The organism is Pseudothioclava arenosa, assembly GCF_002358085.1.
Lineage (GTDB): Bacteria > Pseudomonadota > Alphaproteobacteria > Rhodobacterales > Rhodobacteraceae > Pseudothioclava > Pseudothioclava arenosa.
Map to the genome: position 1 here is coordinate 54,457 of NZ_NTJD01000008.1, position 109,859 is coordinate 164,315.

Sequence of the window (109,859 nt, forward strand, 5' to 3'; positions counted from 1 at the left end):
TTCGACGAGGTGCCCAGCGGCTCGACCCCGTAAAGCGCCACGTCCTCATCGTCGATAAAGCCCGAGAACAGCCCCATCGCGTTCGAGCCGCCACCGACGCAGGCTGCGACCATGTCGGGCAGCTCGCCGGTCATTTCCAGAAACTGCTCGCGCGCCTCGACGCCGATCACATGCTGGAAGTCGCGCACCATGCGCGGGAACGGGTGCGGTCCCACCACTGAACCGATGGCAAACAGTGCGGTATCGGCCTGCGCGACATAGCTCTGGAAACAGCTGTCCACCGCCTCTTTCAGCGAGCGGCCACCAAAGCCCACCGGCACCACGGTCGCGCCCAAGAGCTTCATCCGGGTGACGTTCGGGGCTTCCTTGGCGATGTCGATCTCGCCCATGTGGATCTCGCACTCCAGCCCGAAATAGGCGGCCGCAGTCGCCAGCGCCACGCCATGCTGGCCAGCGCCGGTTTCGGCCATGAGCTTGGTCTTGCCCATGTATTTCGCCAAAAGCCCCTCGGCCATGCAATGGTTCAGCTTGTGCGCGCCGGTGTGGTTCAGGTCTTCGCGCTTGGCATAGATGCGCGCGCCGCCGCAGAGGTCGGACAGGTTTTTCAGATAGCTGACCGGGGTCGGACGGCCCTGGAAATGCTTGCGGATATAGCGCAGCTCGGCGATGAAATCGGCCGATTTCGAAAGCCGTTCATAGGCGGCGGTGATTTCCTTGAAATGAGGAACCAGCGGGGGCGGCAGCTCGGCGCCGCCGTAATTGCCAAAGAACCCGTCCTTGTTGGGTGTCGTTTTCAGGTACCCCATTGTCTTCCTCTCTCTTCAGGTGCGCCGCGTCGGGCGAAAGAACTCGAGCACGCTGCCGCGCCCGAGCTGGACCTCGGACCAGTCTTCGATCTGGAAATCGACGATCAGGGTCGCGCAGGTCGGGTATTTGCGGAATTCGGGGTCGTAGATCGGCTGCGCGGGCAATTGCGCGGCAAATTCCGCGATGCCCGGGTTGTGGCCGATCATCATCACCGAGGGCGCGCTGGCGGTTTTCAGGACCTGCAGCATCATCTCGGGGGAGGCGTGGTAGAGGTCTTCGATATAGCTCACTTCAGGGCGGGTCTCGATCACCGCCGAGGCCACACCGTCCCAGGTTTCGCGGGTGCGCCGCGCGGTCGAGCACATCACCTCTTCGGGTTCCAGCCCGCGCGAGGCGAGGAAATCGCCCAGCTCATGTGCGGCGGCGCGGCCGCGTGCGTTCAGCGGCCGGTCGATGTCTTGCATCAGCGGGTCGTCCCAGCTCGATTTCGCGTGGCGGGTCAGGATCAGGCGGCGGTGTCCGAGCGGGGTCATTTTAGGGATTGCCTCATATGCCAAGCGGTTTGTTCGGGCAGCCTGCCATAGCCTTGGCTTGCCGGGCAAGCCCGACGCGCAAGGCAGCCTCCCGAGGTGCAATCGACCGCTTCGGGCGTGTCGAGATAAGCGTAACAGGATCTTACGTCATAACCCGCGTCGGAAAAGGCCTCGATCGGGCAAGCGACGCGGCAAGGCGCCGCACAGCCGATGCAGGGCGAGGTTGCGGGCGGCAACAGGTCATGGAGTCCCGGCACCGCGATCGCGCCGCGATAGGAGGCCAAAAGACCCATCCGCGCGTGCACCGGAAACCGGATCGGCGAGGTAAATGCCTGACCCGAAGCAAGAATCAGCGGGATGAAAGAGGTGCGCGGCGTCCCGAAGGGAAACAGCCCGTGCCCGCCGAAGGCCGCCGCGATGGGCGCGATCACGCGCTCGGACCAACGGTCAAGAGGGTGCGCCGCGCCGTCGCGAAACTCGGGGCTTGCGGTGAAATGGGCCCAGAAGCCGGGCTCGTCGGGGGACACGAGATAGATCGTCTCCCCCTCCTGATGGAGCGAGCCGGACAGGAACAGGCGCTCCGCCGCGAGGGCGGTGGCAAGGGCGGCGATCATCTCCGGCGCGGCAGAACGCGCGGGATGGTCGAGCGGATCATCGAGCCCGCGCCATGTTCGGTGAACAGTTCGAGCAGGCAGGCGTTGGGGACGCGGCCATCGAGGATGACCACGGCGCGCACGCCTTCCTTGATCGCCTGCATCGCAGTCTCGGTCTTGGGGATCATGCCGCCGGCGATGGTGCCGTCTTCGATCATCGCCTGAACCTCGTCGGGGGTCATCTGGGTGATGACGTCGCCCTCCTTGTTCTTGACGCCCGCGACATCGGTCAGCAGCAGCAGGCGGTCGGCCTGCAACGCGCCCGCGATCGCGCCTGCGGCGGTGTCGCCGTTGACGTTGAAGGTTTCGTTGTCGTTCACGCCGGTGGCGACGGGGGCGATGACCGGGATGATGCCGGCGTTATAGAGGTCGCGGATCACCTGCACATTCATCTCGACGGGGCGGCCGACGAAGCCCAGTTCCGGGTCGTCCGCCTCGCAGACCATCATGTCGTCATCCTTGCCCGAGATGCCGACCGCGCGCCCGCCCTGATCGTTGATCGCCTGCACGATGCGCTTGTTCACCAGCCCCGAGAGGATCATTTCCACGACCTCGACAGTGGCCTTGTCGGTGACGCGCTTGCCGCGCACCCAGTCCGACTTGATGCCCAGCTTACCCAGCATGTCGTTGATCATCGGGCCGCCGCCATGCACCACGACCGGATTCATCCCGACCTGCCGCATCAGCACGATGTCGCGGGCGAATTCGGCCATCGCGTCGTCATCGCCCATCGCGTTGCCGCCGAATTTCACCACCACGACGGCGCCGGTATAGCGTTGCAGGTAGGGCAGGGCTTCGGAAAGGGTCCGGGCGGTGGCGATCCAGTCTCGGTTCATCGGTTGCTTTCTCATGGCGCTCGTCTCGCGGAGGGGTTCGGCCCCCAGTGTTATGCGCTTCGGCTGCGGGTGCCAAGAGGCAGGAGGCTCGCTTGCGGATGGCGCGGATCGCGCTAGAGTTTGTTGCGACGCAGAAAACAGGGGGCCGCGATGGCTGAGGACGACCGCAAGGTGATGCTATTGACCGGGGCGAGCCGGGGCATCGGCCATGCAACGGTGAAACGGTTTGCCCGCGAGGGGTGGCGGATCATCACCTGTTCGCGCCAGCCCTTCCCGGCGGAATGCCCCTGGGGCGGCGGGCGCGAGGATCATATCGTGATCGACCTGGCCGACCCGATCCAGACCATCGACGCCATCGAAGAGATTCGCGGGCGGCTGAATGGCAAGTTGCACGCGCTGGTGAACAATGCCGGGATTTCGCCGAAGGGCGAGGGTGGCAGCCGGTTGAACACGATCGACACCGATTTGCGGACCTGGGGGCAGGTCTTCCACGTGAATTTCTTCGCCTCGATCGTGCTGGCGCGGGGGCTGCGCGAAGAGCTTTCGGCGGCCAAGGGCGCGGTGGTCAACGTGACCTCGATCGCGGGGTCGCGGGTGCATCCTTTTGCCGGCGCTGCCTATGCCACCTCGAAGGCGGCGCTGAAGGCGCTGACGCGCGAGATGGCGCATGATTTCGGGCCGATGGGGGTGCGGGTGAATGCGATCGCGCCGGGCGAGATCGAGACCTCGATCCTCAGCCCCGGCACCGAGAAGATCGTCGAGGGCCTGCCGCTGCGCCGTCTCGGGCAGCCGCGCGAGGTCGCCGATGTGATTTGGTTCCTGTGTTCGGACGCGTCGAGCTACGTGACCGGCACCGAGATCGAGGTGAATGCGGGCCAGCACGTCTGAGGGGGCTCCGCCCCCGGCCTGCGGCCTCCCCCGGAGTATTTCGGGCTCGATGAAAGCCTATTCGAGGCCCGCGATGATCGCGCGGAGCGTCTCGATGCCTTCGCCCTTTTCCGAGGAAGTGATGACGATCTCGGGATAGGCGGCGGGGTGCTTGGCCAGCGCGCCCTTGACCTGTTCGATCACGGCGGTGCGGTCCTTGGCGTTGATCTTGTCGAGCTTGGTCAGCACGACCTGGAAGGTCACCGCCGAGCGGTCGAGCAGCGAGAGGATCTCGTCATCGACCTTCTTGATGCCGTGGCGCGAGTCAATCAGCACGAAGACGCGGCGCAGGGTCGGGCGGCCTGAGAGGTAATTCTTGAGCAGCGCCTGCCATTTCGCCACCACCGCGACCGGCGCCTGGGCAAAGCCGTAGCCCGGAAGGTCGACCAGGTAGGGGCCGTCCTTGGTGGTGAAGAAGTTGATCTCCTGCGTCCGGCCCGGCGTGTTCGAGGCGCGCGCGAGGTTCTTGCGCCCGGTGAGCGCGTTGATCAGGCTCGATTTGCCGACATTCGAGCGCCCGGCAAAGCAAACCTCGATGCGGTCGGCCGGGGGCAGGCCGCTCATGGCGACGACGCCCTTGAGGAACTCGACCGGGGCCGCGAACAGGAGCCGCCCGCGTTCGCGCGCGAAATCATCGGGCTCGGGGGCGATCTGGAATTGCATCTGCATCAGAGAATCTCCACCGCATCGCCCTGGAACAGATCGCCGCCGGCGACCACGCGGCCATAGAGGCCGAACTGGTGGTTGCCCCAGAGCGATTGCAGGAGGTCGAGCGTTTCAAGGTCTTCGGCGCCGGTTTCCGGGTTGGCGCAGGTGGCGCGGCAGCGGGTGATCGGCATCTCGATTTCGAGAATGGCGTCACCGATTTTCAGGCGCTTGCCGATCAGCTCGCGCTCGGCTCCGGGCGCCCAGCCATCAACCCAGAGGTTGCCGCGGAACCGGTGCATCGAGACGGGTTGGCCCGCGGTCTCGGCAAGCTGCGCCAGCGAGGCGAGCGAGAGGATCGAGACATAGGGCTGTTTCATGTCGGCAAGGCTCGTGCCCGCGACGCGCTCGACGGCGCGGGGGGCAGGGCGGTTCGTCGGCCAGAACGGGCGCACCCATTCGATCAGCTTGACCTGATCTTCGGGCCGGTCGGGGTCGAGCGTGACATGCCACTGACCGGGATGGTTGAGAAGCAGGCCCTCGTCAGTCACTTTCGCGGTGACGGCCATCAGTTGCGGTGCGGCGACGCCCCGCACGAAGTTGCGTTTCGCGGCCCATTCGGTCAGCGGCCCCTCGAAGGTGGCCGCCTCGTGCGAAATCGCCCAGACCCGGTCAAACGGCAGGCAGTGCCCCTCGGTAAGGGACACTGCGGGGATTTCCTCGTAACCGATCGACTTGATCGGATGGCGGATGATATGCGCGATCCGCCCGGTCATTTCTTCGGCGCGCCGGCCTTTTTCTTGAAGCCCGACATGATGTTACCGAAGATGTCCGGGCGTTTCCCGTGCATCGACATGATCGTGTACTGCTGGATGAAGGTGATCGTGTTGTTCGCGATCCAGTAGAGCACGAGGCCCGAGGCGAAGCTGCCCAGCATGAACATGAACACCCAAGGCATCCAGGCGATGATCATGGCCTGGGTCTGGTCGGTCGGTGCGGGGTTCAGCTTTTGCTGGAACCACATCGAGATGCCGAGCAGGATCGGCAGCACGCCGAGGCTCAGCGCGAACAGGAGCGAACCGGGCCCGGGGGCGTCGAAGGGCAGCAGCCCGAAGAGGTTCAGGATCGAGGTCGGATCGGGGGCCGAAAGGTCCTTGATCCAGGCCAGCCAGGGCGCGTGATACAGCTCGATCGTGACGTAGATCACCTTGTAGAGCGAGAAGAAGATCGGGATCTGAAGCAGGATCGGCAGGCAGCCCGCAGCCGGGTTGACCTTTTCACGCTTGTAGAGCGCGATCATGCCTTGCTGCAGCTTGGCGCGGTCGTCGCCGCAGGCTTCCTTGAGCTTCTCCATCTCGGGCTGCAGTTCCTTCATCTTGGCCATCGAGATGTAGGATTTGCGTGCGAGCGGGAAGACCAGTGCCTTGATGATGACGGTCAGCGCGATGATCGCCCAGCCCATGTTGCCGATCGCGCTGTGCAGCCAGTGCAGCAGGCGGAACATCGGCTTGGTCAGGAAGTAGAACCAGCCCCAGTCGATCGAGTCGATGAAGCGCGGGATGCCGGCGTCTTCGTAGCCCTTGATGACTTCCCATTCCTTGGCGCCGGCGAAAAGCCGCGAGCTGAGGCTCGAGGAAGCGCCCGGGGCGATTTCCATCACCGGCAGGCGGGTCTCGGTCTGATAGAGGTTGGCGCTGGCGACGTATTTCACCACCGAGGTGAAATTGGTCTCGGTCGGGATGAGGGTGGTCATCCAGTATTTGTCGGTAAAGCCGGTCCAGCCGCCTTCGGCGACCTCGGTCTTCGCGGCATTGCCTTCACCCGGCAGCGCCTCAAGGTCGGGCAGCTTGTCGTATTTGACCTCTTCGAGAATGCCGTCGGACATCCGCACGGCCCCTTCGTGCAGCACGTAGACGCGGCGGCTTTCGGGGATGCCATGGCGGGCGACGATGCCGTAGGGCGCAATCCGCACCGCCGCGCCGGTGTTGTTCTCGACGCTTTGGGTGACGGTGAAGAGATAGTTCTGGTCGATCGAGATCTCGCGCTTGAACAGAAGGCCAGCGCCATTGTCCCAGGTCAGGGTGACGGGGGTTTCAGGCGTCAGCACGGCGCCCGCGGGGGCGCTCCATTGCGTGCGCGGTCCGGGCAGGGCGGCCGGGTCCATGCCGGCGGTCGGCAGCCAGCCGTAGACGGCGTAATAGGGTTTGGTGGTCTCGGTGTCGGTGCCGACGGGGGCAAGCAGGCGCACCAGAGCCGAATCTGCCTCGAGCGATTCCTTGTAATCCTTCAGCGACAGGTCGTCGAAGCGACCGCCCAGCATCGAGATGGAGCCGGTCAGGCGGGGCGTATCGATCTTGATGCGCGGGGCAGACGCGGAGGCAAGGGCTGCCGCCGCATCGACCGAAACCGGCCCAGCGGGCGCGGCGGTCGGCGGGGTGGCGGTCTCACCGGGGGTCGCCGTCGTGCTTGCGACTTCGGTCTGCGCCGGAGTGGTCGTCTCTGTCGCCGGGAAGAAGAAGGTCCAGGCGATCAGAACAAGCGCGGAAAGCACTGTCGCGAGGATGAGGTTCTTGTTTTGATTGTCCATAAAAACGGGGCCTGCCAGACTGTCCGAGGTTGCTGGAGGTTCAACAGAAGGGGGGGGCAAAGGTCAAGGCCTTTTCCCCCGCAGGCATAAGGATTGCGGATATTTCACCGGGAATCCGACGCGGATTTCGTCGCTGATCGCTTCGCCGGGCCGTGCCGCTCGGCGAGGGGCCCCTTCATCCTGTCAGCTGCTGCCACGGTGGATCAGTTGCGGCGTCGCCTCAAGCTTCTCACGGTGTTTGCGCGCCCAGTCGATCACCTCGGAAACGGCCATCGGGGCGCTGATTGCGGGGCCTTGAACATGCCGACAGCCAAGCTGAGAGAGCATCGCATATTCGCCGATGCTCCGGGCGCCGTCTGCAAGGGTCTCGATGCCCAGGCTTTCCGCCAGCGTGATGCATGCAGCGACAAGCCGCTGCTGCTCCGCATCGCGGTCCACATGGCTGACGAGGTCGCGCTCGATCCGCAGGCGCGATGCGCCACAGCGCCGGATCACGGCAATCGAAGAGGGGCCGGTCGCGGCGCTGGCAAGCTCGATCTTGCAGCCGATATTCGCGATACTGCGCAGATTACGGGCGACAACATCATGGTCGAGTTTGCCAAAGGCCGCTTCGGGAAGGACGAGGCAGAGTGCGGTTGGATCGATCTGAAAGCGGTCCATCTCCCATTCGAGGTGCTCGATCAGCCTGGGATCGCGCAGGATCTCGGGGCCGAGCCTGATTGAGACGGGTCCGAGGGCTTCGCCCGCCTTTTCCCAGGCGGTAAGAGCCTGAAAGCATTGATAGAGCATGACCTCCCAGTAGCGTGCGGTCAGGCGTGCCGCTGAGATCGCCTGCAACAGCTCGGTTTCAGGCAGGGGCGCGCGGCCCGGATGCGGCCAGACCGGGTGCAGGTCCAGCCCCGAGATCAACCCGGTGTCGGTGCTGAGCTGCGGTTCAAAAAAGGCCTTCACCTGACCGGCTTCAAGCGCGGCGGCCACCTCGGCGGCGAGGGCGCCGCGGGCCTTGGTCGAGGTTTCAACCTCGCGCGAATAGGCGCGAATCGCACTGGGCCCATTGCGCAGGGCTTCTTCGGCCGCATCTTCTGCGCCGCGCAGCAGGCCGGCGCCGCTGATTTCGGGCGCGCGTGCCATCTGGCAAAACCCGACATGGGCACTGAGCGTCACCATCTGACGCGCGATTGAAAACGGAGTTTCCAGCGCGCCTTGCAGTCGTGTCGAGAGCTGGATCAGGCTTTCGAGATTGAGGTGCCGCGTCGGGTCCAGCAGCACGGCAAACCGTCCCGGCCCGATCTGGAGCACGAAATCGACGTCCCGCACCGTGCCGGCGAGCCGCTCCGCGCAGCGGGTCATGAGTTGTTCGATTTCATCCGGGGCAAGCTGACGCGGGAGTTCGTCCGGCGTGTCGAGCCCGGCGATCAGGCAGGCCGTCAGCTGGTCGTTGAATTGCGCCTTCTCGACCAGCGCCTCCATGGTTCGGAGCGCGTCCGCGCGTCCGCCCTTGCCCGAAGCGGAGTTGCGCAGCGCCTCAAGCGCCTCGGGTTGTGGAACGGCGATGGGCCGCGTCATCCAGCCGACGGCGATCGCCGTGGCGGTGACCAGCGACATCGCGCCAAGCCCGAACCAAAGCCCGGCCAGCGCAATCGCAGGCAGAAACATCACCATTTCGCGCCGCATCAGGACAGGGCCCGAGCGCACGCCCTTTTCGCCGCCGAAGCTTGCCATGGCCAACCCCTTTCCAGTTGGAAGCAGGGGCAGGCTACGGCCGATTGGTCAGCGAAATCTTAATCCGCGCGGCGCAAATCCGGGATGTTTTGGTTAAAATCCGATGCTTTTTCGCCTTCGTTCCGCGCGAGGCCGAGAAAATCGAAGATGTCCGGGTCGCACAGATGCGAGGGGCGCACGTTCATCAGCGCGCGGAACATCACCTGACGGCGGCCGGGCGAGCGGCGCTCCCATTCATCGAGGATGCCCTTGACCTGTTGGCGTTGCAGCCCGTCCTGCGAGCCGCAGAGATCGCAGGGGATGATCGGATAGTTCATCTGGGTCGCGAATCTCTCGCAATCGGCCTCGGCCACGAAGGACAGCGGGCGGTAGACGAACAGGTCGCCCTCTTCGTTCACCAGTTTCGGCGGCATCGTCGCGAGGCGCCCGCCGTGGAACAGGTTCATGAAGAAGGTTTCCAGAATGTCGTCGCGGTGATGGCCCAGCACCACGGCCGAGCAGCCCTCTTCGCGGGCGATGCGATAGAGATTGCCACGGCGCAGGCGGGAACACAGGCTGCAATAGGTGCGGCCCTGCGGGATCTTGTCGACGACGACGGAATAGGTGTCCTGATACTCGATCCGGTGCGGCACGCCCATGTCTTCGAGGAACTTCGGCAGCACCGTCGAGGGAAAGCCCGGCTGGCCCTGATCGAGGTTGCAGGCGAGCAGATCGACGGGCAAAAGCCCGCGCCATTTCAGCTCGTGCAGCACCGCGAGCAGCGTGTAGCTGTCCTTGCCGCCCGAGAGGCACACGAGCCAGCGTGCGCCGCGCTCGATCATGCCGAATTTCTCGATCGCGTCGCGGGTTTCGCGCACGATCCGCTTGCGCAGCTTCTTGAACTCGGTGGTCGAGGGCGCACCGGCGAAAAGCGGGTGGATCGGGGCGTCTTCGTCGTCAAGCATCGTGCTTCTCCTGCTCGCGCTGCGCATCGAATTCGGGGTCGGCGCCGGGCACCGGGTCATAGCCATGCCCGCCGAGCGGATGGCAGCTGAGCACGCGCTTTGCCGCCAGATAGCTGCCCTTGAAGGCGCCGTGACGTTCGAGCGCCTCCATCGCATAGGCCGAGCAGGTCGGCTGATAGCGGCAGCCATGTCCGACATAGGGCGACAGCAGCAGCCGGTAGGCGCGCACCGGCAGGGACACGACCCAGGCGAGCGTGCTCATGCGGCACCGCCTTTGCCGCGGCGGCGGCCGCGCGGGGCCGGGCCTTCGGGGCGCGGCGGGCGGGGCGTGTCGGAATGGACCGAGGTCAGCGCGCGGCGCAGGTCTTCGAGAAGGTCGGTGAAGTCGCGGGTGGCGGTGGCACCGGGGCGGCCGACCAGCACGTAATCCCAGCCGGGCCGGGCGGCATCGGTCAGCACAAGCCGCGCGATTTCGCGCAGACGGCGCTTGGCGCGGTTGCGGGCCACGGCGTTGCCGACCTTCTTTGAACAGGTGAAGCCCACGCGCACCGCCTCGGGGGCGGCGGCCTCGCCGTCATGGCGCGGACGTGCCTGCAGCAGAAAACCCGGCGTGCCTTGCCGCCGGGCTGAGGCCGCACGCAGGAAATCGGCGCGCTGGCGCAGGATCTGAAGCCTGTGGGGCAGGGCGACCTCCGGACAAACGGAAACCGCCGGGGCGCCTCCCGCGCGCCGACCCTTTGGGCCAGTCACGGGTGCCTCCGGCGGTGTCATGCCTTGCGGGCCGTTTGGGCCTTAGGCCGAAAGACGCTTGCGACCCTTGGCGCGACGGGCGTTCAGCACCTTTTGGCCGCCTTTGGTGGCCATGCGGGCGCGGAAGCCGTGACGGCGGGCGCGAACGAGGTTCGACGGCTGGAACGTGCGTTTCATAAGTCTCTACTCCGGTTCGGGCCCCAAATCCGCGAGATTCGAGGGCCGAGTGCATTCGAAGCCCGGTCTTTAGAGGGGGATCCGTATCAAGTCAATCGACTGACGCGCGATTTTTCGCTCTTTTCACGCATTGCCGAGGGGTTCGGTGCGATCAGCCCTTTTGCCGATGCCCGGCTCTGCCTATTTATGGGCAAAGACCCGCGGCGAACAGGAAAAAACCGGGGGCATCAAGAAGATGCGGGAGAAAGGCCTGCAGCGGGACGCTCCGCATTGACGGTGACCAATGGCGCTCAACACGCTCTCAGGCCGGTTTCTGGTGCTGACGACGGTTTTCGTCGTGCTGGCGGAGTTTGCCATTTTGCTGCCGGGCCTGTCGAATTTCCGCGAGGATTACCTGCTGTCGCGGCTTGAGCGCGCGCAGATCGCCTCGCTGGCGCTGCTGACGACGGACCAGATGATCGACGCTGACCTCGAAGAGGAGCTCTTGGCCAATGCCGGCGTGTTCAACGTGGTTTTGCGGCGTGATGCGGTGCGCCAGCTGGTGCTGTCGTCGCCGATTCCCAGCCCGGTCGTGGCCACCTACGACCTGCGCGAAGACATGGTCTGGCACAAGATTCGCGACGCGCTGGCGGTGCTGGTCGATCCCGAGAATCACGTGATCCGGGTGATCGGCGATCCGGTGCAGCGCGGCGGGTTGGTGATCGAGGTCACGATGGAGACGGGCGATCTGCGCGTGGCGATGATCGACTACGGGCTGCGGCTGCTGATGCTCTCGGCGGCGATCGCGATTCTGCTGGCGGTGCTGTTGTTCGCGGCGATGCGGCGGCTGGTGCTGCAACCGATCAGCGGCGTGGTCAGGAAGGTCGCCGCCTATGCCGAAGCCCCCGAGGATGCGCGCCGCTTCATCGACCCCACCGCGCGGATCGTCGAACTGCGTGTGGCCGAAGAGGCGATTTCCTCGATGCAGCACCAGTTGACGGCGGCGCTCAAGCAAAAGGAGCGGCTGGCGCAGCTGGGGCAGGCGGTCGCCAAGATCAGCCACGACCTGCGCAACATCCTGACCACGGCGCAGCTGTTTGCCGACCGGATGGAGGATTCGGACGACCCGAGCGTGCAGCGCGCGGCGCCGAAGCTGATGAACTCGATCGGGCGAGCGGTGAACCTGTGCGAAACGACGCTTGCCTTTGGCAAGGCCGAAGAGCCGCCGCCCACGCTCTCGCGATTCAACCTTGCCGATCTGGCCGCCGAAGTGGTCGAGGGCGAACAGCCCCCCGCAGACGCTGCCGAGATCGACTTCGTCACCGATATCGCGCCGGGCCTGCGGATCATGGCCGATCACGAGCAGATGTACCGGGTGATCTCGAACCTCGTGCGCAACGCGCGCCAGGCGATTGCGGCGACGGGCGCGCCGGGGACGATCGAGATTGGCGCCGGAGAGACCGCGTCGGAATGGTGGATCCGCGTGCAAGACACCGGCCCGGGCCTGCCTGAGCGCGCGAAGGAGCGCCTGTTTCAGCCGTTCTCGGGCGGCACGCGCAAGGGCGGCACGGGGCTCGGCCTTGCGATCTCGGCCGAACTGGTGCGCGGCCATGGCGGGCGGCTCGAACTGGTGCGCAGCGATTCGGATGGCACGGAATTTCAGGTTCACCTGCCCAAATCCGCGGGCGAAGCCTGAGCCCCGCATGCGGATTGGCGGGCGTAACAGGGCGCTGAAAAAGAAGTTTTTCGTTTTTCGTGTTTTTGACCTTGCAAAGCCCACGCCCGGGCAGTAAATCGCCCTCCACAGCGGACCCGTAGCTCAGCTGGATAGAGCACCAGACTACGAATCTGGGGGTCGGGCGTTCGAATCGCTCCGGGTCCGCCATTTCCTTACATCGCCAGACGTCAGGCGGATCTGACCCTCCGGTCACATCTCCGACCCGGCTTGGCCGCTGCGCGTGCCGAGTAACCGCGCGTGGTTCTCTGGCGTGAGCCAGAAGGGAAGCCTCTCTGAACCCGGCGATAAATGATGTATGCTTGGCGGCATGGCGCGCGCGTTGAAATCTTTGATCTTTCTTATGGCCTCGCTTCTGGCGGCTTTTGCGGTCTACGGGGGAAGGGGTATCTTGATGCGGTTCTGGCTGCGGAAGGGCTACGCCCTCGGCCTCGAGCGCAGTCTGAGAAAAGGCCTGATCCTTGCGCTCTGGCTCGACGCGCTGGAGATGGGGCGCGGGCCTGACGGGTGGATGATCGGGTTTTCGATGCGAGTGAGGCGCTGTTCGGGGCACCTCCGGCGGAGGTGGCCGAGACGGAGTTTCTCCGGCTGATCGCCGTCCTGATCGCTCCGGCGACTTTTGACCTGCAAGGCGATGAGCGCGCGCTCAGGGCGCGCGTGGGGCGGATCGAACGCCTGCTCGCGAATGACTGCGCCCCGCTCGATCACGGGGATGTCTGGCTGGAAGGCTGCCGGAGCACGGCGGAATAGGCCGGGGAAGCCTGTCGCCTTCTGGGCTGGGCCTATTCGAGCCAGAGGCGGCGCTGCAGTTCGACATTACCGCTGAACGCGGTGCTGACGTCTTCGACACCAAAGCGTTCGACCAGCGTCGGCGCGGGGGACAGCAGGGACTGCCCCATGTTCGCCTTGCCGTCGCGCAGCCTGTAGCCCAGCAGTTCCAGAAGCGTCGGATACACGTCGATCATCGCACCCGCCCGCTCGATCTGCCCGGTTTGCCCGGCACCAAGGATGGTTACGAAATTGCGGCGGCTGTCCTCCATTTCGGAAAGCGCGTCGTCGAGCGTGTTGCGGAAAGCGAGATGGTCGCTCTGGATCAGGATGACCGTGTTCTCGGAGAGGCCGAGGCGGTCGATTTCCGCCAGAAATGCCTGCACGCGCCGCCCGGTGCAGGCGATTGCGGGGGGGATGTTGCTTTCGCCCTCCGGCGCCGGGGCGCAGTCTTGCGAGAGATAGGCGTCCGGGCCGTGCGTTGCGAGTGTGAGAGTGCTCAGCAGGAACGGCTGCCCGGCTGCGGCCAGTCGGCGCAATTCGTCGGTCAGGCGCTCGAACAAGAGGTCGTCGTTCATACCCCAGATATTGCGGCGGGGCTCGTTCTCCCATCCCTCGAACGAGCTGAGACCGCGCACGCGCTGATAGCCGTGGCTCTGGAAGAAAGCGCCCTTGGAGTAGATCGCAAGGTCCGACCCGTTCAGGTAACTTGTGGCATAGCCCTCGGCGCCCAGCAGGTCTCCGAGGCATTGTGTGCTGGTCAGGAAGTCCTTGAACTCCGGCAGCTTGTCGGCATTTTCCGTGTTCTGCCGATCGACGCTGAATACGCCGCGCGGAACAAGCGGTACGCCGCATTGGCTGGCGACGATCCCGCCCGAGGTGAAGTTGGTGCCCGAGACCTGGCCGATATTCGTCAGCGCAAGGCCGCGGTTTTCAAGATCGGCCAACGCCGCAAAGGCCTCCCGGGTTGCAGGCAGGTCGCGGTAGTTGCGCTCGAGGCTTTCGAGATAGAAGATGATGACGTTCTTCTTCTGCGCAGGCCGGTGCAGGATTTCCGGCGGCACGACCGAGGACGCGGGCGCGATCGAGGCGTGCAACGGGTTGGGCACGATCAGTTCGAAGAGGTAACGGCTGATCGGGCTGGCGCTCAGCGTCGCGAGGGCGACGATGGCGATCACGTTGCGATGGATGCGGTGGCTTGCGCTTAGAATGTAGCCCGCCGCCGCGATCAGCCCGAGCATCGCCAGATACCGCAGGATCGTCGAGGCGAAGCCGTCGAAGCCGACGGCCAGCATATCGGGTGCGCGGTTCTCGGAGAGGGTCATCAGCAGGTTGCCGACGTCGCCAGTTCCGAAAGCCTCGCGCATGAAGCTGAAGGGCAGGAGCAGGATGAGGCCGAGCAGCAGCAGGAGCGCAGGGATCAGGAAGGCCCGTGGCCTCTGGGACGGCAGACGCCAGGCGGGCAGCAGCCACGAGAGGGTCAGTATGAAGCTGACGATGACAGCCCCGAACGCGATCGGGGCAGGCAGACGCAGATAGGGGATGATCCAGCCGATGGCGAATGCGCCGATCACCAGAACGCTCAGCGCGCGCGCCAATCTCGCCCGGGTGGGCACAGCCGTCTTCGAACTTCGGTCCGCAGCAGTCATGGCGCATCGCCCTGATCTGAGGCTGGAGGTCACCCCCCCGGCTTCAGAGTGGTGAACATCTTGATCAGCATGATCATCACCGGCACCAGCACGATCACGAGGTTGACCGGGAACAGGAAGCCCGCCATCGGGAACAGCATTTTGACCGGCAAGGCGTTCGCCTTTTCTTCGGCTTTGACCATCCGGGTTTCGCGCATTTCCGTGCTGAAGACCCGCAGCGTCCGGATCACGCTGGCGCCAAGTTCCTGCGACTGGCGGAACAGGGTGGCGAGGATCTTGGCCTCTTCAACGCCGGTGCGCTCGGCAAAGTTCGCCAGCGCCTCGTGGAGCGGGCGCCCGGCGCGGGTTTCGAGGCTGATGATCGAAAGATGGAAGCCGAACAGCGGATTGGTGCGCAGGAATTCACGTGCGACCCGGTCCAGCGCGGCTTCGATCGACATGCCAGCATCGACGCAGACGATCAGCAGGTCCATCAGGTCGGGGAACAGGCGGCGGGCCTCGGTGAGGCGGCGCGACTGGAAATAGTCGAGCCCGGCGCTGCACAGGATGAAGGCCACACCCGCCAGCATCATGGCGAGGAGCGCGGACATGGTCGCGGTGACGCCACCGCTGATCGTGTTGAGCGCCGCCCAGGTCAGGATGAACACGCCAGCCGAGATCGCGAAGCGCAGGACGTTGAAAATCTGCGTGGCCTTCGGGCTCAGGAAGCCCGCGCGGATCAGGCGCATGTCCAGCCCGTCGGCGGCGGCATTACGCTGCACGTTGTAATAGTGCTGCACATAGGCATGCTCTTCCGAGAAGATCTTGTCGATCTCGGCAAGCTTCCCGCGGCCGGCGGACCCGACCTTGTCGAGATTGCGGCTGATCTCGCGCCGGCGGGCGACGGTGTTCGCCAGCGTGAAAACTAGGATGAGAACGGCTGCGAAGACCGCGATGAGGATGACCGTGTCGTTCAGTTGCACTCTCGTCCCTCCTCAGAAATCGAACTTGACGAGGTTGCGCAGGATCAGAGCCCCGATCCCCATCCAGACCAGAACGCCCACGACGATATAGGTGCCGTAACCTGTCGCCCAGACCGAGTCAAAATAGGTCGGAACCATGGTCTTGACCATCAGGTAGAGCAAGAAGGGGAAGATCCCCATCACCACCGCGGTGATCCGCCCCTCGGCCGAGATTGCGCGGATCTTGGCGCGCATCATGGTCCGGCCGCGCACCATTTGCGACAGGTTTTCAAGCACCTCGGCAAGGTTGCCGCCGGTGCCGCGTTGCACGCTCATCGAGACCGCCAGCAGGTTCAGCTCTTCGGCGCCCACGCGTTCCACCATGCTCATCATGCCGTCGTCGATCTCGGCGCCAAAGGCCAGCTGGTCGGACAGGATGCCGAATTCGGAACCGATCGGGTCGGGCATCTCGCGCGAGACCAGCGAGATCGCCGCGTTGAGCGGGTGCCCCGCATGAAGCGAGCGCGTCAGCACGTCGACCGCCACCGGGATCTGGTTGACGAAAATATTGATCCGGCGCGAGCGCAGACGCATCAGGATCATCACCGTGAGCGCCCCGGTCAGGAATACCGTCGAAATCAGTTGCAAGGTGGTGCCGCGCACGAAGAACAGGCTGAGCACCCAGCTTGCCATGAAAATCACCAGCAGATACATCGCGCGCTTTGCCGGCGGGATGTGCAGGCCGGATTGCTGATAGAGCCTCCAGAGCCACTGCAGGGCAGGGCCGCGATCCTGGCCGAAGCCGCGGTCCTTCAGCAGGCTTCCATAGACGGTGTCCTGGTCCGAACCCTGTGAAATCCGCTTGAGGCGCTCGTTGACCTCGCGCGTGCCGCGCTGGCTCACCATCAGCGCGCGCACGGCGATATCGACGAACAGGAGAACGGAGGCGAAAACCAGGCCGTAGACGATAATCAGGTTCATGGTGGCCCCTACAGTTTCCGCGACGGGTCGAAGGTCTCTTTCGGGATCCTCGAGCCGATGCCGGCGATCTCGGTCATGAAGCGCGGGCGGATGCCGGTGGCGCGGTATTCGCCAAGGATCCGGCCATCTTCATCGGTGCCGGTGCGCACGAATTTCATGATTTCCTGCAGCTGGATCACCTCGCCTTCCATGCCGGTCAGTTCGCCGATCGACATCACGCGGCGGGTGCCGTCGCGCAGGCGGTTGAGCTGGATGATGAAGTGGATTGCCGAGGAGATCTGCGAGCGGATCGAGAGCTGCGACATCGGCATCCCCGCCATGCCGACCATCTGCTCCATCCGCGAAAGCGCGTCGCGCGGGTTGTTCGCGTGGATCGTCGTCATCGAGCCTTCGTGGCCGGTGTTCATCGCCTGCAGCATGTCGAAGGCCTCGCCGCCACGGACCTCGCCGACGATGATACGGTCGGGGCGCATCCGCAGGGCGTTTTTCACGAGGTCGCGCTGGCTGATCTCGTTCTTGCCCTCGATCGAGGGCGGGCGCGTTTCAAGGCGCACCACATGGGGCTGCTGCAGCTGAAGTTCGGCCGCGTCTTCGATCGTCACGAGGCGCTCTTCATGCGGGATATAGGACGAGAGCGCGTTCAGCATCGTCGTCTTACCCGAGCCGGTGCCCCCCGAGATCACCATCGAGACCTTCTCCTCGACGGCCAGCGCCAGCAGGTCGGCCATGCATTGGGGCAGGGCGTTCTTTTCCACGAGGCTGTGCAGCGAGAACGGCCGGCGCGAGAATTTCCGGATCGAGACCTGCGGCCCGTCGACCGCCACCGGCCGGATCACCGCGTTCACACGCGAGCCGTCGGCAAGGCGCGCGTCGACCAGCGGCGAGGCTTCGTCAACACGGCGCCCGATTGCCGCCACGATCTTGTTGATGATGCGCAGCAGGTGGCTTTCGTCCTTGAACCGCACATCGGTCGGAGCCAGACGCCCGCCACGTTCGATATAGACCGTGCGCGGGCCGACCACGAGAATATCCGAGATCGTGTCGTCCTTGAGCAGCGGCTCCAGCGGACCAAGGCCCAGAAGCTCGTCGGCCAGATCCTGCACGAGGTTCTCAAGCTCTTTCGCATTCAGCGCGTAAGTCTTGGTCTTCACGTAGTCGCGCACGATCGGGCGCAGCTCGGTCAGGATGTCCTCGGGGGTCATCGTGTCGAGCACCGAGAGGTTGATCTTGTCGAGCAGCAGGCGGTGCAGCGTCACCCGCTCTTCGGCCATGTCGAAAAGATGCGGGTCGGCCGCCGCGGCGGGGGCGGGCTTGAACTCGTCCGCAGCCTCCGGAGCGGGTTCCGCCGGGCGCGCGCTGGGCGCGGCCATCGGGGATTGCTGCGTGTCCTTGGACTTGAAAAACCGGCTGACCATGCGCTCTCCCCTATTCCTTAACGATTACTTTAGTGCCGACGGGAACGTTTTCGAAGAGCTCCATCACGTCGGCATTGGTCAGGCGAAAACAGCCCGAAGTTTCAAAATTTCCGATGCTCGGCGCGTTATTGGTCCCGTGAATGCGATAGAGCGTGTCGCCACCGTTGCTGTACAGATACAGCGCGCGCGCCCCGAGCGGATTGTAGGGTCCCGAGGGCACCATGTCGGGCAGGCTCGGATCACGCTTGCGCATCTCGGCCGGCGGGCGCCATTCGGGCCATTTCGCCTTGCGTCCGACATAGGTCGTGCCGGTCCAGGTAAAGCCGTCGCGCCCGACGCTGATATCGTAGCGCGCCGCCTTGCCGCCGGGCAGCACCACCAGAAGTTCGCGCTTGCCGTTCGAGATCAGGATCGTCCCCGGCTTCTCGTTGCTCGGGTAGGCGATGACCTCGCGCGTGGTCGGGCCGTGGCTGCGCGGCACCGACTTCACGTTGCGCGCCTGCGCGAGGATGATCCGTTCGCCCGCCACGGTATCGCGCAGCAGGCCCCGCTCTGATGCCGCCATCGCGGGCGCGATCAGGCCGAGCCCGAGCGGCCCCAGCATGACAAGCGCGCAGATCAGCAGGCGTCGGATCATTTCTTGGCCTCCGCCGGTTCCTTCACGAGGATCTCGTCGAGATATTTCGACAGCGCCTTGAGGAATTTCGAACCCGAGTTCACATCACGCGGCAGCACGCCACGGTCGATCGCCTCGGGCAGCACCGATTTTTCCTCGGGCAGGAAGAAGAAGGGCGTGCCCTCGAACAGCTCTTCGAGCTTCGACTTCTTGATCCGCGAGCCACTGAACAGCGAGCCTTCGTGCTTGTTCAGCAGGATGCGGGTGTTCGAGAGGTCCTGGCCGCGCTCGCGCAGCCCGCGCAGGATATTCAGCGATTGGCTGATCGAGGGCAGCGTGATGTCGCTGACGATGGTGATCGTGTTGACGCCGGCCAGCACGTCCTCGCGCCAGTCGGTCTCGAAATAGGGGATGTCGAGCACGGTATGGCTGTGCTGGATCGTGACCGCATCCAGCAGCCGCAGCACGAGCTCATAGGCGTTAATATTCGTCACTGCGCCGCGATGGTTGAACGAATAGACCGAAAACCCCGCGTCGTGCTTCTGTTCGATCAGCTTGACGAATTCCTCGTCAATCCGCGAAGGGTCGGCCAGGATCGAGTTCAGCGGGAAATTCTTTTGCAGGTTCAGGTAGTAACCGCAGGAGCCGGTGGAGAAGTCGAGGTCGAACAGAGCCACGCTTTCAGCCGGGTCCTTCAGCTCGCGCCGCAGCAGATCGGCCAGCGAGATCGCTACCGAGGTCGCCCCCGCGCCGCCCACCGAAGGCACCACCGCATGCACCTGGTTGCGGGTGTGCTTGGCGTTGCGCAAAGCCGCCTGAAGCGCGCCGTAAAGATCGTCTTCCTGCAACGGCTTGGGCAGCCAGTCGCTGATCTTGAGCTTGAGCAGCTGACGCACCCGCTGCCCCGAGAGCGCCTCGGACACGACGATGAGCGGAACGTCTTCGTAGAAACCTTTGGCCTCGCTGATCGCCTCCAGCTCGGCGGTGTCAATGCTGCCGAAATCGAAAACGATGGCGTTGATCGCCTTGCCGCTCGTGGCCGAGGCCAGCATCTCATAGGAGACGGTCTCGACCTTGATGCCGACCATATGGGCGATTGCCTCGGCGGTCTCATGAGTGCCGCCATGGCCTGAATCGACCACTAGGATCGTCGCACCGCGTTGCTTCGAGAGAATGGGAGGGGTGTTGGAATTCATTGCGCTCACTAGTCGGAGTAATCGGTGTCAAGGTCTTCACTCGTCACGGTCACGGGCGTTGCCGGAACCGGAATCGAGTCGAGGGAAAGGAGCGCGCCCGCCAGAAGCATGTCGAACGACAGGCCGCGCGCCTCCACGGTAATGGTCACGACCGGGCCGCCGGGACGCCCGAAATAGCCCAGCCCGGCGCGGGTGTAGGTGACGCGCACGTTATCAGCCGAAAAGTTCGGGTTGATGTCGCACATGCCGGGGGCGCCCAGGAAATCCGGACGGCAGACTCCGTCGCCGCCGGTAATCAGGCGGTTGATGTTGGAATTGCAGGCGGTCGTGCCTGCGCCGCAAGAGGCCGAGACGATCGTCGACGGGTAGGGGTCGCCCGCGTCGAGGCCAGCCGCGTCGGCTTCCAGCAGCGTCGTCAGGTTGTCGATCAGAGGGTCCGATACAGCAAGCTGCCGTGCCGCGACCTGCAGGGCTTTCGCGGTCTGCGTCCATTGGAACAGCACGAAGCTGAATTCCACGAAGGCCGAGATCACCAGGAGCATGATCGGGAAGGTGATCAGCGCCTCGGTGAGGCTCAGCCCGTCGCTGTCGCGCCGGAATTTCCGCCAGAGCGTCACCATCCGATATACCTCTCGACGTGGGTATAGGAGAGATTGATGGTGCCGATCTCCAGCATCCCCAAGAGCGGCGAGGGCTGGTAATCGACATTGCCGGCGGCGCGGACCTCGGAATAGCCGCCCGAGGATGAGGGCAGGGCGGCGCGTGTGGCCGGGGTCAGCACCAGCTCCGCCGCGGTATTCCAGCCCGGAACGCGCAGCCCCCCGGTGCCGGCGGGGTTGCCGTAAAACGCGATATTGCGGGCGATATCCGGGCTGCAGGACGAGGTAAACCCAGCGACCTGACAGCGCGACCAGTAGCGCGCGGCATCGCGCACCCCGGTCGCCAGTTGATGGCGCTGCCAGAAGATATTGCCGAATTCCAGAATGCCGATGGTGAAGAACAGCAGGACGGGGGCTGTAATCAGGACTTCAATGAGAACGGAGCCGTTCTCATTGCGAACAAAATGCTTCAAAAAAGATCGCCGACCTGCCGGCACGATCACTTCTCCCTTGGCTGTCCCAAAGCCTCCACGCTCCCTGCGCGGGCGTCCTTTTGGCCATCACCTGATCCCTTTCAAGCCCCCGCAAAAGCGGATCAAGGAAGCATGATATCCTGGTTACCCGCACCCGGAGGGAACGGATTGATGGTTTGAATCTGCGCGTTCGACAAGGCCGCGTCACCGATGCCGAGCGTCACCGAGTCCCGACGGTTCATATAATCGGCGCAGCCCGCAAGCCCGCCGATCAGAACGACGGCCAGAACGAGGTTATTTTTTCGTGATGACAGCATCGTCAAACTCCAGATCGATCAGGTGGCCGTAGGGCCCCAGAATGCCTTCGCCCTTTTCAAACTGCTTGATCATGTCGCGATCGACTTCAAGCATGCCGAGCAGGAACAGCTCGACATCGTTCGACGAGCGGCGGCCGTCGAGCGGCGAGACCAGCGGCTGGTCCGGCGAGGCCGGATGCACGAGGCGCGGCGTCACCAGGATCACCAGATCGGTTTCCTGTTTCTGGAAGGCGCTCGAGCGGAACAGCGTGCCGAGGATCGGGATCTGGCCCAGCCACGGAACCTGTTTCACGTTGCGCTCGTTGTCGGTCTGCAGAAGGCCCGCGATGGCGAAGCTCTGGCCGTCGCGCAGGGTGACGGTGGTGTCGGCCTTGCGCGAGATGAAGGCCGGCTGGCCGTTCACCGAAACCGAGGTGTCGATATCGCTGACCTCGGGGCGGATGCGCAGGCTGATCAGGCCTTCGTCCAGCAGCACCGGGCGGAAGTTCAGGCGCACACCGTATTCGCGGTAGTCGGTCTCGGTGGCGACATTGCCGTTGCTGTCGGTCGCGGCGTTGTTGATCGGAACCTCACCACCGACGACGAAGTTGGCTTCGATGCCGTTCGAGGTGACCAGCGTCGGGTTCGCCAGACGGCGGGCCACGCCCTTGTCTTCGAGCGTGTGGATGATCACGTCGATATCGGTGCCGGCAACCGAGAGCAGGCTGCCGATGAAGGTGCCGAAGGGGACCGCGTTGCCGGCCACACCGCTGATTTCACCGCGCGAAATGGCGTCGCCGGCGCCATCGGTCTTGGTGGCGTTATAGTTGAAGCCCAGAAGGCGGCCCGCGTTGCGGCTGACTTCAAGGATGCGCACATCCAGCTGCACCTGCTGCGGGTTCACCACGCGGATGCCGTCGACGATCGGCTGATCGCTGAACTGGCGCGCGATTTCGAGCGCGCGGGCCTTGTCGATCGCGTCGCGCACCGAACCCGAAACGCGGATGCGGTTGTTGATATTGGTCACTTCAAGCCGCGCCGAGGGGATCGCACGGCCGATCGCCGCCTCGATCTCGGCAAAGTCGATCTGAACGCGCAGGACGATCACGCCCAGCTGCTCGCCCGCGCCGCCCATGAAGCGCACGTTGGTCGCGCCGAGCCGGTTGCCCTGCACATAGAAGGTGTCGGAGGACAGCGGGAACACATCGGCCACTTCGGTGTTGCCGACGATCACCTCGGAGAAGGGCTGGTCGGTCTGCACCGTCATGGTGAAGCCGGGGGCGACCACAAGCGGTTCATTCGCGGTGCCGCCGCTCAGGCTGATCATCTCATCCTGTGCCGCCGCCGGCGAGACCAGTGCAGCCATCAGCCAGAACAGGGCGGCGGTGGCGACAGCCAGCCAGCCAGCGCCGCGTTCCGCGATATCGCACCTCCGTTGCGCATAGGCGAAGTTCATGTCGTTGCTCCTTCTTGCCGCCTCGATCATGTCGGGGGCGGCCTCCTCCAGCGATTACTGATCGAGGGGTTTGATACGGTATTCGGTACGTCTGCCGTGGCTGGTCACGCCGATCGTCACGAATTCGGGACGCGGCTTGGCCTCCGGCTGGGGTTTCGGGGTGAGCGCATCGGCCATCGACGAGATCCGCTCGTCGACGTTGGCACCCAACTGGTTGATCTGGCTCTCGAGGCGCCGCAACTCCGCCTGATATTCCGGCGAGTTGGTCTGGTCGGGCAGCGAGGCGGCCGGCTCGGGATTGTTCAGGTGGTTCAGCGTCACGCGGTCGCTTTCCTCGGTGTCGATCGAGACCGCGTTGCGCAGTGCCAGCGACAGCGTGCCGATGGTGCCGGCCAGCGTCAGTTTCTGCGCCTCTTCGGTCGAGACCTCGAAGGTCACGGTGCGCACGACGCTCGGGTTGTCCTTGCGCTCATCGGCGATCTGGTCGATCGCGAGCACTTTCACGCCTTGCAGCAGCACGTCGACATAGGCGTCGCTCGCGTTGCGGCCGGTGCGGGTCAGCAGAACGTCCACGCGGTCGCCCGGCAGCACGAAGCCCGCCACGCCCAGCACGTCGTTCACGCGGATCGACACCGCCTTCATCCCCGGTGAGAGCGCGGTCGAGAGTTTCGCGCGTTGGCCCGGTGCGGTGACCTTGGTGGCAAGGATCGGTTCGCCTTCGGCCAGCGGCTCAAGCACGAAACGCGCGGTTTCGTCGGTCGCGCCGACCAGAACTGCCGGATCCTGGAACGAGCCCGTGGGCAGGCGGTCGCTCATCCATTTAATGGTTTCGATCTTGTCGGGGGTGATTCGCTCACCAAAGCGGAGTTCTTTCTTCGCGACGACGATCTGGCTGGTCGGGATCGCCTGATTGCCGCTGCGGGCCGCTGCCGAGATCGCGTCACGCTGGTCAACCAGCCAGCCGCGTGCGGCGACCACTGCGAGCAAAGCCAGAACAACAGCGACTGCCAAGCTGATAAGAGTCGTTTTGCGCATCTTCCTGCCTATCTGTCCCGTGCCGCGAATGCGGTTCTCGAAGTTCTTGGGGCGAAATCGCCAAAATTCTAAACAAACTTGCCCGCAGACCATTGTGCCGGGGGCGGATTACTTAACGCAACCCATTTTTAAGAAATTACCCGCCCCAACGTCAATTGGGGCGGGCGTAGAGGCTTCGGGGCAACGTTCGCTACCCCGGAATCTCATCCGAACTTAGCTCGGAGCGCCGGTGTTCGCGCCGATCCAGGTCGCCCAGTCGTCATACGAGGTGGCGATGTTGCCACCGAAGAGGATAACGGCGGCGATCACGGCCGCGGTCAGCAGACCAAGCAGGATCAGGTATTCCGTCAGAGCGAGGCCGTCCTCGTCTTTCTTGAACTTCCCAAGATAGGCGGCGCCGAATTTCACCAGGTTACGCATTTAGAGTTCCTTTCTCTTCAAATAATGCCTCAGACAACTCGCAAACTTCCCGGATCTCCCGATGGGTGAGGTGGCGAAATCGTCCTCTGCGTTCTCCCGCTCTCCCAGCGAGAGCATCGGTAACAAGCCTTTTATACACCAGTTTTTGGCGAGCCGAGAGAGGGGGAGTAAGAAAATCGATGGAGGAAACGCTGGATTTTCGGGCGACACGGCATCAATCGCGCCGATTTTCCCGGATTGTTGGCTATCGTAAGGTTAACCTGCGCGGAAGGTGCCCCGTTTGCGCCACAGAAATGCCACAGCTTGACGCCTGTTTTTTAACCATGACGGAGAGTTTGCGCAGCCCATGAGGGTTATTTGCATTGCGCGCTCGCCTTAAGGGTGTGTATCCGGCCGCCGTCAGATCGCGTGCTGCGAATCAGCAGAGTCGCGGAAGCGGGTTAGCGCACCAGGACGGCCTCATCGCGGACGAAGGTATCGAGCGTGCCATTCCCGCCCGTGCCGGTAATGTCGATGATCTCGACGTCGATCGAGCCGTCATCACCGGATCCGTTCTTTTCCATCGGGCTCACGAGGAAGATGCTGGCGAAAGCGTTCACCGGAAATTCCGTAACGCCGGTGCCGCCATTTTCAATGCAGTCGACAATGGCGGCAAAGATCACCCGGCGGTCGTCATCTTCCGAGGTGGTGGGTGTCGTCGGTCCGGGGTTGTTGACGTTGTGGGCATAGCATGACGGCGTGCCATTCTCGCTTTGCGCGCCGTAGGCCGCGCTCTCGGGGTCGGAGATGTTCCCGACAAGCCCGTTGTCGATTTCATAGCGGTAGACGTCATAGCGCGACGGCAGGGATTTGTTGTCAGAGCCCTTCACCTTGGTTCCGAAGGAGCTCATTTCGGTCCAGGTGAGGTCCGTCAGCGTCCCGCCATGGTTGGCCAGCCAGTAGCCGCGCGCGTCCCAGCTGCCGGTGCCGATGGCGGCGCCGGGAACGCCCTGATTCGGAAGGCTCATCGTGTCATTCGGCGGGAAGGCGCTGGTGGTCAGCCAGGCCGGATCGTCCGAAAGCTCGTCCGGGCAGGCATCGGCGCTGCTGCCGGGGTTGTCGACGGCATAGCCCTTGCGCACATTTGAGGCTGGCGGATAGGCGCGCTTATCTGCGGCGTTCGAGAAGGGCGCATCGTAAATGTCGAAGCGGGTGTTCAGCCCGGTGCGGATGGAAACGGCGGCGCCCGGCTTGGTCGTCACCCGGGAGGAATTATAGCAGGTCGGGTTCTTTTCGCCGGCAAACACTTCGCGCAGCGCATTGGCGCCGGCATTGGTGTTCTCGTTATTGCCGGTCACCTGCAGGAAGCCGAAATTCCCGGGCAGGGCGGTCGAGCTTCCGGGCGGGTGCAGGCGCAGCAGGCGGGCATGCAGCTGCCCATCCGCGAAGGCCGATTGCAGATCACTGCCGATCGGCTCTTTTTCAAACGGGTTGCAGATGAAGACCGGCGTCACGTCGCAGGCGGCGGTGTTGTAAGTCGCGACCGCATAGGCGCCGATCGTGCGCCCGCCGCCGCCCGAGCAATTCACACCGCGCAGCCGATCGGTGAAAGAGCAGAAATCGTTGCCGCGATAGCCGACATAGACATACATCGCGTCGGCGCCGTTGGTGTCGTAATTCGCCGGATCGACACGGTTCGCCAGAATATAGGCATTGTCGATCGGTGTGTCGTCGGAGTCGGGGATATCGGTCAGGAACTCGACGCGGAAATCGCCGGTGCCGTCTGCGTCGTAATTCAGGATGATCTGGCCGTCGGAATCTGCGAGATCGAGGAAGCTTACAGTATTCGCAAGGTTCTCCATCGCATCTTGCGCGCGCGTGATCGAATCCGTTCCGAAGTCAAGCTCGCGCGCGCCCGCCAGCGCCAGCGCATCGACTGCGGCCTGAAAATCGGTCTGGGCGTTGTTGCCGCGCCCCATGTCGATCAGCAAGAGCCCCAGCGCGATCATCGCGGGCAGCGAAATCAGCGTCAGGGCAAAGGCGTAGCCATCTTCGGATTTGCGAAATTTGCGCAGCATTCATCAATCTCCGTCTCCGGGGGCCGAACGGCCCGGCATCTCCCCGGCAATCTCGAACATAGTATTCAAAGCGTATCATACATGATTTTCGCACGAGGGCCGATAAATCAGTAAACGAGGCCGGGATATCCCGTCAGAAGGCGCCCGGCGATGGTTCCGGCGCCTGCCAGCGCGAGGGGAACGCCATAAGGCGCGGTGCCCTTGGCGCGCAGCTCGCTCAGCCTTGCCGAAACGTTGCCTTTCGGCAAGAGACGCGGGCCGAGCTTGATTGCCGCAAGCAGCAGGATCGAGGCGGCAAGCAGTAGAATCGCGAAGGCCGAGAGCCCCTGCCATCCCACCAGAACGCCCAGCGAGGGAAACAGCTTGGCGTCGCCCGCGCCCATTGCGCCGCGCAGCCAGAACAGGAGCCCCAACAGGAACAAGGCGCCCCCGGCGATCAGGTCTCCGCCGAGGGAGTCGGGCCCGCGCAGCGCCAGCGCCGCAAGCGCCAGCCCCACCATGATCAGGTTGTCACGATTGCTGATTCGCAGCGTGCGAAAATCCACGACGGCGATGCGGAGCAGATAGAAAACGGCCCCCAGCATGACGGCGATATGCAACGCGCTCATGATGGGGGCCTCATTCGGGGCGAGGATCAGATCCCCTGCAGGTCACCCGACGCGCGGCGCGGATAGCCGGTCGAGTTGCGCAGCAGCTCGAGGTTGTTCGCGACGGTCGCGTTCGACGGGTCGATCTCATAGGCGGCGATGAAATGCTTGCGCGCGGCGACAAGGTTGCCCCGCAGCATCATCGAATAGCCGTAGTTGTTGTGGAACTCGATGCGGTTGCCGATGACCGGCTGCAGCTTGCGATAGGCCTTGTCGGCCTCGTCGAAGCGGCGCAGGCGATCCTGCGCGGCGGCATAGAGCAACAGCGCCTGCGGATCGCTCGGGGCGACTTCAAGCGCCTTGCGCGCATAGGCGCCAGCCTTGCCGAAATGGCCGTTCTTGAACTGAACCTTGCTCGCAACGATCAGCTCGTCATCCGGGTAATAGTCGAGCGAAGCCGTGTCCGCGATGGTCGAAGCATTGTCGCCAAAGGCGGAAAGATTGCCAAAACCTTCTTCGGTGCAACCGCTGAGCGCAACGGCGGCGAGGCAGGCAAGAAGCGTAGAGCTGATCGTGCGCATGAGAATATCCCTCTGAATCGGGCCCATCATGCTTTCCGATGGGTCAAGATGTCCATTCGGAACTGTCATTTCTTGGGGCGATATTGTGAAAATGTAACGCTTTTGGGCCCAATCCGGCGAAATCCCAATGGATTGATGCGCGAAATCGGGGGAACAGGCCGTCACAACTCCATCTTCGTGTCACGCTTTGGCCGAAGTTGATTGCAATCTTTAGGAGAACGAAGACGCGAACATACCGCCGAGGAGACGACCATGAAATTCGCGAAGACCCTGCTGTCCCGCCTGGCGCTTTCGAAAGGGGCCAAGATGGATGTCGTCGAGGCCCGCTTTGCGCAGCTTTCGATGGCCGAGGGTACCGGGAAGCGCCGTCGTCGCAGCGTGTCTCCCTTCGCGGTGATCGGCCGCACGGCCTGAACGCAATTTGTGAGTGCGAGTATTTAAAAAGGCGCCTTCGGGCGCCTTCTTTTTTCAGAAATTGATCTCGATGCCGGGTAGGTTCAGCTCGATCATCAGGTCGCGCAATTCCTGGCGGGCGGCGACATTCGAGATGTTGAGGTTGTCGACGCCCAGATCTTTGAGGTCGAGCAGGGTGATGCCGCGCGGGAACAGCTCGCGGAAGATCACGCGCTCGGAGAAGCCGGGCGCCACGCGGAAGCCGATGCGCTTGGCCAGTTCCTCCAGCGCCGCGCCGACCTTGCGCTTGTTGTGCATCTGCTGCGCGCCAAGGCGGTTGCGCAGCACGATCCAGTCGATCGGCTTCAGACCCGCGCGGGCGCGCAGTTGCCGCGCCGCCCAGACCATTTCCGAATAGATCGAGGGGCCGGTGACGCGGCTGGTCTCCGGGTCGATCCGCGCCAGCAGGTCGAAGTCGATGAAGCTGTCGTTCAGCGGCGTGATCAGCGTATCGGCCAGCGAATGCGCGACCTGGCTCAGCCGGGTGTGCGAGCCGGGGCAGTCGATGATGATGAAGTCGCAGCGCGGCTCCAGCTCGGCCACCGCCGCCGAAAGTCGGTAGTCATAGGGGTTCTCGCCGGGGGCGAGGGTGCTCGCGTCGATCTCGGGCAGTTCGCGATACTCGGGGCAGGGCAATTCGACCCCTTCGCGCGCCATGAAGGCGATCCGGTTCTCGATGTAGCGCCCGAGCGATTTCTGCCGCAGGTCAAGGTCGAGCGCGCCGACGGTCTTGCCCATCCGCACCAGCGCGGTCGCGACATGCATGGAGGTGGTGGACTTGCCCGAGCCGCCCTTTTCATTGCCCACAACGATGATATGCGCCACGTCTGACCCTCTTCCTTTGGCACCTCTTCCGGATGCCCGCGAGACTATAGGAAGCTTGGGCTACCGAAGGAAGGGCGCGGGCGCAAGAGGGGCCGATGCTGTTGCGGCAAAGCAAAAGGGCGCCCGCAGGCGCCCTTTCAAAAACACTCGGGTCGGGATCAGAAGCCCAGACCGGCGTATTTGTTCTTGAACTTGGAGACGCGGCCCCCGGTGTCCATCAGCTTGGTGCCGCCGCCGGTCCAGGCCGGGTGCGAGGTGGGGTCGATGTCGAGCGACATGGTGTCGCCTTCCTTGCCCCAGGTCGAGCGGGTCTGATACTCGGTGCCGTCGGTCATCTTGACGGTGATGAAGTGGTATTCGGGATGGGTATCGGCTTTCATCGATCCACTCCTTATTCGGCTTTGGCTTTGTAGTTCGTGACTTCGGCGATACGGGCCGATTTGCCACGGCGCGAGCGGAGGTAGTACAGCTTGGCGCGGCGAACGCGGCCACGACGCACCACTTCGATCGAGTCGATGTTGGTCGAGTAGAGCGGGAACACACGCTCCACGCCTTCGCCGAACGAGATCTTGCGAACGGTGAAGGAGGCGCCGATGGTGCTGCCGCCGTTGCGCGAGATGCAGACGCCTTCATACATCTGCACGCGCGAACGCGAGCCTTCGGTCACTTTGTAGCCGACGCGAACGGTGTCGCCGGCCTTGAAATCCGGGATGCTTTTGCCGAGGGCGGCGATCTGTTCCGCCTCGATTTGCGCGATCAGGTTCATCGCTGGTCCTTTCTGTGCTTGCGGTAGGTCCGCAATTGGTGTGCGCGTCCTCAGAGCTCTTGGTCTTCGTCCGGGTCCGCCTTGCCCTATTCAGGGGCGCCCGCCAGAGTTCAGGTCGTCGTTCCTTGGGCCTTTCCCGGGCTGCGCGCGTGGTGCGGAAGAAGGCACCTTGCAGCAATAAGAAAAGGGTCCGGCACCGATTCCGGTCCGGACCTGCGCCTGATACGGGTGGGCGGGTGTGAAATCAAGCCCCGTTTCGGGCTATTTCCCCTTTTTCTGCTGGGAAATATGGGCCTCCCAGAGGTCGGGGCGGCGGGCGCGCGTGATTTCTTCGCTCATTTCGCGGCGCCAGCTCTCGATCTTGCCGTGATGGCCCGAAGTCAGCACTTCGGGAATGGCGCGGCCCTGCCATTCGGCGGGGCGGGTGTATTGCGGATGCTCCAGCAGCCCGTGCGAAAAGCTTTCCTCTTCGGTCGAGGCCTGATTGCCCAGAACGCCCGGCAAAAGCCGGATCGTCGCGTCGATCAGCACCTGCGCCGCCAGCTCGCCGCCGGTCAGGACGAAATCGCCGATCGAGACCTCTTCGACCTGGTAATGCTCCAGCACACGCTCATCGACGCCCTCGAACCGGCCGCAGAGGATGGTCACGCCCTGCGCCCCGGCAAGGCGCCGCGCCATCGCCTGGTCAAAGGGCTTGCCGCGCGGCGACATGTAGAGGATCGGCCAGAGCGCGCGGTCGCGCGGCGTGCCGGCCTGCGCGGTCTCGATCGCGGCGCCGACCACATCGGGGCGCAGCACCATGCCCGCGCCGCCGCCGGCCGGGGTGTCATCGACATTGCGATGCTTGCCGATGCCGAAATCGCGCAGCTGGATCGTGTCATAGCCCCATTTACCCTCGTCGAGCGCGCGGCCGGTCAGCGACAGGCCGAGGATGCCCGGGAAGGCCTCGGGGAAGAGGGTGATGATGCGCGCGCGCCAGGCGGCGGCGAGGCGTGCGGGTTCCTCCATCAGCACGCGCGGCTTGAGCGAGGCCGCGATCGACAGCCGCCCGTGCGAGCGCGAAGGCGTGGGCGCGTCGCTCATTCCAGATCCTCGGGCGGGTCGGCGATGATGCGCCCGGCGGTCAGATCGACGGTGGGCACCACGGCCTTGGTGAAGGGCAGCAGGAGCGCCTGCCGACGGCCCGGCCCGAACACCTCGAGGATGTCACCCGCGCCGTAATTATGCACCGCGCGCACCGTGCCGAGCCGCGCGCCGCCGGTGTCCAGCACCTCCAGCCCGATCAGGTCGGTATGATAGAATTCGTCATCGGGCAGCGAGGGCAGCTTGTCGCGATCGGCCCAGAGCGTCAGCCCGCGCAGCGCGTCGGCCTCTTCCTTGGTGGCGATGCCGCTCATGCGCGCGGCCAGCCCGCCCTTGACGCCGCGCGTCAGTTTCAGGGTGAAGCTGCGGCTGCCGTCTTCGGAGTAGAGCGGCGCGTAAGAGGTGATATCCTCGGGGGTGGAGCAGAAGCTTTTCAGCCGCACCTCGCCCTTGACGCCAAAGGCGCCCGCGATCGCGCCGACACAGATACGGTCTTGGTTGGTCATCAACGTTGCTCCATCTCGGGCAGGCCCAGGCGCGGTTCCCAGCCGAGCTGTTCCAGCTCGGGGGTGGCGCTTTCGGTTTCGGGATAGCCGATGCAGAAATAGCCGATCAAGCGCCAGCTTGCGGGCACGTCAAGGTCGCGGGTCAGCCGCTCGGGGTCGAGGATCGAAACCCAGCCGAGCCCCACGCCCTCGGCGCGCAGCGCCAGCCACAACAGCGTGACCGCCGAGACCACCGAATAGGCGCGCATCTCGGGCATGGTGCGGGCGCCAAGCCCCGCGCCCTTGGGCGTCGCCTCGTCGCAGAACACGGCCAGTTGCACCGGCGCGTCGCGCATCCCCGAGAGCTTCAGCCCGGCATAGATCGCGGCGCGCGAAAGCTCGCCCCCCGCGTGATATTCGGCGAGGGCCTCGGCATTCGCTCCCTCGAAATTGGCAAGCGCCGCGGCACGGGCCGCGGCGCTGTCCACGGCCACCACGCGCCAGGGTTCGGACAAGCCGACCGAGGGCGCGGTGGCGAAAGCGGCAAGGCCACGGTCCAGTACATCGCCCGGCACCGGGTCGGGGCGGAAGCGGCGCACATCGCGCCGCCACGCCATCAACCGGGCCAGATCCTCGCGGAAGGCGGTGCTGAACCTTGGCGTCAAGCTCACTCCTCGGCCGAAGCCTCGGCAGCTTTCGCGGCTTTCTCTTCGGCGCGAGCCTTGGCTTTGGCGCCCGGCACGGCTTTCTTCATGTTGGCGCGGGTCGCTTTTTCACGCACACCAGCGGCTTCGAGGAAGCGGGCCACGCGGTCGGTCGGCTGGGCGCCCTGAGCGAGCCAGTACTGCACGCGCTCCATGTTCATCTTGACGCGGTCTTCCGAGTCTTTGGCCAGCAGCGGGTTGTAGGTGCCCAGCTTCTCGATGAAGCGGCCATCGCGCGGCATGCGCGAGTCCGAGGCCACGATCGAGTAGAACGGGCGCTTGTTCGAGCCACCACGGGCGAGGCGGATTTTCATAGCCATGTGAGTTTCTCCTTTGAATGGCAGGGTCGGGCTGTGCCCGTCATTTCTGATATTGCTCGTGGTGCCGGATCACTTCGGCAATCACGAAATTGAGGAATTTCTTGGCGAACTCGGGGTCGAGTCCGCTTTCTTCGGCCATCCGTTCGAGCCGGGCGATCTGGGTCGCTTCGCGGGTAGGGTCGGAGGGGGGAAGCTCGTGTTCGGCCTTGAGCTTGCCCACGGCCTGCGTGTGCGAAAAGCGTTCGGCCAGCGTGTAGATCAGCACCGCGTCGAGGCGGTCGATGCTATCGCGGTGTTCTTTCAGGATCTGGGCGGCGCGCGCCGTGGGGTTTTGCTCGGACATGGCGCTTATTTCTTCTTGCCGAGGCCCGAGAGCCCGCCCAGACCGCCAAGACCCGGCAGGCCGCCCATGCCACCCATGCCGGGCAGCTTGCCGCCCATCGCCTTGGCGGCGGCTTCGACCTCGGCCGGATCCATGTTCTCCAGATCGGGCATGCCGCCCTTGCCGCCCATCATCCGCATCGCCTGCTTGAGCATGCCGCCTTTGCCCATCTTCGACACTTTCTTCATCGTGTCGGCCATCTGGCGGTGCATTTTCAGCAGACGGTTGAGTTCCTGCACATCGAGGCCCGCACCGGCGGCGATGCGCTTCTTGCGCGACGCCTGCAGGAGCGCGGGATTGGCGCGCTCTTTCTTGGTCATCGAGTTGATCAGCGCGATCTGGTGACGCAGCAGCAGGTCGTCCATGCCCGCGGCCTCGGCCTGCTTGGCGTATTTCGACATGCCCGGCATCATGCCCATCACGCCCTGCATGCCGCCCATCTTGAGCATCTGCTCAAGCTGCTGGCGCATGTCGTTCATGTTGAACAGACCCTTCTGGAAGCGCTTGGCCATGCGTTCGGCCTGCTCGCGCTCCAGCGTCTCTTGTGCCTTTTCCACGAGGGCGACGATGTCGCCCATGCCGAGGATGCGGCCCGCGATGCGCTCGGCCTCGAAGGTTTCGAGCGCGTCCATCTTTTCGCCGAGGCCGACGAAGCGGATCGGCTTGCCGGTGACCGCGCGCATCGAGAGCGCAGCACCGCCGCGCCCGTCGCCGTCCATCCGGGTCAGCACGACGCCTGAGATCCCAACCTTGTCCTCGAATTCCTGCGCCACATCGACGGCGACCTGACCGGTCAGGCCGTCGACCACCAGCAGGGTCTCGCGCGGGCTGACCGCGTCGCGCACCTGCTGAACCTCGGACATCAGCACTTCGTCGATATGAAGACGGCCCGCGGTGTCGAGCATGTAGACATCATAGCCGCCGAGCGTCGCCTGTTGCTTGGCGCGCTTGGCGATCTGCACGGCGCTCTCGCCCTTGACGATCGGCAGCGTGTCGATGCCGATCTGGGTGCCGAGGATCGCGAGCTGCTCCATTGCCGCCGGGCGGTAGATGTCGAGCGAGGCCATCAGCACGCGCTTGCCCTGCTTTTCCTTCAGGCGCTTGGCAAGCTTGGCGGTGGTGGTGGTTTTCCCCGAGCCCTGCAGGCCGACCATCAGGATCGGCGCGGGCGGGTTGTCGATTTTCAGCGCGTCGGCCTCGCCTTCGCCGCGCAGCATGTCGATCAGCGCGTCATGGACGATCTTGACGACCTGCTGGCCGGGCGTGATCGACTTGGTGACGGCCGAGCCGGTGGCCTTGGCCTCGACCGCCTTGATGAAGTCGCGCGCGACCGGCAGCGAAACGTCGGCTTCGAGAAGCGCCACGCGCACTTCGCGCAGCGCGGTTTTCACGTCATCGGCCGAGAGAGCGCCCTGTTTCGTCAGGCGATCGAAAACGCCGCCAAGGCGTTCTGAAAGGCTCTCGAACATGGCGCACCTCCATGCGGTTGCCGGACGGACCGGCGGAAAAACGACAAGCGCACCAGTGGGCGCAACGCGCTGACTGGTGGCGATCCCCCCGAACGGGTTGGGACCGGAGGGATTCGGACCTCCGGGAAATCTGGGCTGCTATAAGAAAAAAGGCCCGCGGCGTCAACCACGGGCCTCGTTTCGGAGCTGGACCGTCCTCGGGGAGGGTCAGGCGGCCAGATCCGCGATCTGCGCTTCGGCGCGGGCCAGAGCGGCGGCCTCGTCGACCGACACGCCTTCGGCGGTCACGAAGCTCACATCGGTGATGCCGATGAAGGCCAGAACCTGCTTGAGATAGGCCGAGGCGAGGTCATAGGCCGAGCCCTGCGGCACGCCGCCCGAGGCGTAGGCCACGATCACGCGCTTCGGGCCGAGCAGGCCTTCGGGGCCGGCTTCGGTGTAGCGGAAGCTCTCGCCAACGCGGCAGATCTGGTCGAGCCAGGCCTTCAGCGGCGCGGTGACGCCGAAGTTGTAGACCGGCGCGCCGATCACCAGCACATCAGCGGCGCGGATTTCGTTAATCAGCGTGTCCGACAGCGCGAGCGTCTCTTTCTGTTCGTCGCTGCGGTCTTCGGCGGGGGTGTAGGCCGCGCCGATCCAGGTGCCGTCGATCAGCGGGATCGTGGTGGTGTCGCGGGTGGTCACGTCGCCGCCGAGCTTTTCGACGATATGGTCGGTCAGCTTGGTGGTGACCGAGTTCGGGCCTTTGATCGAAGAGGTGACGCGCAGGATCTTGGTCATTTGGGGGCTCCTTTCAGAGGGGAGGTTGTTCTGCATCTGCGAAATAGATTGTACTTTGCAGGTGTGAACGCAACTGGCATAATCGCATGGGTAATGTTCGCAGGTGCACATATGGAAATCGACAATTGGGATGAGATTCGAACCGCCTTTCAGGTTGCCCGCATCGGCACTGTCTCGGGCGCGGCCGAGGCGCTGGGCGTTCACCACGCCACGGTGATCCGCCATGTGGATGCGCTTGAACAACGCCTTGGCACCAAGCTGTTTCAGCGCCATCCGCGCGGCTATACGCCGACCGAAGCGGGGCGGCAGGTTCTGGCTGTGGGGCAGGCGACCGAAGACCAGTTCGCCCAGCTTGCGGCGCGGATCGCGGGCGCGGGCGAAGAGATTTCCGGCGAGCTGACGGTGACCTCGCTGCTGACGCTCTCGGGGATGATCCTGCCCGCTTTGCGCAAGCTGATGGAGGATTATCCCGGTCTGCGTATTCGCTACATGACCGACGCGCGGGTGTTCCGCCTTGAATACGGCGAGGCGCATGTCGCGATCCGTGCGGGCAACCGCCCGACCGAGCCCGATAACGTAGTGCAGTCGCTGGCGCCTTTGCGGGTCGCGCTGTTTGCCTCGCCTGCCTATCTGGAGGCGCATGGCGTTCCGGCTTCTGATGACGATCTGGCGAACCACCGCTTTATCGGCTCGGATAATCGCGATGCGCGTGCGCCGTATTTCCAGTGGATGGCGGCGCGGGTGCCCGAAGATCGCGTGGTCTTTCGCGCAAACGATCAGGTCGCGCAATGGGCGGCGATCCGGCGTGGCATGGGGATGGGCTTCCTGCCGGTGATCGAGGGGCGCAACGACTACCTGCTGACCGAGGTGATGGGCCCGCGCGAGGAATGGAGCTCGAACGTCTGGCTGGTCACCCATGTCGACCTGCACCGCACGCCCAAGGTTCAGGCGGCGCTGCAGGCGCTCAAGGAAAGTGTGGCCGAGACCTGCTCCGAGGGCCCGCCGCCTGCGGGCTGAGCGCTCAAGCGGCGCGGCGGTCCTGCGCTGCGGCGTCTGCGGATTGCGCGGCCAGTGCCACGGGTTTCTTCGGCTTGATCCGTTCGCGGATCAGCGCCAGCCCATATTGAATCGCCAGCCCGCCAAGGATCAGTGCGGTATCTTGCAGCGTGCCCGCCGGATGCACCGCCTTCACCGCCTGCCCGAAGATCGCGAGGATCGTGCCGGTGGCAAAGACCGGCAGCGAGTGGCGACCAAGGATGCGCAGGGGCTCGGCCAGGCGCGAGCCGGCAAAGCGCGGCACGATCCCCGGCAGCGACAGCACATAGGCCAGCGCGAGGACATGCAGCAGACGCGGCGCCGAGACATAGGTCTTGTCAAAGCCCGCGATGTAGAAGGGCACGTTCCACTGCTGGAGCTGCCAGGACACATGGCCAAGCCCCTCCATCAGCATCGGCGAATTCACCCAAAATGCGCATAGCACCAGATACCCGCCCGCGAGCCAGCCGAGCCAGCGTTTGACCGGCACGAAGCGTTCGCCCCGGCGCAGCGCCAGCCCGGTCAGCAGCCCGAGCGAGAACAGGATTTGCCAGGCGAAGGGGTTAAAGAACCACCCGCCCTTGAACGGGTAATTCGGAAGATCCAGCCGGAAGGTGCCGACCAGCACCCAGAAGCCGATCGCAAAGGCCAGAAGCCCGCGCGGGCTGCGTTGGCCCAGCCGGATCAGGAATGGCGCGCCCAGCAGCAGCACCGCATACATCGGCAGGATGTTCACATAGCCCAGCTGGTGCCCGAGCGTCGCGATCCCGATCAGGAAGGCCAGCGGCTCGGTGGTCAGCGGGCGAAAGGCGTTCTTGGTCAACATCTCTTCGGCGCCGAACCACAGCGCTGCGGCCGAGACGATCGCGATCGCCCAGGCAGCGGTGAAGATATGCACGAGATAGAGCGTCCAGGCCCGGTGCCAGACCTTGCGCAGCGCGGCCCAGTTCAGCCCGTCGATCAGTCGCGGCCCATAGGCCAGCGCGGCGGACACGCCCGCCATGAAGACAAAGGCCTCGGCCGCGTCCGACATGCCGAAATTGCGCGAGGTGAAGTTCTCGTAGATCTGGCCGGGGATGTGGTTGATGAAAATCATCACCAGCGCGAGGCCCCGGAAAAAGTCGATCCGCGGGTCGCGCAGCGATTTGACGGGCTCAGCCATGGGCGTGCTCCTGTTCGGACGGCGCGGCGCTCCAGCGGCCGAGGATTTCGTCATGTAGGGCGACGACCGGAGGCGTGGCGATCTCGGAGGGGACGCGCATCAGCGGCGAGCGTGCGGGCTGCGAGGACCACCACAGCACCACCGGCGCAAACACCATCGGCAGGCCCACCGGCAGCAGCCAGAAGATCAGGTTCGGGGCGAGGAAATAGCTCGCGAAGAGCACGATCAACCCGGTCGAGGTGATCCAATGCGCGGCGGCGAAACCTTCGGCCAGCGTCAGGCGCCCGTCGCCCCGGTTGTTGGTCGGCCAGCCGCCATCGCGGCCCGCCAGCACCTGAAACACCGAGCGCGTCGCGAACATCAAGAGGATCGGTGCGGTCAGCGAGGAAAACGCGAGCTCCGCCACGGTCGAGGCCAGTGCCAAGGTCGCGCCGCCAAAGCCGCGCGCGATCCCCAGAACACCTGCTCGCAGCGCGATCAGGATCTTGGGCACGAACAGGAGCCCGAAGATCCCCAGCGCCAGCCCGATCGCTTTCGAGGCCTCGGAGGGCGGGAAATAGGGGAAGGGCCAGTAGGGCTCGGGGAAATAGTCGATCGGTTTCGCCATCAGCGGCGCGAGGATCGAGGCGGTCAGGAAGGCCAGCCAGAACAGCGGCGCGATATAGGCCATGATGCCCTGCGCAAAGACAAACCGCGACCAGGGCTTCAGCCCCGGCGCGCCGATCACCCGGCTGTGCTGCAGGTTGCCCTGACACCAGCGCCGGTCGCGCTTGGCGTGGTCGACGATATTCTCGGGGCCTTCCTCGAAGGAGCCTTCAAGATCGTCATCAAGCCGCACCACCCAGCCCTGGCGGGCCAGCAGCGCCGCCTCGACGTAATCGTGGCTCATGACATGGCCGCCGAAGGGGGGCGCGCCGCGCAGCACCGGCAGGCCGCAGCTTTCGGCAAAGGCGCGCACCCGGACGATCGCGTTATGGCCCCAGAACGGGCCGGTCCGCCCCTGCATCAGCGCAAGGCCGCGTGCGAAGACGGGGGAGAAGAAGCTGGCCGAGAATTGCATCGCGCGGCCAAAGCGCGATTGCGCGCGGATCACCTTGGGCAGGGTCTGCAACAGGCCCAGGCGCGGCTCGGCCTCGATCCGGCGGATCATCTGCAGGATCGTCTCGCCCTCCATCAGGCTGTCGGCGTCAAGGATCAGCGCGTAGTCATAGGCCGCGCCCGAACGGGTGATGAAATCCTCGATATTGCCGGCCTTCTTGCCGGTGTTCATCGCGCGGCGGCGGTAAAAGAACCGCCCCTCGCCACCGGTTTCCTCGACGAGCTTGGCGAACAGCAGACGCTCTTCGTTGGCGATCTCGTCCTTGCGGGTGTCCGAGAGCACGGCGAAATGGATCTGCGCCGGATCGGCGGTCGCCGCCAGCGAGGCATGCATCGCGGCGAGGCGCGAAAACGAGGTGCGCGGGTCCTCGTTATAGACCGGCATCAGGATCACGGTGCGGCCGCGGATCGGCGCCGAGGGATCGACGGGCGGGGCCTTGGGGCGCGAAAACAGCCCGATCAACGCCTGCGCCGCGCCCCAGGCCAGCCAGAGCGTGGAAATCAGGATCAGCAGCGCGCGGATCACATCGAGCACATCCAGCCCGTCTGCCGAGCCGAACTGCACGAAAAGCCAGAAGGCCCCCAGCCCTGCAAGAGCCGAGAGCCCGAGCGCGAAAGCGCGCAGCGCAAAGAGGGCGCCGCCGGTGGGAGGCATGGCTTAGAGCCGGGCGCCCGCGGAGGGCGCGTTATGGCCGCCGGGCAGCACGTGGCCCAGCAGGCGCCGCAACAGCCCGGCCTCGGGCTCGATCTCCTGCAGCGGCATCGCCATCGGCGCGTCGGGCAGGGCGAAGCGGGCGGTCTCGATCACCGCTTCGTCGACAAGGGTCATGGGCGTGGCTCGGGGAGGAAGCGCAGCAATCATGATTTGATCCATTGATAGGCCCAGATCTCGGTCAGTTTCCGGCTCCAGCCGGCGAGATGGGCGGAAAGTTCGACGGTGGCGTCTTTCTCGGCGTGAATGTCGACCACGAGGCGCCAGAGGTTCTCGGAGGGGACCTTGAACAGCACCTCGGTGCGCAGTTCGCCATTGATGACGCTGACCACGGGCTTGATCTTGTCGGCGGCTTCAGGCGGCAGATGCGCCAGCGGGCCGCCGGCGAAATCGACCACGAACTTGCGCGTGCCGTCCTTGTTCTCGACGCCCGAGACGCCGCCTTCGCCGGCGCGCGCGGCCTTGACATAGGCCAGCTCGCCATCCTCTTCGGGTGTCAGGTCGCCCCAGATCAGGCGATAGGAAAACTCGCGGCTCTCGCCGGCGCGGGCCTTGGCCTCGGGCACCCAGAAGGCCACGATATTGTCGTTCACCTCAAGATCCGACGGGATCTCGACCAGACGCACCGCGCCATGGCCCCAGTCGCCGATCGGCTCGACGCGCACCGAGGGGCGGCGCTCGTAATGCGAGGTCGCGTCCTGATATTGCTCGAAGTCGCGCTCGCGCTGATAAAGCCCGAAGCTTTGCGGGGTAGCTTCGGCGAAATAGGACGACGCCAGCCGCAGCGGGTTGTTCAGCGAGCGCCAGACCCGGTCGCCGCCCGCCCGCGTGATCGCCAGCCCGTCGCTGTCATGCACGCGCGGGCGGAAATCGTCGAAACGGTCGCGGTTGCGGTCGCCATAGAGGAACATCGAGGTCAGCGGCGCGATGCCGAGTTGCTCGATATCGGCGCGGAAGAACAGCCGCGCGGTCACCTCGATCTCGGTGTTCAGGCCGGGCGTGATCGCGAAACGATAGGCCCCGGTGAGCGAGTCGCTCTCCATCGCGGCGAAGACCGTCATCGTGCTGTTGCCCGGCTCGGGGCGGGTGATCCAGAACTTGGTGAAGCGCGGGAATTCCTCGGCCACCGAAAGCCCGGTGTTCACCGCCAGCCCGCGTGCCGAAAGCCCGTAGAGCGAGCCGCGGCCGAGCGCGCGGAAATAGGAGGCGCCCTGAAAGGCGATCAGCTCGTCGAAGACGTCGGGACGGTTGAGCGGATTGTGCAGGCGGAAGCCCGCGACGCCGGGCAGGGTCTCGCCCTGCGGCGCATGTGCGGCGGCCTCGCGTTCGTAGATGAAATCCGAAGTCGAGAAGTCCATCGGGCGCGCTTCGGTGCCCGAGACCTCGAACATGTGGATCGGCTCCTTGAACAGCCAGCCGAGGTGGAAGGCGTGGAGCTGGAACCGCGACGCCTCGATCTCGGCAAAGCGCGCGCGCACCGGATCGAAGCGGATCAGGCGGTAGTCGTCATAGGTCAGGCCCGAAAGGAACCCCTCGGGCAGGCTTCCGCGCGCGGCCGGGGCCGATTGCGCCGCCAGACGCATCTCTTCGGTCAGCAGATCGAAGGAAAACGGCAGGCCGGATTGCTGCGGCGCGGCAACGGGCATTTCCGTCGCCTCGGCGGCGGTTTCCGGGGCCGTTTCCTGCGCGCGCAGCCCGCCGGGCAGAACGCAAAGCGCCGCCAGGCCGCAGGCGCTGCTCAGGAGGGTGCGGCGGGTCGGCGAGGCAGGGGCAGGGCGATGTGCGTGGCTCATATTTTCAGTTGCATCTCATGCAGTTCCGGCGGTCTGAACCGCACGGCGATATCGCGTGGTCCATAGCCACAGAGATTGTCAACTTGCAAGAGAGTTCAAGGGGCGCCCGCCGTCACACCAACGTTATTCGGCGCCAAATCGGCGGATTTGCCATGCTTTGCCGATCGGCAAGGCGAAACGGGCGAATTCCCGCCGATTCTGCGACTGCAAAGGTGGTTTTCGTGCAGGTGCAAAGGGCGGCGATTCCGGGGCGAATCGGGCTGTGGTTTCGGGTCGCGGAGCGGTCGGGGCCCGGTGTGCCCTCTGACGCTGCGTTAGTCCGCGCCGGACCCTGAGAGCGGTGTGGTGGAGCAGGCGGGTGCGCTTTGGGCGCAGTGGGCGGGTCTGATCGGTTTTCGGGCGGTCCAGTCAGAACGTGAGGCATGCAGAGGTGCCAAACGCGGCGGAAAACCCCCGAAATCCGGCGGAAATTGCCCGGTTCTCCTTGACAGGCGAGGGGGCGCAACGCAGTTAAGGATGACCTCGCGAAAACTGGCCGAAGCGCAGGAAAATGCGCCCCGATAAGGCCCGCCAAAGAACGGACCCGGAGAGAGAATGTCGCCTGCATTGATCGCCGCCTTGCCCTTTCTGGGCGCAGTCCTTCCCGCGCTTCTGATCCGTACCGGGCGCAGCCATGCCGCGCTGGCGGCGGGCGCGGTCAGCGGGCTCGCGCTCTTGGGGTTGTTGTTGCACCTGCCGGCGGCTTTGGCGGGGCAGGTGATCACCGCGAAATTCGACTGGCTGCCCTGGCTCGGGCTGAATGCGAATTTCATGATCGACGGGCTCGGGATGCTGTTCGCGACGCTGATCCTCGGCATCGGCTTGCTGATCATCCTCTACGCGCGCTTCTACCTGAGCAATCAGGACCCGGTGGGGCAGTTCTATACCTATCTGCTGTTGTTCCAGGGCGCGATGGTGGGCATTGTTCTGTCGGATAACATACTGCTTTTGCTAATTTTCTGGGAGCTGACCTCGCTGTCGTCCTTCCTCTTGATCGGCTATTGGAAGCACCTGCCCGAAGGCCGTCAGGGCGCGCGTATGGCGCTGACGGTGACCGGGCTTGGCGGGCTTTCGATGATCGCGGGGATGCTGATCCTCGGCAATATCGCGGGCAGCTACGACATTTCGCAGATCCTGCTGGCGAAGGAGGCGATCCAGTCTTCGGATCTCTACCTTCCGGCACTGATCCTGATTTTGGGGGGCGCTTTCACCAAGTCTGCGCAGTTCCCGTTCCACTTCTGGCTGCCGCATGCGATGGCGGCGCCGACGCCGGTTTCGGCCTATCTGCACTCGGCAACGATGGTGAAGGCGGGGTTGTTCCTGATGGCGCGGCTCTGGCCGGTGCTGGCGGGCACGCCCGAGTGGTTCTATATCGTGGCGACGACCGGGCTGATCACCATGCTGATCGCCGCCAAGATCGCGATCTTCAAGGATGACCTGAAGGCGCTTCTGGCCTTCTCGACGGTGTCGCATCTGGGCCTTGTGACTTTCCTGCTGGGGCTGGGCACCAAGGTCGGAGCGGTGGCGGCGGTGTTCCACATCATCAACCACGCGAGCTTCAAGGCGGCACTGTTCATGTCGGCGGGCATCGTCGACCACGAGGCCCATACCCGCGACCTCAAGCGCCTTGGCGGGTTGCGCCACCTGATGCCGATCACCGCGACCATCGCCACGATCGCGGCGCTGTCGATGGCGGGCATCCCGCTGTTCAACGGGTTCCTGTCGAAAGAGATGATGCTGGAAGAGGCCGCGCATACCGCCTGGCTCGGCAGCCCCTATGTCGTGCCGGTGCTGGCGGCGATCGCGGCGTTGTTCTCGGCGACCTATTCCTTCCGCTTTATCGCGCATGGCTTCTTTGGCCCGGTGCGCGACGACTATCCGCACAAGCCCCATGATCCGCCCTTCGGCATGTGGGCGAGCCCCGCCTTCCTCGCCACGCTGGTCGTGCTGATCGGGGTGATGCCGATTACCTTCGCCGGGCCCTTCGTGCAGATGGCGGCGAACGCGGTGGTGGGCGGCGATCTGCACATGCACCCGATCAAGCATTGGCACGGCGTCACGCCGGCGCTGATCATTTCCGGTATCGCGGTGGTCGGCGGCCTGATCCTGCTCGCGAGCTTCAAGCCGCTCAAGGCCGCGTGGGAGGCGACGCCGCGCCCCGAGGCCAAGGCGATCTTCGACTGGATCGTCGGAGCCTGTGGCGCCGCCGCGGATTGGATCACCGCGACGCTGCACAATGGCTCGATGGCGCGGTATCTGACGCTGTTCACCATCGGCTCGGTCGCGGCCGGGTTCTGGGCCTTCTCGGGCGGCGGCCTTGGCCCCGAAACCCGCGAGATGCTGCCGATCACGCCGGTCGCGCTGGTCGGCTGGGTGATGCTGGTGACGGCTTCGGCCTCGGTCGTGGCCTTCCACCACAACCGCATCCTTGCGCTGGTGCTGATCGGGATCGTCGGGCTGATCGTGTCGATCTGCTTCATCTATCTGTCGGCACCCGACCTTGCGCTGACGCAGATCTCTGTCGAGGTGGTCACGGCGGTGCTGATGCTGCTGGCGCTGAACTTCCTGCCCAAGCGCACCAAGCGCGGTGCCGGTCCGCTCAAGCATGTGTGGCATATCGCGATCGCGGTGGTGACGGGGCTTGGCACCGGCGGGCTGATCTATACGCTGATGATGCGCGATTTCGCCTTTGAGACGATGTCGAAATACCACCTCGTCAACTCGCACACGCTGGGTGGCGGCGACAACGTGGTGAACGTGATCCTCGTGGACTTCCGCGGCTACGATACCTACGGCGAGGTCACCGTGCTCGGCATCGCCGCGCTGGTGATCTTCGCGCTGACCGAGGCGCTGCTGAATGGGGCGTCGTCGAAGAAGCTGATCGCCTGGCGGCCAGACGTTCCGCGCGCGGGCGACAAGCACCCGATCATGCTCCTGGTCGGCACGCGGGTGATGATGCCGATCGCGCTTCTGGTCGGCGTGTTCATCTTCCTGCGCGGGCACAACTTGCCGGGCGGGGGCTTTATCGCGGGGCTCGTGGTCTCGATCGCGCTGGTCATGCAATACATGGCTTCGGGCTTTGCCTGGACGCAGGCGCGGCAGAAGGTTTACTACCACGTGCTGATCGGTCTGGGCGTGCTGGCCGCCGGGATCACCGGCATCGGTGCCTGGTTCAACGGCGTGCCGTTCCTGACCTCGGATTACGGCTATGTGAAGCTGCCCGGCCTTGAGAAATTCGAGCTGGCGACAGCGGCGGGCTTCGACCTCGGCGTGTTCCTCGGCGTTGTCGGCTCGGTGCTGCTGGCACTGGGCGGGCTGAGCCGTCTGGCGCGGCGCGCGGCTGTGGGGGCCGAACCCGTCCACGCCCATATCATCGCCGAGAAGCCCGAGGCGCGTAGCCCCGAGCAACCCGGCGCCTTCCCCCCCGAGACCTTGTTGCCCCAGCGCTGGGCTCAGGCGCGCGGCTATACCAGCGCGCGTCAGGACGATGCCGACACCAAGCCGGTGAAGGCCAAAAAGACCAAACCGACCGAAGCGGAGGAGCAGTAATGGAAGCGCTGGTTGCAAGCGCCGTGGGCGTGATGACGGCGGCAGGCATCTACCTGATCCTGCGCATGCGCACCTTCCCCGTCGTGCTGGGCATGTCGATGCTGTCCTATGCGGTGAACATCTTCCTCTTCGCCTCCGGTCGCCTGGCGGTGAACCTGCCGCCGATCCTCGATCATGCCGGGGCCGAGACCCAGGGCTACACCGACCCGATCCCGCAGGCGCTGGTGCTGACCGCGATCGTGATCTCCTTCGGGATGACTGCGGTGGTGGTGATGCTGGCGCTGGGCTCTTTCGTCGAGGCGGGCAATGACCGCATCGACCTCGACGAAGAGGAGGCCGGCCAATGATGGGCAACTGGATCATCGCGCCGGTGGTTCTGCCGGCGTTTCTGGCGCCGCTGATCGTGCTGTGGATGCGGTTCGATCTGCGCACTCAGCGGATTTTCTCGATCGCGGGGATGGTGTCGCTGCTGGCCGTGGCGCTGGCGCTTGCGGCCTCGGCCAGCGTGAATGCGCCCGAGGTCTACAAGCTCGGCAACTGGGAGGCGCCCTTCGGCATCGTCCTCGTGCTCGACCGGCTCTCGGCCCTGATGCTGGTGCTGACGGCGGCGCTCGGGCTGGCGGTGGCGCTTTATGCGATCGGCTCGGGCTGGGACAAGCGCGGCTGGCATTTCCACTCGCTGCTGCAATTCCAGATGATGGGGATCAATGGCGCCTTCCTGACGGGCGATGCCTTCAACCTCTTCGTTTTCTTCGAGGTGCTGCTGATCGCGTCTTATGGCCTGATGATCCATTCGGGCGGTGAAAAGCGCCTGAAGGCGGGCGTGCAATATGTGGTCTACAACCTTGCGGGCTCGACGCTGTTCCTGTTCGCGCTGGGCACGATCTATTCGGTGACCGGCACGGTGAACATGGCGGACCTTGCGCAGAAAGTCGCGATGATGCCCGCCGACGAGACGGCGCTGGTGCGCGTGGGGGCGGTGCTCCTGATGCTGGTCTTCGCGGTCAAGGCCGCGCTGGTGCCGTTCCAGTTCTGGCTGCCCGCGACCTATGTGAACGCGCCGGGGCCGGTGGCCGCGCTTTTCGCGATCATGACCAAGGTCGGCGTCTACGCGATCGTGCGGATCTATACGCTGGTGTTCCCGGCAGATGGCATTACCGGCGCGCTGGCGGCGGATGTGCTTCTGCCCGCCGCGGCCGTCAGCCTGACCATCGGCATGATCGGCGTGCTGGGCGCGCGCGATCTGGGCCGCGTGGTCGCCTATGCGGTGATCGGCTCTGTCGGCACGATGATGCTGGCCTTCAGCCAGTTCTCCGAAGCCGCGACCGGCGCAGGGCTTTACTACATGGTGCATTCGACGCTGGCCGCGGCGGCGCTGTTCCTGATCGTCGATCTGGTCAAGGAACGCCGTGGGCCGACCGGGCTTGCGATCGTTCCGGCGGGGCGCACCTATTCGCACGGGCTCCTGTCGGCGATGTTCTTTGCCGGCGCCATCGCGATGGCCGGGATGCCGCCCCTGTCGGGCTTCCTCGGCAAGCTGATGATCCTGGACGCGCTGCGCGGGCAGTGGGGCCTTTGGGCGCTGGTGCTGGTGACCTCGCTGATCGCCATCGTGGGCTTTGGCCGCGCCGGTTCGACCGTGTTCTGGAAGGCCTACGCGATCGAGGGCGAACCCGCCCCCGCGCCGCGCGATGCCTCAGCGCCGGGGCTGGCCTTTACCGCGGCCGGGGCGCTTTTGGCCGGGCTGGTGGCGATGACGGTCTTCGCCGGGCCGCTCAGCGACTGGCTCAAGGCGACGGCGGCGCAGCTCCACCATCCGCAGGCCTATATCTCAGCGGTGATGGACGGCGCCTATGAGCGTGCGATGGAGGCGCAGGCCGAGGGGCAGAACGGCTCCGGCCATAGTGCCGAGGTCACCGACGACCATGCCGCGCCCGAGCCGCATATCGCCACCGAGGCCGAGGTGCAGGACGAGGCCAAGGACACCGGCCACGAACCGGCCACCGCGCCTGCAGCCGCGCATTGAGGGAGGGAAAGACATGATCCGCAAGATACTGCCCCACCCGCATCTGACGCTGCTGCTGACGCTGGTCTGGCTGCTTCTGGCCAATGCCTACACGATCAACTCGCTGGTGTTCGGCCTCCTGATGGGGCTTGTGATCCCTTGGATCACCGCGCCCTACTGGCCCGACCGCCCGATCATCCGCAACCTGCCGAAGATCATCGAGTACATCCTGATCGTCTTCTACGATATCCTGGTGTCCAACATCGTGGTCGCCCGGATCGTGCTGTTCCTGCCCAATTCCAAGCTGCAACCGGCCTGGGTCACGGTGCCGCTTGATCTGCATGAACCCGAGGCGATCACCGTGCTCGCCGGCACCATCACGATGACGCCCGGCACGCTCACCGCCGAGGTCTCGGCGGATGGCCACAGCCTTCTGGTGCATTGCCTGCACGCGCCCGACCCGGACGGCGTGCGCGACGACATCAAGGCGCGCTACGAGGCCCGGCTGAAGGAGATTTTCGAATGATCACCTATGCGCTCATCTTCGCGATCGGCTGCTACGCGCTGGCGCTCTTGTTCAACCTCTACCGCGTGGTCAAGGCGCCGGGCGTCACCGACCGGGTGCTGGCGCTCGACACGATGGCGGTGAACGCGATCGCGCTGCTGGTGCTGTTCGGCATCTGGGAGGGCACGGCGATCTTCTTCGAGGCCTCGATCCTCTACGCGATGACCGGGTTCGTGGCGACCGTGGCCTACGCGAAATTCCTGCTGCGCGGCGATATTATCGAGTGAGGGGCTGATGGAACTGTTCTGGGAAATCGTGATTTCGGCGCTGCTGGTGATCGGCGGCTTCTTCGGCCTCGTCGGCAGCTTTGGGCTGGTGAAACTGCCCGATCCGATGACGCGGCTGCATGCGCCGACCAAGGCGGCGACGCTGGGCGTGGGCGCGACGTTGATCGCCTCGATGGTCTGGTTCGGCGTCTACAAGGACGATCTGACGCTGCACGAGCTGATGATCACCATCTTTATCTTCCTCACCGCGCCGATCTCGGCCCATTTCATTGCCAAGGCGAATATCTTCCGCGACTGGAAGCAAGACCAACTGCCGCCGCCCGCGGGCAATGGCAACTGGGCCGTGCATGAGGTCGAATCCGATACCTCGGCGGAGGAGCTGCAAGAGGCCGAGGTCAGCCAGAAAAGCTGATCTTTCACTGAGCCTGAAATACTCCGGGGGTGAATGGCCGCAGGCCAGAGGGGGCAGCGCCCCCACCCCAAAGCAAAAGGCGCAGCCGGAGCTGCGCCTTCTTTATTTTGAAAACCCCGAAAGGCTCAGATCAGGCCGGCATGCGCCATCGCCGCGTCGATTGCGGCTTTGGTCGCGTCGGTCAGCTCGGTCAGCGGCAGGCGCACCTCGGCGTTGCACAGCCCAAGCTTCGACATCGCGTATTTCGCGCCCGCCACGCCCGGCTCCATGAAGATCGCGATATGCAGCGGCATCAGCTTGTCCTGGATCTCCAGCGCCAGCGCGTAATCGCCCGCGAGCGTCGCCTCTTGCAGCTGCGAGCAGAGCTTCGGCGCCACGTTCGCGGTGACTGAGATACAGCCCACGCCGCCCATCGCGTTGAAGCCCGCCGCCGTTGCGTCCTCACCAGAGATCTGGACGAAATCGGGGCCGCAGGTCAGGCGCTGCTTGGCGACGCGGCTCAGGTCGCCCGTCGCGTCCTTGACGCCGACGATGCGCGGCAGCTTGGCCAGCTCGCCCATGGTTTCGGGCGTCATGTCCACGACCGAGCGGCCGGGGATGTTGTAGATCACGATCGGCAGGGTGCAGGCATCGTGCATCGCGGTGAAATGCGCGATCATGCCGCGCTGCGTCGGCTTGTTGTAGTAAGGGGTCACCACCAGCGCGGCATCGGCGCCCGCGGCCTCGGCATGCTGAATGAGCCCGATGCCCTCGGCGGTGTAGTTCGAGCCCGCGCCCGCGATCACCGGGATGCGCCCGGCCACGGCCTTCACGACCTCCGAGACGACAAGGTTGTGCTCGTCATGGCTCAGCGTCGGGCTCTCGCCCGTCGTGCCCACCGGCACCAGCCCGTGGCTGCCTTGTTCGATGTGCCACTCGACCAGCTTCTTGAGCGTGTCCAGATCCAGCTCGCCGTTCTTGAACGGCGTGATGAGTGCGGGGATGGACCCTTTGAACATGACACGCTCCTTAGTGTGTGCGGGCGGATTCGCCCGGTTAAAATCGCGCGGACATTATGCGACGGGCGCGCGCTTGCCAACTTGTGAATTGCATGGCTGCGCCTGCCGGGGCAGGAAGGAGAAAACAACGAGCAGATCATGATCCGACGCCTTGCACATGCGGCCTGCCTTTGCGCGGGCCTGATTGCCGCCCAGCCCGCCGCCGCGCAGGACCCGCCCGAGCAGGCCTTGGCGCGTGCGCTCGCGGCCACTCAGGCCGAAGACTGGCCTGCCGCACTCAGTGCCGCGCGCGGGGCGGGGCATCTGGGGTTCGACATCATCGAATGGCAGCGCCTGCGCGCGGGCGAGGGGGCCTTTGCCGATTACGCCGATTTTGCCGCGCGCCGGGCAAACTGGCCGGGGATGGAGCTGTTGCGCAAGAAGGGCGAGGAGGCGCTGGAAGGCGCCCGCCCGCCCGAGGTCATCGCCTTTTTCGCCGGCGAGCCGCCGCAGACCGGCGCGGGTGCGCTGGCGCTGATCGGGGCGTTGCAGGCCGAAGGGCGCAGCGCGGCGGCCGCCGCCGTGGCCGAGGCCGCCTGGCGCGACCTTGATCTGAGCGCCGAGGACGAGGCCGCCTTTCTGGCTGAATACCCCGATCTTGTTGCGCCCCATCACGGCGGGCGGATGCAGGTGCTTCTGGACCGCGCCGATCTGGCACAGGCGCGGCGCCTCCTGGAACTGGTGACGCCCGGCACCCAGGCGGTGGCGCGCGCGCGCATCGCGCTGCAGGCCCGCGAGGCCGGGGTCGACGCGCTGATCGCCGCCGTGCCGGAGCGGATGATGGGGTCTTACGGGCTGGCGCGCGACCGCGCGCTCTGGCGCTGGCGGGTCGGGCAGGAGGATGGCTCGGCCGAGCTGATCCTCGACTGGTCCTCGGATGCGGGGCGCCTTGGCGATCCGGAGCTTTGGGCCGATCTGCGCAAGCGGATGGCGCGCTGGGACCTGCGCAAGGGTGACGCGCGCCGGGCCTACAAGATCGCCGCGCGGCATCGGCTGGAGCCGGGCGGGGCGGATTATGTCGAGCTGGAATTTCTGGCGGGCTTCTCGGCGCTGAAACTGGGCGACAGCCCCACGGCCGAGCGCCATTTCGCGGCGATGGCGGCTTCGGCGACGATCCCGACGACGATCTCGCGCGCGGATTACTGGCTGGGCCGGGCGCGCGCGCATCGCGGTGATATGGCGGGCGCGCAGGCTGCCTGGCAAACGGCTGCGGCCTATCCCGCGACCTTCTACGGCCAGCTTTCGGCCGAGAAACTGGGGCAGGCGCTGGCCCCGGCCTTTGGCGCGGACCCGGCGCTGCCCGACTGGCGCACGCAGGGCTTCACCGCCAGCACGGTGTTTCAGGCCGCGCAGCTCTTGCAGGCGGCGGGCGATATCGCGCTGGCCGAGCGGTTCGTTCTGCATCTCGAAGAGGGGCTCGACGCGCCCGGCACGTTGGCGCTGATCGGGCTGGCGCGGGGGTGGAACAACCCGCATCTGGAACTGACGCTGGCCAAGCGCGCCGATTTCGCCGGAACGCGGGTGATGGGCGCGCTGTTCCCCTTGCCCGAGTTCGCGCGCGCCGATCTGGGTGTGCCCTCCGATCTGGCGTTGGCGATCGCGCGGCAGGAAAGCGAGTTCGACCCCGCTGCGCAAAGCTGGGTGGGGGCGCGCGGGTTGATGCAGTTGATGCCCGAGACCGCGAAGATGATGGCAGGCAAGCTCGGCATCGGCTACGAGCCCGCTCGCCTGTTCGAGCCGGCCTATAACGCGCGGCTGGGCGGGGCCTATCTGGCCGGTCTGCGCGAGGAATTCGGCGCCTCTCCGGTGCTGGTTGCGGCGGGCTACAACGCCGGGCCGGGCCGCCCGCGCCGCTGGATCGGCGAATGGGGCGATCCGCGCGCGGCTGGCACCGAGGTCGCCGATTGGGTCGAGATGATCCCCTTCGACGAAACCCGGAACTACGTGATGCGCGTCTCAGAGGCGATGCCGATCTATCGCCAGCGTCTCGGTCTGCCCGCGCAGGGGTTCAGCGATCTGCTCAAGGGCCGCTAGGCGCGGGCCGCACGCCGCGTCCGCCACAGGGTAAACACGCCCGCGCCCACGACCACCGCTGCCCCAAGCGCGACATTGGGCTTCAGCGTCTCGTCGAAGACCACGATGCCCAGCCCCGAGGCAAAGACCAGTTGCAGATAGGCGAAGGGCTGGATCGCTGAAGCCTCGGCAATCTCATAGGCCTTGATCAGCAGGAAATGCCCCAGCGAGGCAGACACGCACAGCACCGCCATCCAGCCCCAGTCGGGCGCGCTCATCGGCATCCAGTGCCAGATGCCTGCAAGCGTCACGATCACCGCGCCCACCACGCCGGTATAAAAGAACGACACCGAGGCCGGATCGACCCGCCCGACATAACGCGTCAGCAGCGAGTAGAGCGCGAAAAGCAGGGCCGAGACCAGCGGGATCAGCGCATAGGGCGAGAACACGCCAAAGCCCGGCTGCAGGATGATCAGCACGCCGACAAAGCCGATGCCGATCGCCACGATCCGCCGCCAGCCGACCTTTTCGCCCAGCACCGGCCCCGAGAGCGCCGCGACCAGAAGCGGATAGCAGGCGAAGACGGCATGGCTCTCGACGAGGCCCAGATAGACGAAGCCCTGCACCATCACGATCACTTCGACGATCAGCACCGCCGAGCGGATCACCTGCACCCAAGGCAGCGCCGAACGCGTCGCGCGGCGAATACCGCCCGGCGCCCGCGCGGCGACGACACTGACGAAAAGCGCAAAGAACCAGAACCGCACCATCAGCGCCATATAGACGTTGTAGGTCTCGGCCAGGTGGCGCGAGATCCCGTCCTGCATGGCAAAGATGAAGGTCGTGGCGATCATCAGCCCGATACCGCGTGCGGTGTTCTGCTCAACCATCGTAGCGTCCGATGCTCATGTGGCGCTTGTGGCCATGGCCCGGCGCGCGCGTGACGGTAAAGCCCGCGGCGGCCAGCGCGCGGCGCACGAAACCCGCCGCCGTATAGGTCGCAAAGGTGCCGCCCGGCGCAGTATGGCGCCCGACCTCGGCCATCAGGTCTTCGCCCCAAAGCTCGGGGTTCTTGGCGGGCGAAAATCCATCCAGAAACCATGCATCCGCCCGGCCTGACCAGGCGGAAAGGGTTTCACGCGCGTCGCCCTCGATCACCTCGACCGCAATCGCGCCGAGATCAAACCGCCGCTGCCCCGCCGCCCAGGCGTCAAGAAACGGCCCCGCCACCGAATGCGCCTCGGGAAAGGCGCGCAGCGCGCGCTCGATCTCGGGGGCGGACATCGGAAAGGCCTCGAAGGAGGTGAAGCGCAGCGCCATCCCGGCCGGCGCGATCATCGCCAGCGCCAAAAGGTTCAGCCCCGTGCCAAAGCCCAGCTCGGCCACCTGGAACCCGGGCGCGAGCCGCGCGGGCAGGTCATTGCCGCGCAGAAACACGTGGCGCGTCTCTTCCAATCCGTTCGCCAGCGAGAAATACGGATCGTCGAACCGGGTCGAAACCGGTGTCGATCCGTCGCGCCACTCAAGCGCGGCTTGGCTCTGGTCAGGGGCGGGCATCGGGGGTAGTCCGTTCGGGGGCGCTATCGGCGCGACACTGGCGAAAGGGCGGGCGAATGGCAAGCGGGCGCGTGGATCTGACGGTGCGGGGCGGCGGCGCCTTTGGTCTTGCGATCGCGTTCGAGGCGGCCCGGCGCGGTGCGCGCGTGCGCCTGATCGAGCGAACCCGGCTGGGCGCGGGCTCGTCAGGCGGCACGGTCGGCGCGCTGGCCCCGCATGTGCCCGAGAACTGGAACCCCAAGAAACAGTTCCAGTTCGAGAGCCTGCGTATGGCCGAAGAATTCTGGGGCGCTGTGCGCACGGCGGGTGGCAAGGACGCGGGCTATGCGCGGCTTGGCCGGATCCAGCCGCTGGCGGATGCCGCGCAGATCGCCCGCGCCGAGGAACGTGCAGCCGGTGCGGCTGAGCTGTGGCAGGGCTTTGCCGACTGGCGCATCGTGCCCGCCGCCGAGTTCGGCCCCTTCGCGCCCGCCTCGCCGACCGGGCTGGTGATCTATGACACGCTGACCGCCCGTGCGGCGCCCCGTGCTGCAGGTGCAGCCCTCGCTGCCGCGCTCACCGCGCTGGGCGGCGAGATCGTGATCGGCGACGGCCCCGAAGAAGGCGCCGTCCTCCACGCAACCGGCGCCGAGGGGCTGGCGGATCTTTCGGTCGCGTTCGGAAAGGCGGTAGGCACGGGTATCAAGGGGCAGTCCGCGCTCTTGCGCTTTGACGCGGGCGCCGTGCCGCAGATCTATGCCGAAAGCCTCCATATCGTGCCCCATGCCGATGGCACGGTGGCGATCGGCTCGACCTCGGAACGCGAGTATACCGAGCCCTCCAGCACCGACGCGCAACTCGACGCGCTGATCGAGAAGGCGCGCCGGATCTGCCCCGCACTGGAAGGCGCCGAGGTCATTGACCGCTGGGCCGGCGTGCGCCCGCGCGCGAAAACCCGCGCGCCGATGCTCGGGGTTTGGCCCGGCCGCCCCGGCCACTTCATCGCCAATGGCGGCTTCAAGATCGGCTTCGGCATGGCGCCAAAAGTCGCGCAGGTGATGGTGGATCTGATGCTGGACGGGCGCGATGCGATCCCCGAAGGCTTCCGCGTCGAGGACAATCTCTAGGGGCTCCGCCCCCGAGGCCTGCGGCCTCTCCCCCGGAGTATTTCAGGCTCGATGAAAGCCTTTCATTTTGCCGAAAGTATCCCGGGGTGAATGGCCCGGAACGGGCCAGAGGGGCAGCGCCCCGGCTTACCAGCGGTTCAGCGCGTCCTCGTCGGCCTCTTTCGCGGCGACCCAGGCGGTGCCCGAGCGCATGTGTTCCTTCTTCCAGAAGGGCGCGCGGGATTTCAGGTAATCCATCAGGAATTCGGCGGCCTCAAAAGCGGCGACGCGGTGGCGGGCGGCGGTGGCGACCATCATGATCGGCTCGCCCACGGCCAGTCGCCCGTGGCGGTGGATGACCAGCGCATCGGCGAGTTGCCAGCGGGCCATCGCCTGTTCGGTGATCTTGCCGATCGCGGCCTCGGTCATGCCCGGGTAATGCTCAAGCTCCAGCGCCTCAAGGTCGCCCGAGTCGTCGCGCACTACGCCGGTGAAGGTCACGACCGCGCCGACGTCGTCGCGACCTTGCCCGAAGCTGGCAGTCTCGGCGGCGAAGTCGAAGGGCGCGGACTGGACCGAGATCTTCATCTCAGCCTCCCGTCATCGGCGGAAAGAACGCCACCTCGCGCACGCCCGCGAGGGGGTCGGAAAACTCGGACAATTCCTGATCGAGGGCGACGCGCAGCGCCGAGGTGTCGGCGAAGGCGGCCTCGTAGCGGGGTTCGCGCGCGGAAAGCTCTGCGACCAGATCGGCCACGGTCTTGGCTTCGGTTTCGACCTGTTCGCGGGCCAGCCCGATGCGTTCGCGGACCCAGGCGAAATAGAGAACCTCAACCATCTTTATGCTCCCGCAGGAAGGGCAGGGCCTTGGCGAAATAGTCCCAGCCGGTAATGCCGGTCAGCACAGCCGCGATCCAGATCAGCGCGAGCCCCGCGTGATTGGCCAGGTCGGCCGGCGAGGCGCCCGTGGGCAGGTCGCCTTCGCCCGCGCGGGGCGGCAGGCCGGATTCGAGGTAATGCAGCCCGGTGCCGAGGAACAGGACCGCGATGGCAAACATCTGCGCGGTGGTCTTCCATTTCGCGAGCTTCGTCACCTTGAGCCGCCCCGCATCGGCGCCGAGAAACTCGCGCAGCCCCGAGACGAAGACCTCGCGGAACAGGATCACCGTGACCGGCAGGATCAGCCAGGGGTTCATGCCCGAATAGCCGGTGATGATAACGAGCGCGATCACCACCATCGCCTTGTCGGCGATCGGGTCGAGCATGGCGCCGAACTTGCTTTCCTGTTTCCAGGCCCGCGCGAGGTAGCCGTCGAACCAGTCGGTGATCGCCGCGGTGATGAACAGCGCCAGCGCGAACCAGTCGGCGAGCGGGCGGTTGAAATACAGGAACATCACCGCCACGCCCGGCGCGGCGATCAGACGGAGGACCGTCAGGATATTCGGAAGCGTCCATTTCATGCGCGCAAGTTAGCGGGGGCCGGACGGAAGGGAAAGGGGATAGGTTTGCGCTAAAGCGCGATATCGTAGGTCTGCCAGGTGGTGTGGCGCGCGAGCCGGTCGTAAAGCGCGCGGGCGCGGGTGTTATCTTCGGCGGTGATCCAGCGGATGACGCTCCAGCCGCGGCTGCGACCGATGGTCTCAAGCTCGTGGATCAGCGCCTCTGCTGCGCCAGAGCCGCGTGCCTCGGGGGCGACAAAGAGGTCGTCAAGAAACCCGCCGGTGCTGGCCGAGAGCGGCCGCGCAAACGGGCGGTAATGCGCAAGCCCCACCGGCGTGTCGCCTTGCAGGGCCAGCAGCCCCTCGACCTCATGGGCGGGGTCCATGATCCAGTCCCAGACGCGGGCGCGCATTTCGGGGGTCTGGATGACGCCGTAGAAATGCGCGTATCCCGCATAAAGCTCTTCCCAGGCATCGCGGTCGTCGCTGAGGGGCGGGCGGAGGGTGATCTGGGTCATCGGCGGTCGGGGTCCTGATAGAGATGCGTCCCGCCCTGCCAGTCGGTCACGCGCCATTGGCCGGGGCCAAGCGGGGTGAAATACTCGGCGCTGATGGGCACCTTGCCATAGCCACCCGGAATATCCAGCACGTATGTGGGCAGGAGCACCCCCGAGATCCGCCCGCGCAGCGCCGCCATCAGCGCGCGGCCCTCGTCGATCGTGGTGCGGAAATGGTGGGTGCCGCGCGCGAGGTCGCAATGGTGCAGATAATAGGGCTTGACCCGCAGCGCGCCGAGCGCGCGAAACAGATCGCTCAGCGCTTCGGGCGTGTCGTTGATGCCGCGCAAGAGGACCGATTGCGAGAGCATCGGCACGCCCGCGTCGACCAGCGCCGAAATTGCCGCGCGCGCCTCGGGCGTCAGCTCCTGTGCGTGGTTGGTATGCAGCACGATCCAAAGCGCGGGGCGCGCCGCGCGCAGCGCCGCGATCAGGGCGGAGGTGATGCGCGCGGGCGCGACCACGGGCACGCGGGTATGGATGCGAATCTGGTCGAGATGTGCGATCTGCGAAAGCCGCCCGATCACCATCGCGATCCGCCGCGCCGAGAGCGTCAGCGGGTCGCCTCCGGTCAGGATTGCCTCGCGGATCGCGGGGGTGGCGGCGATGTAATCGAGTGCCGCGACCAGATCGGGCTCGGGAAGCGCGCCGGTCTCGCCCACGGTCTCGCGGCGAAAACAGAACCGGCAATAGACATCGCAGGTTTTCGTCAGGTGCAGGATCACCCGGTCGGGGTAGCGATGGGTCAGCCCCGGCACGGGCGCATGCGCGTCGTCACCGATCGGGTCGAGCAGCTCTTCGGGGCGGGTCTCGGCCTCGGCCTCGGAGGGTAGGAACTGCGCGGCCACCGGGTCGTCGGGCATGGCGATCGCGGCCTGCATCGCGCTGGTTACCCGGATGCGAAACTCGCGCGCGACGGGCGCCAGCGCGGGCAGGCGGTCACGCGCGATCAGCCCGGCCTCGGCCAGATCGTCAAGCCGCGTCAGCGCGGGCGGGGCAAGGGGGCGCGGATCGCTCATGGCGCAGGCGCTACAGGGCGCGCGGGGGCGGCGTCAATCCCGGTCATTGAAGAAATTATAGATGGTTTCGGCCATCGCCTCGGAAATTCCGGGCACTTCCATCAGGTCGGGCAGGCCCGCGCGGCTCACCGCCTTGGCCGAGCCGAAATGCTGCAAGAGCGCGCGTTTGCGCGTGGCGCCGATGCCGGGGATTTCGTCGAGCGGGTTGGCCATCGTGGCCTTGGCGCGTTTCGCCCGATGCGCGCCGATCGCCCAGCGGTGGGCTTCGTCGCGCAGGCGCTGGATGTAATAGAGCACCGGGTCCTGGCGCGGCAGGGCGAAGGGACGCTGGCCGAGGCGGTGGAATTCCTCCTTGCCGTGGTCGCGATCGACGCCCTTGGCGACGCCCACCACCGGAATGTCGGACAGGCCTATCTCGGCCATCACCTCGGCCACCGCCGAGACCTGCCCCGCGCCGCCGTCGATCAGCAAGAGGTCGGGCCAGCCCTCGCCCACCCGCTCGGGGTCGTCGCGCATCAGCCGGGTGAAGCGGCGCGTCAGCACCTCGCGCATCATGCCGAAATCGTCGCCCGGCGTCAGCTCGGTGTTCTTGATGTTCCATTTGCGGTACTGGCTTTTCATCAGCCCCTCGGGGCCCGCGACGACCATGCCGCCCACCGCATGCGCGCCCTGAATATGCGAGTTGTCATAGATCTCGATCCGGGCGGGGGGCTGCGGCAGCGACAACGCCTCGGCCAGCCCGCGCAGAAGTTTCGCCTGCGCCGCCGATTCCGACATCCGCCGGCCGAGGCTTTCGCGGGCATTGCGCTGGGCGTTTTCCACCAGCTCGGCCTTTTCGCCGCGCTTCGGCACGGCAATTTCGACCTTGCGCCCGGCCTTCTGGCTGAGCGCATCGACCAGGAGATCGGTGTTCTCGACCGGATGCGACAGGAGGATCAGCCGCGGCGGGGGCTTCTGGTCGTAGAACTGCGCAAGGAAGGCTTCGAGAACCTCGGCCTCTTCGGCGCCCGCGCCAGTGCGCGGATAGAAATCGTGATTGCCCCAGCTTTGATGGGCGCGGATGAAAAAGACCTGAACGCAGGCCTGTCCGCCCTCCATATGCAGCGCGACGATATCGGCCTCGGCGACGGTGCGCGGGTTGATGCCCTGCGATTGCTGCACGTTGGTCAGCGCGCGGATGCGGTCGCGCAACGCCGCCGCGCGCTCGAATTCCATCGCCGCCGCGGCCTCTTGCATCTGCGCGGCCAGCTCCTGCTGGATCGTGGTGCTTTTGCCCTCGAGGAAGCGTTTGGCATCGGCGACCAGCGCGGCGTAATCGGCCTCCGAGATCCGCCCGACGCAGGGCCCCGAGCAGCGTTTGATCTGATATTGTAGGCAGGGCCGCGTGCGGCTGTCGAACATCGCATCCGAGCAGTCGCGCAACAGGAACACGCGCTGCAGGTGGTTGAGCGTCCGGTTCACCGCGCTGGCCGAGGCGAAGGGGCCGAAGTAATCGCCCGAGGCCCCGCGCTTGCCGCGATGCTTGCGGATCATCGGAAACGGATGGTCGCCGGTGATGTGCAACAGCGGAAAGCTTTTGTCGTCGCGCAGCAGCACGTTGTAGCGCGGCTTGAGCTGCTTGATCAGGTTCTGTTCCAGCAGCAGCGCCTCGGTCTCGGTGCGCGTGGTCAGGAACATCATCCGCCGGGTTTCAAAGATCATCCGCGCGATCCGTGCCGAATGGCCCGTGGGGCGCGCGTAGTTCGACACCCGCGCCTTGAGGTTACGCGCCTTGCCGACGTAGAGCACCTCGCCCTTGTCGTTCAGCATCCGGTAGACGCCCGGCGAACCATCCAGCCGGGTCACGTAATCCGCAATCAGCGCATGCCCGGCCAGGCGCGGAGCGCCTTCGGAAACGGTTTGTTGCGGGGTTTCGGGCAGGTCGGTCATGCGATGCGTGGAGCTCTGGGCGATTCTCGGTCTGGCTGCAATCTTACGATGGGGAGTTCAAGGGAAAAGGCATCCACTGAATCTGTGGATAACTCTGTTGGAAAGATTTCGGCAGAGCGAGAATTTCGTTGAATCCTTGGGGTTTCGACGGGATGCCTAAATTTTGGGCGACATTTCAACGCTTTGTTTTTAAAGGATAAAAATATGCGATCCGCGCAAGTCACTGAAAAGCCTGCGCTTTTCGTAACACGTTTGTGACGTGGATCGGCAAAGTGGACAACTTGCCGCAACTGCTCGGTTGCGCGGGGGCTTCGGGGGTTATTCGACGCCCAGCACATCGGGTGTTTTCCAGCCCAGATGCTGCCCGCCATCGACGCAGATCATCTGCCCGGTGACCGCCTTGGCCTCGATCAGATAGCCGAGCGCGGCGCAGATATCCTCGGGGTCGGCGCCACGTTCCAGGATCGTCGCGGCGCGCTGGCGGGTGAAGTGGCTTTCCGACTGGCGCGCGCCTTGCAGGGTCGGCCCGGGTCCGATCGCATTAACCCGGATGTCGGGCGCAAGCGCCTGCGCGCCGGTGCGCGTCAGCGCCCAGAGCCCCATTTTCGCCAGCGTATAGGTCATGAATTCCGGCGTGGGCTTCAGCATCCGCTGGTCGAGCATGTTGACGATCAGCGCGCGGGCGCGGGGTTCGCGGCCCGAGCGGTCTGCCTTGGGCGCCTGCGCGGCGAAGGCCTGGCTCAGCACGAAAGGCGCGCGCAGGTTGGATTCGAAATGCCGGTCCCAGCCCTCGCGGGTGGCGCTGCGGATGGTGTCGTACTCGAAGATCGAGGCGTTGTTGATCAACAGGTCCAGCGGCTGGCCCAATGCCTCGGCGGCGCGCCCGACCAGCGGCGCGACCTGCGCCTCGTCGAGGATGTCGGCCTGCAGCGTGACGGCAGTCACGCCCAGCGCACGGGCCTCGGCGGCGGTGGCCTCGGCCTCGTCTTCGGAGCCGTTGTAATGGATCGCCACATCGGTGCCGCGCCCGGCCAGATACAGCGCCATCGCGCGCCCCAGCCGCTTTGCCCCGCCGGTGATGAGTGCCGCCTTCATGTGAGTGTGTCTCCGATCATCAGCCCGATCACATAGGCAGCATAAAGCAAGGTAAAGCCAATGCCGATCCCGCGTGTGATCGGCCAGCGATAGAAGACGAAGGGCAGGAGCAGCACCGAGGCGCCCAGCATCACCCAGAGGTCGACCGCCAGCATCTGCGTGGGGACCGGCAGCGGCCCGACCAGCCCCGCGAAGCCGATGATCGAGAGCAGGTTGAAGATGTTCGAGCCGATCACATTGCCCAGCGCCACGTCGGCGCGGCCCTTGGCGGCGGCACTGACCGAGGTCGCCAGCTCCGGCAGCGAGGTGCCGACCGCGACCAGCGTCAGGCCGATCACCGCCTCGGAAATCCCGAAGGCGCGCGCGATGGAACTGGCGCCATCGACCAGAAGGTTCGCGCCCAGCGGCAGGCCGATCAGCCCCGCGACGATGAAACCGGCCACCTGCCAGCCCGGCAGATGCGGGTCGGCGGAGGCGATTTCCTCTTCGCAGCGTGCGTTGCGATGCGCGAGCGCCTGACGGATCTGGCGCCCGAGGATCAGCGCCAGCGCCCCCAGCAGCACCAGCGCATGCGGCCAGCTGATCGGTCCCATGAAGCACAGAAGGATGAACAGGATCGTCGCGCCGATCATGATCGCGGCGCTTTCGCGGGTGTCCTGCTCGTCGGTGCGGATCGTCGCGATCAGCGCGGGCAGGCCCAGCACCAGCAGGATATTCGCGGTGTTCGAGCCGACCACGTTCCCCAGCGCGATCGCGGGCGCATTGTCGAGAACAGCAGCGACCGACACCATCAGCTCGGGGGCCGAGGTGCCGAAGGCGACCACGGTCAGCCCGACGATCAGTGCCGGAATGCCCAGCCGCAATGCCAGCGCCACCGCGCCCTTCACCAGCCAGTCGCCCGCCACGACCAGAAGCCCGAGCCCGAGCGTCACGAACAGCAGATCCATCAACATGTCAGGCCTTTGTCTTGCAGGGGCAGGGGCCGGAGCCGAGCTTGGGGCGGCCGCAATCGGGGCAGCGCGACTGCAGGCGAGGTTGCGAGCGGCGACCCGGCAGGCGCAGCTTGCCGAACATGGCGAGCACTCCCATCGCCACCAGAAACAGCGTCATTGCCTTGATCAGCATCTGTTCAGAGCCCGTATCGTTGCCACAGTGCGCGCTCTTCGGCGGCGTCGATCATTGCGCCGGCGGTGGCGGCGCCAAGGTCCGCCCCGAGCCCCATGCCGAAGCGCCGATACCACGGGCGCGCGACGCCCAGCGGCACGATCCGCACCTTCTCGCCATACAGCTCTTTCAGCTTGGGCACGGCATGGGCGCAGCCGTCGATCAGGCCGAACTCCGTCGCTTGACGGCCCAGCCAGAACTCGCCGGTGAACAGGTCGTGCTTGGCGTCAAGCTTGTCGCCACGCCGCGCGCGCACCCAGTCCTTGAAGATATCGTGCATCGGCTCCAAAAGCGCCTTGAGGCGCTTCACATCGGCCGGTTTCTCGGCGCTGAACGGGTCCATGAAGCTTTTCGACTTGCCCGCCGTGTGCATCCGCCGTTCGATCCCGTGTTTCTCGATGAAGCCTTGCAGGCCGAACCCCGCCGAGATCACGCCGATCGAGCCCACGATCGAGGCCGGGTCGGCCCAGATGTCATCGGCGGCGCAGGCGAGCCAATAGCCACCCGAGGCCGCGACATCCTCGACGAAGGCATGCACGGGCACGCCGTTTTCTTCGGCCAATCGACGGATGCGCGCCGCGATCAGCGAGCTTTGCACCGGCGAGCCGCCCGGCGAGTTGATCGCCAGCGCGATAGCGGCGGGTTTCTTGCGAAAGGCGCGTTCAAGCAGCGGGGCGAGCGCCTTGTCCGACAGGCCCTGCGCGCCGGGGCGTGCAGAGGCGCCGATCGCGCCATCGAGGCGGATCAGTGGCACCACCGGGATCTGGCGGTTGAAACGGGCGGGGATGTAATCGCGGATCGACATGCCTCCGATGTAGGGGGAGGGCCGCCGCGCGGCAAGCCGGGGGCACAGATAATCTGCTGTCACTTCGCATTCCGTGGCCACTTCGTCGGATTTTGATTTGCTTATGGTCTCCGCGATAGGTCAGACTCGGGGCCAATTGGGAGGTGCCGAATGTCTCAGGCCGAACGAATTTCGGAAATCGTCGCATGCCATCGCGGGCGTGAAGGCGCGCTCTTGCCGATGCTGCATGAGCTTCAGGCGGCGTTTGGGTGCGTCCCCGTCGAGGCCCACAAGCCGATCTGCGCGGCGCTGGGTATTACGGCGGCCGAATTGCAGGGCGTGATCGCCTTCTACGAGGATTTCCGCGCCGCGCCGCAGGGCCGCCATGTGATCCGCGTCTGCCGCGCCGAGGCCTGTCAGGCGATGGGCGCCGAAGCGATGATCGCGCGGCTCGAACGCGCGCTGGGCGTGCGGCTGGGCGAGACCGTCGGCGCGGTTACGCTTGAGGCGGTCTATTGCCTCGGGCTTTGCGCCTGTGGCCCTGCCGCGCAGGTCGATGACCGGCTGATCGCGCGCGCAACGCCTGAACGGCTGGCCGAGGAGGTGCGGGCATGAAGATCTATGTTCCCGGCGATGCGGCGGCGCGGGCGCTCGGCGCCGATGCGGTGGCGGCGGCTGTGGCCTCGCAGGCGGGGCTGCGCGGCCTAGACATCGAGATCGTGCGCAATGGCAGCCGCGGGATGATCTGGCTCGAACCGCTGGTCGAGGTGGAAACCGAGGCCGGGCGGATCGGTTTTGGCCCGCTGGAACCGGCCGATGTGCCCGCGTTGTTCGATGCGCCGGAGACTCATCCGAAGGCGCTTGGGCTGGTCGAAGAGATCCCGTTCTTCAAGGCGCAGACGCGGCTGACCTTCGCGCGCGTGGGTCGCATCGACCCGCTCAGCCTCGCCGATTATGAGGCCGAAGGCGGGCTTGCCGGTCTGCGCCGCGCGCTTGAGATGAGCGCCGAGGCGCGGCTGGACGAGGTCTTGGCCTCGGGGCTGCGTGGGCGCGGCGGTGCGGGCTTCCCGGCCGGCATCAAGTGGAAGACCGTCGCGGGCGCCAAGGCCGCGCAGAAGGTCGTGGTCTGCAATGCCGACGAGGGCGACAGCGGCACCTTCGCCGACCGCATGCTGATGGAGGGCGATCCTTTCGCGCTGATCGAGGGGATGGCGATTGCCGGTCTTTCGGTGGGGGCCACGCAGGGCTTCGTCTATATCCGCTCGGAATATCCCAATGCGATCGCGGTGATGCGCGCGGCTTGCGATGCGGCGCGGGGGGCGGGGCTGCTTGGCCCGGCGCTTCTGGGCAATGGCCCGGCCTTCGACATCGAGATCCGCGTTGGTGCGGGCGCCTATGTCTGCGGCGAGGAAACCTCGCTTCTGAACAGCCTTGAAGGCAAGCGCGGCACGGTGCGGGCCAAGCCGCCGCTGCCTGCGCTGCATGGCTTCATGGGTCGCCCGACCGTGGTCAATAACGTGCTGACGCTGGCGACGGTGCCCTGGATCTTCGCCCATGGTGCCGAGGCCTATGCGGCCTTTGGCGTCGGGCGTTCGCGCGGCACGATGCCGTTTCAGCTGGCGGGCAATATCCGCCATGGCGGGCTGTTCGAGACCGCCTTTGGCACCACGCTCGGCGATCTGGTCGAGGGGATCGGCGGCGGTACGGCTTCGGGCCGTCCGGTGAAGGCGGTGCAGATCGGTGGCCCGCTGGGCGCCTATTTCACGCCTGCCGATTTCGACATGAAACTGGGCTACGAGGAATGCGCCGAGCGCGACGGGATCGTCGGCCATGCGGGTCTTGTGGTATTCGATGACACCGCCGATATGGGCGCGCTGGCGCGCTTCGCGATGGAGTTCTGCGCCCATGAAAGCTGCGGCATGTGCACGCCCTGCCGGATCGGCTCGACCCGCGGCGTCGAGGTGATCGACGCGATGCGCGCGGGTGACCCAGAAGCCGAAACCCTGTTGCGAGACCTCTGCGAAGTGATGACCCACGGATCGCTCTGCGCGCTGGGGGGCTTCGCGCCCTACCCGGTGCTCTCGGCGCTCAACGCCTTTCCCGCAGAGTTCCGCCCGCCCCGGAAGGAGGTCGCCGAATGAAGGATCTCATCATTCCCGATCAGGGGACGCCCGCACGCCAAGGCGCGCCCGTGACGCTGACCATCGACGGCCAGAGCGTGACCGTGCCTGCGGGCACTTCGGTGATGCGCGCGGCGAAAGAGGCCGGGATCACCGTGCCCAAGCTCTGCGCCACCGACATGCTCGAACCCGTGGGTTCGTGCCGGATGTGCATGGTGGAGATCGCCGGTCAGCGCGGCACGCCGGCGTCTTGCACGACGCCTGTGAGCGATGGGATGGTTGTCCAGACCCAGACGCCGAAACTGGCGCGTCTGCGTCGTGGCGTGATGGAGCTGTATATCTCGGATCACCCGCTCGATTGCCTGACCTGCGCGGCCAATGGCGATTGCGAGTTGCAGGACATGGCGGCGGCGGTGGGGCTGCGCGAGGTGCGCTATAGCCCCGGTGCCAACCATTTCGCGCCGCGCAGCGAAGGTGCCGCGAACCCCTGCTACATCCCCAAGGATGTCTCGAACCCCTATTTCAGCTACGACCCGGCGAAATGCATCGTCTGCATGCGCTGTGTGCGCGCCTGCGAAGAGGTGCAGGGCACTTTTGCCCTGACCGTCGAGGGCCGTGGCTTCGACTCCCGCATCTCGCCCGCCGCGCCCGATTTCCTGTCGTCGGATTGCGTCAGCTGTGGCGCCTGCGTGCAGGCCTGCCCGACCGCGACACTGGTCGAGAAATCGGTCGAAGAGATCGGCCTGCCCGAACGCTCAGTGGTGACCACCTGCGCCTATTGCGGCGTGGGGTGCAGCTTTGAGGCGCAGATGCGCGGTGAGGAACTGGTGCGCATGGTGCCCTGGAAGGGCGGCGAGGCGAACCGCGGCCATAGCTGCGTCAAGGGCCGGTTCGCCTGGGGTTATGCGACCCACAAGGACCGGATCCTGAACCCGATGATCCGCGACAGCATCGACCAGCCCTGGCGTGAAGTGTCGTGGGATGAGGCGCTGGGCTTTGCCGCCGGGCGGCTGAACGCGCTGCGCGAGCGCCACGGCAAGGACGCGCTGGGCGTCATCACCTCGTCGCGCTGCACCAATGAGGAAACCTACCTCGTGCAGAAACTCGCGCGGGCTGTCTTTGGCACGAACAACACCGATACCTGCGCGCGGGTCTGCCACTCGCCCACCGGCTACGGGCTGAAGCAGACCTTTGGCACCTCGGCGGGCACGCAGAATTTCGACTCGGTCGAAGAGGTCGATCTGGCGGTGGTGATCGGCGCCAACCCGACCGATGGCCACCCGGTCTTTGCCTCGCGGCTGCGGAAGCGGCTGCGGGCGGGCGCGAAGCTCATTGTGATCGACCCGCGCCGCATCGACCTGCTGGAAACGCCGCATCTGGGCGAGGCCTGGCACCTCGCGCTGCGACCGGGCACCAACGTGGCCGTTATGACCGCGATGGCCCATGTGATCGTGACCGAGGGGCTGTTCGATGAGGCCTTCATCCGCGCCCGCTGCGACTGGGAGGAATGGGCCGATTACGCCGAGTTCGTCGCCAACCCCGATTACGCCCCCGAGGCGGTCGAGGCGCTGACCGGCGTGCCGGCCGCGACACTGCGCGAAGCCGCGCGCGCCTATGCCGCCGCCCCCAATGGCGCGATCTATTACGGGCTGGGCGTGACCGAGCATTCACAGGGTTCGACCACGGTGATCGCGATCGCGAACCTCGCGATGATGACCGGCAATATCGGTCGCCCGGGCGTCGGCGTGAACCCGCTGCGTGGCCAGAACAACGTGCAGGGCTCGTGTGACATGGGCTCATTCCCGCATGAACTGCCGGGCTATCGCCATGTCTCGGACCCTGACACCCGCGCGATCTTCGAGGCGGCCTGGGGCGTTACGCTTGACCCGGAGCCGGGGCTGCGCATTCCGAACATGCTCGATGAGGCTATGGCGGGGCGGTTCAAGGGGATCTACATTCAGGGCGAGGACATCCTGCAATCCGACCCCGACACCCGCCATGTGGCCGCGGGGCTTGCGGCGATGGATTGCGTGATCGTGCATGACCTGTTCCTGAACGAAACCGCCAATTACGCCCATGTCTTCCTGCCGGGCTCGACCTTCCTAGAAAAGGACGGGACCTTCACCAATGCCGAGCGTCGCATCAACCGCGTGCGGCGCGTGATGGCGCCCAAGAACGGGTTGGCCGACTGGGAGGTGACGCAGGCGCTGGCGAATGCGATGGGGGCGGGCTGGGCCTATGACCACCCCGCGCAGATCATGGCCGAGATCGCCGCGACGACGCCGGGCTTTGCCAATGTCACCTTCGATCTTCTGGACGAGCGCGGCTCGGTCCAGTGGCCCTGCAATGATGCGGCGCCGGACGGGTCTCCGGTGATGCATGTCGATGGCTTCGTGCGTGGCAAGGGGCGGTTCATCCGCACGGCCTATGTGCCGACAGACGAACGCACCGGCCCGCGCTTCCCGCTGCTGCTGACGACGGGTCGGATCTTGTCGCAGTATAACGTCGGCGCGCAGACGCGGCGCACCGCGAACACGGTCTGGCACGATCAGGACGTGCTGGAAATCCACCCGCATGATGCCGAAAACCGCGGTATCAAGACCGGCGACTGGGTGCGTCTGGCCAGCCGCTCGGGCGAGACGAGCCTGCGCGCCGAGGTGACCGATCGCGTTGCGCCGGGGGTGGTCTACACGACGTTCCACCATCCGGGCACGCAGGCCAATGTGGTCACCACCGACAATTCGGACTGGGCCACCAACTGCCCCGAATACAAGGTGACGGCGGTGCAGGTGGCACCGTCGAACGGGCCCTCGGACTGGCAGAGCGATTACGCCGAACAGGCGGCGCGGGCGCGCCGCATCGAGGCGGCGGAATGAGCCGCGACGGGCCGGGCTGGGTGCAGGCGGGCAGCTATGCGCTGGCCGCCGAAGTGCCCGTCGCGCTGGTCTTTGATGGGGTCACTCAGGCGGTGATGATGGCGACGCCCGCCGACCTGCCCGAGTTCCTTCTGGGCTTTGCCCTGACCGAAGGCATCATCGCCGCGCCCGCCGAAGTGCTGCGCAGCGAAATCGTCGAACAGGGCGCGGGCATCGAGGCGCGGGCCTGGCTGGCCGAGGCGCCGGGCGCGGCGTTTCGTGACCGCCGCCGGGCGATGATGGGGCCGGTGGGCTGCGGGCTCTGCGGGATCGAGTCCATCGAGCAGGCGCTGCGCGCGGTGCCGCCGGTGATCCCGCGGGCATTGCGGCTGCGCCCGGGCGATCCGGGCCGCGCGCTGGCCGATCTGGAGCGCGCGCAGGAGATCCACGACCGGGTGCGTGGCTGCCATGCGGCGGGGCTGTGGCGGCCGGGCGCGGGGCTGATTGCGCAGGCCGAGGATGTCGGGCGCCATAATGCGCTCGACAAGCTGGCCGGGAAGCTGGCCGGGCAGGCTGGCGGTGCGCTGGTGATGACCTCGCGGCTCTCGGTCGATCTGGTGCAGAAGGCCGCGATGATCGGGGCCGAAGTGCTGATGGGCGCGGGCGCGGCGACCGGACTGGCCGTGGCCGAGGCCGAGCGCGCCGGGATCACCCTGATCGGGCGCGCAGGCAGTCGTGCCCCTGAAATCTATTGTCACCCCGAGCGGTTCGACGGAGCGAAGTGATGCGGAAAGAGATCAAGATGGCGAACCAGATCGCCCGTTTCTTTGAAAGCCAGCCGGGCGACAATGCGGCGGCGGTCGCGGCCCATATCAATGACAACTGGTCGCCGACGATGCGCGCCGAGTTGCTGGCGCGGACTGAGGACCCGGAGTTGCATGATCTGGTGCGGGCGGCGTTGCCGCTGTTGCGCGGGGTGGTGCGCGCCTGAGGGGGCGTTGCCCCCGCTCGCCTGCAGCGAGCTCCCCGGAGTATTTCAGGCTCGATGAAAGCCGGTCAGCTTTTCTGCATGCGTTCGATATAGCTGCGCAGCTCTTCGGCTTCGTGGCGGGCGTCGCGTAGCCCGTCCATCGCGGCGCGCAGTTCCGCCTCGGTCTGGTTGATCTGGTTCATCAACTCGGCTTCGCGCTGCTCGACATAGATGATCGCCTGTTCGCGGGTTTCCTCGGCCTCGTGCAGAGCCTGTGCCATCTGTTCCAGCTCGCCCATGTCGGCGCGGGTGACGCGGGTCAGGCGGTGGATCAGCCAGGAGGCGACCCAGCCCAGCGCGAAGGCGATGAAGAGGATGATCGCGGTGGCGATGGTGAATTGGATATTGTTCATCTGGGCCTCCGTTACTGGCCGTCGCCGAGCCCTTGCGGGCGCGGGAGGGGCCGGGGCGTCGTCTTGTCCGGGGTCTGCACCTCGATCGCGGGCGGGTCAGCCTCGGGCTGGTCGGTCGCGGCCGGATCGGTGGTCGTGGTTTCCGTGGCGGGGGCGGGTGCCGCTTCGGGCTCCGTGGGGGCGGGATCTGCGGACGCGTCGGGGGCCTCGGCCGTCGGCGCATCGCTTTCAGCCTGGGCGTCTTCGGTCGCCATGTCTTCTGGCGCGGGCTCTTCTGCCGGTTCCTCGCCTTCGTGTTCCATCGGCGCGGCGTCGGTTTCGGTAAACTCGGCGTTGAGTTCTTCTTCGCTCGGTTCGGCATCGACCGCGTCGGGGATCGGGGTCGGGACTTCGGCGACGGCGGCTTCGCCCTGTTCCATCGGCTCGGTGTCGAGCAGCACGAATTCGATCCGGCGGTTGGCCTCGCGGCCCTCTTCGGTGTCGTTATCGGCGATCGGCTGGGTCTCGCCAAAGCCCTTGGCGGTCATGTTGCGCACCGAGATCCGGCGGTCCATCAGCGCGCGCACCACCGCTTGCGCCCGGTCCTGCGAGAGCGAGAGATTCATCTCGTCGCGGCCTTGCGAATCCGTGTGGCCGCCGACTTCGATACGGAACTCCTCGCAATCCTTCATCGCGGCGGCAAGCCCATCCATGGCGCCCGCGCCCTCGGCGGCGATCGTGGAAGAGCCCGGCTCGAAGGTGATCTTGGCATGTTCGACCGCGGCATTCAGGCGGCGCACGCATTCGGGGCCGTCGGGCAGCGACAGCACGGGATCGAGCCGCTTGTCATATTGCACCTTGAGGTCGATCCGGGCGCCTTCGCCCAGATGGCCGGCGAGCACCCGTGCAACCTCGTCGGAGGCATTCGCATTGCCGCTGACGCCGGTGACGCGCATCAGGTCGGGGGTGACCAGAAGCTGCCCTTCGTGCAGCTCGGCCAGCGCTTCGAGCCCGGCCATCGCGCGCACCGACCAGCCTTCGGGCAGGCCCTTGGTGCTGCGCATCGCGCCATAGACGCTGTCATGGCCAAAGAGTGCGCGGGCATAGTTTTCGATCAGCGTGCGCTGCGCGTCATCCAGGACACGCCCGCGCAGCGTCAGCTGCCCGTCATCGCCCTTGTCGGCAAGAAATTCGATCGTGTCCGCAGCTTTCGTCTCGGGGCGCTCCAGTTCGGCCTTGAGTGAGAACACCTCGGGGAGGTTCGATTCCAGCTCGCCCACGACGCGGTCGAAATCGCGCGGCGAAACCGACGGTGCGGCCGAAAGCGCGATATCGGCATCCGAGAAGGTGGCCGAGCCAGCGCCCAGCTCCTTGAGCCCGCGCAGCGTCATCGAGACCGCTCTGGCCCAGTCGGGCGAGGGGGTGCCCATGCCGATGGTGCAGCCGAGCGCGCCTTCGGCACCGGCCTCGCGTGCGGCGGCGAGGATCTGGTTGCGGGCCTCTTCGGTATCGGCCGAGCAGGCGTCGAACCGTGCGCCCTCGGTGTCGATCAGGAAGCGCAGCGTGAAGGGCGTGATCACCGGACGCGGTGCGGAAATGTCGAAGCTCAGCACCAGATCGCTCGGGCGTCGCCGCGCGAGCGTGGTTTCGATCCGGGCCTTTTCCTCGCGCGAGTCGGTGATCGCGACGATATCGACCTTGCCCGCCTGCACCGAAATCTTGGAGCGCGGCAGCGTGGCCAGCGCCTCAAGCGCGAAGTCCACCGCCGGCTGCCAGTCCACGGGGGCCGGGTAATCGACGGTTTCGAGCATGTCGGTGACGGGGCGATCCTTGGCGACCTCGCGCAGGCCCTCGATCATCTTGCCGCGCTTCGAGCCCTTGGGCAGCAGCCCGATCAACTGGATGCCTTCGCCGTTGCGCAGGATCTCGAGCGAGAATTCCGGGGCCGCGAGGATGGTGCGGGTCTCGACGTCGATCACGTCGATGATCCGGTCCTTGTCGACGGCGGTGCCTGCTTTTGATACGGCGCGGAACCGTTCGGCCTCGTCGGGGGCGGTGCCTGCCAGGATCACCTGAAGCCCGTCGGTCTGCACCTGCGCCCAGCCATGGCCATCGGCCTCCAGCGCCAGCTTCACCGCCTTGCCGGACTGGTCCTCGACCAATGCCGCGATTCCGCTTGCCGCGGCAAAAGACAGAACTGCGGCCACGCCAAAGGCTGCCGGGGTCATGATCTTGGGGCGAAGTGCCATCGCGCGGGGGGCCTCCCAGTCTAGGTGTATTCTCCTTAAGGGCGGCTCACCCGAGGATCAATCGCACGATTGCGCCAGCGGCAAGAAACAGCGCAACCAGAAGCCCGGTGTCGCGGTTGGCGCGGAACAGGCGCAGGCAGGTTTCAGGGCTGTCGATGTCGAGCCCGCGCATCTGCCAGAGCATGTGCCAGCCGAAGGCCCAGGGCGCGGCCAGACAGAGCGCCAGCACCAGCGGGTTGGCGGCCCCTGGCAGGAGCGCCCAGAGCACCGCGATCGTCATCAGCGCGACCGAAGCGATCAGGAATCCGCCCAGCCATTTCGCGCTATCCGCGCCAAACAGCCGTGCCGTCGATTTCACCCCGATCAGCGCGTCGTCTTCCTTGTCCTGATGGGCGTAGATCGTGTCGTAGAACAGCGTCCAGACCATCCCCGCCAGATAGAGCGCCACCGCCGGCGCGCCGAGGCTGCCGGTATGCGCGACCCAGCCCACCAGCGCGCCCCAGTTGAAGGCGATGCCCAGAAACAGCTGCGGCCACCAGGTGAAACGCTTGGCAAAGGGGTAGAGCGCCACCGGTCCGAGCGAGACGAGCCCAGTCACGATCGCGGGAACATTGAACGTCATCAGGATCGCGCCGCCCAGCGCCACCTGCAGCACCAGAAACGCCAGCGCGCCCTTCACGCTGACTTGCCCCGAAGGGATCGGCCGCGAGCGGGTGCGCGCGACGGCGGCGTCGAACTCGCGATCGGTGATGTCGTTCCAGGTGCAGCCCGCGCCGCGCATCAGGAACGCGCCCGCCGCGCAGGCGATCGCGAGCCACAGATCGGCCCAGCGCGGTCCGGTCGCGGCTGCGGCCAGCGCGATCCCCCACCAGCAGGGCAAAAGCAAGAGCCAGGTCCCCGCTGGGCGATCGGCACGCGCCAGTCGCAGAAAGGGTCGCGTGGCCGGCGGCGCCAGCCGATCGACCCAATTGCCCACGGAATCCGCGACGACACCGGTCTCCGGTCCCTTCGCCTCTGGCATTTCCTGCGCCGCTTTCATAGATTTCGCCTCATCATGCAGACACCGACCCGCGCCAAGATCCGCCTTTGTGTAGAGCACCCTTTAGGGGTGGGGCAAGCCGTGCCGCTCTCGCCCGAGCAGGCGCATTACCTTTTCGGGGTGATGCGCAAGGGCGTGGGCGATGCAATCGCGCTGTTCAACGGGCGCGATGGCGAGTGGACCTCGGAGGTCGTCGAGGCCGGGAAAAAGCGCGGCATCCTTGCCTGCCGCGAACAGGCCGCGCCGCAGCAGATGCCGCCGGACCTCTGGCTGATCTTTGCGCCGATCAAGAAGGAGCGCACCGATTTCATCGTGGAGAAGGCCGCCGAGCTGGGCTGCGCGCGGATCCTGCCGGTGCAGACCGAGTTCACCAATTCCGGTCGCATCCGGCAGGATCGGTTGCAGGCCCATGCGCTGGAGGCGGCCGAGCAATGCCTGGGCACCTTCGTGCCTCCGGTCGATGAGATGGTGCCTCTGTCCAAGCTGCTGGCGGGCTGGGACGGGGCGCGGCGCATTCTCTGGGCCGACGAAAGCCTTGTCGGCGCGGCTGAGACGCTGGCGGGTCTGGCGCCCGGTCCTTGGGCGATCCTGATCGGGCCCGAGGGCGGGTTCTCCGAGGCGGAACGTGAAAAGCTCCGCGCGTTGCCCTTCGTCACGCCCGTTAGCCTCGGCCCACGCATCCTGCGCGCCGACACGGCGGCGGTGGCGGCGATCACGCTCTGGCAGGCGGCGCTGGGGGACTGGCGGTGATCCGGCCTGAACTCGCCGCGCGGCTGCGGCTCTGGCAGGAAAGCGCGGCGGCTGCGGCGGTTCTGGCGCTCGGCGTCTGGATCGCCTCGCTCGGCGGCTGGCTGTTGCAGCCCGTGGGCGCGCTGATCGGGGCGCTGGGCGCGGGCTGGCTGGTGATCGCGCTGCGCCGCCTGCGTTTTGCGCGCCCCGTAGCGGACCCGGGCGTGGTCGAGCTGGACGAGGGCCAGATCGGCTATTTCGGCGCGGGGCAGGGGCTGGGTGGCTATGTCGCGCTTGAGGACCTGTCCGAGATCCGCCTGCTGACCCTGCGCGGGCGCAAGCACTGGCGCCTCAAGGGCAAGGATGGCTCGGCGGTCCTGATCCCGGTGGCGGCGCATGGCGCGGCGGTGCTGTATGACGCGTTCTCAAGTCTGCCCGGTATCGACATGGGCGCGCTCGCCGCCGCGCTTGACCGCGACTTGCCCGCACAATCGCTGTGGAAACGTGCAGCCCCGGGTGCGGTCGATCGCGCTTGACTCCCCTCCGTCTTCGCTCCACGTAAGTTTTCCCTGACACGCGCGCGAGGCACCGATGTCCATTCCGCAAGAGGGCGGCGGCCCGATCGAACGATACGAGCAGCTGGCCGAATATATCGCCTCGGGCGAAAAGCCGCGCGAGGCCTGGCGCATCGGCACCGAGCACGAGAAATTCGGCTATTGCGAAGACGCGCTGAAGCCGCTGCCCTATGACGGGCCGCGTTCGGTCAAGGCGATGCTCGAAGGGCTGCGCGACGAGTTCGGCTGGCAGCCGATCCTCGAGCAGGACAAGATCATCGGGCTGCAACTGAACGGCGCCAATGTCAGCCTTGAACCGGGCGGGCAGCTGGAGCTGTCGGGCGCGCCCCTGGAAACCATCCACCAGACCTGCGACGAGGTGAACGAGCACCTGCGCGAAGTACATCAGGTGGCCGACCGCATCGGCGCGCGGTTCATCGGGATGGGCGCCGCGCCCGAGTGGCGCGAAGACCAGATGCCGATGATGCCCAAGGGCCGTTACCGGCTGATGACCGACTACATGGACAAGGTCGGCACCATGGGCAAAACCATGATGTACCGGACCTGCACCGTGCAGGTGAACCTCGATTTCGCGTCGGAAGCCGACATGGTGCAGAAGATGCGCGTGGCGCTGGCGCTGCAGCCGGTGGCGACGGCGCTGTTCGCCAATTCGCCCTTCCTCGATGGCAAGCCGAATGGCTTCAAGTCTTGGCGCGCGAATGTCTGGCAAAACCTTGATCCCGCGCGCACCGGCATGCTGCCCTTCATGTTCGAAGAGGGCGCGGGCTATGAGCGCTGGGTCGAGTATGTGCTCGATGTGCCGATGTATTTCGTCTACCGCAACGGCCAGTATATCAACGCTCTGGGTCAGTCCTTCCGCGATTTCCTGAAGGGCGAGCTGCCTGCGCTGCCGGGCGAAAAGCCGACGCTCTCGGACTGGGCCGATCATATGACGACCGTGTTCCCCGAGGCGCGCGTGAAGAAATACATCGAGATGCGCGGCGCCGATGGCGGGCCGTGGCGCAGGCTTTGTGCGCTGCCGGCGCTCTGGGTCGGTCTGATGTATGACCAGTCGGCGCTGGATGCGGCGTGGGACCTGGTGAAGGGCTGGGATGACGAGACCCGCGAGGGTCTGCGCCGCGCGGCGGCACGCGATGCGCTGCAGGGCGAGGCGGGCGGCGTCAAGCTGCATGACCTCGCGCGCGAAGCGGTGGCGATCGCGCATGCGGGCCTCAAGGCGCGGGCGCGTTCGGGCGCGGGCGGCATGGTCCCGGATGAGACGCATTTCCTCAATGCGCTCGAGGAATCGGTCGAGAGCGGCCGCGTTCCTGCCGATGAGCTGCTGGAGAAATACCACGGCGAATGGCAGGGCGACCTAAGCCGGATTTACGCCGAATACTCCTACTGATTTTCGGCGCTCAGGCGACCGGGGCCGTGGATTTCGCTGCGTTTCGCCGCGCAGCATTCTGCGTCGCGGCATCGGTCTTGGGCCAAGTCACAAGAAGCGTCGCGCAGCCGATGACGCCTTGTTGTTCCAGCGTCTCTGGCAGGGTTTTCAGCGTGCACTCCAACACGCGCTGACCGGGTTTCGACACCTCGACCGCCACCGTCACCGGCGCGGTTCCGGGCAGCCCCAGACCGATCAGCCCGTCGCGAATGCGCGTGGCCTGCGCCACCGCCATGTAGAAGGCATAGGCGGTGCCCGGCTGGGCGTGGCGGGTGGCCTCGGGCAGCGGATCGCCCGCGCGGTTCATGCCGGTGGTCAGCACCAGCGCATCCGACACGCCACGCTCGGTCAGCGAGCGACCGGCTGCGGCGGCGGCGGCACAGGCGGCGGTCACGCCCGGCACGATTTCCACCGCGATCCCTTCGGCGCGGGCGGCCTCCAGCTCTTCGGTGGCGCGGCCGAAAATGCCCGGATCGCCGGATTTCAGCCGCAGCACGCGCCGCCCTTTCAGCGCCTCGGCCACGATCATCTCGCAGATCTTGTCCTGCGGCCAGGCGCAATTGCCCACGGCCTTGCCGACATAGACGCGCTCGGCCTTGGGGTTGGCCAGCTCAAGCTCCTCGGGGTCGACGAGCCGGTCGTAAAAGATCACCTCGGCCTCGCGCAGCCGGTTCAGCGCGCGCAGCGTCAGCAGGTCGGCCGCGCCCGGCCCCGCGCCGACAAGCACGATCGAGCCCTTGCGCCCGTCGGGGGCGGATTGCGGCGGTTGGCTCAGCGTCTGGCGGAAGATGTCTTTCATCATGGCTCTCCGTCATTCCGCCGCGTGGCGCGTGGTAAACCGTTCGAGCAGCGCGGCCAGCTCCGGCTTGCACGAGCCGCAATTGGTGCCGGCCTGCAGCGCGCGGCCGATCTCGTCGACGCTGCGCAGCCCCTGCGTTTCGATCGCGTCCAGGATCGTGTTAACCCCGACCGAGAAGCACGAACACAGCACCGGACCCGGATCGGGCTGATCGGCGGGCGGGCGACCCGAGATCGCCTCGGGCGCCTCGGTGCCGGGCAGGTGGGCGAGGTAGTCGCGCATCACCGCGACCGGTTCGCGCGCGATGAACAGCGCCGCCACCAGCCGCCCGTCTTCGTGGAAGGCAAGCCGCGTCAGCCCGCGGGCCACGTCGGTCACGGATTGCATTTCGGCGCCGGGGCAGTCGAAGAGGCGGCGCGCCTCGGCCTCCCAGTCGGCGATCTCCGAGAACCCGGCCAGCTCGGCGCGCCAGCCAGAGCCCGCGCGGGCCACCGTCCAGTAATCGCAGCGCGGCGCGAGTGCGCGCGCCGAGATCGCGAACCCGTACCAGGCCGCCTCGACCTTGGCCGCCGAAACCGTCGCGGCCTTGCTTTCGGGCTGGCCCGAGACCGGGTCGGTCACGGCGGGGACAAGCGCGTCGATGCGCGCGGTCGGGCCGGTTTCGCCCGTCCAGTGCATCGGTGCAAACAGCTCGCCCGGGCGCTGCGCCGAGGTGATCCGCGCGCGCAGGATCGCGCTGCCGGTGGCGTTTTTCAGCCGCACGAGATCCGAGGCGCCGATGCCGAGGCGGGCGGCGTCTTCGGGGTGGATCTCGACGAAGGGCTCGGGGCGATGCGCCGAAAGCCGCGGCGAGCGCGCGGTGCGCGTCATCGTGTGCCACTGGTCGCGCAGCCGCCCGGTGTTCAGGCGGAACGGGTGTTCGGTATCCAGCGCCGAGACCGGCGCGCGCTGGCTGAGCGCCAGCATTTTGGCCTTGCCGCCGTCATGGAAGAACTTGCCATCGGCAAAGAAACGACCGCCCTGCTTGCCGGCGCTGACCGGCCAGCGGGTGGGGGCGAGGGCCTCGTAATCGCTGTCGGACAAGTCCGCGAGCCCCGAGATGTCAAAGTCGCGCCCGAGCGCGCCGGCGATGCCCGAAAGCGCCGCGTACTCGCGGAAGATCTCGGCGGTCGACTGGAAATCGAAGGCCGAGGTCCAGCCCATGCGGCGCCCGACATCGGCGAGGATATCCCAATCCGCCCGTGCCTGGCCCGGCACCGGCAGGGCTGCGCGCTGGCGCGAGATGGTGCGGTCGGAATTGGTGACGGTGCCCTCTTTTTCCGCCCAGGCCGAGGCGGGCAGGAGCACATCGGCCAGCCGCGCAGTGTCGGTCTCGCCGGTGATGTCGGAAACCACGACGAAATCGCAGCCTGCGATCGCGGCGCGCACGGCGTCTGCATCGGGCATGGAAACGGCGGGGTTGGTGTGGATGATCCAGAGCGCCTTGATCCGGCCCTCGCCGACCGCGCGGAACATGTCGACGGCCTTCAGCCCCGCGCCCTGCGGGATCGTCGGCGCATCCCAGAAGCCCTGCACGGCGGTGCGATGGGTCGCGTTCTCGAGGTCGAGGTGGCAGGCGAGCATGTTGGCGAGCCCGCCCACTTCGCGCCCGCCCATCGCGTTCGGCTGCCCGGTGACCGAGAACGGCCCAAGCCCCGGCTTGCCGATGCGGCCCGTGGCAAGGTGGCAATTGGTGATCGCGTTGACCTTGTCGGTGCCCGAAGAGGACTGGTTCACGCCCTGGCTGAAGATGGTGACGACCTTTTCGGTGCCAATCCAGAGGTCGAAGAAGGCCTGCATCTCGTCTTGCGACAGCCCGGTGGGCGCGAGGCGTTGCGCCTCGGCGGCGGCCAGCGCGGCGTCGAACCCTTCGACATGGGCGAGGAAGTCGTGATCCACCGCGCCTTGTCGCGCGATCGCGGCCAGAAGCCCGTTGAACAGCGCCACATCGCCGCCCGGCGCGATCGCGAGGTGCATCTCGGCCCCGTCACAGGACGAAGTGCGGCGCGGGTCGATCACCACCAGCTTGGCGCCGCGTTCTTTGCGCGCCGCGAGGATGCGCTGATAAAGAACCGGGTGGCACCAGGCGAGGTTCGATCCGACCAGCACGATCAGGTCGGCCTCTTCGAGGTCTTCGTAGGTGCCGGGCACGGTATCGGTGCCGAAGGCGCGTTTGTGCCCGGCGACTGTCGAGGCCATGCAGAGCCGCGAATTGGTGTCGATATTGGCCGAGCCGATGAAGCCCTTCATCAGTTTGTTGGCGACGTAGTAATCCTCGTTCAGGAGCTGCCCCGAGACATAGAAGGCCACGCTGTCGGGCCCATGCGCGGCGATCGTGTCGCGAAAGCGCGACGCGACCAGATCAAGCGCGCTGTCCCAGTCGGTCTCCTGTCCGTTCACCTGCGGCGCGAGCACCCGCCCTTCGAGCGAGACGGTCTCGCCCAGCGCCGAGCCCTTGGAACAAAGCCGCCCGTAATTCGCCGGGTGGTCCGGGTCGCCGCGCAGCGTCAGCCCGCCCATCCCGTCGGGGCGCAGGATGACCCCGCAACCGACGCCGCAATAGGGGCAGGTCGAGCGGATTTCGCAGGGCGAGGAGACGTCTTTCATGCGGCTTGCTCCGGTTGATAGGCAGGGCCGAAAATCAGCGTGTCGCGCAGCGGCGCAATCTCGGTGCCGTCGCGCATCATGTTGAAGAACCAGGTGCCGTCTGCGGTGTCGCCATAAAGGACGATGCCGATGATGCGGTCGTTCTCGATCACGAGGCGGCGGTAACGGCGGCGCAGCGGATCGTTCAGAACGATCTCGTGGCGGCCCGGCAGATCGGCGAAATCGCCCGCCGAGAACAGGTCGCAGCCGGTGACCTTGAGCTTGGCCGAAACCTCCTTGATCGCGTAGGCGGTGCGGCGCCCGAGCAGCGTGTCGGCGGCGACCAGCGCGTGGTCGAAGACCGGGGCGACAAGGCCGAAGGTCTGACCATCGAACTCGATGCATTCGCCGATGGCAAGGATCGCCGGGTCCGAGCTGCGCATCTGCGCATCGACCAGGATGCCGCGCGCGCACTCAAGCCCCGCTGCCTCGGCCAGTGCGATATTGGGGCGGATGCCCGCCGCCATGACCAGGAGGTCGCAGGGCAGTTCGGTGCCGTCTTCGAGCACCAGCGCGCGGGCCTGCCCGGCCTCGCCACGGATTTCCTGCGTCATCGCCGAGGTCAGCACGCGGATGCCGCGCGCTTCAAGATCGCGCTGCAACAGCCCTGCGGCAGCCGGGTCCAGCTGGCGGTCGAGCAGGTGCGAATTACGATGCACCACCGTCACCGAGACCCCGCGCGAGGCCATGCCCGCGGCGGCTTCAAGGCCCAGAAGCCCGCCGCCGATCACCACGGCGCGCGTACCCGCTCCAAGGCCCATCATCCGCTCTGTGTCTTCGAGGTCGCGATAGGCGATCACGCCCTCCAGATCGGCGCCGGGCATCGGCGGGATCAACGGCATCGCGCCGGTGGCGATGACCAGCCGGTCGTAGCCGATCGCGGTGCCGGAAGCGAGCGTGACCGTCTGCGCGGCGCGGTCGATCCCGGTCACGCGGGCGCCGAAATGGCAGGCCACGCCGCGCGCACGATACCAAGCGTCGTCATGGGTGACGATCTCGGGGTAGGATTTCTCGCCGGCCAGAACAGGGCTCAGCATGATCCGGTTGTAGGTGCCGCGCGGTTCGGCGTTGATCAGCGTGACCTTCCAGTCCGAGCCCGCATCGGCGAGCGCCTCCAAGAGGCGCCCCGCCGCCATTCCGCCCCCGATGATGACCAGACGCCCAACCATCGGCTTACTCCGCCGCGATCGGTTTGGCGGGTTTCTTGGGCTTCGCGCCATGCTCGTATTCCTCGAGGAAATCGAGCACTTCCTGCCGGTAGGCGTAGTAATCCGGGTGTTCCAGAAGGGCCTTGCGGGTGCGCGGGCGCGGCAGTTTCACATCGGTGATCTTGCCGATCGTGGCCTGCGGGCCGTTGGTCATCATCACCACGCGGTCCGCCAGCAGGATCGCCTCGTCCACGTCATGGGTGACGCAGATCGCGGTGACCTTGGTGCGCGACCAGACCTCCATCAGCACCTCTTGCAGCTCCCAGCGGGTGAGGCTGTCGAGCATGCCGAAGGGCTCGTCGAGCAGGAGAAGTTTCGGGCTGAGCGCGAAGGCGCGGGCGATGCCGACGCGCTGGCGCATGCCGTTGGACATTTCCGAGGCGGATTTGTCCATCTGGTCGCCGAGGCCCACGCGTTCGAGGTAATATTCGACCACGTCCTGACGCTCGGCGGTCGAGGCCTTGGGATAGACCTTGTCGACGCCGATCGCGACGTTTTCCTTGGCCGAGAGCCAGGGGAACAGGTTCGGCGCCTGGAACACCACGGCGCGTTCCGGGTCGGCGCCCTTCACCTCGAAACCGTCGAGCTTGATACCGCCCTTCGAGACCGAGTTCAGACCCGCCGTCATCGTCAGCACGGTGGATTTGCCGCAGCCCGAATGGCCGATGAGGCTGATGAATTCGCCCTTCTTCACCTTGAGGTCGAAGTTTTCGACCACGGTCAGCGGGCCTTTCGGCGTCGGGTAGATCTTGTGCAGCTGCGAATAGTCCAGATAGCGGTCTTCGAGCTGCGAGCGCGCGGCTTCCGACACGGCCTTGGGCAGCGCGTGGATCGGCTGGATGCCGGGCAGCTGGCGGGCGCCTTCGATCTTCGATTTGATGCCCACATCCATCAGGTAGTTGGTGACTTCGGCGCGCAGCGCCTTGAAGCCGTCGTGATGGTTCATCTCCATCCGGTCGCGCGGCCGCGGGATGGTGACCTTGAAGGGTGCGCCCAGCGTGCCATCGGGATTGAGCGGGATGATCCGGTCGGCCAGGATGATCGCCTCGTCCACGTCATTGGTGATCAGAACGCAGGTCTTCTTGTCGGCTTCCCAGATGTGCTCGATCTCGTCGGCAAGGTTGGCGCGCGTCAGCGCATCGAGCGCCGAGAGCGGCTCATCGAGCAGCAGAACCTCGGGGTTCATCGCCAGCGCACGGGCCACGTTCACCCGCTGGCGCATACCGCCCGAAAGCTCGGCGGGGCGGCGCGCAGTGGCGTGGCTCAACCCCACCATCTTGACGTAATGGGCGACCTTTTCCTCTTTCTCGGCGGCCGAGAGGTTGGGGAAGATCGTCTCGACGGCCAGACCCACGTTGCCCGCCACCGTCAGCCAGGGCATCAGCGAGTAGTTCTGAAAGATCACGCCGCGCTCGGGGCCGGGGCCGGTGATCGGCTTGCCCTTGAAGCTGACCGTGCCGGTGCTGGGCGTATCGAGCCCGGCCATCAGGTTGATCAGCGTGGTCTTGCCGGTACCCGAGAAGCCGAGCAGCACGAGGAACTCGCCCTCTTCGACTTCGAGGTTGATGTTTTTCAGGACTTCGTGGCGGTTCGCGCCCTGGCCGAAGCCTTTGCTCACGTTCTTGAAGGAAATGACGGGCATGGCGATCACCGGTTATTGGTGAAGGTGAAGAGCGACTGAAGCGCATACATCACGCGGTCCAGCAGGAAGCCGATGATGCCGATGGTCAGCACCGCGACCATGATCTTGGCCAGCGAGCTCGACGAGCCGTTCTGGAATTCGTCCCAGACGAATTTGCCGAGGCCCGGGTTCTGCGCCAGCATCTCGGCGGCGATCAGCACCATCCAGCCCACGCCCAGCGACAGGCGAAGCCCGGTGAAGATCAGCGGCAGCGCCGAGGGCAGCACCAGCTTGGTAATCTTGGTCCAGGTGCCCATCTTCAGCACCTTCGACACGCTGACCAAATCCTTGTCGATCGAGGCCACACCCAGCGCGGTGTTGATCAGCGTCGGCCAGAGCGAGCAGAGCGTCACCGTGATCGCCGAGATCAGGAAGGATTTCGCGAAGAACCCGTCATTGGTGGTGTAGAGCGCCGAGACGACCATGGTCACGATCGGCAGCCAGGCCAGCGGCGAAACGGGTTTGAAGATCTGCACGATCGGGTTGATCGCGGCATTGGCATAGGGCGAGAGGCCACCCAGGATGCCCAGCGGCACGGCCACGGCGGTGCCGATCAGGAAGCCGAAGAACACCGTCTTGATCGAGGTCCAGATCTGTTCGTAATAGCTCGGTGCGCCGGTATAGGCGACGACCTTGACCTCATCGGCGCGGCCCGCCTCAATCAGTTTCTGGTTGCGCGCCTCGACCATGGTCAGGAATTTTTCCTTCTTCACGGCCTTGGCTTCGGCGTCATGGTGCAGGTTCACCATTTCCGACCAGACTTCGGCCGGCCCGGGCACGGCGCCCAGCGAGGTCTGCACTTTCGGGGCAAGCGCGCCCCAGAGCAGCAGGAAGGCGCAGATCGAGAAGACCGGCACACCCAGGAGGCGCCAGACCTCTTTCATCTGGGCGCGCGGGTTGTCCCCCAGCACCGCTTTGACCAGCGGGGTGATCCAGGCAAGGCCGAGCACCTGGAACCATTTGTCGGCAGCGTTGATGCGAGTGAAGAGTTTCGCGCGGCTCGCGGCGCGGGCCTCTTCGCGGGCGAAATCGGGGTCAACGGTGGTCATCGTGCGGTCCTTTCGGGCGGCGGGATTGGGGAAGGCGGCTCACCCGGGCGTGGCGCCCGGATGAGCCGGAAGGGGTCAGCCCTTGATCTCGGTGCCGACAACCGTCTGGTTGCCCTTCAGGCCGATCGGCAGGCTTTCGAGATAGGCGTTCGGCGCTTTCGCGTCGTAGGGGATGTGGTCGATGACGTCTTCGGCCGGGGTCGGGGCTTTGTAGCCATCGCTGTCCCAGGGGAAGTCGGCTTCGTTCGCGAGGCCCTCTTCGACCAGCAGCTTGGCGGCTTGCAGGTAGATTTCCGGCTTGTAGACCGACTTGGCGACTTCGTCATACCAGCTGTCGGGCTTGGCCTCGGCAATCTGGCCCCAGCGGCGCATCTGCGTCAGGTACCAGACGGCGTCCGAATAGAAGGGATAGGTCGCGTTGTAGCGGAAGAACACGTTGAAGTCCGGAACCTCGCGCTTGTCGCCCTTTTCATATTCGAAAGTGCCGGTCATCGAGTTGGCGATGACTTCCGCGTCGGCGCCGACATATTCCGGCTTGGCCAGAATGTTCACGGCTTCCATGCGGTTGGCGTTGTCGTTCTCGTCAAGCCACATCGCGGCGCGGATCAGCGCCTTGGTGATGGCGATCGTGGTGTTCGGGTTCTGCTCGGTGAACTCGGCGGTCAGGCCAAAGACCTTCTCGGGGTTGTTCTTCCACAGCTCGTAATCGGTGATCACCGGAACGCCGATGCCCTTGAACACGGCCGCCTGGTTCCACGGCTCGCCCACGCAGTAGCCATAAATCGTGCCGGCTTCCATCGTGGCGGGCATCTGCGGCGGCGGGGTCACCGACAGGAGCACATCGGCGCCGATCTGACCGGTGATGTTCTCGGGGCTGTAGTAGCCCGGGTTCAGCCCGCCAGCGGCAAGCCAGTAGCGCAGCTCGTAGTTATGGGTCGAGACCGGGAACACCATGCCCATGTTGAAGGGCTTGCCCTCGGATTTGAACGTCTCGACGACCGGCTTCAGCGCCGCTGCCGAGATCGGATGCTGCGGCTTGCCATCGGCGTCGGTCGGGATATTGCCCTTCATCATCTCCCAGATCTGGTTCGACACGGTGATACCGTTGCCGTTGAGGTCCATCGAGAAGGGGGTGACGATATGGGCCTCGGTGCCGTAGCCGATGGTCGCGGCCAGCGGCTGGCCGGCCAGCATATGCGCGCCGTCGAGTTTACCGTCGATCACGCCGTCCAGCAGCACTTTCCAGTTCGCCTGCGCCTCGAGCGTCACGAACAGGCCCTCTTCGAGGAAGTAGCCCTGCTCATAGGCGACGGCGAGGGGCGCCATGTCGGTGAGCTTGATAAAACCGAAAGTCAGCTCGTCTTTTTCGAGCGCCAGCGGCTCGGCAAGCGCGGGGCTCACGAGCGCGGTGCAGGTGACGAGGCTGAGGAGAAGTTTCTTCATTCTGTCGGTCCTTTGTGTGGTGCCCGGGGTGAGGACGGGCGGAAAAACGAAAAAAGCCGCTGACACGACCGCCGGGAGGAGAGGGCGGTGGTATCGAGCGGCTTTGCTCTTTGTTCCCGATCAATGGGAGCAGTCTGTGGCAAGCGTCCTTGCTTGCTTGCCTTCATGAAAGGCCGCTTTAGGGCTCTTTTCAAAGAGGGAATCGTGGCGATTGCGAAGATTTTGCTGCGATGCGGCGATATGCCGTGCGAGATTGCCCAATATTTGGGCGTTACTCTTTCGCGGGGTCAAAAATGCGGCCATCAAAGAACGCATCCGGCAGCAGCGACAGCCGCCCGGAGGCCGAGGCGACCGAGGTTTCGACTCGCACCGCGCCCTCGATCTTGGCCGAAGCCCCGGGCAAATCGGCGATTCCGTTGAGGGCCTGGCGGTGCAGGTCCGAGCGGAACACACGATTCGCGGCGCGGCGCGCCTCCATCCGGTCGAGCCCGGTGCGCGCGGCCAGTTGCAGCCCGATCCATTCCGCCTGCGAACGCCATGGAAAGGTTGCGGCGCCGCGATGAAATTCGAGGAATCCGGGCACCTGCCGCTCTTCTCCGGCGGGGGAGATCACCAGCCGCCCGGTCATCGCGCGGTCGAGCACCTCGGAGGGCAGGTCGAGATAGCCGGGCCGCGCCAGCAATTCGGTGGCGAGCACATGCGACGAGGGGTCCGCGAGCCAGCGTCCGGCGCGCCAGACCGCGCGGATCAGCCGGCCCAGAAGCGCGGTTTCATGCTCGGCCCAGTCTTCGCGCACGGCCAGCACCTTTTCCGGGGCAAAGGCCCAGATCGCCGAACTGGGCAGAAGCAATTCGCCCAGGCCCGTCTCGACCGCCTGCGAGCCCCAAGGCTCCCCGACACAGAAAGCGTCGATCTCGCCGGCGCCGATTGCCTCGGCCATCAGCGGCGGCGGAACGGTGCGGATATGCACGCCCTGCGGCGCGGGCAGGCCTAGCGCCGAGAGCCAGTAATAGATCAGTTCGGCATGCATCGAGAACGGGAAGGGCACGCCGATGCGCAGCCCGTTCCTGGCCGCGGCAATCAAGGCGAGCCCCGCCGCGCGCGCGTCATTGAAGGCAAAGTCATGGCCCTGCGCGCGCAGCCGCTCGGCCAGCGCGCGGCTCACGCCGATCACGTTTCCATTGACCGAAAGCACCGAAGCCGCCGAAATCCGGGCCCCCGCGCCGCCCAGCCCCAGCGCCGAGGCCACCGGCACCGGCGAGAGCATATGTGCCGCCTCGACCTGCCCGAAGCTGAGCATGTCGCGCAGGCTCGACCACGAAGGCGCGCGTTTCAGGTCAAGCGTGATCCCCTCTTCGGCGGCAAAGCCCATTTCCTGCGCCACGATCAGCGGCGCAGCATCGACCAGAGGGATGAACCCGACAGACAGCACCGATCCTTTCATGACAGGAGCCCCGCTGCCGTGACCAGTGCCTGCGCCACATCCGCGACGCGGCGGCCCTGATCCATCGCGGTCTTGCGCAACAGCGCATAGGCCTCATCCTCGCCGATCCCGCGCGCCTTCATCAGCATGCCCTTGGCGCGGTCGATCACCTTGCGCTCTTCGAGCGCGCGCTTGGTCTCGGCCAGTTCGGTGCGCATCCGCTGGAACATCCGGAATCGTGCAATCGCGGCGTCGAGGATCGGTTTGAGCCGCTGCGGCTGCATCCCGTTCACGACATAGGCCGAAACCCCGGCCTCGATCGCCGCCGAGGACATGCCGTCATCCGAGCGGTCGACGAACATCGCCACCGGCCGGTCAAGTGGCCCCGAAGCGAGCGCCAGTTCTTCGAGCGTATCGCGCGAGGGGTTCTCGATGTCGATCAGCACCACATCCGGGTTCAGCGCCGAGATCTTGCGCGAAAGCCCCGCGGTCTCGCCGATGATGTGGATGTCGTAGGCGCCGGCATCGCGCAACGAGTCCACGATCTGCGTGGCCCGGTCGCGGTCTGCTTCGACGATGATGATCGAGATTGCGTTCGGCATGCGTTGAAATGGCGCGCGTGTGCGGGGGAAGTAAAGGTGCGGCGCGCGATGCCGGTGGCGAATTCTCCGGTCGCCCATTTTGCAGCCGCAGCAATGACCGCTTGATTAATCTTTGTGCACAGTTGGCGGGAGGGGCGCATTTGCCCCGCGTCATCCCGTCGCAACACTTGTCTCAATGATGCTGCGGGCGCAAAAAGAACCCGACCCGGGTGACGATACCCGATTCTGCCGCAACGGCGCGGCAATCCCGAACCTTCGGCCTCAGGCCGGCAGCAACGGCGCTGCGACTTCGACACCGGATTGACCTCCGGATCGTGGGATAGCGGCGCGCGTGCATACTCAACCCGTGTTTCCCCATCCGAAATCGCAAGGGCTGCGGCCCAGTCGCATAGTGGAGACACGCCATGAGCAAGCAACGCCTCGTCATCATCGGAAACGGCATGGCCCCGGGCCGGATGCTCGAACATCTGTTCGACCTGACCGACGCCTATGAGGTGACGATCTTCAACGCGGAACCCCGCGTGAACTACGACCGCATCATGCTCTCGCCCGTCCTGTCGGGTGAAAAGAGCTATGCCGATATCATCATCCACGGGGAGGGCTGGTACGAAGAGCACGGCATCACCCTTCACAAGGGCGAAAAGGTCGTCACCATCGACCGCGTCGAGCGCAAGGTGACCTCGGACAAGGGCACGGTCGTGTCCTATGACAAGCTGGTCATCGCGACCGGCTCGAACCCGTTCATCATCCCGGTGCCGGGCCACACCCTGCCGGGCGTGCTGGCCTATCGCGACCTCGACGACACCGAGGGCATGATCGCGGCCTCGGCCAAGGGCGGGCACGCGGTGGTGATCGGCGGCGGGCTGCTGGGCCTTGAGGCGGCGGCCGGGCTGAAGATGCGCGGCATGGATGTGACCGTGTTGCACCTGATGCCGTCGCTGATGGAGCGTCAGCTGGATGAAGCCGCGGGCTATCTGCTGCAGAAGGAACTCGAAGGCCGCGGCATCAAGGTGAAATGCCGCGCCAATACCAAGGCGATCCTGGGCACCGACAAGGTCGAGGGCGTGGAGCTGGAAGACGGCACCGTCCTGCCCGCCGATCTGGTGGTGATGGCCGTGGGTATCCGCCCGAACGCCGGTATTGCCAAGGACGCGGGCCTCGAGGTGAACCGCGGCATCGTCACCGATGCCACGATGAAGACCTCGGACCCCGATATCTACTCGGTCGGCGAATGCACCGAGGTGGGCGGCATGGTCTACGGGCTTGTCGCGCCGCTTTACGACATGGCCAAGATCGCCGCGCATGCGCTGGCGGGCGAAGCCACCGCTGGCTTCAAGCACCAGGAAACCCCCACCAAGCTGAAGGTGACCGGTGTCAGCCTCTATTCGGTGGGTGATTTCGGCGAGGGCGAGGGTCGCGAGGATATCGTCCTGCGCGACGCCGCGCGCGGCAGCTACAAGCGCGTGATCCTGCAAGACAACAAGATCATCGGCGTCGTGCTTTACGGTGATGTCGCCGATGGCGGCTGGTACAACGAGATGCTGAAGGCCGGCAAGGATGTCTCCGAGATGCGCGAAACGCTGATCTTCGGTCAGGCGCATCAGGGCGGCGGCAGCTTCGACCCGGTCGCGGCGGCGGCGGCGCTGCCCGATGACGCGGAGATCTGCGGCTGCAACGGCATCTGCAAGGGCACGATCGTGCAGGCGATCAACGACAAGGGTCTGAGCTCGCTCTCCGAGGTGCGCACGCATACCAAGGCCTCGGCCTCGTGCGGCACCTGCGCCAATTCGGTCGAGAACCTGATCAAGGCGGTGCTGGGCGATGCGTTCCAGCAAAAGGCCGAAGGCATGTGCGGCTGCACGCCGCTGGGCCACGGCGAAGTGCGCCGCGTGATCAAGGCGAAGGAACTCAAGTCGATCCCGGCGGTGATGCAGGAGCTGGAATGGTCGACCCCCGAGGGCTGTGCCAAATGCCGCCCCGCGCTGAACTACTACCTGATTTCGGATTGGCCGGGCGAATACGAAGATCACCAGCAGTCGCGCTTCATCAACGAGCGTGTGCACGCCAATATCCAGAAGGACGGCACCTACTCAGTGGTTCCGCGGATGTTCGGCGGTCTGACCACTGTCGAGGAACTGCGCGCGATCGCGGATGTCGCCGAGAAATACGAGATCCCGACGATCAAGGTCACCGGTGGCCAGCGCATCGACCTTCTGGGCGTGAAAAAAGAAGACCTGCTCGATGTCTGGTCGGATCTGGGCGATGCCGGGATGATCTCGGGCGCGGCCTATTCCAAGGGGCTGCGCACGGTGAAGACCTGCGTCGGCAAGGAGTGGTGCCGCTTTGGCACGCAGGATTCGACGGGCCTTGGCGTCAAGCTTGAGAAGCTGCTCTGGGGCTCGTGGTCGCCGGCGAAGCTCAAGCTTGCGGTCACCGGCTGCCCGCGCAACTGCGCGGAATCCACCTGCAAGGACATCGGCATCATCTGTGTCGATAGCGGTTATCAGATCGTCTATGGCGGCGCCGCGGGCCTGCACATCCAGGGCACGACCGAGCTGGGCACCGTCAAGACCGAAGAGGAAGTCCTCGAGGTCGTGGGCGCCTTGACCCAGATGTATCGCGAACAGGGTTTCTACCTCGAGCGCATCTACAAATGGGCCGACCGCGTGGGCTACGACCACATCAAGTCGGTCATTCTCGACAATCTCGAAGAGCGCCGCGCCTATTACGAGCGGTTCCTCTTCTCGCAGAAATTCGCGCAGGTCGATCCCTGGGCCGAGTTCGTCTCGGGCAAGCATGCGCATGAATTCCACCCGATGGCAGATCTCAAACTGGAGGCCGCAGAATGAACGCGAACGCCACTTCCGTAACCTGGACCGCCATCGGTCCGCTGACCGACATCCCGCGCCAGGGCGCGCGCTGCGTGAAGAACGGCGCGATGACCATCGCCATCTTCCGCACCTCGGATGATCGCGTCTTCGCACTCGAAGATAAGTGCCCGCACAAGAACGGGCCGCTGAGCCAGGGGATCGTGCATGACGGATGCGTCACCTGCCCCCTGCATAACTGGGTGATCTCGCTCGAAACCGGCTCCGCGCAGGGCGCCGACGAAGGCCAGACCGCCACTTTCCCGATCAAGCTCGAGGGCGGCACCGTCTTCCTCGGACTCTGATCGGCCTCCCCAAATCCAACAACAAGGGACAGCGAACATGTCATACGTTCAACCGGCGGAATTCGCCGCCAAGATGATCGACGCGGGCGAATCCAAAGTCTTCATGTCGACCAAAGACACCCTGATCCGCGCCTATATGGCCGGTGCCATCCTCGCGCTGGCCGCGGCCTTCGCGGTGACCATCGCCGTCAACACCGGCAACTTCCTCGTGGCCTCGCTGCTGTTTCCGGTGGGCTTCTGCATGCTCTACCTTCTGGGCTTCGACCTGCTGACCGGCGTGTTCACCCTGGCGCCGTTGGCGCTTCTGGCGAAACGCGCGGGCGTGACCTGGGGCGGCGTGCTGCGTAACTGGAGCCTTGTGTTCATCGGCAACTTCGCCGGCGCGCTGACCGTCGCCGTGTTCATGGCGATCATCTTCACCATGGGCTTCAGCCATGAGCCGAACGAAGTCGGCCAGAAGATCGGCAAGATCGGCGAAGCGCGGACGCTCGGCTATGCCGCCGCCGGTGCCTCGGGCATGCTGACCGTCTTCATCCGCGCGGTGATGTGTAACTGGATGGTCTCGACCGGCGTTGTCGCCGCGATGATGTCGACCAGCGTCTCGGGCAAGATCATGGCGATGTGGATGCCGATCCTGGTGTTCTTCTACCTCGGCTTCGAGCATTCGATCGTGAACATGTTCCTGTTCCCCTCGGGCATCATGCTGGGCGGCGAGTTCACCTGGGTCGATTACTTCGCCTATAACGAGATCCCGGTGGTTCTGGGCAACCTCGTGGGCGGCCTGACCTTCGTGGGCGCGATGATCTACTCGACCCACTACAAGACCGCGCCCTCGCGCAAGAAAGTGGCCGTCGGCACCCCGGCCGAATGATCACGCTCCGGCCCCGCCACTCCCTTGGCGGGGCCTCCCCGTTTTCTGAATGACGCGCCCTGCTATGCCCAAGGATCAAGCCTCGCCCGCCACACTGCGTGTCGCGATCGGCCAGTGGTCGAATGCGGGTGTGAAGCCGATCAATCAGGATTTCTTTGGCGCGCTGGTCCCCGAGGGATCGGCGCTTGCGCTCAAGGGGGTGGTTGCGGCCATCGCCGATGGCATCACGCCTTCGCCGGTCAGCCATATCGCCGCCGAGACCTCGGTGAAGGCGCTGCTGACGGATTATTACGCCACCTCGGATGCCGAGACGGTCAAGACCGCCGCCTCCAAGGTGATCGCCGCCACCAACAGCTGGCTTCACGCCCAAAGCCAGCACGCGCGGCAATCCAACCCCGATCACGGCCATATCTGCACGCTCTCGGCGCTGGTGCTGAAGGCGCGCAAGGGGCATCTGTTCCACATCGGCGACAGCCGGGTCTGGCGTCTTTCGGGTGAGACCTTCGAGCCCCTGACCGAAGATCACCGCGTCACCCTTGGCGGGCAAAGCTATCTGGGCCGCGCGATGGGGCTCGGCCATAATGTCGAGATCGACTATCGCAGCTTCGACCTCGCGCCGGGCGATATCTTCGTGATGACGACCGACGGCGTGCATGAATTCTGGGACATGCGAGCCGCCGCGCGGCTTCTGGCCGGGGCGGCGCCGGGCGATGCCGCGCTGGCCGAGGCCGCCCGTGCGATCGGCGAAGAGGCGCTGGGCGCGGGTTCGGACGACAACCTGACGATCCAGATCCTGCGCATCGAGGGCTTGCCCGACGCGGGCGGGGCCGACCTTCTGGATGGTGCGACCCAGTTGCCGCTGATCGAGCTGCCGAAGCCCGGTGATGTGCTGGATGGCTGGCGGGTGATCCGGCCCTTGCATCAGAACGCGCGCAGCCATGTGTTTCTGGCCGAAGACGCCGCCCATCGCCGCGTCGCGCTGAAATTCCCCGCGCTTGAGATGGCGCAGGACCCCGAGACCCGGCGCCGGATGATGATGGAGGAATGGGTCGCGCGCAGGCTTGCCTCGCCGCACCTTCTGTCGGCGCCGATGGCGGGCGCGCGCAGCGGGTTCTACACGGTCACCGATTACGTCGAGGGCCAGAGCCTGCGGCAATGGATGCATGACCACCCGAAGCCCAAGCTTGAGGCGGTGCGCGCGATCCTCGAACAGGTCGTGCGCGGGATGACCCACTTGCACCGCCGCGAGATGCTGCATCAGGATATCCGCCCAGAGAACATCCTGATCGACAGCGAAGGCACGGTGAAGCTGATCGATTTCGGCTCGACCTATGTTTCGGGCGTGCATGAGGCAGCGCCCGATCTGGACGATCCGATCCTCGGCACGATGCAATATACCGCGCCCGAGTATTTCTCGGGCGAGCCGGTCAGCTGGCAGGCGGAGCTGTTTTCGCTTGGTGTGATCGCCTACGAGATGCTCTCGGGCGATCTGCCCTATGGCACCACGGTGTCGCGGGTGCGCTCGGCGCGGGACCGGATGGCGCTGCGCTATCGCAATCTGGACCTGCGCGACGGTATGCCCGACTGGGTCGATCTGGCGCTGGAGCGCGCGACCAACCCCGATCCCACGCGCCGCCAAACGAGCCTCACCGAATTCGTGGCCGACCTGCGCCGCCCCTCGGACGATTACGTCGCGCGCAACCGCCGCCCGCTGATGGCGCGCGACCCGCTGACCTTCTGGAAGAGCCTTTCGGCCTTCCTCGCCCTGATCGTCGTGATCCTGCTGGTCAGGCTCGCGTCATAACCAAGCCGCGCAAAAGCGGTGCCAACAGGAGAGAGTGACATGACCATGATGCTGCCCGATATGCTCGACAAGGAAGACGTGACGGTTCTGATCCTTGCCGCGAAAAAGAAGCTTGGCCTGAAATGGGAAGAGATCGCCGAAAAGATCGGCATGAGCCCGGTTTTCACCCATTCCGCCTGCATGGGGATGAACGCCTTCCCGCTGGCCAAGGCCGAGGAACTGGTCGCCGTGCTCGGCCTGCCCGCAGAGGCCGCCGAGGTGCTGGCCGAAAGCCCGAACAAGGTCTTCGACTACACCGTGCCGACCGATCCCTGCATCTATCGCTTCTATGAAATCGTCGGTGTCTATGGCCCGACGCTGAAGGCGCTGATCCATGAAAAATTCGGCGATGGCATCATGTCGGCGATCGATTTCGACATGTCGGTGACCCGTGTGCCGAGCCCGAAAGGCGATCGCGTCAAGGTCGAGATGAGCGGCAAATACCTGCAATACAACGCTTGGTAAGCATTCGGGGCCGGGCGCGTGCCGCCCGGCTCAGCCCTTCTTGCCGATCTTCGGCTCGGTGCCGCGCGCGATCCGCGCGATATTGCTGCGGTGGCGCCAGAAAATCAGCGCAGCGAGGATCGCGCTGAGCAGCATCAGCTCGGGATGGCCCAGAACCCAGGCCAGCGGCACCGTGGCCGCCGCCGAGACCAGCGCCGAGAGCGAGGAAATCCGCGTGACCACCGCCGTGGCGAGCCAGACCGCGCAGGCGGCCAGGCCCAGCGGCCAGGCCAGCGCGATCATCGTGCCGAGGAAGGTGGCAACGCCCTTGCCGCCCTTGAAGCCCAGCCAGATCGGGTAGAGATGGCCGATAAACGCCGCGCCACCCGCGATGATCGCGGCATGTTCGCCTGCGAACTCGCGCGCCAAAAGCACCGCGATCGCGCCCTTGCCGCTATCGAGCAACAGCGTCGCCAGCGCGGCGGGCTTGTTGCCGGTGCGCAGCACGTTGGTCGCGCCGATATTGCCCGAACCGATCTGGCGCAGGTCGCCGAGCCCCAGCATCCGGGTGATGACAAGGCCAAAGGGCACCGCGCCCAACAGATAACTCAGCACTGCCACCAGCCCGAGTATCCCGAGCCCGCTTCCCATCTCCGGCATTCGCCCTCGCCCCGTTAGGTGTCGTAGTTGTAAACCTTCTGGCCCGCCACGAAGGTGGCCAGCACGCGCCCCTGCATCCGGGCGCCGTCGAAGGGGGTGTTCTTCGATTTCGACTGCAATGTCCAGCGATCAAGCACGAAGGGCGCCTCGGGGTCGAACAGCACGAGATCCGCGGGCGCGCCTTCGGCCAGGCGCCCTTGCGGCAGGCCAAGCCGTTTGGCGGGGTTCAGCGAAAGCGCGCGGAACAGCTCGGGCAGGCCGATTTGCTCGGCATGGTAAAGCCGCATCGCCGCCGGCAGGAGCGTTTCCAGCCCCACCGCGCCCGCATCCGCCTCTTCGAAGGGCAGGCGTTTCGATTCCTCATCGGCTGGCGTGTGCAGCGAACAGATCACGTCGATCGTGCCCTCGGCCACCGCCGCCACCATCGCCAGCCGGTCCGCTTCGGAGCGCAGGGGCGGGGTGAATTTGAAGAAGGTACGGTAATCGCCCACGTCGAACTCGTTCAGCGTGAGGTGATGGATCGAGATCCCCGCCGTCACATTCAGTCCCGCCGCCTTGGCGCGCGTCAGCGCGGGCAGGCTGTGGGCGGTGGTGATCTGGTCGGCGTGATAGGCGACGCCGGTCATCTCGACCAGCGCGAGGTCACGCTCAAGGCCCATCCGCTCGGCCATCGGCGAGACGCCGGGCAGGCCGCGCAGCGTCGCGAATTTGCCCGAGGTGACCGAGGCCCCCGCCGACAGCCCCGGCTCTTGCGGGTGGCTGACGATCAGTGCGCCCAGAGCGCGCGCATAGGTCATCGCGCGGGTCAGGACCTTGGTCGAGGTGGTGACATGGTCGCAATCGGTGAAGGCCACGGCGCCCGCATCGCGCAGGAACCCGATCTCAGTCATCTCGCGGCCTTCGCGGCCCTTGGTCAGCGCCGCCATGTGCAGGATGCGCACCGGCGCCTGCGCGGCGCGGCGGGTGACGAATTCGAGCGTCTCGGGCGTGTCGATCGCAGGTGCGGTATCGGGGCGCGCGATCACGGTGGTGACCCCGCCCGCCGCCGCCGCCTGCGCGACCGAGCGGAAACTTTCCTTGTGGCGCTCGCCCGGCTCGCCGATCTTGACGCCCCAGTCCACGATCCCGGGCGCGAGGCATTTGCCGCCACATTCGATCACCTCGGCATCGGCGGGGGCCTGCATCTGGCCGATCGCGGCGATGATGCCATTGTCGATCACCACGTTGCCGCGCGTCTCGGTCAGCGCCTCGGGGTCGATCAGGCGGGCGTCATGCAGGAACAGGGTCATCGGATCCCTTTCTTGAGGTCGAGCATCATGGAATAGACGGTTTCGGCTTCGGCCGGATCGAGATTGTCGAAGCCATAGGGTATGTCGCGCTCGTCATCGCGCCCGGCGATGGTGCGCACCGCGAACATCACCCCGCGCGGCGCCAGCGCAAGGCGCAGGTGCGGCGTGATTTCATGGCGTTCGACGGCAGAGCCGCGGCGGATATAGGCGGCGCGATCGGTCAGCAGATAGCCGGTGCTGAGGCTCTTGCGGTCGCCCTTGCGGCGTTGCTGCATCTTGTAAAATACGAAGCCCGCCATCGCCAGCGGGATCAGCGCGGCCATGCCTTCGCCCGACTTGCCCGCCACGAAGACGGCGATGCCGATGAAGATCCACATCGGCAGGTCGGATTTCTTGCCGCTCAGCGACCCGCGCGGCAGCGCCTTGCCCTGCCAGAGCACGGTTTCGCCGGGCGGCACGCGGCCTTCCCAGTCTGCATCCAGCGCAGGGGCGGTCGCGGCCGAGGTCTCCTGCGTCCAGCGCTTGCCCTGCTGGAAACTCTCGGGCGCGGGGCCCGGCTCTTCGAGCACGACGGGCGCCTCGGCGAAATCGTCGGGCTTGCGCGCCTCGGGGTGCAGCGGCGGCGGGGTGTTCGGGTCGCGCGGTTCTTCGGTCATTCGACGGTCCTCGCCCGGGCGCGGCGCGCCGCTTCGATCTGCGCGACCACGCCAGCGCTGTCGGCGAGGTGGCGGATCAGGTGCTTGGCGCCGGATTTGGTGACGATCTGCACATCGCCCATCAGCCGACGCACGGTGGTGATTTCCAGAAGCATCGCCTGCCGTCCCTGCGGCCCGATCAGGCGGCGATCCGTCAGCTGCCAGCGCCGGGCAAAGACCTCGGAGCGGAAATACAGCCCGCGCAGCCCCATGCCGACGAGGATCGCAATCGTGGCGATGGCGATCTGGCCGGGCTGCTCCATGAACAACAGCACCACCGCCACCAGCGCCGAGCCGATCAGCCCAAGGATCGCGTGATCCTTCCAGTAACGGTCGCGGTCGGGCAGGAACACGGCCTCGACGGCCTCGCCCTCTTCCAGCGGCAATTCGCTTTCAAGGCCGGGGCGGTAGTTCAGCACTTCATCGCGCTTGATCTCAGACATAGGTGCCCTCCACCAGCGCGCGGCCGCGCTCGGTGCGCAGGTTTTGCGCCAGAAGGTCCATCACGGCCATACGCACGGCGACGCCCATCTCGACCTGCTCCTGGATCACCGAACGGTTGATGTCATCGGCGATCGAACCGTCGATTTCCACGCCACGGTTCATCGGGCCGGGGTGCATCACGATCGCGTCGTCCTTGGCATAGGCGAGCTTTTCGGCATCGAGCCCGTAGCGGTGGAAATATTCGCGCTCAGACGGAATGAAGCCGCCGTCCATCCGCTCTTTCTGGAGGCGCAGCATCATCACCACATCGGCGCCCTCAAGGCCCTCGCGCATGTCTTCATAGACCTCGCAGCCGAATTCCCCGATCCCCGAGGGCATCAGCGTCGGCGGCCCGATCAGGCGCACGCGGTTCTCCATCTTGTTCAGCAAGATCAGGTTCGAGCGCGCCACGCGGCTATGCGCGACATCGCCACAGATCGCGACCGTGAGCCGCTGAATGCGGCCCTTTTCGCGCCGGATCGTCAGTGCATCCAAGAGCGCCTGCGTCGGGTGTTCGTGCTTGCCGTCGCCCGCGTTGATGACGGCGCAATTCACCTTTTGCGCCAAAAGGTCCACCGCGCCCGAGTTCTGGTGGCGCACCACCAGCAGATCGGGATGCATCGCGTTCAGCGTCAGCGCGGTGTCGATCAGCGTCTCGCCCTTTTTCACGGAACTGGTCGCCATCGACATGTTCATCACGTCGGCCCCGAGCCGCTTGCCCGCCAGCTCGAAGCTTGCCTGCGTGCGCGTCGAGTTTTCAAAGAACATGTTGATCTGCGTCATCCCCGCCAGCGCATCGGTTTTCTTTACCGTGCGGCGGTTCAGGTCCACGTATTTGTCGGCCAGATCGAGGACAGTGCGGATATCCTCCTGCGTGAGATGTTCGATCCCCAGAAGGTGCCTTGCGCGGAATGCCATCGTCCTCGCCTCCGAATGTTGTCCGGGACCGCTTATCGCAAAAGGGGGCGGGCGCGTCCAGCGTCCAAAGCGCGGCTGGACGGCGCGCGCCGCACCGCTTAGCTTGGCGCCATGCAGACTCGACCGCCTGAAGATTTCGACGATTTCGCCGCCCTTGCCATTCTGCAATGGCAGGCCGAGATGGGTGCGGACGAGGCGATTGGTGACATGCCGGTCGATTGCTTTGCCCTGCCGGAAAAGCTGGCCGCGCCGAAACTTGCGACGCCCGCCGTCGAGCCTGCGCCCGAACACGCCGCACGTCCCGAGCGTCTTGCGGCGATGCAGATGGCACCCGAAGGCCCCGATCCGGTCGCCGTGGCGCGGCAGGCGGCTGCGGGTGCCGCCACGCTCGAAGAGCTGCGCGCCGCGCTCGAGGCGTTTGACCTTTGCGCGCTGAAGAAGGGCGCCAAGAACACCGTTTTCGCCGATGGCAATCCGGGCGCGCGGGTGATGATCATCGGCGAGGCGCCCGGGCGCGACGAGGATCTGCAAGGCAAGCCTTTTGTCGGGCGCGCGGGGCAGCTTCTGGACAAGATGTTTGCTGCCATTGGACTTGCGCGCAGCGCCCCCGATCCGGGCGGCGCGTTTTACATCACCAACACGCTGCCCTGGCGCCCGCCGGGCAATCGCGATCCGGAGCCCGCCGAGCTGGTGATGCTGAAGCCCTTCCTTGCGCGCCATGTCGAGCTGGCCGCGCCCGATCTGATCGTGCTGATGGGCAATGCGGCTTGCGACGCGGCCTTGGGCAAGCGCGGGATCTTGCGGCTGCGGGGGCACTGGGCCGAGGCCTTTGGCCGACCCGCCTTGCCGATGACGCACCCGGCCTATCTGTTGCGCAACTCTGCCGCCAAGCGTGAAGCCTGGGCCGACCTCTTGTCGCTCAAGGCGCGGCTGGCGGGCGGCTGAACGCCCCCTCCGGCATGAATTTTCCGTGAGGGACGCCGGAAGCGACCCTTCGCCGCGTAGGAATGCCATGCCCCGCGCCGTAAACAGCTTGGCGCCCCCTCAAGCTGCGCTAATCTAACGATGACGCGACGCCACCGCCGGAGTTCCGGCAGCAAGGACCGAGCCATGCGATTTCTGACCCGAAGCCTGACCGGGCTGTTCCTTCTGGCCTTGACCCTCGGGCTTCTGGCGCTGGGCGCCTTTGCCATTCGTTCGGCCGTGGCCGAGCGGGCCGCCGGGGCGCCGGGGGCGCAGATGGCGCGCGAGCGGGTCTTTGCCGCGCAGGTGGTCGCGCTGGAGTATGGCACGCGGGTGCCGAAGCTCACCGCCTATGGCCAGGTCACCGGGCTGCGCCAACTTGAGCTGCGTGCGACGCGGGCGGGCACGATCGTGGCGCTTGCGCCCGAGTTCGTCGAAGGTGGCGTGGTCGATGAAGGCACGCTTCTGGTGCAGCTTGACCCCGCCGAGGCCGAGGCCGCGCGTGCCACCGCCGAGGCGGCGCGTGCCGAATCCGAGGCCGCGCTGGCGCTGGCCGGGCGCACGCTGGCGATTGCCGCCGACGATCTGGCCGCCGCCGAGGCGCAATTGGCGCTGCGGCAAAAGGCGCTCGACCGGCAGCTGGCGCTGAATGACCGGGGTCTGGGCAAGGCCACCGATACCGAAGCCGCCGAACTGTCGTTGTCTTCGGCGCGTCAGGCCGTGCTGACCAAGCGTTCGGCGCTGTCCTCTGCCGAGGCCGCACGCGATCAGGCGGAAAACGCGCTGCGCCGTGCCGCGATCGCGTTGACCGAAGCCGAACGGGAGCTGGCCGAAACCGAGATCCGTGCCGAGTTTTCGGGCCATTTGTCGGGCGTGACGGCGGTGCGCGGCGGGCTCGTGTCGAGCAATGAGAAACTGGCCGACCTGATCGATCCTGCTGCGCTGGAAGTCGCCTTCCGGGTCTCGACCGCGCAATTCTCGCGGCTGCTGGATGCGAACGGGCAGTTGGTCACGGCACCCGTCGAGGTGCTGCTGGAGACTGAGGGCGTCGAGATCCCGGCGCGTGCGACGCTGGTGCGCGCGGGGGCTGCCGTCGAAGAGGGCGTGACCGGGCGGATGCTTTATGCCCGCGTGACCGAGGGCGCGGGGGTGCTGCGCCCGGGCGATTTCGTGACGCTGCGCCTTGACGAGCCGGCGCTGGAGCGCGTGGCCGAAGTCGCCGCTTCGGCTGTGGACGCGAGCGGCCGGGTCTTGGTTCTGGCCGAAGAAAACCGCCTTACCGAGGCGCCTGTCGAGGTGCTGCGCCGTCAGGGCGACCGGCTCCTGATCCGCGCCGATCTGCCCGCGGGCACCGAGATCGTGGCGGAGCGCACGCCGCTTCTGGGCGAGGGCATCCGCCTGCGCCCGTTGCGCGGCGCCGAGGCCTCGGCGCTGGCCGCGCCGCAGACGATCCGGCTCGATCCCGAGCGCCGCGCCCGGCTGATCGCCTTTGTCGAGGGCAATACCCGGATGCCCGCCGAGGCGCGTGACCGGCTCTTGTCGCAGCTCGCGCAGGACGAGGTGCCCGCCGAGGTCGTGGAACGTCTCGAATCCCGGATCGGGGGCTGAGATGGGTCTGCGCAAGCTGCTTGCCGAACGCCACGCCAACCTGCCGCCCGCGCGCGGGCTGATCGGGCTGTTCACCCGCCATGCGACGCTGGCGAATATCGTGCTGGTGGTGCTGCTCTGCGCGGGGGCCGTCTTTGCGCCCAAGCTGCGCGCGCAGTTCTTTCCCGATGACGTGGTCGAAGAGGTCGAGATTTCGGTCGTCTGGGAGGGCGCGGGCGCCGAGGATGTCGATCGGGGCATCGTGCAGGTGCTGGAGCCCTCACTGATCGCGGTCGAGGGGGTGGATGCCTCGGAAAGCCGCGCGACCGAGGGCCGGGCGCGGATGACGCTCGAATTCGAGCCGGGCTGGGATATGGGCCGCGCGGTCGATGACGTGGAGAACGCGATCGCGCTGGCGGGTGACCTGCCTGATGGCGCCGAAGAGCCCGAGGTCACGCGCGGCGTCTGGCGCGACACGGTGACCGATGTGGTGATCACCGGGCCGATCGCGCCCGAGCAGCTGGGGCGTCTGGCTGACGAACTCGTGGTGCGGCTTTACGCCGAGGGGGTCACGCGGACCACCGTTCAGGGCATCGCCGCGCCGCAGACCGTGGTCGAGGTACCGACCGTCAAGATGATCGCCCATGATGTGACGATGCGCGAGATCGCAAATGTCATCGCGGCCGAGGCTTCGACCAACCCGGCGGGGGATGTGGCCGGCGGCGCGGCGCGCGTGCGCACCGGCGAAGAGCGCCGCGACGCGCGCGAGATCCGCGACCTGGTGATCCGCTCCGAGGCCGATGGCGCGCCGCTGACGGTGGGCGACGTGGCGCGCGTGCGTGTCGAGGGCGCGCAGCGTGACCGGGCTTATTACGTCGGCGACCATCCGGCGATGGTGATCAACGTGGCGCGTTCGGCCAAGGGCGATGCGATCGCGCTGCAGGGCAAGGTCGAGGAGGTCATCGACGAGATGCGCCCGACGCTGCCCGGCGGCACCACGATCGAGCTGGTGCGCACCCGCTCCGAGGCGATCACCCAGCGGCTTGAATTGCTCTTCGGCAACGGGGTGATGGGGCTTGGGCTGGTGCTCTTGCTGTTGTTCATGTTCCTCAATGCGAGGACCGCCTTCTGGGTGGCGATGGGCATTCCCACCTCGATGGCGGCGGCGGTGGCGGTGATGTATTTCTCGGGCATCACCATCAACATGATCTCGCTTTTCGCGCTGATCCTGACGTTGGGGATCGTCGTCGATGACGCGATCGTGGTCGGCGAGCACGCCGATTTTCGCGCGCGTTCTCTGGGCGAGCATCCGGTGATCGCTGCCGAAGAGGGGGCGCGGCGGATGGCGGCGCCGGTCTTCGCCTCGACGCTGACCACGGTGATCGCCTTTGGCGGGCTGCTGGTGATCGGCGGGCGCATGGGCAACATGGTCTATGACATCCCGCTGACGGTGATCGCGGTGCTGTCGGCCTCGCTGATCGAATGCTTCCTGATCCTGCCCAATCACATGTCGCACGCGCTGTCGCATGCGGCGGATAACAAGTGGTACGACTGGCCTTCGCGGCAGGTGAACCGCGGGCTGGAATGGGTGCGCCAGAACCTGATGCGTCCGCTGACGCGGCTGGTGATCGCGGGGCGCTATCCGGTGCTGGCGGGGGTGATCGCGCTGTTGCTGTCGCAGGCGGCTTTCGTGGTGTCGGGCAAGGTGCAGTGGCGCTTTTTCAACCCGCCCGAGCAAAGCACCGTAACCGGCGCCTTCGCGATGCTGGCCGGGGCCGAGCGCTCTGACACCGAGGCGATGATGCGCGCGCTGCAGACGGCGGTGGACAAGGTCGGCGGGGAATACGAGGCCGAATATGGCACCAACCCGGTCGAATATGCGATCGGGCAGATCGGCGGCTCGATCGCGCGCGCGCTGGCCTCGGCCGACAGCAAGGATACTGACCTCTTGGGCGGGATCTCGATCGAGCTGATCGATTCCGATTACCGGCCCTATTCCAGTTCAGAATTCATTTCGCGGCTGCAACAGGAGACCGCGCGCCATCCGCTTCTGGAGGAACTGAGCTTCCGCGGCTTCCGCATGGGGCCCTCGTCGGACGGGATTTCGGTGCAATTCACCGGCGCCGAGAGCCGCACGCTGAAAGAGGCGGCCGAGGCGCTGAAGACCGAGCTGGCCGGGTTCCCCGAGGTCTCGGCGGTCGAGGATAACCTCGCCTATGACAAGGAAGAGCTGATCCTCGATCTGACCGCGCAGGGCGCCGCGCTGGGCTTTGACATCGACAGCCTCGGCGCCGATCTGCGCGCGCGGCTGAACGGGATCGAGGCGGCCTCCTTCCCCGATGGCGTGCGCACCGCGACGATCGAGGTCGAGGCCCCCGAGACCGAGCGCGCCGCCGATTTCATGGAGCGTATGCAGATGCGCACGCCGGGCGGCGAATGGGTGCCGTTGGCCGATATCGTGACGATCCGCTCGGAGACCGGCTTCTCGACGATCCGGCGCGAAAACGGGCTGCGGCTGGTGGCGGTGACGGGCGATATCTCAGAGGACGACCCGGCGCGCGCCAATGAAATCCTGCGGCTCCTGGACGAGGAAATCCTGCCCCGCATCGCCGAAGAGCATGGCGTGGTCTGGCAGATGTCGGGCGCCGCCGAGCAGGAGCGCGAATTCGTGGGCGATGCAGTGATGGGGCTCGTGATGTGCCTTGTCGGCATCTACATCGTTCTGGCCTGGATTTTCGCCAGCTGGACGCGCCCGATTGTGGTGATGTCTGTCATCCCCTTCGGGCTGATCGGCGCGATCTGGGGCCATTACCTGTGGGATATGCCGCTGTCGATGTTTGCCGTGGTGGGCGGCATCGGCATGTCGGGGATCATCATCAACGATGCGATCGTGCTGATTTCCACGGTCGATGAGTATGCGGTCAAGCGCGGGCTGATCCCGGCGATCGTCGATGCGGTGGCCGACCGTCTGCGCCCGGTGATGCTGACGACGCTGACCACGGTGCTGGGGCTCGCGCCCTTGCTCTATGAGCAAAGCTCGCAGGCGCTGTTCCTGAAATCCACCGTCATCACGCTGGTCTACGGGCTGGGCTTTGGCATGGTGATCGTGCTGGTGGTGGTGCCGGCGCTCTTGGCGATCCAGCTCGATTTCGCGCGTCAGGTGCAGGCGATGCGCCACGGGCTGCGCGTGCCCGGGCTGAACCGCATCCTTGGCGGTGCCGCGGCGCTGATCGCGCTGGCATTCGCCGCGACGCTCGGGCGCGCGATCGTGCAGGGCGAGGGGGCCGGGATGGCGTTCCTGAGCTTTGCCGGGATCGCGGCGCTGGTCGTGCTCGGGGCAGGGCTTCTGGCGCCGCGTGTGCTGGCGGGCCATGTGCGCCACCGCCCGCCCGCGCTCTGACGCGGGCCTGCCGGGTCAGTCTTCGCAGCCGTCCAGTTCCAGCGCGTCGCCGCCTTCGAACAGGGTGATGCGCAGCTTCTCGGCATCAAGCGGGAAGGGCTGACCGTCGCCGGGCACGAATTCGGCCATGCTGACCAGCGTGTCGCCTTCGCGATGGGTCTGCGCCTCTGAGACCCAGATGCCGGGGTGGTCAAGTTCGAACACCGCGACAGGCTCCGCGCCCGAAGCCGGCACCGGCATCCGCGCGGTCACCCGCATCCCGTCCGCGATCGGCTCGACGATGCATTGTGCGTTGATGTCGCTCAGTCGCGGCTGGGCCGTCAGCGCGGCCTCGATCGCGGGGGCGGCCTCATCGGGCCCGTCGAGCTCGGCCGAAACCGCCACCGAGACCGGCACGCAGATTTCCTGGCAGATCCCGAAGTCGAGGTCGATCGCGAGGTTCACCGGGCGCTCGGGGTCGGTGGGCGTGATCGCCAGCGGCAGCACCACCTCGTCGTGATAGCCCAGCGTGCGCATCCCGTTTTGCTCGAACACTTCGGGGCGGGGCCAGAGCACTTCGACGCCCGCCACATTCTCAGAGGCGGTAAAGTCGAATTGCGGCGGAATGCCCGCCTCGCCGGGGCTGCGCCAATAGGTCTTCCAGCCTTCATCCAGCAGGATCCGGATCGCGGCGATCCGCGCGCCCTCGGGCGTGCGCCAGCCCTCGATCACCTCGGCCTCTTCCATGCCTTTGGGCAGCGGAAGGCGCGGCATCATTGCCTCATCCGCCTGAACGGCGAAAGGCGCGAGGGCAAAAAGGGCAAAAGCCGGGATAAGAGGGGTCATGACGAGTCGCTTCATAGATTTGCGATACTCCGCGTACCCCACTTGGGCAAAGTCACAAACGCGCGTGCTGACGAAACTGTGCGCTTGCTGCAACGGGGCTTGAACCTTTCGCGCGCAGGACACAGGTTAGAAGAAGGGCCCACGACGGGCCGGAACGGAGAGGCCATGTCCCAAGGTGCACTCGATCTGACCGGCAAGCTTCTGATCGCCATGCCCGGCATGGGCGACCCGCGCTTCGAGCATTCGGTGGTTCTGGTCTGCGCGCATTCGCCCGAGGGCACGATGGGGCTGATCGTGAACAAGCCGCTGCCCGCGCCGCATTTCGGCGACTTGCTGGAACAGCTCGGCATCACCACCACCGCCTCCGACCGCCCCGAAAAACGCCCGATCCTGTTCGGCGGCCCGGTCGAGACCGGGCGCGGCTTTGTCCTGCATTCGCCCGACTGGCGCGGTTCGCGCGAGGCGATGAGCGTCTCGCCCGAACTGGCGATGACCGCGACGCGCGACATCCTCGAAGACATCGCGGTGGGGCTTGGCCCCGAACGCTCGCTCTTCGCGCTGGGCTATTCGGGCTGGGGGCCGGGGCAGCTCGATCGCGAGATCCTCGACAACGGCTGGCTCATCGCCGAGGGCGATGCCGGGCTCGCGCTCGATGGCGATTATCAGACGAAATGGATGCGCGCGCTCGAAGCGATGGGGATCGACCCGCGCACGCTCTCGGCCTCTGCGGGCCACGCCTGACCCCTTCATTTTGCGATAAATATCCCGGGGGGCCGCAGGCGGGGGCAGAGCCCCCTCTGGCGGTTCAGCCGCGCGGGGCTGCGGCCCGGCGCAGCCGGTCGTTGATCGCGCGGCCAAGGCCCTTTTCCGGGATCGGCGCCACCGCGATCACGCTTGCGCCGCGCTCTTGCGCGAGCCTGTCGGCGGCGCGGAGCGTGGCAAACAGGGCCGCCGCCGCCTCGACCAGATCGCCGCTGGCCGAGAGGTTCAGATCGGCCCCGGCCGTGTCCGGTCCGAACCCGATCCAGACCTCGCCCGCGCGGGCCTCGGTCGCCTCAAGGCGCACCCCCGCGCCCGGCGCGTAATGCGATGTCAGTTGCCCCGGCGCATTGGGTTTGGCCGCATCGCCCCCGGCTTCCAGGGGCTGGCGCAGCGCCTCTTCCAGCGCTTCGGCCGGAATGCCGCCCGGCCGCAACAGCCGCGGCGGATCGAGCGACAGGATCGTCGATTCCACCCCGACCGCGCAGGCGCCGCCATCAACCACACCCGCGATCTTGCCCGAAAGCCCGTCCATCACATGCTCGGCCCGCGTCGGGCTGATCTTGCCCGAAGGGTTGGCGGAGGGCGCGGCCAGCGGCCCGCCGAAGGCCGTCAGCAGCGCGCGCGCGACCGGATGCGCGGGCAGGCGGATTGCCACGGACTCAAGCCCCGCCGTTACCAGATCGGAAATTCCCGCCTCGGGGCGCAGCGGCAAGACCAGCGTCAGCGGACCGGGCCAGAACGCCTGCGCGATATCGCGCGCCTGATCCGAAAATACCGCGAACCGCTCGGCCATCGCGAGATCGGCGACATGCACGATCAGCGGGTTGAACTGCGGCCGCCCCTTGGCCGCGTAAATCCCGGCGACGGCGCGGTCGTTGCGCGCATCACCGCCCAGACCATAGACTGTCTCGGTCGGAAAAGCGACGAGGCCTCCGGCGCGCAGCAACTCTGCCGCTCGCGCGATCCCTGCCGCATCGGCGGGCAGACGTTCGGTCTCGTTATTCATTGGCTTTTCGTGACGCAGCGTTGGTATTGATACGGCCTGACCTCGGGTTACCTTGGCCGCAAGTTTCAGGACATACGCGCGGGGCGCTGATTTGCCAAGCCGCGCGAGGGAAGGGAGTAAACCATGCCGTACCGTTCGCCGAGCGCGGAGATCAAATTCATCCTCGATCACGTCACCCCGATCGCGCCGCTGTCGGCGACCGAGATGTTCGCCGAGGCCACTGGCGAGACGGTCGAGGCGGTGCTGGTCGAGGCCGGGCGGCTCTGCGACGAGGTGATGGCGCCGTTGCTGCGCAATGGCGACCTGCATCCGGCCAAGCTGGAAAACGGCGTGGTGCGCTCCTCGCCGGGCTTCAAGGAGGCCTATCAGCAGATCGCCGAGGGCGGCTGGGTCGCGGTGGCGGCCGGGCAGGAATTCGGCGGCATGGGCCTGCCGCAGACCGTCTGCGTCGCGGTGAACGACATGATGTCGGGGGCGAACCTTGCGCTGCAACTGAACCCGCTTCTGACGCAGGGCCAGATCGAGGCGCTGGAGCATCACGCCTCGGATGAACTCAAGGAAACCTACCTGCCCAAGCTGATTTCGGGCGAATGGTCGGGCACGATGAACCTGACCGAACCGCAGGCGGGATCGGACGTGGGTGCGCTGCGCACCAAGGCGGAGCCCAAGGGCGATGGCACCTATGCGGTGACCGGCCAGAAGATCTTTATCTCCTGGGGCGATTCGGACGTGACCGAGAACATCTGCCACCTCGTTCTGGCGCGCCTGCCCGACGCGGCGCCCGGCACCCGTGGCATCAGCCTGTTCATGGTGCCCAAGCTGATCCCGGATGAAAACGGCAACCCGGGCGTGGCGAACAGCCTCAAGGTGGTGTCGCTGGAACACAAGATGGGCCTGCACGGCTCGCCCACCTGCGTGATGAGCTTCGAAGGCGCGACCGGCTGGCTGGTCGGCGAAGAGGGCAAGGGCATGGCCGCGATGTTCACGATGATGAACAACGCGCGTCTGGCCGTGGGCGTGCAGGGCATCGGCATCGCCGAGGGCGCTTATCAGAAGGCACTCGAATACGCGCAGGACCGCGTGCAATTCGCGCCGATCATCGAACATGCCGACGTGCGCCGGATGCTGGCCGAGATGAAGGCCGAGATCTTTGCCGCGCGCTCGATCGCGCTGGCCTGCGCGGTGGCGCTGGACATGGGGCGCGCCACCGGCGAGGCCGACTGGGCCGCGCGCGCCGCGCTGCTGACGCCGATCGCCAAGGCCTATGGCACCGACATCGGCATGTGGGTGGCCGAGCAGGGCATTCAAGTGCATGGCGGCATGGGCTTCATCGAGGAAACCGGCGCCGCGCAATATTACCGCGACGTGCGCGTGACCGCGATTTACGAGGGCACGAACGGCATTCAGGCGATGGACCTTGTCGGGCGCAAGATGATGGATGGCGGCAAGGCGGCCTTCCGTCTGCTGCAAGAGGTAGAGGACGAGGCCAAGGCCGCCCGCGCCAGCCTGCCCGATCTGGCCGAGGATGTCTGGCAGGCGGCCGAGTCGCTGCGTGAGGCGACCGAGGCGATGGTGGGGTCGGACACGCAGGACCGGTTCGCGGGCGCGGTGCCCTTCTTGCGCGCCTTCGCGCGGGTTCTGGGGGCGCATTACCACCTGCGCGCGGCGATCGCGGCGGGCAAGGGCTCGGCGCGCGAGAAGCTGGCTGCGGTCTATATCCGTCGCTTGCTGCCGCAATATGCCGCCGCCCTGGCCGAAGCGCGGGAAGGGGCCGAGGGGCTCTATGCGCTGAGCGTCGAAGACCTGAGCGCATGAGCGTCAAGGGCGGTCTGCGCTACCCCTGGGACGGCGCGCCCGAGCATGGCGCGGCGCAAGAGGTCGCGCCGGGCGTGCTCTGGCTGAGGCTGCCACTGCCGATGGCGCTCGACCACGTCAATTGCTTCGCCTTCGACGAGGGCGAGAGCTGGACGCTGATCGATCCGGGCATCGACACTCCGAAATGTCGCGCGGCGCTGCAGGCGGCGCTCGATGGCCCTATGGCGGGCAAGCCGGTGGGGCGGGTGATCGTCACCCATTACCACCCCGACCACATCGGGCTGGCGGGCTGGCTGCAGGCGCAGGGCGCAGAGCTTTGGTGCACCCGCACCAGCTGGCTTTTCGCGCGGATGCTGCAGCTTGATGCGCAGCCGGTGCCGGTGGCCGAGACGATCGACTATTGGCGTTCGGCGGGCATGGACCCGGATCTGCTGGCGCGGCGCGCGACGGAACGCCCCTTCAACTTTGCCGATTGCGTGCACCCGCTGCCGCTGGGCTTTCGCCGCATCGACGAGGGTGACGTAATCGAGATGGGCGGGCGGCGCTGGGTGGTGCGGATCGGCCATGGCCACGCGCCCGATCACGCGACGCTCTGGTCGGAAGAGGGCGATCTGGTGATCGGCGGCGATCAGCTGCTGCCCTCGATCTCGGCCAATCTGGGTGTTTACGCCACTGAGCCGGGCGCGGACCCGGTGACGGACTGGCTCGACTCGGCGCGCGATTTCCAGCCTTTCGCCACCGAGGCGCAGCTGGTTCTGCCCGGCCACAAGCTGCCCTTCACCGGGCTGCCGCTGCGCCTGCGCCAGATGATTTCCAACCACGAGGGCGCGCTGAAACGCCTGAGCGCGCATCTGTCCGACAGCCCGCGCACCGCCTGCGAGTGCTTCCCGCCGCTGTTCAAGCGCCCGATCGGCGAGGCCGAATATGGGCTCGCGCTGGTCGAGGCGGTAGCGCATCTCAATCACCTCTGGCACAAAGGGGAGGTCACCCGCACCCGCCGCGACGACGGCGCCTGGCTCTGGAGCCTGACATGACCGAGATCCGCACCACCGCCGAAGCGCATGAGGCCTCGGCCCTGCCGCGCGCCCGCGTCGTGCATTGCAATGACGATGCGCCCGAAACCCCCGAGGTTCTGCCGCTGCCGCCCGAACTCGCGCGCGAGCCGATCGAAGAGAAATCCGAGGCGCAATGGGCCTATGAGCGGTTGGTCCTCTATATCCAGAATTTCGAAGAGCAGCTGAATGCCGACGAAGAGGTGGCGATGGGGCTGGTCGGCGCCGAGGCGGGCGTGTTGCAGATCGAGGGCATCGGCTATTTCGCGCCCGATATCGTGACCTTCTACGGGATCAATGAAATCGGTGCGCGCACGCAGTTGATCCAGCATGTCAGCCAGCTCAACGTGATGCTGATCGCCCAGCCGAAAGCCGAGGAATCCGAGCCTCCCCGCCGGATCGGCTTTCACCTCGCGAAATCTTTCGAGATGCAGGAAGGGGCGTGACAGAAGGTCGCAGCCGCGCTATCCCCTAAACAGGGAGACTTTAGCGACAGGGAGGCGCCTATGGCCGAATATCAGCCGGGCAAGATGAATATCCGTGGCCAGGAAAAGACATTCGCGGGTTTTATGAAATTCGTGACCTGGGGATTTGTTGCAATCCTCGTTTTTCTGGTTTTTCTGGCTCTGGCGAACGGCTGAACAGCCTTAAACCGGTTTGAACAGAGGAGATCAGGCAGATGCGCCGATTTCTCATCTGCCTGATTTTGCCGCTGACGCTTGCGGCATGTGGGGCACAATCCACCTGGGCTCCTGACGAGGACGTGCAGAAAGCCGCCTATGTCTCGGGCAAGGAACCCACGGTCACGCTTTATACCGTGATCAAGAAGCGCTCGGGCGAGGGCGCGCATTCGGGCCTGATGATCGACGGCGCGCAGCGGGTGATGTTTGACCCCGCCGGCACCTGGTATCACCCCTGGGTACCCGAGCGGAACGACGTGCATTACGGCATCACCGAGCGGTTCCGCAAATTCTACATCGATTACCACGCCCGCGAGACCTATGACGTGATCGAGCAGACCGTGCCGGTCAGCATGGAAACCGCCGAGATTCTGCGCGCGCGTGCGCAGGCCTATGGCGCGGTGCCCAAGATGATGTGCGCCAATGCGGTGTCCGGCGTGCTGCAGGACCTGCCCGAGTTTGCCTCGGTGCCGCGCACCTATTATCCGCTCAAGATCAAGAGGGCCTTTGAGAAACTGCCGACGGTGAGCGAGCGGCTCTATCACGACAAGGACCCGGACAACCATCACGGGGTTCTTCTGGTGCAGGTCGAAACGCCGGTCTACGGCCCTGCGGGCGATGCGCTGGCGCAGGCCGCCTCGGCCAAGCAGGTTACGGAGTGATCCTGTCTCGGGCTCAGCCGACCAGCCAGAGCCCGAGATAGAGCGTCGCCAACCCGCCGATAATCCCAAAAAGCGTGTTGCGGGTGACCAATCCCAGCAGCACCGTCGCCGCCGCGGCCATGAGCCGCGCGGGGTCGGGCTCTCCGCCGGTTCCCGAGGGCCAGAGCACGAGCGGCGCCACCAGCCCCGGCAGAACCGCCACCGGCGTATAACGCAGGTAGCGCAGCGCCCATTCGGGCAGTTGCCGCTTGCCGATCATCCCAAGGAACGAATAGCGCAAAAAGAACGTGCCGATGCCGAGCGCGATGATGATGATCCAGATTTCAAGCGGGGAATAACCGGTCATTCCATGGCCCTCCGCCGCGCGACCCAGATCTCGACCTGCGCGCCGGTGATCATCGCCGCGAGCGCCGCGATCAAAAGCCCTGTGCCCGCCGGCAGAAACGCCAGCACCAGCGCCACGACCACCGAAACGCTTGCGGCCGCGACATGGGCGAGGCTGCGCAGTCCCGGTCCGATCATCGCGAGGAAGGTGATCGGAACCGCGAAATCCAGCGCGAATTCGGGCGGGATCGCCGCGCCGGCCCAGGCGCCGATCCAGGTCGCCACATACCATTGCGGGCAGACCGGGGCGCAGGCGCCCGCGTAATAGGCCAGCTTCTCGGCCAGCGATTGTTCGGGGCGGGTCTCATAATCGGCTGCAGCCAGTGCATAGGCCTGATCGACCATGAAATAGGCCACCAGCGCCTTTTGCCAGCTGGGCGCCGGGCCCAGATGCGGCGCGAGCGAGGCCGAATACATCGCCATCCGCAGGTTCACCGCCAGCGAGGTCAAAAGCACCATCAGCACCGGCGCCTGATCGACCATCAGCTGCACGGCGGTGAATTGCGAGGCGCCCGCGATCACCAGAATCGAGAATCCCATCACCTCGGCCATGTTCAGCCCGGCCTCGGTCCCGGCCACGCCAAACAACAGGCCAAAGGGCGCCACTACCAGCAAAAATGGCAGTCCGTGGCGGAAACCGCGCCAGAACGCGGTGCTGATCGGGTTCGGTGCGGGCATGCTCGGGCTTGTCTCGTACGGGTGAACAGGTAAGAGATAGGCCGCGCGCGTGCCGTGCGCCAAGCAGATGTTTGTGTCGGAGGCAATGTGACCGAGCCGCAATCAGAGATCGCCGGGCTGATCCTCGCCGGAGGGCGGGGGATCCGCATGGGCGGGATCGACAAGGCGCTGTTGCCGCTGATGGGGCGACCTTTGGTGGATCATGTGCTGACGCGGCTGGCGCCGCAGCTGGGCCCGATCGCGGTCTCGGCCAATGGCAACCCGGCGCGGTTCGAGCCCTGGGGGCTGCCGGTGCTGCGCGACGGGTTCATGGGGGAGGGGCCGCTGGCGGGGCTGATGGCTGGGCTTGGCTGGGCCGAGGCGCAAGGCGCCAAGGCGCTGGTCACGGTGGCGGTCGATACGCCCTTCGTGCCCGCCGATCTGGTCGCGCGTCTGGCCGACCGGGGTGTGGATTTGCCCGTTGTCGCGGCCTCGGGCGGGCGGCGGCATCCAACGGTCGCGCTCTGGCCCGTGTCCGAGGCGCCGCGCATCGCCGAGGCTTTTGCCGAGGGTGAGCGCCGTCTGGGCGCGGTGCTGTCGGGCGCGCGCTCGGTTGATTTCTCGGCTGCGCCCGATCCGTTCTTCAATATCAACACGCCCGCCGATCTGGACGCGGCGGAGCTGCGGCTGCGGGCCGCGCCATGAGTGTGCAACTGCGCCCCGGCCTTGCGCCCGCGCATCGCGCCGCCGCCGCACGGCTCTACTGGGCGGCCTTTGGCGCCAAGCTCGGTCGCGTGCTCGGCCCCGAGCCGCTGGCGCTGCGCTTCATCGCGCAGGTGATCGACGAGAGCCATGCGGTGAGCGCGCTCAGCCCCGATGGCGCGCTGATCGGCATCATCGGGTTTCGCACGCATCAGGGCACCTTCGTCGGCGGCGGGTTGGGCGATTTGCAGGCGGTCTATGGCCGCTGGGGCGGGGCCTGGCGCTTTGCCGCGCTCGCCTCGCTGGCCTTTGATGGCGAGCGGCGCGCGATGATGGTCGATGGCGTTGCGGTCGCGCCCGAATGGCGCGGCGCGGGTATCGGTGCGCGGCTGATCGAGGCGGCCTGCGCCGAGGCCGAGGCGCGCGGCTTCAGCCATCTGCGCCTTGATGTGGTCGATGAAAACCCGCGCGCGCGGGCGCTCTATGACCGGCTGGGGTTTCAGGTTGAACGGCGCCGCCGCCCGATCCTTTCGGGGCGACTTTTCGGTTTTGCCGGGGCGAGCGTAATGCAGCGCGACCTGGGCGCGCGGCCTTAGTCGAAGATCCCAGTCACGCGGCCCAGCAGCATGAAGGCGCGCGCGGTGCGGGTTTCGGCCAGCTCGGCGATCTCGGTGTCGGAGGCGTTCTTTTCGAACTCGCTGAAGGTCTTGTCGAACTGGCGCAGGAAATGGTGGGCGGCGTCGCGAAACACCGTGTCGCCGCGCATCCGGCCTGCGCAAAGCGCGATCGAGGAGCGGTCGCGAATACCGCCAAGCGCGGCGATCTCGCGGCCGCGT

Annotated in this window: 111 protein-coding genes, 1 tRNA gene and 1 pseudogene (2 of these 113 only partly in view); 38 read left to right on the top strand and 75 right to left on the bottom strand. The window is 66.0% G+C overall.

Annotated features, from left to right (window positions below; all coding sequences use genetic code 11):
- The 4 genes in view from trpB to argB are tightly spaced (at most 15 nt apart) and all read right to left on the bottom strand, a layout consistent with a single transcriptional unit that may run on beyond the window.
- Positions 1 to 806: the 5' portion of a tryptophan synthase subunit beta gene (gene trpB, locus CLN94_RS10945; RefSeq protein WP_096433987.1), read on the bottom strand. The gene continues 394 nt to the left of window position 1, outside the view; only the first 806 of its 1,200 coding nucleotides appear in the window; it begins with the start codon at positions 804 to 806; its stop codon lies beyond the left edge, outside the window.
- Positions 807 to 821: 15 nt separating this feature from the next.
- Positions 822 to 1,340, bottom strand: coding sequence for a SixA phosphatase family protein (locus CLN94_RS10950; RefSeq protein WP_096433988.1), 519 nt, complete (start codon positions 1,338 to 1,340; stop codon positions 822 to 824).
- Positions 1,337 to 1,954, bottom strand: a complete 618-nt coding sequence (locus CLN94_RS10955; protein ID WP_096433989.1) for a ferredoxin — start codon at positions 1,952 to 1,954, stop codon at positions 1,337 to 1,339. The genes CLN94_RS10950 and CLN94_RS10955 overlap by 4 nt, the downstream gene beginning before the upstream one ends.
- Positions 1,951 to 2,829, bottom strand: coding sequence for an acetylglutamate kinase (argB, locus tag CLN94_RS10960; RefSeq protein WP_096433990.1), 879 nt, complete (start codon positions 2,827 to 2,829; stop codon positions 1,951 to 1,953). Before argB ends, CLN94_RS10955 begins: the two co-directional genes overlap by 4 nt.
- Positions 2,830 to 2,979: 150 nt before the next feature.
- Here argB and CLN94_RS10965 point away from each other — a divergent pair, with 150 nt between their 5' ends.
- A complete protein-coding gene (locus tag CLN94_RS10965; protein ID WP_096433991.1) occupies positions 2,980 to 3,717 on the top strand; it encodes an SDR family oxidoreductase in 738 nt (245 codons plus the stop codon).
- Positions 3,718 to 3,774: 57 nt separating this feature from the next.
- Here CLN94_RS10965 and yihA read toward each other — a convergent pair whose 3' ends face one another.
- The 8 genes from yihA to rpmH form a co-directional block, all read right to left on the bottom strand.
- Positions 3,775 to 4,425, bottom strand: coding sequence for a ribosome biogenesis GTP-binding protein YihA/YsxC (yihA, locus tag CLN94_RS10970; RefSeq protein WP_096433992.1), 651 nt, complete (start codon positions 4,423 to 4,425; stop codon positions 3,775 to 3,777).
- Positions 4,425 to 5,177, bottom strand: coding sequence for an MOSC domain-containing protein (locus CLN94_RS10975; protein ID WP_096433993.1), 753 nt, complete (start codon positions 5,175 to 5,177; stop codon positions 4,425 to 4,427). Before CLN94_RS10975 ends, yihA begins: the two co-directional genes overlap by 1 nt.
- Positions 5,174 to 6,988 (bottom strand): membrane protein insertase YidC, encoded by a 1,815-nt coding sequence (yidC, locus tag CLN94_RS10980; RefSeq protein WP_096433994.1) that lies wholly within the window; start codon positions 6,986 to 6,988, stop codon positions 5,174 to 5,176. The genes CLN94_RS10975 and yidC overlap by 4 nt, the downstream gene beginning before the upstream one ends.
- Before the next feature lie 183 nt (positions 6,989 to 7,171).
- Positions 7,172 to 8,710: an EAL domain-containing protein gene (locus tag CLN94_RS10985; protein WP_096433995.1), complete on the bottom strand. Its 1,539-nt coding sequence runs from the start codon at positions 8,708 to 8,710 to the stop codon at positions 7,172 to 7,174.
- 59 nt (positions 8,711 to 8,769) lie between these two features.
- Complete coding sequence (gene ttcA / locus CLN94_RS10990) at positions 8,770 to 9,654, bottom strand: tRNA 2-thiocytidine(32) synthetase TtcA (RefSeq protein WP_096433996.1); 885 nt, start codon at positions 9,652 to 9,654, stop codon at positions 8,770 to 8,772.
- A complete protein-coding gene (yidD, locus tag CLN94_RS10995) occupies positions 9,647 to 9,916 on the bottom strand; it encodes a membrane protein insertion efficiency factor YidD (protein WP_096433997.1) in 270 nt (89 codons plus the stop codon). The genes ttcA and yidD overlap by 8 nt, the downstream gene beginning before the upstream one ends.
- On the bottom strand, positions 9,913 to 10,425 hold the full coding sequence (gene rnpA, locus CLN94_RS11000) for a ribonuclease P protein component (RefSeq protein WP_096433998.1): 513 nt from the start codon (positions 10,423 to 10,425) through the stop codon (positions 9,913 to 9,915). The genes yidD and rnpA overlap by 4 nt, the downstream gene beginning before the upstream one ends.
- Positions 10,426 to 10,446: 21 nt before the next feature.
- A complete protein-coding gene (gene rpmH / locus CLN94_RS11005) occupies positions 10,447 to 10,581 on the bottom strand; it encodes a 50S ribosomal protein L34 (RefSeq protein WP_096433999.1) in 135 nt (44 codons plus the stop codon).
- A gap of 283 nt (positions 10,582 to 10,864) precedes the next feature.
- Between rpmH and CLN94_RS11010 the strand changes: the two genes are divergently transcribed.
- The 3 genes from CLN94_RS11010 to CLN94_RS11025 all read left to right on the top strand — a co-directional run bounded on the left by CLN94_RS11010 (position 10,865) and on the right by CLN94_RS11025 (position 13,045).
- The gene (locus CLN94_RS11010) at positions 10,865 to 12,256 is read left to right on the top strand and encodes a sensor histidine kinase (RefSeq protein ID WP_096434000.1); all 1,392 of its coding nucleotides are present in this window, start codon (positions 10,865 to 10,867) and stop codon (positions 12,254 to 12,256) included.
- Between the two features lie 112 nt (positions 12,257 to 12,368).
- Positions 12,369 to 12,445: transfer RNA gene (locus CLN94_RS11015), tRNA-Arg, on the top strand.
- A 357-nt stretch (positions 12,446 to 12,802) separates the two neighbouring features.
- Entirely contained in the window at positions 12,803 to 13,045 is a 243-nt protein-coding gene (locus CLN94_RS11025; protein ID WP_143598912.1) for a hypothetical protein, read from the top strand.
- Positions 13,046 to 13,077: 32 nt separating this feature from the next.
- On the opposite strand, the gene CLN94_RS11030 is transcribed toward CLN94_RS11025, so the two are convergent.
- The 15 genes from CLN94_RS11030 to CLN94_RS11095 form a co-directional block, all read right to left on the bottom strand.
- Positions 13,078 to 14,679, bottom strand: coding sequence for a sulfatase-like hydrolase/transferase (locus CLN94_RS11030; protein WP_179300292.1), 1,602 nt, complete (start codon positions 14,677 to 14,679; stop codon positions 13,078 to 13,080).
- A 62-nt stretch (positions 14,680 to 14,741) separates the two neighbouring features.
- Positions 14,742 to 15,674: a type II secretion system F family protein gene (locus CLN94_RS11035; protein ID WP_096434004.1), complete on the bottom strand. Its 933-nt coding sequence runs from the start codon at positions 15,672 to 15,674 to the stop codon at positions 14,742 to 14,744.
- A 12-nt stretch (positions 15,675 to 15,686) separates the two neighbouring features.
- Positions 15,687 to 16,634 (bottom strand): type II secretion system F family protein, encoded by a 948-nt coding sequence (locus CLN94_RS11040; protein ID WP_096434005.1) that lies wholly within the window; start codon positions 16,632 to 16,634, stop codon positions 15,687 to 15,689.
- A gap of 8 nt (positions 16,635 to 16,642) precedes the next feature.
- Positions 16,643 to 18,049: a TadA family conjugal transfer-associated ATPase gene (locus CLN94_RS11045; protein WP_096434006.1), complete on the bottom strand. Its 1,407-nt coding sequence runs from the start codon at positions 18,047 to 18,049 to the stop codon at positions 16,643 to 16,645.
- 10 nt (positions 18,050 to 18,059) lie between these two features.
- Positions 18,060 to 18,686 carry a L,D-transpeptidase gene (locus CLN94_RS11050; protein WP_218837250.1) on the bottom strand — a complete coding sequence of 209 codons (627 nt, stop codon included), beginning with the start codon at positions 18,684 to 18,686 and terminating at the stop codon, positions 18,060 to 18,062.
- Positions 18,683 to 19,861 (bottom strand): CpaE/TadZ family protein, encoded by a 1,179-nt coding sequence (locus CLN94_RS11055; protein WP_143598913.1) that lies wholly within the window; start codon positions 19,859 to 19,861, stop codon positions 18,683 to 18,685. Before CLN94_RS11055 ends, CLN94_RS11050 begins: the two co-directional genes overlap by 4 nt.
- 8 nt (positions 19,862 to 19,869) lie before the next feature.
- Positions 19,870 to 20,481, bottom strand: a complete 612-nt coding sequence (locus CLN94_RS11060; protein WP_096434008.1) for a TadE/TadG family type IV pilus assembly protein — start codon at positions 20,479 to 20,481, stop codon at positions 19,870 to 19,872.
- Complete coding sequence (locus CLN94_RS11065; RefSeq protein ID WP_179300293.1) at positions 20,475 to 20,933, bottom strand: TadE/TadG family type IV pilus assembly protein; 459 nt, start codon at positions 20,931 to 20,933, stop codon at positions 20,475 to 20,477. The genes CLN94_RS11060 and CLN94_RS11065 overlap by 7 nt, the downstream gene beginning before the upstream one ends.
- 122 nt (positions 20,934 to 21,055) lie before the next feature.
- On the bottom strand, positions 21,056 to 21,250 hold the full coding sequence (locus tag CLN94_RS13840) for a hypothetical protein (protein WP_143598914.1): 195 nt from the start codon (positions 21,248 to 21,250) through the stop codon (positions 21,056 to 21,058).
- The gene (locus CLN94_RS11070) at positions 21,228 to 22,715 is read right to left on the bottom strand and encodes a type II and III secretion system protein family protein (protein ID WP_179300294.1); all 1,488 of its coding nucleotides are present in this window, start codon (positions 22,713 to 22,715) and stop codon (positions 21,228 to 21,230) included. The genes CLN94_RS13840 and CLN94_RS11070 overlap by 23 nt, the downstream gene beginning before the upstream one ends.
- Before the next feature lie 24 nt (positions 22,716 to 22,739).
- A complete protein-coding gene (cpaB, locus tag CLN94_RS11075) occupies positions 22,740 to 23,720 on the bottom strand; it encodes a Flp pilus assembly protein CpaB (RefSeq protein WP_179300295.1) in 981 nt (326 codons plus the stop codon).
- Between the two features lie 213 nt (positions 23,721 to 23,933).
- On the bottom strand, positions 23,934 to 24,140 hold the full coding sequence (locus tag CLN94_RS11080) for a Flp family type IVb pilin (protein WP_096434011.1): 207 nt from the start codon (positions 24,138 to 24,140) through the stop codon (positions 23,934 to 23,936).
- 440 nt (positions 24,141 to 24,580) lie between these two features.
- A complete protein-coding gene (locus tag CLN94_RS11085; RefSeq protein WP_096434012.1) occupies positions 24,581 to 26,197 on the bottom strand; it encodes a TadE/TadG family type IV pilus assembly protein in 1,617 nt (538 codons plus the stop codon).
- A 107-nt stretch (positions 26,198 to 26,304) separates the two neighbouring features.
- Positions 26,305 to 26,805, bottom strand: coding sequence for a prepilin peptidase (locus CLN94_RS11090; RefSeq protein ID WP_096434013.1), 501 nt, complete (start codon positions 26,803 to 26,805; stop codon positions 26,305 to 26,307).
- 26 nt (positions 26,806 to 26,831) lie between these two features.
- On the bottom strand, positions 26,832 to 27,365 hold the full coding sequence (locus tag CLN94_RS11095) for a tetratricopeptide repeat protein (RefSeq protein ID WP_096434014.1): 534 nt from the start codon (positions 27,363 to 27,365) through the stop codon (positions 26,832 to 26,834).
- Between the two features lie 252 nt (positions 27,366 to 27,617).
- Between CLN94_RS11095 and CLN94_RS14000 the strand changes: the two genes are divergently transcribed.
- Positions 27,618 to 27,779: a hypothetical protein gene (locus tag CLN94_RS14000; protein ID WP_179300296.1), complete on the top strand. Its 162-nt coding sequence runs from the start codon at positions 27,618 to 27,620 to the stop codon at positions 27,777 to 27,779.
- Between the two features lie 54 nt (positions 27,780 to 27,833).
- On the opposite strand, the gene CLN94_RS11100 is transcribed toward CLN94_RS14000, so the two are convergent.
- The 10 genes from CLN94_RS11100 to CLN94_RS11145 all read right to left on the bottom strand — a co-directional run bounded on the left by CLN94_RS11100 (position 27,834) and on the right by CLN94_RS11145 (position 34,632).
- Positions 27,834 to 28,643, bottom strand: coding sequence for a division plane positioning ATPase MipZ (locus CLN94_RS11100; protein WP_096434015.1), 810 nt, complete (start codon positions 28,641 to 28,643; stop codon positions 27,834 to 27,836).
- A 158-nt stretch (positions 28,644 to 28,801) separates the two neighbouring features.
- A complete protein-coding gene (gene rpmE / locus CLN94_RS11105) occupies positions 28,802 to 29,023 on the bottom strand; it encodes a 50S ribosomal protein L31 (protein WP_096434016.1) in 222 nt (73 codons plus the stop codon).
- Positions 29,024 to 29,034: 11 nt separating this feature from the next.
- A complete protein-coding gene (gene rplS / locus CLN94_RS11110) occupies positions 29,035 to 29,409 on the bottom strand; it encodes a 50S ribosomal protein L19 (RefSeq protein WP_096434017.1) in 375 nt (124 codons plus the stop codon).
- 261 nt (positions 29,410 to 29,670) lie between these two features.
- Entirely contained in the window at positions 29,671 to 30,492 is an 822-nt protein-coding gene (gene trmD / locus CLN94_RS11115) for a tRNA (guanosine(37)-N1)-methyltransferase TrmD (protein WP_096434018.1), read from the bottom strand.
- Positions 30,489 to 30,998: a ribosome maturation factor RimM gene (gene rimM, locus CLN94_RS11120; protein WP_096434019.1), complete on the bottom strand. Its 510-nt coding sequence runs from the start codon at positions 30,996 to 30,998 to the stop codon at positions 30,489 to 30,491. The genes trmD and rimM overlap by 4 nt, the downstream gene beginning before the upstream one ends.
- Positions 30,998 to 31,648, bottom strand: a complete 651-nt coding sequence (gene bluB, locus CLN94_RS11125) for a 5,6-dimethylbenzimidazole synthase (RefSeq protein WP_425439459.1) — start codon at positions 31,646 to 31,648, stop codon at positions 30,998 to 31,000. The genes rimM and bluB overlap by 1 nt, the downstream gene beginning before the upstream one ends.
- Positions 31,645 to 32,001, bottom strand: a complete 357-nt coding sequence (gene rpsP, locus CLN94_RS11130) for a 30S ribosomal protein S16 (RefSeq protein ID WP_096434021.1) — start codon at positions 31,999 to 32,001, stop codon at positions 31,645 to 31,647. Before rpsP ends, bluB begins: the two co-directional genes overlap by 4 nt.
- 40 nt (positions 32,002 to 32,041) lie before the next feature.
- On the bottom strand, positions 32,042 to 32,344 hold the full coding sequence (locus CLN94_RS11135) for a chorismate mutase (RefSeq protein ID WP_096434022.1): 303 nt from the start codon (positions 32,342 to 32,344) through the stop codon (positions 32,042 to 32,044).
- 5 nt (positions 32,345 to 32,349) lie between these two features.
- Positions 32,350 to 33,852: a signal recognition particle protein gene (gene ffh / locus CLN94_RS11140; protein ID WP_096434023.1), complete on the bottom strand. Its 1,503-nt coding sequence runs from the start codon at positions 33,850 to 33,852 to the stop codon at positions 32,350 to 32,352.
- 207 nt (positions 33,853 to 34,059) lie between these two features.
- A complete protein-coding gene (locus tag CLN94_RS11145) occupies positions 34,060 to 34,632 on the bottom strand; it encodes an FMN-dependent NADH-azoreductase (protein WP_096434024.1) in 573 nt (190 codons plus the stop codon).
- 111 nt (positions 34,633 to 34,743) lie between these two features.
- Between CLN94_RS11145 and CLN94_RS11150 the strand changes: the two genes are divergently transcribed.
- On the top strand, positions 34,744 to 35,649 hold the full coding sequence (locus CLN94_RS11150; protein WP_096434025.1) for a LysR family transcriptional regulator: 906 nt from the start codon (positions 34,744 to 34,746) through the stop codon (positions 35,647 to 35,649).
- A 4-nt stretch (positions 35,650 to 35,653) separates the two neighbouring features.
- Here the strand turns inward: CLN94_RS11150 and CLN94_RS11155 are convergent, their stop codons facing one another.
- From CLN94_RS11155 to CLN94_RS11165, 4 genes are read right to left on the bottom strand one after another with little or no spacing between them, the layout of a single operon-like run.
- Positions 35,654 to 36,829, bottom strand: coding sequence for an OpgC family protein (locus tag CLN94_RS11155; protein ID WP_096434026.1), 1,176 nt, complete (start codon positions 36,827 to 36,829; stop codon positions 35,654 to 35,656).
- Positions 36,822 to 38,582 (bottom strand): glucans biosynthesis glucosyltransferase MdoH, encoded by a 1,761-nt coding sequence (mdoH, locus tag CLN94_RS11160; RefSeq protein ID WP_096434027.1) that lies wholly within the window; start codon positions 38,580 to 38,582, stop codon positions 36,822 to 36,824. Before mdoH ends, CLN94_RS11155 begins: the two co-directional genes overlap by 8 nt.
- Before the next feature lie 3 nt (positions 38,583 to 38,585).
- On the bottom strand, positions 38,586 to 38,756 hold the full coding sequence (locus tag CLN94_RS14005) for a hypothetical protein (RefSeq protein WP_179300297.1): 171 nt from the start codon (positions 38,754 to 38,756) through the stop codon (positions 38,586 to 38,588).
- Between the two features lie 29 nt (positions 38,757 to 38,785).
- The gene (locus tag CLN94_RS11165) at positions 38,786 to 40,432 is read right to left on the bottom strand and encodes an OpgD/OpgG family glucan biosynthesis protein (RefSeq protein ID WP_096434028.1); all 1,647 of its coding nucleotides are present in this window, start codon (positions 40,430 to 40,432) and stop codon (positions 38,786 to 38,788) included.
- A 594-nt stretch (positions 40,433 to 41,026) separates the two neighbouring features.
- Between CLN94_RS11165 and CLN94_RS11170 the strand changes: the two genes are divergently transcribed.
- The 6 genes from CLN94_RS11170 to CLN94_RS11195 are packed head-to-tail and all read left to right on the top strand — an operon-like array spanning position 41,027 to position 47,229.
- Positions 41,027 to 44,020 carry a monovalent cation/H+ antiporter subunit A gene (locus CLN94_RS11170; RefSeq protein ID WP_096434029.1) on the top strand — a complete coding sequence of 998 codons (2,994 nt, stop codon included), beginning with the start codon at positions 41,027 to 41,029 and terminating at the stop codon, positions 44,018 to 44,020.
- On the top strand, positions 44,020 to 44,367 hold the full coding sequence (locus tag CLN94_RS11175; RefSeq protein WP_096434030.1) for a Na+/H+ antiporter subunit C: 348 nt from the start codon (positions 44,020 to 44,022) through the stop codon (positions 44,365 to 44,367). The genes CLN94_RS11170 and CLN94_RS11175 overlap by 1 nt, the downstream gene beginning before the upstream one ends.
- Positions 44,367 to 46,046: a monovalent cation/H+ antiporter subunit D gene (locus CLN94_RS11180; protein WP_096434094.1), complete on the top strand. Its 1,680-nt coding sequence runs from the start codon at positions 44,367 to 44,369 to the stop codon at positions 46,044 to 46,046. Before CLN94_RS11175 ends, CLN94_RS11180 begins: the two co-directional genes overlap by 1 nt.
- Before the next feature lie 13 nt (positions 46,047 to 46,059).
- Entirely contained in the window at positions 46,060 to 46,551 is a 492-nt protein-coding gene (locus tag CLN94_RS11185) for a Na+/H+ antiporter subunit E (protein WP_096434031.1), read from the top strand.
- A complete protein-coding gene (locus tag CLN94_RS11190) occupies positions 46,548 to 46,817 on the top strand; it encodes a K+/H+ antiporter subunit F (RefSeq protein WP_096434032.1) in 270 nt (89 codons plus the stop codon). The genes CLN94_RS11185 and CLN94_RS11190 overlap by 4 nt, the downstream gene beginning before the upstream one ends.
- A 7-nt stretch (positions 46,818 to 46,824) precedes the next feature.
- Entirely contained in the window at positions 46,825 to 47,229 is a 405-nt protein-coding gene (locus CLN94_RS11195; protein WP_096434033.1) for a Na+/H+ antiporter subunit G, read from the top strand.
- A gap of 125 nt (positions 47,230 to 47,354) precedes the next feature.
- Here the strand turns inward: CLN94_RS11195 and dapA are convergent, their stop codons facing one another.
- Complete coding sequence (gene dapA / locus CLN94_RS11200) at positions 47,355 to 48,227, bottom strand: 4-hydroxy-tetrahydrodipicolinate synthase (RefSeq protein WP_096434034.1); 873 nt, start codon at positions 48,225 to 48,227, stop codon at positions 47,355 to 47,357.
- Positions 48,228 to 48,365: 138 nt separating this feature from the next.
- Here dapA and CLN94_RS11205 point away from each other — a divergent pair, with 138 nt between their 5' ends.
- A complete protein-coding gene (locus CLN94_RS11205; protein ID WP_096434035.1) occupies positions 48,366 to 50,300 on the top strand; it encodes a lytic transglycosylase domain-containing protein in 1,935 nt (644 codons plus the stop codon).
- Here CLN94_RS11205 and CLN94_RS11210 read toward each other — a convergent pair.
- Positions 50,297 to 51,169 (bottom strand): DMT family transporter, encoded by an 873-nt coding sequence (locus tag CLN94_RS11210; RefSeq protein ID WP_096434036.1) that lies wholly within the window; start codon positions 51,167 to 51,169, stop codon positions 50,297 to 50,299. The two genes, CLN94_RS11205 and CLN94_RS11210, sit on opposite strands and share 4 nt — an antisense overlap.
- The gene (gene mnmC2, locus CLN94_RS11215; protein ID WP_096434037.1) at positions 51,162 to 51,836 is read right to left on the bottom strand and encodes a tRNA (5-methylaminomethyl-2-thiouridine)(34)-methyltransferase MnmC2; all 675 of its coding nucleotides are present in this window, start codon (positions 51,834 to 51,836) and stop codon (positions 51,162 to 51,164) included. The genes CLN94_RS11210 and mnmC2 overlap by 8 nt, the downstream gene beginning before the upstream one ends.
- A 56-nt stretch (positions 51,837 to 51,892) precedes the next feature.
- Between mnmC2 and CLN94_RS11220 the strand changes: the two genes are divergently transcribed.
- Positions 51,893 to 52,942: an NAD(P)/FAD-dependent oxidoreductase gene (locus CLN94_RS11220; RefSeq protein WP_096434038.1), complete on the top strand. Its 1,050-nt coding sequence runs from the start codon at positions 51,893 to 51,895 to the stop codon at positions 52,940 to 52,942.
- A 126-nt stretch (positions 52,943 to 53,068) separates the two neighbouring features.
- On the opposite strand, the gene CLN94_RS11225 is transcribed toward CLN94_RS11220, so the two are convergent.
- The 10 genes from CLN94_RS11225 to CLN94_RS11265 form a co-directional block, all read right to left on the bottom strand.
- On the bottom strand, positions 53,069 to 53,509 hold the full coding sequence (locus CLN94_RS11225; RefSeq protein ID WP_096434039.1) for a molybdenum cofactor biosynthesis protein MoaE: 441 nt from the start codon (positions 53,507 to 53,509) through the stop codon (positions 53,069 to 53,071).
- 1 nt (position 53,510) lies between these two features.
- Positions 53,511 to 53,759, bottom strand: coding sequence for a molybdopterin converting factor subunit 1 (gene moaD, locus CLN94_RS11230; protein WP_096434040.1), 249 nt, complete (start codon positions 53,757 to 53,759; stop codon positions 53,511 to 53,513).
- Entirely contained in the window at positions 53,752 to 54,381 is a 630-nt protein-coding gene (pgsA, locus tag CLN94_RS11235; protein ID WP_096434041.1) for a CDP-diacylglycerol--glycerol-3-phosphate 3-phosphatidyltransferase, read from the bottom strand. Before pgsA ends, moaD begins: the two co-directional genes overlap by 8 nt.
- Before the next feature lie 50 nt (positions 54,382 to 54,431).
- Positions 54,432 to 54,878 (bottom strand): GNAT family N-acetyltransferase, encoded by a 447-nt coding sequence (locus CLN94_RS11240; RefSeq protein ID WP_096434042.1) that lies wholly within the window; start codon positions 54,876 to 54,878, stop codon positions 54,432 to 54,434.
- Positions 54,875 to 55,936 carry a lysine-2,3-aminomutase-like protein gene (locus tag CLN94_RS11245; protein ID WP_096434043.1) on the bottom strand — a complete coding sequence of 354 codons (1,062 nt, stop codon included), beginning with the start codon at positions 55,934 to 55,936 and terminating at the stop codon, positions 54,875 to 54,877. The genes CLN94_RS11240 and CLN94_RS11245 overlap by 4 nt, the downstream gene beginning before the upstream one ends.
- Before the next feature lie 33 nt (positions 55,937 to 55,969).
- On the bottom strand, positions 55,970 to 57,865 hold the full coding sequence (uvrC, locus tag CLN94_RS11250) for an excinuclease ABC subunit UvrC (protein WP_096434044.1): 1,896 nt from the start codon (positions 57,863 to 57,865) through the stop codon (positions 55,970 to 55,972).
- A 318-nt stretch (positions 57,866 to 58,183) separates the two neighbouring features.
- Entirely contained in the window at positions 58,184 to 58,960 is a 777-nt protein-coding gene (locus CLN94_RS11255; RefSeq protein WP_096434045.1) for an SDR family oxidoreductase, read from the bottom strand.
- Positions 58,957 to 59,907 carry a calcium/sodium antiporter gene (locus tag CLN94_RS11260; RefSeq protein WP_425439460.1) on the bottom strand — a complete coding sequence of 317 codons (951 nt, stop codon included), beginning with the start codon at positions 59,905 to 59,907 and terminating at the stop codon, positions 58,957 to 58,959. The genes CLN94_RS11255 and CLN94_RS11260 overlap by 4 nt, the downstream gene beginning before the upstream one ends.
- Positions 59,908 to 59,914: 7 nt before the next feature.
- Positions 59,915 to 60,085 carry a hypothetical protein gene (locus tag CLN94_RS14010; protein WP_179300298.1) on the bottom strand — a complete coding sequence of 57 codons (171 nt, stop codon included), beginning with the start codon at positions 60,083 to 60,085 and terminating at the stop codon, positions 59,915 to 59,917.
- A 4-nt stretch (positions 60,086 to 60,089) separates the two neighbouring features.
- Positions 60,090 to 60,929, bottom strand: coding sequence for a S49 family peptidase (locus CLN94_RS11265; RefSeq protein WP_096434047.1), 840 nt, complete (start codon positions 60,927 to 60,929; stop codon positions 60,090 to 60,092).
- Positions 60,930 to 61,079: 150 nt separating this feature from the next.
- Between CLN94_RS11265 and CLN94_RS11270 the strand changes: the two genes are divergently transcribed.
- The 5 genes from CLN94_RS11270 to CLN94_RS11290 are packed head-to-tail and all read left to right on the top strand — an operon-like array spanning position 61,080 to position 66,874.
- Positions 61,080 to 61,523: an NAD(P)H-dependent oxidoreductase subunit E gene (locus CLN94_RS11270; protein WP_096434048.1), complete on the top strand. Its 444-nt coding sequence runs from the start codon at positions 61,080 to 61,082 to the stop codon at positions 61,521 to 61,523.
- Positions 61,520 to 63,049, top strand: a complete 1,530-nt coding sequence (locus CLN94_RS11275; protein WP_096434049.1) for an NADH-ubiquinone oxidoreductase-F iron-sulfur binding region domain-containing protein — start codon at positions 61,520 to 61,522, stop codon at positions 63,047 to 63,049. The genes CLN94_RS11270 and CLN94_RS11275 overlap by 4 nt, the downstream gene beginning before the upstream one ends.
- Positions 63,046 to 65,904 carry a formate dehydrogenase subunit alpha gene (gene fdhF / locus CLN94_RS11280; protein WP_096434050.1) on the top strand — a complete coding sequence of 953 codons (2,859 nt, stop codon included), beginning with the start codon at positions 63,046 to 63,048 and terminating at the stop codon, positions 65,902 to 65,904. The genes CLN94_RS11275 and fdhF overlap by 4 nt, the downstream gene beginning before the upstream one ends.
- Positions 65,901 to 66,668, top strand: a complete 768-nt coding sequence (gene fdhD / locus CLN94_RS11285; protein ID WP_096434051.1) for a formate dehydrogenase accessory sulfurtransferase FdhD — start codon at positions 65,901 to 65,903, stop codon at positions 66,666 to 66,668. The genes fdhF and fdhD overlap by 4 nt, the downstream gene beginning before the upstream one ends.
- Entirely contained in the window at positions 66,668 to 66,874 is a 207-nt protein-coding gene (locus CLN94_RS11290) for a formate dehydrogenase subunit delta (protein ID WP_096434052.1), read from the top strand. The genes fdhD and CLN94_RS11290 overlap by 1 nt, the downstream gene beginning before the upstream one ends.
- Positions 66,875 to 66,939: 65 nt before the next feature.
- Here the strand turns inward: CLN94_RS11290 and CLN94_RS11295 are convergent, their stop codons facing one another.
- From CLN94_RS11295 to ubiA, 3 genes are read right to left on the bottom strand one after another with little or no spacing between them, the layout of a single operon-like run.
- The gene (locus CLN94_RS11295) at positions 66,940 to 67,266 is read right to left on the bottom strand and encodes a hypothetical protein (protein WP_096434053.1); all 327 of its coding nucleotides are present in this window, start codon (positions 67,264 to 67,266) and stop codon (positions 66,940 to 66,942) included.
- An 11-nt stretch (positions 67,267 to 67,277) separates the two neighbouring features.
- On the bottom strand, positions 67,278 to 69,494 hold the full coding sequence (locus CLN94_RS11300) for an OmpA family protein (RefSeq protein WP_096434054.1): 2,217 nt from the start codon (positions 69,492 to 69,494) through the stop codon (positions 67,278 to 67,280).
- 46 nt (positions 69,495 to 69,540) lie between these two features.
- Positions 69,541 to 70,515: a 4-hydroxybenzoate octaprenyltransferase gene (gene ubiA / locus CLN94_RS11305; protein WP_245845204.1), complete on the bottom strand. Its 975-nt coding sequence runs from the start codon at positions 70,513 to 70,515 to the stop codon at positions 69,541 to 69,543.
- 33 nt (positions 70,516 to 70,548) lie between these two features.
- Between ubiA and CLN94_RS11310 the strand changes: the two genes are divergently transcribed.
- From CLN94_RS11310 to CLN94_RS11320, 3 genes are read left to right on the top strand one after another with little or no spacing between them, the layout of a single operon-like run.
- Positions 70,549 to 71,283: a 16S rRNA (uracil(1498)-N(3))-methyltransferase gene (locus tag CLN94_RS11310; protein ID WP_096434056.1), complete on the top strand. Its 735-nt coding sequence runs from the start codon at positions 70,549 to 70,551 to the stop codon at positions 71,281 to 71,283.
- On the top strand, positions 71,280 to 71,798 hold the full coding sequence (locus CLN94_RS11315; protein WP_096434057.1) for a hypothetical protein: 519 nt from the start codon (positions 71,280 to 71,282) through the stop codon (positions 71,796 to 71,798). Before CLN94_RS11310 ends, CLN94_RS11315 begins: the two co-directional genes overlap by 4 nt.
- 55 nt (positions 71,799 to 71,853) lie before the next feature.
- Positions 71,854 to 73,224, top strand: a complete 1,371-nt coding sequence (locus CLN94_RS11320; RefSeq protein ID WP_096434058.1) for a glutamate--cysteine ligase — start codon at positions 71,854 to 71,856, stop codon at positions 73,222 to 73,224.
- Positions 73,225 to 73,234: 10 nt separating this feature from the next.
- Here the strand turns inward: CLN94_RS11320 and cobA are convergent, their stop codons facing one another.
- From cobA to CLN94_RS11360, 8 genes and pseudogenes are all read right to left on the bottom strand, one after another.
- Positions 73,235 to 74,062 (bottom strand): uroporphyrinogen-III C-methyltransferase, encoded by an 828-nt coding sequence (gene cobA, locus CLN94_RS11325; protein WP_245845206.1) that lies wholly within the window; start codon positions 74,060 to 74,062, stop codon positions 73,235 to 73,237.
- Between the two features lie 12 nt (positions 74,063 to 74,074).
- Complete coding sequence (locus tag CLN94_RS11330) at positions 74,075 to 76,708, bottom strand: nitrate reductase (RefSeq protein WP_096434060.1); 2,634 nt, start codon at positions 76,706 to 76,708, stop codon at positions 74,075 to 74,077.
- Positions 76,709 to 76,722: 14 nt separating this feature from the next.
- Positions 76,723 to 77,916: pseudogene (locus tag CLN94_RS11335) on the bottom strand (NAD(P)/FAD-dependent oxidoreductase); the annotation flags it as partial.
- A gap of 4 nt (positions 77,917 to 77,920) precedes the next feature.
- On the bottom strand, positions 77,921 to 79,597 hold the full coding sequence (locus CLN94_RS11340; RefSeq protein ID WP_096434095.1) for an ABC transporter ATP-binding protein: 1,677 nt from the start codon (positions 79,595 to 79,597) through the stop codon (positions 77,921 to 77,923).
- Between the two features lie 5 nt (positions 79,598 to 79,602).
- Positions 79,603 to 80,685 carry an ABC transporter permease gene (locus CLN94_RS11345; RefSeq protein WP_096434062.1) on the bottom strand — a complete coding sequence of 361 codons (1,083 nt, stop codon included), beginning with the start codon at positions 80,683 to 80,685 and terminating at the stop codon, positions 79,603 to 79,605.
- Between the two features lie 75 nt (positions 80,686 to 80,760).
- On the bottom strand, positions 80,761 to 82,128 hold the full coding sequence (locus CLN94_RS11350; protein ID WP_096434063.1) for a CmpA/NrtA family ABC transporter substrate-binding protein: 1,368 nt from the start codon (positions 82,126 to 82,128) through the stop codon (positions 80,761 to 80,763).
- Between the two features lie 271 nt (positions 82,129 to 82,399).
- Positions 82,400 to 83,572: an ABC transporter substrate-binding protein gene (locus tag CLN94_RS11355; RefSeq protein WP_096434064.1), complete on the bottom strand. Its 1,173-nt coding sequence runs from the start codon at positions 83,570 to 83,572 to the stop codon at positions 82,400 to 82,402.
- Complete coding sequence (locus CLN94_RS11360; RefSeq protein WP_096434065.1) at positions 83,569 to 84,153, bottom strand: ANTAR domain-containing response regulator; 585 nt, start codon at positions 84,151 to 84,153, stop codon at positions 83,569 to 83,571. Before CLN94_RS11360 ends, CLN94_RS11355 begins: the two co-directional genes overlap by 4 nt.
- A 404-nt stretch (positions 84,154 to 84,557) precedes the next feature.
- Between CLN94_RS11360 and nirB the strand changes: the two genes are divergently transcribed.
- The 5 genes from nirB to cynS all read left to right on the top strand — a co-directional run bounded on the left by nirB (position 84,558) and on the right by cynS (position 90,504).
- On the top strand, positions 84,558 to 87,002 hold the full coding sequence (gene nirB / locus CLN94_RS11365; protein WP_096434066.1) for a nitrite reductase large subunit NirB: 2,445 nt from the start codon (positions 84,558 to 84,560) through the stop codon (positions 87,000 to 87,002).
- On the top strand, positions 86,999 to 87,325 hold the full coding sequence (nirD, locus tag CLN94_RS11370) for a nitrite reductase small subunit NirD (RefSeq protein WP_096434067.1): 327 nt from the start codon (positions 86,999 to 87,001) through the stop codon (positions 87,323 to 87,325). Before nirB ends, nirD begins: the two co-directional genes overlap by 4 nt.
- Before the next feature lie 37 nt (positions 87,326 to 87,362).
- The gene (locus CLN94_RS11375) at positions 87,363 to 88,196 is read left to right on the top strand and encodes a formate/nitrite transporter family protein (protein WP_096434068.1); all 834 of its coding nucleotides are present in this window, start codon (positions 87,363 to 87,365) and stop codon (positions 88,194 to 88,196) included.
- Positions 88,197 to 88,260: 64 nt separating this feature from the next.
- Positions 88,261 to 90,000, top strand: a complete 1,740-nt coding sequence (locus CLN94_RS11380; RefSeq protein ID WP_096434069.1) for a bifunctional protein-serine/threonine kinase/phosphatase — start codon at positions 88,261 to 88,263, stop codon at positions 89,998 to 90,000.
- A 39-nt stretch (positions 90,001 to 90,039) separates the two neighbouring features.
- Complete coding sequence (cynS, locus tag CLN94_RS11385; RefSeq protein ID WP_245845208.1) at positions 90,040 to 90,504, top strand: cyanase; 465 nt, start codon at positions 90,040 to 90,042, stop codon at positions 90,502 to 90,504.
- A 30-nt stretch (positions 90,505 to 90,534) separates the two neighbouring features.
- Here the strand turns inward: cynS and plsY are convergent, their stop codons facing one another.
- The 5 genes from plsY to CLN94_RS11410 are packed head-to-tail and all read right to left on the bottom strand — an operon-like array spanning position 90,535 to position 94,528.
- Positions 90,535 to 91,143 (bottom strand): glycerol-3-phosphate 1-O-acyltransferase PlsY, encoded by a 609-nt coding sequence (gene plsY, locus CLN94_RS11390; RefSeq protein ID WP_096434070.1) that lies wholly within the window; start codon positions 91,141 to 91,143, stop codon positions 90,535 to 90,537.
- A gap of 14 nt (positions 91,144 to 91,157) precedes the next feature.
- Positions 91,158 to 92,432 carry a dihydroorotase gene (gene pyrC / locus CLN94_RS11395; RefSeq protein ID WP_096434071.1) on the bottom strand — a complete coding sequence of 425 codons (1,275 nt, stop codon included), beginning with the start codon at positions 92,430 to 92,432 and terminating at the stop codon, positions 91,158 to 91,160.
- A complete protein-coding gene (locus CLN94_RS11400) occupies positions 92,429 to 93,088 on the bottom strand; it encodes a hypothetical protein (protein ID WP_096434072.1) in 660 nt (219 codons plus the stop codon). The genes pyrC and CLN94_RS11400 overlap by 4 nt, the downstream gene beginning before the upstream one ends.
- Complete coding sequence (locus tag CLN94_RS11405) at positions 93,085 to 93,570, bottom strand: hypothetical protein (protein WP_096434073.1); 486 nt, start codon at positions 93,568 to 93,570, stop codon at positions 93,085 to 93,087. The genes CLN94_RS11400 and CLN94_RS11405 overlap by 4 nt, the downstream gene beginning before the upstream one ends.
- Positions 93,563 to 94,528, bottom strand: a complete 966-nt coding sequence (locus CLN94_RS11410) for an aspartate carbamoyltransferase catalytic subunit (RefSeq protein WP_096434074.1) — start codon at positions 94,526 to 94,528, stop codon at positions 93,563 to 93,565. The genes CLN94_RS11405 and CLN94_RS11410 overlap by 8 nt, the downstream gene beginning before the upstream one ends.
- A 111-nt stretch (positions 94,529 to 94,639) precedes the next feature.
- On the opposite strand from CLN94_RS11410, the gene CLN94_RS11415 reads away from it, so the two are divergent.
- From CLN94_RS11415 to CLN94_RS11425, 3 genes are all read left to right on the top strand, one after another.
- Positions 94,640 to 95,473 (top strand): uracil-DNA glycosylase, encoded by an 834-nt coding sequence (locus tag CLN94_RS11415; RefSeq protein ID WP_096434075.1) that lies wholly within the window; start codon positions 94,640 to 94,642, stop codon positions 95,471 to 95,473.
- 165 nt (positions 95,474 to 95,638) lie between these two features.
- Entirely contained in the window at positions 95,639 to 97,099 is a 1,461-nt protein-coding gene (locus CLN94_RS11420; RefSeq protein ID WP_096434076.1) for an efflux RND transporter periplasmic adaptor subunit, read from the top strand.
- A gap of 1 nt (position 97,100) precedes the next feature.
- Positions 97,101 to 100,478, top strand: a complete 3,378-nt coding sequence (locus CLN94_RS11425; protein ID WP_096434077.1) for an efflux RND transporter permease subunit — start codon at positions 97,101 to 97,103, stop codon at positions 100,476 to 100,478.
- Positions 100,479 to 100,493: 15 nt separating this feature from the next.
- Here CLN94_RS11425 and CLN94_RS11430 read toward each other — a convergent pair whose 3' ends face one another.
- Positions 100,494 to 101,234, bottom strand: a complete 741-nt coding sequence (locus CLN94_RS11430) for a protein-disulfide reductase DsbD domain-containing protein (protein ID WP_096434097.1) — start codon at positions 101,232 to 101,234, stop codon at positions 100,494 to 100,496.
- 234 nt (positions 101,235 to 101,468) lie between these two features.
- On the opposite strand from CLN94_RS11430, the gene CLN94_RS11435 reads away from it, so the two are divergent.
- Entirely contained in the window at positions 101,469 to 102,044 is a 576-nt protein-coding gene (locus CLN94_RS11435; protein ID WP_096434078.1) for a YqgE/AlgH family protein, read from the top strand.
- Positions 102,045 to 102,108: 64 nt separating this feature from the next.
- Here the strand turns inward: CLN94_RS11435 and CLN94_RS11440 are convergent, their stop codons facing one another.
- Entirely contained in the window at positions 102,109 to 103,071 is a 963-nt protein-coding gene (locus CLN94_RS11440) for an L-threonylcarbamoyladenylate synthase (protein ID WP_096434079.1), read from the bottom strand.
- Positions 103,072 to 103,194: 123 nt separating this feature from the next.
- Here CLN94_RS11440 and CLN94_RS11445 point away from each other — a divergent pair, with 123 nt between their 5' ends.
- Genes CLN94_RS11445 through CLN94_RS11465 form a run of 5 tightly spaced genes read left to right on the top strand, consistent with a single transcriptional unit; the run spans position 103,195 to position 107,280 of the window.
- Positions 103,195 to 104,886 carry an acyl-CoA dehydrogenase family protein gene (locus CLN94_RS11445; RefSeq protein WP_096434080.1) on the top strand — a complete coding sequence of 564 codons (1,692 nt, stop codon included), beginning with the start codon at positions 103,195 to 103,197 and terminating at the stop codon, positions 104,884 to 104,886.
- Complete coding sequence (locus CLN94_RS11450; RefSeq protein ID WP_096434081.1) at positions 104,883 to 105,920, top strand: MBL fold metallo-hydrolase; 1,038 nt, start codon at positions 104,883 to 104,885, stop codon at positions 105,918 to 105,920. Before CLN94_RS11445 ends, CLN94_RS11450 begins: the two co-directional genes overlap by 4 nt.
- Positions 105,917 to 106,384: a DUF6173 family protein gene (locus CLN94_RS11455; protein WP_096434082.1), complete on the top strand. Its 468-nt coding sequence runs from the start codon at positions 105,917 to 105,919 to the stop codon at positions 106,382 to 106,384. Before CLN94_RS11450 ends, CLN94_RS11455 begins: the two co-directional genes overlap by 4 nt.
- A gap of 60 nt (positions 106,385 to 106,444) precedes the next feature.
- Positions 106,445 to 106,579 (top strand): aa3-type cytochrome c oxidase subunit IV, encoded by a 135-nt coding sequence (locus CLN94_RS11460; protein WP_096434083.1) that lies wholly within the window; start codon positions 106,445 to 106,447, stop codon positions 106,577 to 106,579.
- A gap of 38 nt (positions 106,580 to 106,617) precedes the next feature.
- Positions 106,618 to 107,280, top strand: a complete 663-nt coding sequence (locus CLN94_RS11465) for a hypothetical protein (RefSeq protein ID WP_096434084.1) — start codon at positions 106,618 to 106,620, stop codon at positions 107,278 to 107,280.
- Positions 107,281 to 107,293: 13 nt separating this feature from the next.
- Here CLN94_RS11465 and CLN94_RS11470 read toward each other — a convergent pair whose 3' ends face one another.
- Positions 107,294 to 107,626, bottom strand: a complete 333-nt coding sequence (locus CLN94_RS11470) for an AzlD domain-containing protein (RefSeq protein WP_096434085.1) — start codon at positions 107,624 to 107,626, stop codon at positions 107,294 to 107,296.
- Positions 107,623 to 108,342: an AzlC family ABC transporter permease gene (locus tag CLN94_RS11475; RefSeq protein ID WP_096434086.1), complete on the bottom strand. Its 720-nt coding sequence runs from the start codon at positions 108,340 to 108,342 to the stop codon at positions 107,623 to 107,625. Before CLN94_RS11475 ends, CLN94_RS11470 begins: the two co-directional genes overlap by 4 nt.
- Before the next feature lie 87 nt (positions 108,343 to 108,429).
- Here CLN94_RS11475 and mobA point away from each other — a divergent pair, with 87 nt between their 5' ends.
- Entirely contained in the window at positions 108,430 to 109,026 is a 597-nt protein-coding gene (gene mobA, locus CLN94_RS11480) for a molybdenum cofactor guanylyltransferase MobA (RefSeq protein WP_143598915.1), read from the top strand.
- On the top strand, positions 109,023 to 109,619 hold the full coding sequence (locus tag CLN94_RS11485; RefSeq protein ID WP_245845209.1) for a GNAT family N-acetyltransferase: 597 nt from the start codon (positions 109,023 to 109,025) through the stop codon (positions 109,617 to 109,619). Before mobA ends, CLN94_RS11485 begins: the two co-directional genes overlap by 4 nt.
- Here the strand turns inward: CLN94_RS11485 and CLN94_RS11490 are convergent.
- Positions 109,616 to 109,859, bottom strand: partial view of a hypothetical protein gene (locus tag CLN94_RS11490; protein WP_179300299.1) — the end only. It continues 818 nt past the right edge of the window; 244 of the gene's 1,062 nt are visible here — the last part of the coding sequence; the start codon falls outside the window, past its right edge — the gene reads right to left on this strand; the stop codon is at positions 109,616 to 109,618. The genes CLN94_RS11485 and CLN94_RS11490 overlap by 4 nt on opposite strands.

Coding starts and splice junctions, on each gene's coding strand:
- CLN94_RS10965 (WP_096433991.1), top strand. CDS start 2,980: ATGGCTGAGGACGACCGCAAGGTGATGCTATTGACCGGGGCGAGCCGG.
- CLN94_RS11220 (WP_096434038.1), top strand. CDS start 51,893: ATGGCAAGCGGGCGCGTGGATCTGACGGTGCGGGGCGGCGGCGCCTTT.
- CLN94_RS11225 (WP_096434039.1), bottom strand. CDS start 53,509: ATGAAGATCTCGGTCCAGTCCGCGCCCTTCGACTTCGCCGCCGAGACT.
- CLN94_RS11185 (WP_096434031.1), top strand. CDS start 46,060: ATGATCCGCAAGATACTGCCCCACCCGCATCTGACGCTGCTGCTGACG.
- moaD (WP_096434040.1), bottom strand. CDS start 53,759: ATGGTTGAGGTTCTCTATTTCGCCTGGGTCCGCGAACGCATCGGGCTG.
- CLN94_RS11485 (WP_245845209.1), top strand. CDS start 109,023: ATGAGTGTGCAACTGCGCCCCGGCCTTGCGCCCGCGCATCGCGCCGCC.
- CLN94_RS11180 (WP_096434094.1), top strand. CDS start 44,367: ATGGGCAACTGGATCATCGCGCCGGTGGTTCTGCCGGCGTTTCTGGCG.
- uvrC (WP_096434044.1), bottom strand. CDS start 57,865: ATGACCGACCTGCCCGAAACCCCGCAACAAACCGTTTCCGAAGGCGCT.
- CLN94_RS11465 (WP_096434084.1), top strand. CDS start 106,618: ATGCGCCGATTTCTCATCTGCCTGATTTTGCCGCTGACGCTTGCGGCA.
- CLN94_RS11430 (WP_096434097.1), bottom strand. CDS start 101,234: ATGATGCCGCGCCTTCCGCTGCCCAAAGGCATGGAAGAGGCCGAGGTG.
- CLN94_RS11010 (WP_096434000.1), top strand. CDS start 10,865: ATGGCGCTCAACACGCTCTCAGGCCGGTTTCTGGTGCTGACGACGGTT.
- CLN94_RS11380 (WP_096434069.1), top strand. CDS start 88,261: ATGCCCAAGGATCAAGCCTCGCCCGCCACACTGCGTGTCGCGATCGGC.
- CLN94_RS11265 (WP_096434047.1), bottom strand. CDS start 60,929: ATGTCGATCCGCGATTACATCCCCGCCCGTTTCAACCGCCAGATCCCG.
- plsY (WP_096434070.1), bottom strand. CDS start 91,143: ATGCCGGAGATGGGAAGCGGGCTCGGGATACTCGGGCTGGTGGCAGTG.
- fdhD (WP_096434051.1), top strand. CDS start 65,901: ATGAGCCGCGACGGGCCGGGCTGGGTGCAGGCGGGCAGCTATGCGCTG.
- CLN94_RS11040 (WP_096434005.1), bottom strand. CDS start 16,634: ATGAACCTGATTATCGTCTACGGCCTGGTTTTCGCCTCCGTTCTCCTG.
- CLN94_RS11210 (WP_096434036.1), bottom strand. CDS start 51,169: ATGGTTGAGCAGAACACCGCACGCGGTATCGGGCTGATGATCGCCACG.
- CLN94_RS11400 (WP_096434072.1), bottom strand. CDS start 93,088: ATGACCGAAGAACCGCGCGACCCGAACACCCCGCCGCCGCTGCACCCC.
- rpsP (WP_096434021.1), bottom strand. CDS start 32,001: ATGGCTATGAAAATCCGCCTCGCCCGTGGTGGCTCGAACAAGCGCCCG.
- CLN94_RS14000 (WP_179300296.1), top strand. CDS start 27,618: ATGAAATTCGCGAAGACCCTGCTGTCCCGCCTGGCGCTTTCGAAAGGG.
- CLN94_RS11055 (WP_143598913.1), bottom strand. CDS start 19,861: ATGAATTCCAACACCCCTCCCATTCTCTCGAAGCAACGCGGTGCGACG.
- CLN94_RS11350 (WP_096434063.1), bottom strand. CDS start 82,128: ATGAAGAAACTTCTCCTCAGCCTCGTCACCTGCACCGCGCTCGTGAGC.
- CLN94_RS11435 (WP_096434078.1), top strand. CDS start 101,469: ATGTCCCAAGGTGCACTCGATCTGACCGGCAAGCTTCTGATCGCCATG.
- CLN94_RS10985 (WP_096433995.1), bottom strand. CDS start 8,710: ATGGCAAGCTTCGGCGGCGAAAAGGGCGTGCGCTCGGGCCCTGTCCTG.
- cobA (WP_245845206.1), bottom strand. CDS start 74,062: ATGAAAGACATCTTCCGCCAGACGCTGAGCCAACCGCCGCAATCCGCC.
- cynS (WP_245845208.1), top strand. CDS start 90,040: ATGACCATGATGCTGCCCGATATGCTCGACAAGGAAGACGTGACGGTT.
- rimM (WP_096434019.1), bottom strand. CDS start 30,998: ATGACCAACCAAGACCGTATCTGTGTCGGCGCGATCGCGGGCGCCTTT.
- CLN94_RS11360 (WP_096434065.1), bottom strand. CDS start 84,153: ATGCCGAACGCAATCTCGATCATCATCGTCGAAGCAGACCGCGACCGG.
- pgsA (WP_096434041.1), bottom strand. CDS start 54,381: ATGAAATGGACGCTTCCGAATATCCTGACGGTCCTCCGTCTGATCGCC.
- CLN94_RS11070 (WP_179300294.1), bottom strand. CDS start 22,715: ATGATCGAGGCGGCAAGAAGGAGCAACGACATGAACTTCGCCTATGCG.
- CLN94_RS11240 (WP_096434042.1), bottom strand. CDS start 54,878: ATGACCCAGATCACCCTCCGCCCGCCCCTCAGCGACGACCGCGATGCC.
- dapA (WP_096434034.1), bottom strand. CDS start 48,227: ATGTTCAAAGGGTCCATCCCCGCACTCATCACGCCGTTCAAGAACGGC.
- CLN94_RS10975 (WP_096433993.1), bottom strand. CDS start 5,177: ATGACCGGGCGGATCGCGCATATCATCCGCCATCCGATCAAGTCGATC.
- CLN94_RS11310 (WP_096434056.1), top strand. CDS start 70,549: ATGCAGACACCGACCCGCGCCAAGATCCGCCTTTGTGTAGAGCACCCT.
- CLN94_RS11345 (WP_096434062.1), bottom strand. CDS start 80,685: ATGACCACCGTTGACCCCGATTTCGCCCGCGAAGAGGCCCGCGCCGCG.
- CLN94_RS11320 (WP_096434058.1), top strand. CDS start 71,854: ATGTCCATTCCGCAAGAGGGCGGCGGCCCGATCGAACGATACGAGCAG.
- CLN94_RS11085 (WP_096434012.1), bottom strand. CDS start 26,197: ATGCTGCGCAAATTTCGCAAATCCGAAGATGGCTACGCCTTTGCCCTG.
- ttcA (WP_096433996.1), bottom strand. CDS start 9,654: ATGCTTGACGACGAAGACGCCCCGATCCACCCGCTTTTCGCCGGTGCG.
- CLN94_RS11375 (WP_096434068.1), top strand. CDS start 87,363: ATGTCATACGTTCAACCGGCGGAATTCGCCGCCAAGATGATCGACGCG.
- CLN94_RS11170 (WP_096434029.1), top strand. CDS start 41,027: ATGTCGCCTGCATTGATCGCCGCCTTGCCCTTTCTGGGCGCAGTCCTT.
- CLN94_RS11425 (WP_096434077.1), top strand. CDS start 97,101: ATGGGTCTGCGCAAGCTGCTTGCCGAACGCCACGCCAACCTGCCGCCC.
- CLN94_RS11455 (WP_096434082.1), top strand. CDS start 105,917: ATGACCGAGATCCGCACCACCGCCGAAGCGCATGAGGCCTCGGCCCTG.
- CLN94_RS11150 (WP_096434025.1), top strand. CDS start 34,744: ATGGAAATCGACAATTGGGATGAGATTCGAACCGCCTTTCAGGTTGCC.
- ubiA (WP_245845204.1), bottom strand. CDS start 70,515: ATGCCAGAGGCGAAGGGACCGGAGACCGGTGTCGTCGCGGATTCCGTG.
- nirD (WP_096434067.1), top strand. CDS start 86,999: ATGAACGCGAACGCCACTTCCGTAACCTGGACCGCCATCGGTCCGCTG.
- CLN94_RS11450 (WP_096434081.1), top strand. CDS start 104,883: ATGAGCGTCAAGGGCGGTCTGCGCTACCCCTGGGACGGCGCGCCCGAG.
- CLN94_RS11260 (WP_425439460.1), bottom strand. CDS start 59,907: ATGGATCTGCTGTTCGTGACGCTCGGGCTCGGGCTTCTGGTCGTGGCG.
- CLN94_RS11095 (WP_096434014.1), bottom strand. CDS start 27,365: ATGCGCACGATCAGCTCTACGCTTCTTGCCTGCCTCGCCGCCGTTGCG.
- CLN94_RS11255 (WP_096434045.1), bottom strand. CDS start 58,960: ATGAAGGCGGCACTCATCACCGGCGGGGCAAAGCGGCTGGGGCGCGCG.
- CLN94_RS11410 (WP_096434074.1), bottom strand. CDS start 94,528: ATGGCATTCCGCGCAAGGCACCTTCTGGGGATCGAACATCTCACGCAG.
- yidC (WP_096433994.1), bottom strand. CDS start 6,988: ATGGACAATCAAAACAAGAACCTCATCCTCGCGACAGTGCTTTCCGCG.
- CLN94_RS11445 (WP_096434080.1), top strand. CDS start 103,195: ATGCCGTACCGTTCGCCGAGCGCGGAGATCAAATTCATCCTCGATCAC.
- CLN94_RS14010 (WP_179300298.1), bottom strand. CDS start 60,085: ATGCTGATCAAGGCAATGACGCTGTTTCTGGTGGCGATGGGAGTGCTC.
- CLN94_RS11145 (WP_096434024.1), bottom strand. CDS start 34,632: ATGACCAAGATCCTGCGCGTCACCTCTTCGATCAAAGGCCCGAACTCG.
- CLN94_RS11420 (WP_096434076.1), top strand. CDS start 95,639: ATGCGATTTCTGACCCGAAGCCTGACCGGGCTGTTCCTTCTGGCCTTG.
- CLN94_RS11195 (WP_096434033.1), top strand. CDS start 46,825: ATGGAACTGTTCTGGGAAATCGTGATTTCGGCGCTGCTGGTGATCGGC.
- ffh (WP_096434023.1), bottom strand. CDS start 33,852: ATGTTCGAGAGCCTTTCAGAACGCCTTGGCGGCGTTTTCGATCGCCTG.
- trmD (WP_096434018.1), bottom strand. CDS start 30,492: ATGAGCGACGCGCCCACGCCTTCGCGCTCGCACGGGCGGCTGTCGATC.
- pyrC (WP_096434071.1), bottom strand. CDS start 92,432: ATGACCCTGTTCCTGCATGACGCCCGCCTGATCGACCCCGAGGCGCTG.
- CLN94_RS11080 (WP_096434011.1), bottom strand. CDS start 24,140: ATGCGTAACCTGGTGAAATTCGGCGCCGCCTATCTTGGGAAGTTCAAG.
- CLN94_RS14005 (WP_179300297.1), bottom strand. CDS start 38,756: ATGACCCTTGTCGACGAAGCGGTGATCGAGACCGCCCGCTTCGCCCTG.
- CLN94_RS11245 (WP_096434043.1), bottom strand. CDS start 55,936: ATGAGCGATCCGCGCCCCCTTGCCCCGCCCGCGCTGACGCGGCTTGAC.
- rpmE (WP_096434016.1), bottom strand. CDS start 29,023: ATGAAAGCCGATACCCATCCCGAATACCACTTCATCACCGTCAAGATG.
- yidD (WP_096433997.1), bottom strand. CDS start 9,916: ATGAGCACGCTCGCCTGGGTCGTGTCCCTGCCGGTGCGCGCCTACCGG.
- rnpA (WP_096433998.1), bottom strand. CDS start 10,425: ATGACACCGCCGGAGGCACCCGTGACTGGCCCAAAGGGTCGGCGCGCG.
- CLN94_RS10955 (WP_096433989.1), bottom strand. CDS start 1,954: ATGATCGCCGCCCTTGCCACCGCCCTCGCGGCGGAGCGCCTGTTCCTG.
- CLN94_RS11475 (WP_096434086.1), bottom strand. CDS start 108,342: ATGCCCGCACCGAACCCGATCAGCACCGCGTTCTGGCGCGGTTTCCGC.
- CLN94_RS11090 (WP_096434013.1), bottom strand. CDS start 26,805: ATGAGCGCGTTGCATATCGCCGTCATGCTGGGGGCCGTTTTCTATCTG.
- yihA (WP_096433992.1), bottom strand. CDS start 4,425: ATGCAGATGCAATTCCAGATCGCCCCCGAGCCCGATGATTTCGCGCGC.
- CLN94_RS11270 (WP_096434048.1), top strand. CDS start 61,080: ATGTCTCAGGCCGAACGAATTTCGGAAATCGTCGCATGCCATCGCGGG.
- CLN94_RS11060 (WP_096434008.1), bottom strand. CDS start 20,481: ATGGTGACGCTCTGGCGGAAATTCCGGCGCGACAGCGACGGGCTGAGC.
- CLN94_RS13840 (WP_143598914.1), bottom strand. CDS start 21,250: ATGCTGTCATCACGAAAAAATAACCTCGTTCTGGCCGTCGTTCTGATC.
- CLN94_RS11045 (WP_096434006.1), bottom strand. CDS start 18,049: ATGGTCAGCCGGTTTTTCAAGTCCAAGGACACGCAGCAATCCCCGATG.
- CLN94_RS11165 (WP_096434028.1), bottom strand. CDS start 40,432: ATGAGCCACGCACATCGCCCTGCCCCTGCCTCGCCGACCCGCCGCACC.
- CLN94_RS11470 (WP_096434085.1), bottom strand. CDS start 107,626: ATGACCGGTTATTCCCCGCTTGAAATCTGGATCATCATCATCGCGCTC.
- CLN94_RS11295 (WP_096434053.1), bottom strand. CDS start 67,266: ATGAACAATATCCAATTCACCATCGCCACCGCGATCATCCTCTTCATC.
- CLN94_RS11355 (WP_096434064.1), bottom strand. CDS start 83,572: ATGAAAGGATCGGTGCTGTCTGTCGGGTTCATCCCTCTGGTCGATGCT.
- mdoH (WP_096434027.1), bottom strand. CDS start 38,582: ATGCCTCCCACCGGCGGCGCCCTCTTTGCGCTGCGCGCTTTCGCGCTC.
- CLN94_RS11135 (WP_096434022.1), bottom strand. CDS start 32,344: ATGTCCGAGCAAAACCCCACGGCGCGCGCCGCCCAGATCCTGAAAGAA.
- argB (WP_096433990.1), bottom strand. CDS start 2,829: ATGAACCGAGACTGGATCGCCACCGCCCGGACCCTTTCCGAAGCCCTG.
- CLN94_RS11340 (WP_096434095.1), bottom strand. CDS start 79,597: ATGCCCGTCATTTCCTTCAAGAACGTGAGCAAAGGCTTCGGCCAGGGC.
- CLN94_RS11415 (WP_096434075.1), top strand. CDS start 94,640: ATGCAGACTCGACCGCCTGAAGATTTCGACGATTTCGCCGCCCTTGCC.
- CLN94_RS11460 (WP_096434083.1), top strand. CDS start 106,445: ATGGCCGAATATCAGCCGGGCAAGATGAATATCCGTGGCCAGGAAAAG.
- nirB (WP_096434066.1), top strand. CDS start 84,558: ATGAGCAAGCAACGCCTCGTCATCATCGGAAACGGCATGGCCCCGGGC.
- rpmH (WP_096433999.1), bottom strand. CDS start 10,581: ATGAAACGCACGTTCCAGCCGTCGAACCTCGTTCGCGCCCGCCGTCAC.
- cpaB (WP_179300295.1), bottom strand. CDS start 23,720: ATGCGCAAAACGACTCTTATCAGCTTGGCAGTCGCTGTTGTTCTGGCT.
- CLN94_RS11440 (WP_096434079.1), bottom strand. CDS start 103,071: ATGAATAACGAGACCGAACGTCTGCCCGCCGATGCGGCAGGGATCGCG.
- CLN94_RS11290 (WP_096434052.1), top strand. CDS start 66,668: ATGCGGAAAGAGATCAAGATGGCGAACCAGATCGCCCGTTTCTTTGAA.
- CLN94_RS11275 (WP_096434049.1), top strand. CDS start 61,520: ATGAAGATCTATGTTCCCGGCGATGCGGCGGCGCGGGCGCTCGGCGCC.
- CLN94_RS11300 (WP_096434054.1), bottom strand. CDS start 69,494: ATGGCACTTCGCCCCAAGATCATGACCCCGGCAGCCTTTGGCGTGGCC.
- CLN94_RS10950 (WP_096433988.1), bottom strand. CDS start 1,340: ATGACCCCGCTCGGACACCGCCGCCTGATCCTGACCCGCCACGCGAAA.
- CLN94_RS11155 (WP_096434026.1), bottom strand. CDS start 36,829: ATGGCTGAGCCCGTCAAATCGCTGCGCGACCCGCGGATCGACTTTTTC.
- CLN94_RS11205 (WP_096434035.1), top strand. CDS start 48,366: ATGATCCGACGCCTTGCACATGCGGCCTGCCTTTGCGCGGGCCTGATT.
- CLN94_RS11330 (WP_096434060.1), bottom strand. CDS start 76,708: ATGAAAGACGTCTCCTCGCCCTGCGAAATCCGCTCGACCTGCCCCTAT.
- fdhF (WP_096434050.1), top strand. CDS start 63,046: ATGAAGGATCTCATCATTCCCGATCAGGGGACGCCCGCACGCCAAGGC.
- CLN94_RS11405 (WP_096434073.1), bottom strand. CDS start 93,570: ATGTCTGAGATCAAGCGCGATGAAGTGCTGAACTACCGCCCCGGCCTT.
- mnmC2 (WP_096434037.1), bottom strand. CDS start 51,836: ATGCCCGCCCCTGACCAGAGCCAAGCCGCGCTTGAGTGGCGCGACGGA.
- CLN94_RS11175 (WP_096434030.1), top strand. CDS start 44,020: ATGGAAGCGCTGGTTGCAAGCGCCGTGGGCGTGATGACGGCGGCAGGC.
- rplS (WP_096434017.1), bottom strand. CDS start 29,409: ATGAACCTGATCGCGCAAATCGAGGCGGAACAGATCGCCGCCCTCGGC.
- CLN94_RS11050 (WP_218837250.1), bottom strand. CDS start 18,686: ATGATCCGACGCCTGCTGATCTGCGCGCTTGTCATGCTGGGGCCGCTC.
- CLN94_RS11190 (WP_096434032.1), top strand. CDS start 46,548: ATGATCACCTATGCGCTCATCTTCGCGATCGGCTGCTACGCGCTGGCG.